108 protein-coding genes (2 of these 108 running past the window's edge) are annotated in these 115343 nt (G+C 46.2%); 31 read left to right on the top strand and 77 right to left on the bottom strand.

Annotated features, from left to right (window positions below; all coding sequences use genetic code 11):
- A protein-coding gene (locus FIU99_RS04480) for an insulinase family protein (protein WP_152472052.1) crosses the window boundary here: on the top strand, positions 1–739 show its 3' portion. It extends 2036 nt beyond the left edge of the window; the window shows 739 of its 2775 coding nt (coding positions 2037–2775); its start codon lies beyond the left edge, outside the window; the stop codon is at positions 737–739.
- Here the strand turns inward: FIU99_RS04480 and FIU99_RS04475 are convergent.
- The gene (locus FIU99_RS04475; protein ID WP_006959449.1) at positions 731–1330 is read right to left on the bottom strand and encodes a VOC family protein; all 600 of its coding nucleotides are present in this window, start codon (positions 1328–1330) and stop codon (positions 731–733) included. The two genes, FIU99_RS04480 and FIU99_RS04475, sit on opposite strands and share 9 nt — an antisense overlap.
- 244 nt (positions 1331–1574) lie before the next feature.
- Between FIU99_RS04475 and argS the strand changes: the two genes are divergently transcribed.
- Together argS and FIU99_RS04465 are read left to right on the top strand one after the other, a co-directional pair.
- Positions 1575–3308: an arginine--tRNA ligase gene (gene argS / locus FIU99_RS04470; protein ID WP_006959450.1), complete on the top strand. Its 1734-nt coding sequence runs from the start codon at positions 1575–1577 to the stop codon at positions 3306–3308.
- A 99-nt stretch (positions 3309–3407) separates the two neighbouring features.
- Positions 3408–3836, top strand: a complete 429-nt coding sequence (locus tag FIU99_RS04465) for an HIT domain-containing protein (protein WP_006959451.1) — start codon at positions 3408–3410, stop codon at positions 3834–3836.
- A 31-nt stretch (positions 3837–3867) separates the two neighbouring features.
- On the opposite strand, the gene FIU99_RS04460 is transcribed toward FIU99_RS04465, so the two are convergent.
- From FIU99_RS04460 to znuA, 5 genes are all read right to left on the bottom strand, one after another.
- A complete protein-coding gene (locus tag FIU99_RS04460; protein ID WP_006959452.1) occupies positions 3868–4098 on the bottom strand; it encodes a FeoC-like transcriptional regulator in 231 nt (76 codons plus the stop codon).
- Entirely contained in the window at positions 4095–6371 is a 2277-nt protein-coding gene (gene feoB / locus FIU99_RS04455) for a Fe(2+) transporter permease subunit FeoB (RefSeq protein ID WP_006959453.1), read from the bottom strand. Before feoB ends, FIU99_RS04460 begins: the two co-directional genes overlap by 4 nt.
- On the bottom strand, positions 6371–6598 hold the full coding sequence (locus FIU99_RS04450; protein WP_021457201.1) for a FeoA family protein: 228 nt from the start codon (positions 6596–6598) through the stop codon (positions 6371–6373). The genes feoB and FIU99_RS04450 overlap by 1 nt, the downstream gene beginning before the upstream one ends.
- A gap of 658 nt (positions 6599–7256) precedes the next feature.
- Complete coding sequence (locus tag FIU99_RS04445) at positions 7257–10592, bottom strand: AraC family transcriptional regulator (RefSeq protein WP_152472051.1); 3336 nt, start codon at positions 10590–10592, stop codon at positions 7257–7259.
- A gap of 245 nt (positions 10593–10837) precedes the next feature.
- Positions 10838–11716 carry a zinc ABC transporter substrate-binding protein ZnuA gene (znuA, locus tag FIU99_RS04440; RefSeq protein WP_006959455.1) on the bottom strand — a complete coding sequence of 293 codons (879 nt, stop codon included), beginning with the start codon at positions 11714–11716 and terminating at the stop codon, positions 10838–10840.
- A gap of 82 nt (positions 11717–11798) precedes the next feature.
- On the opposite strand from znuA, the gene znuC reads away from it, so the two are divergent.
- Both znuC and znuB read left to right on the top strand, forming a co-directional pair.
- Positions 11799–12584: a zinc ABC transporter ATP-binding protein ZnuC gene (gene znuC / locus FIU99_RS04435; RefSeq protein ID WP_006959456.1), complete on the top strand. Its 786-nt coding sequence runs from the start codon at positions 11799–11801 to the stop codon at positions 12582–12584.
- Positions 12577–13362 carry a zinc ABC transporter permease subunit ZnuB gene (gene znuB / locus FIU99_RS04430; RefSeq protein WP_006959457.1) on the top strand — a complete coding sequence of 262 codons (786 nt, stop codon included), beginning with the start codon at positions 12577–12579 and terminating at the stop codon, positions 13360–13362. The genes znuC and znuB overlap by 8 nt, the downstream gene beginning before the upstream one ends.
- A gap of 86 nt (positions 13363–13448) precedes the next feature.
- Here the strand turns inward: znuB and purF are convergent, their stop codons facing one another.
- From purF to fabB, 10 genes are all read right to left on the bottom strand, one after another.
- Positions 13449–14963, bottom strand: coding sequence for an amidophosphoribosyltransferase (purF, locus tag FIU99_RS04425; protein WP_019277834.1), 1515 nt, complete (start codon positions 14961–14963; stop codon positions 13449–13451).
- 33 nt (positions 14964–14996) lie between these two features.
- Positions 14997–15488 carry a CvpA family protein gene (locus tag FIU99_RS04420; RefSeq protein ID WP_006959459.1) on the bottom strand — a complete coding sequence of 164 codons (492 nt, stop codon included), beginning with the start codon at positions 15486–15488 and terminating at the stop codon, positions 14997–14999.
- Between the two features lie 62 nt (positions 15489–15550).
- Complete coding sequence (locus tag FIU99_RS04415; RefSeq protein WP_006959460.1) at positions 15551–16105, bottom strand: SPOR domain-containing protein; 555 nt, start codon at positions 16103–16105, stop codon at positions 15551–15553.
- Complete coding sequence (folC, locus tag FIU99_RS04410; protein WP_006959461.1) at positions 16106–17371, bottom strand: bifunctional tetrahydrofolate synthase/dihydrofolate synthase; 1266 nt, start codon at positions 17369–17371, stop codon at positions 16106–16108. It lies immediately after the preceding gene.
- Positions 17372–17415: 44 nt separating this feature from the next.
- Entirely contained in the window at positions 17416–18342 is a 927-nt protein-coding gene (gene accD / locus FIU99_RS04405; protein ID WP_006959462.1) for an acetyl-CoA carboxylase, carboxyltransferase subunit beta, read from the bottom strand.
- A gap of 176 nt (positions 18343–18518) precedes the next feature.
- Positions 18519–19313, bottom strand: a complete 795-nt coding sequence (truA, locus tag FIU99_RS04400; protein WP_006959464.1) for a tRNA pseudouridine(38-40) synthase TruA — start codon at positions 19311–19313, stop codon at positions 18519–18521.
- 91 nt (positions 19314–19404) lie between these two features.
- Entirely contained in the window at positions 19405–25356 is a 5952-nt protein-coding gene (locus FIU99_RS04395; protein WP_152472050.1) for a FimV/HubP family polar landmark protein, read from the bottom strand.
- Between the two features lie 201 nt (positions 25357–25557).
- On the bottom strand, positions 25558–26571 hold the full coding sequence (locus tag FIU99_RS04390; RefSeq protein WP_006959466.1) for an aspartate-semialdehyde dehydrogenase: 1014 nt from the start codon (positions 26569–26571) through the stop codon (positions 25558–25560).
- Positions 26568–27701: a 4-phosphoerythronate dehydrogenase gene (locus FIU99_RS04385; RefSeq protein ID WP_006959467.1), complete on the bottom strand. Its 1134-nt coding sequence runs from the start codon at positions 27699–27701 to the stop codon at positions 26568–26570. The genes FIU99_RS04390 and FIU99_RS04385 overlap by 4 nt, the downstream gene beginning before the upstream one ends.
- A gap of 231 nt (positions 27702–27932) precedes the next feature.
- Entirely contained in the window at positions 27933–29144 is a 1212-nt protein-coding gene (gene fabB, locus FIU99_RS04375; RefSeq protein ID WP_006959468.1) for a beta-ketoacyl-ACP synthase I, read from the bottom strand.
- Between the two features lie 128 nt (positions 29145–29272).
- Here fabB and mnmC point away from each other — a divergent pair, with 128 nt between their 5' ends.
- On the top strand, positions 29273–31291 hold the full coding sequence (mnmC, locus tag FIU99_RS04370) for a bifunctional tRNA (5-methylaminomethyl-2-thiouridine)(34)-methyltransferase MnmD/FAD-dependent 5-carboxymethylaminomethyl-2-thiouridine(34) oxidoreductase MnmC (protein ID WP_039951783.1): 2019 nt from the start codon (positions 29273–29275) through the stop codon (positions 31289–31291).
- Between the two features lie 52 nt (positions 31292–31343).
- Here the strand turns inward: mnmC and FIU99_RS04365 are convergent, their stop codons facing one another.
- Positions 31344–31868: an NADPH-dependent FMN reductase gene (locus FIU99_RS04365; RefSeq protein WP_006959470.1), complete on the bottom strand. Its 525-nt coding sequence runs from the start codon at positions 31866–31868 to the stop codon at positions 31344–31346.
- A 136-nt stretch (positions 31869–32004) separates the two neighbouring features.
- The gene (locus tag FIU99_RS04360; RefSeq protein WP_006959471.1) at positions 32005–32268 is read right to left on the bottom strand and encodes a YfcL family protein; all 264 of its coding nucleotides are present in this window, start codon (positions 32266–32268) and stop codon (positions 32005–32007) included.
- 158 nt (positions 32269–32426) lie between these two features.
- On the opposite strand from FIU99_RS04360, the gene FIU99_RS04355 reads away from it, so the two are divergent.
- Together FIU99_RS04355 and FIU99_RS04350 are read left to right on the top strand one after the other, a co-directional pair.
- The gene (locus FIU99_RS04355; protein WP_006959472.1) at positions 32427–34565 is read left to right on the top strand and encodes an LruC domain-containing protein; all 2139 of its coding nucleotides are present in this window, start codon (positions 32427–32429) and stop codon (positions 34563–34565) included.
- Positions 34566–34578: 13 nt separating this feature from the next.
- On the top strand, positions 34579–35055 hold the full coding sequence (locus FIU99_RS04350; protein WP_006959473.1) for a hypothetical protein: 477 nt from the start codon (positions 34579–34581) through the stop codon (positions 35053–35055).
- 34 nt (positions 35056–35089) lie between these two features.
- On the opposite strand, the gene FIU99_RS04345 is transcribed toward FIU99_RS04350, so the two are convergent.
- Positions 35090–35620 carry an elongation factor P hydroxylase gene (locus tag FIU99_RS04345; protein WP_006959474.1) on the bottom strand — a complete coding sequence of 177 codons (531 nt, stop codon included), beginning with the start codon at positions 35618–35620 and terminating at the stop codon, positions 35090–35092.
- Between the two features lie 221 nt (positions 35621–35841).
- Between FIU99_RS04345 and FIU99_RS04340 the strand changes: the two genes are divergently transcribed.
- Positions 35842–36465 carry a trimeric intracellular cation channel family protein gene (locus FIU99_RS04340; protein WP_006959475.1) on the top strand — a complete coding sequence of 208 codons (624 nt, stop codon included), beginning with the start codon at positions 35842–35844 and terminating at the stop codon, positions 36463–36465.
- 430 nt (positions 36466–36895) lie between these two features.
- Positions 36896–38902 carry a DUF885 family protein gene (locus FIU99_RS04335; protein WP_006959477.1) on the top strand — a complete coding sequence of 669 codons (2007 nt, stop codon included), beginning with the start codon at positions 36896–36898 and terminating at the stop codon, positions 38900–38902.
- 43 nt (positions 38903–38945) lie between these two features.
- On the opposite strand, the gene aroC is transcribed toward FIU99_RS04335, so the two are convergent.
- Both aroC and prmB read right to left on the bottom strand, forming a co-directional pair.
- Complete coding sequence (gene aroC, locus FIU99_RS04330) at positions 38946–40031, bottom strand: chorismate synthase (RefSeq protein WP_006959479.1); 1086 nt, start codon at positions 40029–40031, stop codon at positions 38946–38948.
- A gap of 186 nt (positions 40032–40217) precedes the next feature.
- Positions 40218–41150: a 50S ribosomal protein L3 N(5)-glutamine methyltransferase gene (gene prmB, locus FIU99_RS04325; protein WP_006959482.1), complete on the bottom strand. Its 933-nt coding sequence runs from the start codon at positions 41148–41150 to the stop codon at positions 40218–40220.
- Between the two features lie 62 nt (positions 41151–41212).
- Between prmB and smrB the strand changes: the two genes are divergently transcribed.
- On the top strand, positions 41213–41743 hold the full coding sequence (gene smrB, locus FIU99_RS04320) for an endonuclease SmrB (protein ID WP_006959484.1): 531 nt from the start codon (positions 41213–41215) through the stop codon (positions 41741–41743).
- A gap of 28 nt (positions 41744–41771) precedes the next feature.
- Here the strand turns inward: smrB and flhB are convergent, their stop codons facing one another.
- From flhB to nrfB, 33 genes are all read right to left on the bottom strand, one after another.
- Positions 41772–42902, bottom strand: coding sequence for a flagellar biosynthesis protein FlhB (flhB, locus tag FIU99_RS04315; RefSeq protein WP_006959486.1), 1131 nt, complete (start codon positions 42900–42902; stop codon positions 41772–41774).
- A gap of 9 nt (positions 42903–42911) precedes the next feature.
- Positions 42912–43694 (bottom strand): flagellar biosynthetic protein FliR, encoded by a 783-nt coding sequence (fliR, locus tag FIU99_RS04310; RefSeq protein WP_006959488.1) that lies wholly within the window; start codon positions 43692–43694, stop codon positions 42912–42914.
- A gap of 11 nt (positions 43695–43705) precedes the next feature.
- Positions 43706–43975, bottom strand: a complete 270-nt coding sequence (gene fliQ, locus FIU99_RS04305) for a flagellar biosynthesis protein FliQ (protein WP_006959490.1) — start codon at positions 43973–43975, stop codon at positions 43706–43708.
- 12 nt (positions 43976–43987) lie between these two features.
- A complete protein-coding gene (gene fliP / locus FIU99_RS04300) occupies positions 43988–44863 on the bottom strand; it encodes a flagellar type III secretion system pore protein FliP (protein WP_039951701.1) in 876 nt (291 codons plus the stop codon).
- Positions 44850–45269, bottom strand: coding sequence for a flagellar biosynthetic protein FliO (gene fliO / locus FIU99_RS04295; protein ID WP_006959496.1), 420 nt, complete (start codon positions 45267–45269; stop codon positions 44850–44852). The genes fliP and fliO overlap by 14 nt, the downstream gene beginning before the upstream one ends.
- 3 nt (positions 45270–45272) lie before the next feature.
- A complete protein-coding gene (fliN, locus tag FIU99_RS04290; protein WP_006959499.1) occupies positions 45273–45683 on the bottom strand; it encodes a flagellar motor switch protein FliN in 411 nt (136 codons plus the stop codon).
- Positions 45684–45707: 24 nt separating this feature from the next.
- Positions 45708–46763 carry a flagellar motor switch protein FliM gene (fliM, locus tag FIU99_RS04285; RefSeq protein WP_006959501.1) on the bottom strand — a complete coding sequence of 352 codons (1056 nt, stop codon included), beginning with the start codon at positions 46761–46763 and terminating at the stop codon, positions 45708–45710.
- A gap of 7 nt (positions 46764–46770) precedes the next feature.
- Positions 46771–47268 carry a flagellar basal body-associated protein FliL gene (gene fliL / locus FIU99_RS04280; protein WP_006959503.1) on the bottom strand — a complete coding sequence of 166 codons (498 nt, stop codon included), beginning with the start codon at positions 47266–47268 and terminating at the stop codon, positions 46771–46773.
- A 37-nt stretch (positions 47269–47305) separates the two neighbouring features.
- Positions 47306–49348: a flagellar hook-length control protein FliK gene (locus FIU99_RS04275; RefSeq protein WP_006959505.1), complete on the bottom strand. Its 2043-nt coding sequence runs from the start codon at positions 49346–49348 to the stop codon at positions 47306–47308.
- Between the two features lie 138 nt (positions 49349–49486).
- The gene (gene fliJ, locus FIU99_RS04270) at positions 49487–49927 is read right to left on the bottom strand and encodes a flagellar export protein FliJ (RefSeq protein WP_006959507.1); all 441 of its coding nucleotides are present in this window, start codon (positions 49925–49927) and stop codon (positions 49487–49489) included.
- Between the two features lie 3 nt (positions 49928–49930).
- Positions 49931–51256, bottom strand: coding sequence for a flagellar protein export ATPase FliI (gene fliI / locus FIU99_RS04265; RefSeq protein WP_006959509.1), 1326 nt, complete (start codon positions 51254–51256; stop codon positions 49931–49933).
- A complete protein-coding gene (gene fliH / locus FIU99_RS04260; RefSeq protein WP_006959511.1) occupies positions 51256–52056 on the bottom strand; it encodes a flagellar assembly protein FliH in 801 nt (266 codons plus the stop codon). The genes fliI and fliH overlap by 1 nt, the downstream gene beginning before the upstream one ends.
- A 20-nt stretch (positions 52057–52076) precedes the next feature.
- Positions 52077–53135 (bottom strand): flagellar motor switch protein FliG, encoded by a 1059-nt coding sequence (fliG, locus tag FIU99_RS04255; protein ID WP_006959513.1) that lies wholly within the window; start codon positions 53133–53135, stop codon positions 52077–52079.
- Positions 53128–54876: a flagellar basal-body MS-ring/collar protein FliF gene (gene fliF, locus FIU99_RS04250; protein WP_006959515.1), complete on the bottom strand. Its 1749-nt coding sequence runs from the start codon at positions 54874–54876 to the stop codon at positions 53128–53130. Before fliF ends, fliG begins: the two co-directional genes overlap by 8 nt.
- Positions 54877–54892: 16 nt before the next feature.
- On the bottom strand, positions 54893–55204 hold the full coding sequence (fliE, locus tag FIU99_RS04245) for a flagellar hook-basal body complex protein FliE (protein WP_006959517.1): 312 nt from the start codon (positions 55202–55204) through the stop codon (positions 54893–54895).
- Between the two features lie 98 nt (positions 55205–55302).
- Positions 55303–56703, bottom strand: a complete 1401-nt coding sequence (locus FIU99_RS04240) for a sigma-54 dependent transcriptional regulator (RefSeq protein ID WP_006959519.1) — start codon at positions 56701–56703, stop codon at positions 55303–55305.
- Positions 56703–57764: a PAS domain-containing sensor histidine kinase gene (locus tag FIU99_RS04235; RefSeq protein WP_006959520.1), complete on the bottom strand. Its 1062-nt coding sequence runs from the start codon at positions 57762–57764 to the stop codon at positions 56703–56705. The genes FIU99_RS04240 and FIU99_RS04235 overlap by 1 nt, the downstream gene beginning before the upstream one ends.
- Before the next feature lie 122 nt (positions 57765–57886).
- Entirely contained in the window at positions 57887–59353 is a 1467-nt protein-coding gene (locus tag FIU99_RS04230; protein ID WP_006959521.1) for a sigma-54 dependent transcriptional regulator, read from the bottom strand.
- A 257-nt stretch (positions 59354–59610) separates the two neighbouring features.
- Positions 59611–60021, bottom strand: coding sequence for a flagellar export chaperone FliS (gene fliS, locus FIU99_RS04225; protein WP_019274549.1), 411 nt, complete (start codon positions 60019–60021; stop codon positions 59611–59613).
- 11 nt (positions 60022–60032) lie between these two features.
- The gene (locus tag FIU99_RS04220; protein ID WP_006959523.1) at positions 60033–60356 is read right to left on the bottom strand and encodes a flagellar protein FliT; all 324 of its coding nucleotides are present in this window, start codon (positions 60354–60356) and stop codon (positions 60033–60035) included.
- A complete protein-coding gene (fliD, locus tag FIU99_RS04215) occupies positions 60340–62364 on the bottom strand; it encodes a flagellar filament capping protein FliD (RefSeq protein ID WP_006959524.1) in 2025 nt (674 codons plus the stop codon). The genes FIU99_RS04220 and fliD overlap by 17 nt, the downstream gene beginning before the upstream one ends.
- Before the next feature lie 20 nt (positions 62365–62384).
- Positions 62385–62813 carry a flagellar protein FlaG gene (gene flaG, locus FIU99_RS04210; protein WP_006959525.1) on the bottom strand — a complete coding sequence of 143 codons (429 nt, stop codon included), beginning with the start codon at positions 62811–62813 and terminating at the stop codon, positions 62385–62387.
- Between the two features lie 70 nt (positions 62814–62883).
- Positions 62884–64017: a flagellin gene (locus FIU99_RS04205; protein WP_006959526.1), complete on the bottom strand. Its 1134-nt coding sequence runs from the start codon at positions 64015–64017 to the stop codon at positions 62884–62886.
- 230 nt (positions 64018–64247) lie between these two features.
- Positions 64248–65381 (bottom strand): flagellin, encoded by a 1134-nt coding sequence (locus FIU99_RS04200; RefSeq protein ID WP_006959527.1) that lies wholly within the window; start codon positions 65379–65381, stop codon positions 64248–64250.
- 246 nt (positions 65382–65627) lie between these two features.
- Positions 65628–66761, bottom strand: a complete 1134-nt coding sequence (locus FIU99_RS04195) for a flagellin (RefSeq protein ID WP_006959528.1) — start codon at positions 66759–66761, stop codon at positions 65628–65630.
- Between the two features lie 145 nt (positions 66762–66906).
- A complete protein-coding gene (locus FIU99_RS04190; protein WP_006959529.1) occupies positions 66907–67809 on the bottom strand; it encodes a Dyp-type peroxidase in 903 nt (300 codons plus the stop codon).
- Positions 67810–67891: 82 nt separating this feature from the next.
- The gene (locus FIU99_RS04185; RefSeq protein WP_006959530.1) at positions 67892–68350 is read right to left on the bottom strand and encodes a DUF2919 domain-containing protein; all 459 of its coding nucleotides are present in this window, start codon (positions 68348–68350) and stop codon (positions 67892–67894) included.
- Positions 68351–68431: 81 nt separating this feature from the next.
- A complete protein-coding gene (locus FIU99_RS04180) occupies positions 68432–68872 on the bottom strand; it encodes a cytochrome c-type biogenesis protein (protein ID WP_006959531.1) in 441 nt (146 codons plus the stop codon).
- On the bottom strand, positions 68872–69405 hold the full coding sequence (locus FIU99_RS04175; RefSeq protein ID WP_152472049.1) for a DsbE family thiol:disulfide interchange protein: 534 nt from the start codon (positions 69403–69405) through the stop codon (positions 68872–68874). Before FIU99_RS04175 ends, FIU99_RS04180 begins: the two co-directional genes overlap by 1 nt.
- Entirely contained in the window at positions 69383–71290 is a 1908-nt protein-coding gene (locus FIU99_RS04170; protein ID WP_006959533.1) for a heme lyase CcmF/NrfE family subunit, read from the bottom strand. The genes FIU99_RS04175 and FIU99_RS04170 overlap by 23 nt, the downstream gene beginning before the upstream one ends.
- Positions 71291–71292: 2 nt before the next feature.
- On the bottom strand, positions 71293–72264 hold the full coding sequence (nrfD, locus tag FIU99_RS04165; protein ID WP_039951785.1) for a cytochrome c nitrite reductase subunit NrfD: 972 nt from the start codon (positions 72262–72264) through the stop codon (positions 71293–71295).
- On the bottom strand, positions 72264–72953 hold the full coding sequence (gene nrfC, locus FIU99_RS04160) for a cytochrome c nitrite reductase Fe-S protein (protein ID WP_006959535.1): 690 nt from the start codon (positions 72951–72953) through the stop codon (positions 72264–72266). Before nrfC ends, nrfD begins: the two co-directional genes overlap by 1 nt.
- A 1-nt stretch (position 72954) precedes the next feature.
- Positions 72955–73545: a cytochrome c nitrite reductase pentaheme subunit gene (gene nrfB / locus FIU99_RS04155; RefSeq protein WP_006959536.1), complete on the bottom strand. Its 591-nt coding sequence runs from the start codon at positions 73543–73545 to the stop codon at positions 72955–72957.
- 475 nt (positions 73546–74020) lie between these two features.
- Between nrfB and nrfA the strand changes: the two genes are divergently transcribed.
- Positions 74021–75451: an ammonia-forming nitrite reductase cytochrome c552 subunit gene (gene nrfA / locus FIU99_RS04150; protein ID WP_006959537.1), complete on the top strand. Its 1431-nt coding sequence runs from the start codon at positions 74021–74023 to the stop codon at positions 75449–75451.
- A gap of 68 nt (positions 75452–75519) precedes the next feature.
- Here nrfA and FIU99_RS04145 read toward each other — a convergent pair whose 3' ends face one another.
- Positions 75520–76059, bottom strand: a complete 540-nt coding sequence (locus tag FIU99_RS04145) for a tetratricopeptide repeat protein (RefSeq protein WP_006959538.1) — start codon at positions 76057–76059, stop codon at positions 75520–75522.
- Positions 76060–76154: 95 nt separating this feature from the next.
- Here FIU99_RS04145 and FIU99_RS04140 point away from each other — a divergent pair, with 95 nt between their 5' ends.
- Together FIU99_RS04140 and FIU99_RS04135 are read left to right on the top strand one after the other, a co-directional pair.
- Positions 76155–76499 (top strand): DUF2956 domain-containing protein, encoded by a 345-nt coding sequence (locus tag FIU99_RS04140; RefSeq protein ID WP_152472048.1) that lies wholly within the window; start codon positions 76155–76157, stop codon positions 76497–76499.
- On the top strand, positions 76483–76836 hold the full coding sequence (locus tag FIU99_RS04135) for a DUF4156 domain-containing protein (RefSeq protein WP_019276178.1): 354 nt from the start codon (positions 76483–76485) through the stop codon (positions 76834–76836). The genes FIU99_RS04140 and FIU99_RS04135 overlap by 17 nt, the downstream gene beginning before the upstream one ends.
- On the opposite strand, the gene FIU99_RS04130 is transcribed toward FIU99_RS04135, so the two are convergent.
- Entirely contained in the window at positions 76833–77120 is a 288-nt protein-coding gene (locus tag FIU99_RS04130; RefSeq protein WP_038161197.1) for a helix-turn-helix domain-containing protein, read from the bottom strand. The genes FIU99_RS04135 and FIU99_RS04130 overlap by 4 nt on opposite strands.
- A 213-nt stretch (positions 77121–77333) precedes the next feature.
- On the opposite strand from FIU99_RS04130, the gene FIU99_RS04125 reads away from it, so the two are divergent.
- From FIU99_RS04125 to FIU99_RS04110, 4 genes are read left to right on the top strand one after another with little or no spacing between them, the layout of a single operon-like run.
- A complete protein-coding gene (locus FIU99_RS04125) occupies positions 77334–77681 on the top strand; it encodes an ArsC family reductase (RefSeq protein ID WP_006959542.1) in 348 nt (115 codons plus the stop codon).
- 17 nt (positions 77682–77698) lie between these two features.
- Positions 77699–78832: a succinyl-diaminopimelate desuccinylase gene (gene dapE / locus FIU99_RS04120; protein WP_152472047.1), complete on the top strand. Its 1134-nt coding sequence runs from the start codon at positions 77699–77701 to the stop codon at positions 78830–78832.
- Positions 78833–78834: 2 nt separating this feature from the next.
- Positions 78835–79518 (top strand): M15 family metallopeptidase, encoded by a 684-nt coding sequence (locus FIU99_RS04115; RefSeq protein WP_152472046.1) that lies wholly within the window; start codon positions 78835–78837, stop codon positions 79516–79518.
- The gene (locus FIU99_RS04110) at positions 79518–79688 is read left to right on the top strand and encodes a DUF2897 family protein (RefSeq protein WP_152472045.1); all 171 of its coding nucleotides are present in this window, start codon (positions 79518–79520) and stop codon (positions 79686–79688) included. The genes FIU99_RS04115 and FIU99_RS04110 overlap by 1 nt, the downstream gene beginning before the upstream one ends.
- A gap of 29 nt (positions 79689–79717) precedes the next feature.
- Here the strand turns inward: FIU99_RS04110 and FIU99_RS04105 are convergent, their stop codons facing one another.
- Together FIU99_RS04105 and syd are read right to left on the bottom strand one after the other, a co-directional pair.
- Positions 79718–80494, bottom strand: a complete 777-nt coding sequence (locus tag FIU99_RS04105; protein ID WP_152472044.1) for a Zn-ribbon-containing protein — start codon at positions 80492–80494, stop codon at positions 79718–79720.
- 2 nt (positions 80495–80496) lie between these two features.
- The gene (gene syd, locus FIU99_RS04100; protein WP_152472043.1) at positions 80497–81042 is read right to left on the bottom strand and encodes a SecY-interacting protein; all 546 of its coding nucleotides are present in this window, start codon (positions 81040–81042) and stop codon (positions 80497–80499) included.
- Positions 81043–81131: 89 nt separating this feature from the next.
- Between syd and queF the strand changes: the two genes are divergently transcribed.
- From queF to FIU99_RS04070, 6 genes are all read left to right on the top strand, one after another.
- Positions 81132–81977: an NADPH-dependent 7-cyano-7-deazaguanine reductase QueF gene (gene queF, locus FIU99_RS04095; protein ID WP_006959548.1), complete on the top strand. Its 846-nt coding sequence runs from the start codon at positions 81132–81134 to the stop codon at positions 81975–81977.
- 15 nt (positions 81978–81992) lie between these two features.
- Positions 81993–84263 carry a lipopolysaccharide assembly protein LapB gene (locus tag FIU99_RS04090; RefSeq protein WP_152472042.1) on the top strand — a complete coding sequence of 757 codons (2271 nt, stop codon included), beginning with the start codon at positions 81993–81995 and terminating at the stop codon, positions 84261–84263.
- Positions 84264–84374: 111 nt separating this feature from the next.
- Positions 84375–85940, top strand: coding sequence for a GGDEF domain-containing protein (locus FIU99_RS04085; RefSeq protein WP_006959550.1), 1566 nt, complete (start codon positions 84375–84377; stop codon positions 85938–85940).
- A 209-nt stretch (positions 85941–86149) separates the two neighbouring features.
- Positions 86150–87508: a nucleotide 5'-monophosphate nucleosidase PpnN gene (ppnN, locus tag FIU99_RS04080; protein ID WP_006959551.1), complete on the top strand. Its 1359-nt coding sequence runs from the start codon at positions 86150–86152 to the stop codon at positions 87506–87508.
- 70 nt (positions 87509–87578) lie between these two features.
- Positions 87579–88364, top strand: a complete 786-nt coding sequence (gene xni, locus FIU99_RS04075) for a flap endonuclease Xni (protein ID WP_038156618.1) — start codon at positions 87579–87581, stop codon at positions 88362–88364.
- Between the two features lie 191 nt (positions 88365–88555).
- The gene (locus tag FIU99_RS04070) at positions 88556–89305 is read left to right on the top strand and encodes a DNA/RNA non-specific endonuclease (protein ID WP_006959553.1); all 750 of its coding nucleotides are present in this window, start codon (positions 88556–88558) and stop codon (positions 89303–89305) included.
- Between the two features lie 31 nt (positions 89306–89336).
- Here FIU99_RS04070 and rlmM read toward each other — a convergent pair whose 3' ends face one another.
- The 7 genes from rlmM to pomA form a co-directional block, all read right to left on the bottom strand.
- Complete coding sequence (gene rlmM / locus FIU99_RS04065) at positions 89337–90428, bottom strand: 23S rRNA (cytidine(2498)-2'-O)-methyltransferase RlmM (protein ID WP_006959554.1); 1092 nt, start codon at positions 90426–90428, stop codon at positions 89337–89339.
- A complete protein-coding gene (locus FIU99_RS04060) occupies positions 90425–90823 on the bottom strand; it encodes a DUF423 domain-containing protein (RefSeq protein WP_029236195.1) in 399 nt (132 codons plus the stop codon). Before FIU99_RS04060 ends, rlmM begins: the two co-directional genes overlap by 4 nt.
- Complete coding sequence (locus tag FIU99_RS04055; RefSeq protein WP_038156612.1) at positions 90813–91436, bottom strand: alpha/beta fold hydrolase; 624 nt, start codon at positions 91434–91436, stop codon at positions 90813–90815. Before FIU99_RS04055 ends, FIU99_RS04060 begins: the two co-directional genes overlap by 11 nt.
- Positions 91429–92337 carry a transcriptional regulator GcvA gene (locus FIU99_RS04050; protein ID WP_019276541.1) on the bottom strand — a complete coding sequence of 303 codons (909 nt, stop codon included), beginning with the start codon at positions 92335–92337 and terminating at the stop codon, positions 91429–91431. The genes FIU99_RS04055 and FIU99_RS04050 overlap by 8 nt, the downstream gene beginning before the upstream one ends.
- Positions 92338–92753: 416 nt before the next feature.
- Complete coding sequence (thiI, locus tag FIU99_RS04045) at positions 92754–94202, bottom strand: tRNA uracil 4-sulfurtransferase ThiI (protein WP_006959558.1); 1449 nt, start codon at positions 94200–94202, stop codon at positions 92754–92756.
- Positions 94203–94347: 145 nt separating this feature from the next.
- Positions 94348–95298: a flagellar motor protein MotB gene (locus tag FIU99_RS04040; RefSeq protein ID WP_039951715.1), complete on the bottom strand. Its 951-nt coding sequence runs from the start codon at positions 95296–95298 to the stop codon at positions 94348–94350.
- Positions 95299–95308: 10 nt separating this feature from the next.
- A complete protein-coding gene (pomA, locus tag FIU99_RS04035) occupies positions 95309–96073 on the bottom strand; it encodes a flagellar motor protein PomA (RefSeq protein WP_019276544.1) in 765 nt (254 codons plus the stop codon).
- Positions 96074–96335: 262 nt separating this feature from the next.
- On the opposite strand from pomA, the gene xseB reads away from it, so the two are divergent.
- The 3 genes from xseB to dxs are packed head-to-tail and all read left to right on the top strand — an operon-like array spanning position 96336 to position 99370.
- Positions 96336–96578: an exodeoxyribonuclease VII small subunit gene (gene xseB / locus FIU99_RS04030; protein WP_006959561.1), complete on the top strand. Its 243-nt coding sequence runs from the start codon at positions 96336–96338 to the stop codon at positions 96576–96578.
- A 22-nt stretch (positions 96579–96600) separates the two neighbouring features.
- Complete coding sequence (gene ispA / locus FIU99_RS04025) at positions 96601–97485, top strand: (2E,6E)-farnesyl diphosphate synthase (protein WP_006959562.1); 885 nt, start codon at positions 96601–96603, stop codon at positions 97483–97485.
- 19 nt (positions 97486–97504) lie between these two features.
- On the top strand, positions 97505–99370 hold the full coding sequence (gene dxs, locus FIU99_RS04020) for a 1-deoxy-D-xylulose-5-phosphate synthase (protein ID WP_006959563.1): 1866 nt from the start codon (positions 97505–97507) through the stop codon (positions 99368–99370).
- A 57-nt stretch (positions 99371–99427) separates the two neighbouring features.
- Here the strand turns inward: dxs and truC are convergent, their stop codons facing one another.
- Positions 99428–100093, bottom strand: a complete 666-nt coding sequence (gene truC / locus FIU99_RS04015) for a tRNA pseudouridine(65) synthase TruC (protein ID WP_231115506.1) — start codon at positions 100091–100093, stop codon at positions 99428–99430.
- A 56-nt stretch (positions 100094–100149) separates the two neighbouring features.
- The gene (locus FIU99_RS04010; protein ID WP_006959565.1) at positions 100150–100464 is read right to left on the bottom strand and encodes a YqcC family protein; all 315 of its coding nucleotides are present in this window, start codon (positions 100462–100464) and stop codon (positions 100150–100152) included.
- Positions 100465–100539: 75 nt separating this feature from the next.
- On the opposite strand from FIU99_RS04010, the gene FIU99_RS04005 reads away from it, so the two are divergent.
- Positions 100540–101577, top strand: a complete 1038-nt coding sequence (locus FIU99_RS04005) for a DUF3549 family protein (RefSeq protein ID WP_006959566.1) — start codon at positions 100540–100542, stop codon at positions 101575–101577.
- Positions 101578–101580: 3 nt separating this feature from the next.
- Positions 101581–101880, top strand: coding sequence for a DUF3301 domain-containing protein (locus tag FIU99_RS04000; protein ID WP_006959567.1), 300 nt, complete (start codon positions 101581–101583; stop codon positions 101878–101880).
- Here the strand turns inward: FIU99_RS04000 and FIU99_RS03995 are convergent.
- The gene (locus FIU99_RS03995; protein WP_031342745.1) at positions 101828–102346 is read right to left on the bottom strand and encodes a GNAT family N-acetyltransferase; all 519 of its coding nucleotides are present in this window, start codon (positions 102344–102346) and stop codon (positions 101828–101830) included. The genes FIU99_RS04000 and FIU99_RS03995 overlap by 53 nt on opposite strands.
- Positions 102347–103150: 804 nt before the next feature.
- Between FIU99_RS03995 and FIU99_RS03990 the strand changes: the two genes are divergently transcribed.
- Complete coding sequence (locus tag FIU99_RS03990) at positions 103151–103438, top strand: hypothetical protein (protein WP_006959568.1); 288 nt, start codon at positions 103151–103153, stop codon at positions 103436–103438.
- Between the two features lie 88 nt (positions 103439–103526).
- Here the strand turns inward: FIU99_RS03990 and tnpA are convergent, their stop codons facing one another.
- The 9 genes from tnpA to sdhC all read right to left on the bottom strand — a co-directional run bounded on the left by tnpA (position 103527) and on the right by sdhC (position 113771).
- On the bottom strand, positions 103527–103973 hold the full coding sequence (gene tnpA, locus FIU99_RS03985) for an IS200/IS605 family transposase (RefSeq protein ID WP_039951144.1): 447 nt from the start codon (positions 103971–103973) through the stop codon (positions 103527–103529).
- 174 nt (positions 103974–104147) lie between these two features.
- Complete coding sequence (gene sucD, locus FIU99_RS03980; protein ID WP_006881309.1) at positions 104148–105020, bottom strand: succinate--CoA ligase subunit alpha; 873 nt, start codon at positions 105018–105020, stop codon at positions 104148–104150.
- Entirely contained in the window at positions 105020–106186 is a 1167-nt protein-coding gene (gene sucC / locus FIU99_RS03975; RefSeq protein ID WP_006959569.1) for an ADP-forming succinate--CoA ligase subunit beta, read from the bottom strand. The genes sucD and sucC overlap by 1 nt, the downstream gene beginning before the upstream one ends.
- Before the next feature lie 209 nt (positions 106187–106395).
- Positions 106396–107601, bottom strand: a complete 1206-nt coding sequence (gene odhB, locus FIU99_RS03970; protein WP_006959571.1) for a 2-oxoglutarate dehydrogenase complex dihydrolipoyllysine-residue succinyltransferase — start codon at positions 107599–107601, stop codon at positions 106396–106398.
- Between the two features lie 27 nt (positions 107602–107628).
- Positions 107629–110454 carry a 2-oxoglutarate dehydrogenase E1 component gene (gene sucA / locus FIU99_RS03965; protein WP_006959573.1) on the bottom strand — a complete coding sequence of 942 codons (2826 nt, stop codon included), beginning with the start codon at positions 110452–110454 and terminating at the stop codon, positions 107629–107631.
- 94 nt (positions 110455–110548) lie between these two features.
- Positions 110549–111259: a succinate dehydrogenase iron-sulfur subunit gene (locus tag FIU99_RS03960; RefSeq protein WP_006959575.1), complete on the bottom strand. Its 711-nt coding sequence runs from the start codon at positions 111257–111259 to the stop codon at positions 110549–110551.
- Positions 111260–111273: 14 nt separating this feature from the next.
- Positions 111274–113040 carry a succinate dehydrogenase flavoprotein subunit gene (gene sdhA / locus FIU99_RS03955; RefSeq protein WP_006959577.1) on the bottom strand — a complete coding sequence of 589 codons (1767 nt, stop codon included), beginning with the start codon at positions 113038–113040 and terminating at the stop codon, positions 111274–111276.
- The gene (gene sdhD, locus FIU99_RS03950; protein ID WP_006959579.1) at positions 113041–113385 is read right to left on the bottom strand and encodes a succinate dehydrogenase, hydrophobic membrane anchor protein; all 345 of its coding nucleotides are present in this window, start codon (positions 113383–113385) and stop codon (positions 113041–113043) included.
- Positions 113379–113771 carry a succinate dehydrogenase cytochrome b556 subunit gene (gene sdhC, locus FIU99_RS03945; RefSeq protein WP_006959581.1) on the bottom strand — a complete coding sequence of 131 codons (393 nt, stop codon included), beginning with the start codon at positions 113769–113771 and terminating at the stop codon, positions 113379–113381. The genes sdhD and sdhC overlap by 7 nt, the downstream gene beginning before the upstream one ends.
- Before the next feature lie 396 nt (positions 113772–114167).
- Here sdhC and FIU99_RS03940 point away from each other — a divergent pair, with 396 nt between their 5' ends.
- Positions 114168–115343 carry the 5' portion of a citrate synthase gene (locus FIU99_RS03940; protein ID WP_006959582.1) on the top strand. Its footprint extends 114 nt past the window's final position, so 1176 of the gene's 1290 nt are visible here — the first part of the coding sequence; its start codon is at positions 114168–114170; its stop codon lies beyond the right edge, outside the window.

The raw sequence follows: 115343 nt of genomic DNA, 5'->3' as shown, positions 1-115343 counted from the left end.
CAGCCTCGGCGAGACACTCAAAGACGCGCTGAGAGTCCATAATCAACAATATGAGGAAGCACTTCGTCCTCTTGTGATGCTTGGTAAAAACGGGACATTCCAACGTTCGGTGGAATGTAATCAGGAAGATTCTGCCGTTGTCGTATACTACCAGTGTGACGATATCGAACCACGAAACATCGCCCTCTACTCGCTAGCTAATCACCTGATGTCAGCTACGTTTTTCCATGAGATACGTACCAAGCAACAGCTGGGTTATATGGTAGGAACAGGGAACTTACCACTCAATCGTCATCCGGGTATTGTGCTCTATGTACAATCTCCCAATGCCGCCCCTGTCGATTTAATTAGCTCGATTGACGAGTTTCTCAATGCGTTCTATATGGTGCTTCTTGAGCTCAACGAATATCAATGGCACAGCAGTAAACGAGGGTTGTGGAACCAGATTGCAACGCCAGACACCACCTTACGCAGTCGAGCTCAACGTTTATGGGTTGCGATAGGTAATAAAGATCGTGGCTTTAACCAAAAAGAAGTGGTGTTGGAAGAACTCAAGACACTTACTCGCGCTGACATGATTCGCTTTGTCGTGAACGAACTCAAACCCAGAACAGCGAACCGTCTCATTATGCACACTCAAGGGAACGCACATCATGAGTCCGCTCCGCTTGAATTAGGTTTTGAAATTGGCTCGATTGAGGAATTTCAATTGAGACCAAAAGACATCGATTTAGGCTGATTGCTCCGACTCGACAATCTTTTTCAATGAATGTGGGTGAAGCTTGATACAAATTCCATCGTGCTTAAATGCCACTGTTGGGTTGTTGAGTCGCTCGCCCTCTCCTTTCGGGCTCGATAATTTCACCTTAATTCCCTGCTCTCCCAGCTGATTCCAGTGTTTCGCAAGTTCTGGCTGTTGTTGCTTGATGCCCTGCAAAAATTCCTCTGCTGTTTCAGCTTGCGAAGGCACAACGAACTCGACGTGCTCCCATGACTGCTGCGGATAGCTTTTCCCCTCGGCTGGATAAGGCAATTCTAAGCACTCAATCGACCAATTTAACGCCTTCAAAGGCTGACTAAATTCAATCACAATGATCGGACGACCATTTATCACCGCATTTGATATTTCACAGCCTTCTTTTAACCATTCTTGATGAGCCAGTTTTGCCAATTCCAAGTCATTGATACGTAATGCAATATGATCCGCCTTAAAAGGACGTAAATTAATATGCAGTTTCTCGCTTAAACCTTGAATTTTATGCATAAAATCTTCAATCTTGCCTTTCATTTGTGAAGGCATCAATTCAGCATCCAGTAGTCTTTGAGACATTTTCATCTATCCAAAACGTTGATTTTTCCGCAATACTAGCAAGAACCTAAGGAAAAGTAGAAAATTTCCCAGAACACTCCCTATAAGAAAAGCAATAAAGTTGGTATTATGTGCGCCAAATTATGAACTCTATAGAGATATGCATTCATTCCACCAGAGTGGATATTATTCAGCAATAGCGTCTGACGAAGCTGAATAACTCAATGCATATCCAACCAATTCCCAAGAATTGAAGGAAGCGCGTGTGAATATCCAAGCACTTATTAACGACAAAGTATCTCAGGCTCTTGAAGCCGCTGGCGCACCTGCAGGCAGTCCTGCAGCCGTTCGTCAATCAGCAAAGCCACAGTTTGGTGATTACCAGGCAAACGGTGTAATGGGCGTTGCTAAGAAACTAGGCACAAACCCACGCGAATTTGCTCAAAAAGTATTGGATGTTCTAGACCTTGACGGTATTGCAAGCAAGACTGAAATTGCAGGCCCTGGTTTTATCAACATCTTCCTGAGCGAAGAATTCCTTGCTAAACAAGCTGAATCTGCACTATCTGACTCTCGTCTTGGTGTTGCAGCTGAAGCGCAAAAAACTATCGTTGCTGACTACTCTGCGCCAAACGTTGCTAAAGAAATGCACGTTGGCCACCTGCGCTCAACAATCATCGGTGACGCTGTGGTTCGTACTCTCGAATTCCTTGGTCATAAAGTGATCCGTGCTAACCACATCGGTGACTGGGGTACTCAGTTCGGTATGCTTATCGCCAACCTAGAGCGTGTACAGCAAGAGTCTGGCGAAGTTTCAATGGAGCTGGCTGACCTTGAAGCCTTCTACCGCGAGTCGAAAAAGCTTTATGACGAAGATGAAGAGTTTGCAGTTAAGGCGCGTAACTATGTAGTTAAACTTCAAGGCGGTGACGAATACTGCGCAGAGATGTGGAAAAAACTGGTGGATGTCACCATGATCCAAAACCAGCGCAACTACGATCGTCTTAATGTCTCTCTAACTCGTGAAAACGTAATGGGTGAGAGCATGTACAACGACATGCTTCCTGGTATTGTGGCAGACCTGAAAGAACAAGGTCTTGCACAAGAAGATGACGGTGCACAAGTTGTATTCCTTGAAGAGTACAAAAACAAAGACGGCGAGCCTATGGGTGTCATCATCCAAAAGCGTGACGGCGGCTTCTTGTACACCACTACCGATATCGCTTGTGCGAAATACCGCTACGAAACGCTAGGTGCAGACCGCGTATTGTACTTTATTGACTCACGCCAGCATCAACACCTAATGCAAGCATGGACAATCGTTCGTAAAGCAGGCTATGTACCAGAAGAGGTAACTCTTGAGCACCACGCTTTCGGTATGATGTTAGGTAAAGATGGCCGTCCATTTAAGACGCGTGCAGGTGGCACAGTTCGTTTGGCGGACCTACTAGATGAAGCAGAAGAGCGTGCAATCAAACTTATCGAGTCTAAGAACCCAGACTTAGAAACAGCTGAAAAGCAAAACATCGCCAACACTGTAGCAATGGCTGCTGTTAAGTACGCAGACCTGTCTAAACACCGTACGACTGACTACGTGTTTGACTGGGACAACATGTTGGCATTTGAAGGCAACACAGCGCCATACATGCAGTACGCTTATACGCGCGTTGCATCTATCTTTGCCAAAGCAGGCATCTCTATGGATGAGCTGGCTGGTGACATTCAGATCACCGAAGAGAAAGAGAAATCTCTTATCGCCAAGCTACTTCAATTTGAAGAAGCGGTGCAGTCAGTTGCTCGTGAAGGTCAACCGCATATCATGTGTAGTTACCTATTCGAACTTGCAGGCCAGTTCTCAAGCTTCTACGAAGCATGCCCAATTCTGAACACAGAAGATGAGTCTGTTAAACAGAGTCGCCTGAAGCTGGCAGCACTGACAGCGAAGACCATCAAGCAAGGTCTTTCTCTGCTAGGTATTGATACGCTAGAACGCATGTAAGCTAGGGCTTTAGCGATACAAAATAAAGGTTGATGTGAAAGCATCAACCTTTTGTTTTATCTGGCGTATACTGGCTAAAAATACTAATAGGAATGAATCATGAGTTTTGAACTCCACCCACAACTGGCAAAGGATACTAGCGTCATTGGCCACTTTCCTTTGACGATTGCCCTGCTCCACAAGGACAACGCTGTTCCTTGGGTCATTCTTGTTCCTAAACGGGAAAATTTAAAAGAACTGCATCACTTGCCAATGCAAGAGCAACAACAGTTCTTACTCGAATCACAAGCGGTAAGCCAAGCATTAGAAGCAACTTTTCGCCCAGATAAACTCAACTTAGGTGCGCTTGGTAATATGGTTCCGCAACTTCATGTCCATCACATCGCACGTTTTAAGGATGATGTTGCCTGGCCAGGGCCCGTATGGGGAAATACTCAGGGGGATTTTCGTTCTGAAGAGGAACAACAAGCGATACTCAGTAAGATTCAGAATGTCTTATCACTAAGTAGCTTGTTTAAAAAAGCATAAAAAAATGCCGCTGTTACCAGCGGCATTTTCTTTACATGGTCACCGTGAGAGATAACTCATCGGCACCATTCGCGGAGTATCTGACCCGGGTCACTTTCTGAGCTTTATTGGTATCGACCAAGCGAGATATCTTCCCTTTCTTTATCCATACCGCCAGCATGGCATCGACACCGTCTTCGCTCATTGAAAATTTCTTCGCGAGCTCTTTCTGGCTAACGCAGCCCTGCTGCTCGATGTGCCGTTTCAGCTCCTGTAAGATCATGCTGTTTGTGCCTCAGCATAATGCATCTGCTTCTGCCCCGCCGCTTTCAACGCGCGATAAGTCGCAAAGGAAACCAAAATGACTCCGGCTATCCAGGCTGCACTGTAGATTGGGTGGTCTGTGAAGTGCATCGTCTGGTAGTAAAGCACTGCACCGCCGTAAGCAAGACCCATAGTCCATACAGCAATAAAGCGCGCGTATTTCTGGCCAAATTCACGGACATAAGCTCCCATAGCCGCGACACACGGCGTGTACAGCAAGATGAAAATCAAGTAAGCAAACGCGGCATGGCCTGAGACGAAATATTGGTTCAGGTTACCAAAAATAGAAGCGTCAACTTCCTGCTCCTCTGCCACAGTAGAGCTATCGGTCAAATCACCCACTTCAATACCCAATGGATCGGAATAACTCAATCCAGCTAAGTTTTCCGGGATAGACATAACTGCCTCTTCCAAACTCGCCATGAGATTGAACTCACCTTCTTCTCCTTCACTTGGCGCGTAAAGGTTGTTCAAAGTTCCCACTACCGCTTCTTTGGCAAAAATACCTGTGATAATACCAACTGTCGCCGGCCAGTTATCTTCATGAACGCCTATCGGTTCAAATACAGGCGTCACCACCTGAGAAACTTTAGACAGCACTGAATTCTCGCTGTCTTCATTGCCAAATGACCCATCAGTACCGACAGAGTTGAGGAAGCTAAGAATGGTCACAACAACAACGATAGTTTTACCTGCTCCAAGGACAAAGCGTTTCAGTTTTTGCCACGTTTTTATCAGTACATTCTGTATCGTTGGTAATTCGTAATCGGGCATTTCCATGATTAAGCTGTCGCTTGAGCCCGGGTAGAGCGTATGCTTTAGCACCAACCCAGTGAATACAGCCGCAGCAATCCCCAGTAGGTAAAGAGCAAATACGATATTCTGGCCACTTTCAGGGAAAAACGCGGCGGCAAACAATGCATATACAGGAAGACGAGCACCACAAGACATGAACGGCGCCATTGAGGCAGCAAGTTTGCGTTCACGTTCCTGATCTAATGTTCGTGTTGCCATGATGGCTGGTACGTTACAACCGAAGCCAAGAACCAATGGAACGAAGGCTTTACCCGGTAAACCAATCTTCTGCATCACTTTATCGAGAACAAAAGCAGCACGAGACATATAGCCTGAGCTTTCCAGGATTGCTAAAAAGAGATACAAGCAAGCAATCACAGGAATGAAAGTGGCGACGGTCTGGATACCTCCACCCACGCCATCCGCAATCAATGTCACCAACCAAACAGGCAGATGACCATCTAACAAATAGTGCCCACCATCAACCAGCAAAGCGCCGACACCAATATCAAAGAAGTCGATAAATGCACTGCCGATGTTGATAGAGAACATAAACATCAGGTACATAACGACAAAGAAAAATGGAACGCCTACCCATTTATTAAGAATGACGTTATCCACCTTTTCCGTAAAGCTATGACTAAGCTTGCCTTCAGTCCGGCGCACTTTCTTACACTGCTCATGGAGGAAAGTATATTTCGTATCGGCAACCATGAGATCGATATCTAGGTCGAGACCGCCCTGAATTTTCGCAATGTTGTCTCTTTCCTCAGAAGAAAGATTGTTTAAGACCAACAGATCCTGCTCTAAAGCTCGAATAGAAAGAGCGCGTGCGGAAACCTCAGAATGATTGACAAAAACAGGTTGGATTTGGTCTATCGCTCGCTCAAATTCTACATCATAGCCAATCTTCAGTTCGTTCAGCGCAACGCCTTGAACCACCGCTTTATGTAGACGTTCTTTCAGGCGTTGAACCTGATTTTTGTTGTTTGCGGATAAAGCATATACCGGACAGCCCAGCATTTTTTCTAACGCTTTAACATCGATAGTTTGTCGTTCACGCTTCAATGCATCCATTTTATTCAGCACAACCATCATCGGTCTGCCAAGCTCTCGCAGCTGAAGCGTCATATATAAGCTGCGCTCTAGACACGTCGCATCAACAACGTTAATGATTAGATCCGCTGGATGCGTCAAGACCGCACGTGAAGCGATTGACTCATCGATACTGTTGCCATCGTTACCACTATCTAATGCGTAGATACCAGGAAGGTCGGTGAGCATGAATTCATCACCAGAATGACTGTAACGACCTGTTTTCTTTTCAACCGTCACACCTGCCCAGTTACCTACTTGCTGTTTGGCACCTGTCAGGCCATTAAACAGGGTTGTTTTACCACTGTTCGGATTACCGACAGTCAGAATTTTGTACTTCATCAGTTGGCCTCCACATGAATTGAATTAGCAATATTGGTTCTGACTGCCAGAGACACACCGCGGACTTCGACCTGAAGAGGATCGCCCATTGGGGCTTTACGAATAAGCGTGACTGGAGTTTGAGGAAGCAACCCCATCACCATAAGCTTTTTCCTAACATCATTAGAAAGCTCTGAAAAACCGGTGATCGTTGCTTTTTGCCCTTGTGTTAAATCTGAAAGTTTCATAGACAGGCCAATTAAAGATAAAAATGAGAAATATTATTATTAAGACTTTAGATCTTAGCCTGTGTAAATTTTGTAAATCTTGTCTGAAATCAAACATTGCGAATATGGAACGTCACTTTCGTCAATTAAACACCCGTTAATTCCGTTAAAAACAATCATTTCCGGTCAGTTAATAAACACTGCCCATTTCAAATCCTTACTAACAAAAATCAAAAAATAACTATAAATCAATCATATAGATTCAATGTCGCTTTTATCATGTAACCTTGGCGTTAATTTTATAAGTAAAATAAGTCGATAGTTTTATAGTTAAGCACGTCGACAAGGACAGCTCCTTGGAAGACATTGAATTCCAGAGGTGGTGCTACCCGCACCACTCCGGCAGCAAGCGAAGGTGTCATTGGCACCCGTGGTATAGTCCCCCCGGCTATACCACGATATTTTTTTCATCACGCATCACGCATCACGCATCACGCATCACGCATCACGCATCACGCATCACGCATCACGCATCACGCATCACGCATCACGCATCACGCATCACGCATCACGCATCACGCATCACGCATCACGCCAATCAGTGTGCTAAGTTCATCCTGCCTAACACAACTCATTTTATTTAGTTTTCTGGTTCAATTAAGTCGTGGACAGCAACAAGCTACCGATCTTGATCTTCAATAAACTGAGAAGGGGAAACGCCAAAACGATGTTTAAATCGCTGGCTGAAATAGGAAGGGTCATTGAACCCGCATTCAAACGCTACATCTGAGATTTTTTCACCAGCCAGCAAACGTCGACAAGCATAGTCCAGCCGCACCTCAGTCACGTAATCCATAAACGTACGTTCTGCAGCCGATTTAAATCGACGCTGTAAACTACGCTCGGACACGTACATTTGCTTAGCCGCTGAAGCCGTACCAAATTCCGGATCTGAATAATGTTGGACGACTAAGGCTTCCAGTTTTTCAATCCACGGGTCTTTCGACTGTTCTTCAGATAAGCCTGTGTCGGTAAGTTGAACAATCGAGTTCTCTTCAAATTCATTTCCAACTGGCCACACAAACTCAATTAAGTTTCGTTCATCGGAGCTGTATCGATGGAAGCTACCACCATTTTCTTTGACCAAAGACTCGATTTCATTCCACAACTCAATGGGCGTCACAGAAGCATCATCAAGCTTTGCACCTTGTTCGGTCATGGAAAAAGAGACTTCTCCGTCATTGATACGATACCTCATCAACACAACTTGCCCTCGATATGAGCGCTTAATCAGATTATCAATCAAAAGATTAAACACACTATCGAGATTAAAAACATCGAGAGTGACGTAAATGTCTTTGTCTTTATCTTCTTCTGAGTGTACCTCCACAGATAAACCAGCCTTAATAAGCTCTTCTTGCCAACCATCCAATGCAGAGCGCAATACCAAAGACAGGTTGTAAACTGGCAAGGCATCGCCATTAGCCGCGCGTACGTTAAGCAATAGATCCAGTTCGTGAATCACAAATCTCAATAATTGCTGTTTGCCTTGTTCTGAATCTGTGGTCGTCTGTGATGCACAACCTTGCAGCCTTTCCCGCAACGATTGCACTGATTGTCTATAAAGGATGCGTCGGATTTGTAGCTGTTTTCTTAATTGATCGTTGTTAGTTAGCAGGATTCGGCTTTGATGACGCAGTTGATTAGTCTTAAGCGCTACCTGAGACCTCAGATCTTTATTGGTTCTTGCCATCATGCGAGAGCGCCAATAAATAACAAACGCTAGCAGAATAAATACGGCTGTCACGTAGGAGAAAATCGCATACCCTCGGATATACCAAGGCTCGTCAACTGAGAAAACAAACGGCTCGATAGCACCCTGCGCCATGCCATTATTTACAGCACGCACCTCAAGCGCGTAGTCACCGGGAAGGATATGTTCAATGGTCAGCTTCATTCCTTCGAGATTCTGCCATTCATCCTGTTCTCCCAGTCGATATTGCAGGGAAACATTACTGACCTGTGGAAGCACACCAAACTGAAACGCAATCGATTCTCCATATGTCACATGTGGAGCCCCCAAAACACTCCCACCAAGAGAGTACAAATCCTGATTAGCAACCACTTGGCTGTATATCACCTGTACGTTGGGAGATTTGCTAGCACTAAGACTTTTGGTGTCAACCTTGATAAGGTTTCGCCTTGAGCCAATTAATAGATTTTGTAGGCTTTCTGAACCAGAGCTGCATAGTCCTGACTGGAATTCGTTATTCACTAAACCGAGCGGCTCACCATAGTGTGCTGCTATTTGCCCGTTCTTCGCATAATGGGTCAGACCAGCAGAAGAAGTCATCCAAACACCATTGCGATTACTAATCAAACACTTAGGCGTGATATGATCATCCACCATAGTCAGAGGCTTAAGTTGCAAGCTGGCTGCGTCTAATTGATACAATCCGTAAGTGCTCGCCACCCAGATTTCACCACCATTCACTTCTTTTATACTAGCCACACGCCCGTAGTGTTCTGAGGCACTAACATAGTGGATTTGGCCGTTGATCAGTACATAGGTGCCATGATCAGTGCCCAAGATTAGACTGCCATTGTCAGCCACTGCCATCTGAGTAACTTGCGCTGGTAAATACTTGTTCAGCATCCACTCAGAGCCATATTGCATCAACTCGCGACTTTGGGTATCAAAACGCCATAACTTATGGTCGCTGGCTCCCCAGATTCTACCGTTGTTATCCAGTTCCAACAACTCAACTGACGATGTTTTTAAAAAGTTAGGTAAACGGTCCGCAATCACAGTACCGGATACACTATCAATACAGATGACGCCATTCTCAGTGGCTAACCAGAGCACGCCATTATGCTCGATAACATCGTTCACTCTACCTTTATAAAGCAGCTTTCTTGACGCCTTATGGTTCAATTTTAGTGAATATACACCCACATTGGTGACCATCCAAAACCCACTACGACTCTTCTTCTTAGTCAGTTGAATCAGTTTTTCTGACGCTGATCCGCGGGTTAACATCAAATCAGGAAAACGCTTAAAATGATGAGCAAACAATGAGAAGTAATGAATGCCTCGTTCAGTGGCAATCCACATTCCCCCTCGATGATCATTGAGTAATGAGTAAACCTTTTCACCAAACAACGCATGGCTGTGTGTGTGTTCTCTGGCGAAATAGGCACTCTCTTGTGATGCAAAAGAGTACGATTGCAAACCGGATTCGGTACCTATCCAGTAGCCTTTTTGCGTTTCCGCAATACTCAAAACATGTCCACCTGGGATTCGTTTAAGTGGAGCGTCAGGATGGTTAAAATTGAAAAGAATTGCCCCGTGTCGAGTGCCGACGACTAACTCTTGACGATTTTCGGAAAAATAGAGGGTTTCTATATGACTCGTGCCGGAGCGAGGGGCATGTTCGAAATGGCTACCATCTGACAAATACACTCCGGAGTTTGTTGCCAGTACCCACTTTGACTTAATCAGTTTGGCATCGGTAATGCTGATTTGAGCAGACTGGTTGTATTGATACAGCTCCATTAAGGAGTAAGAAAAAAACTCTCCACTATCAACGTGATAGGTGTAGAAGTTTGAAGCATCGGAGACCCAAACGTAACGGTTCGATACCCCTATTCGTAAAATCTCAGTACCCGGCGTGAGACTGAATATCAGTTCTCGACTTTTACCAGGGGTGGTGCGATAAATCTCATTGCCCGCAAATGACCAAAAAGCACTGCCGAGAAAGGCAACTTGCTCTGATTCAAAATCGAGTGCAGAACCTGACTTGGGCAAAATGTTTTGCCCATCAAAAAACAGCACCTGATTTCTAACATCTTGAAACCAGATACCTCCATTGTCAGCGAGAAAAAGTTCTTTAGCGGCAAACGCTTTACCCTGAGATTGCGTTGGCAAGGGGTAGAAGACTGACAAAGGGAGATCCATTGCCATCGCGACACGAGTCAAAAATAAAAACGACAGAAAACAAACGGCTTGTTTCACTAGCGATTCCCTTGCAGCAAAATTGGACAGTCAATAACATTCCATATCTAAGCGTTTCGAATGATCCACCCAGATCAAGACTCAAAGCTAATTGAACTGAGTCATCAAATTATTTTGTGATAATAATTATCTTGGATTTCCAACCATAAACAAGATGCTGCTTCAAAAAATCGGCGTTTTCTTATCTGGATCAATCAAAAAAGGGAAGCGCAGTGCTTCCCTTTGATGGCATATCAAACAAATATTTAGTTACTAAGACATTCAGTGAAGCTGTCTGTGATGGACTGAATAAAAGTAAAGTAGCTGCCTGGTCCAACTTGAACATTAGTACCAATAGGATCAAGTACCCCTTGCTTGGCTTGACTACCACGCGTCACAGACTCAACAACAGCTGGAGTAAACTGAGGTTCAGCAAAGACACATTTAGCATCCCCTTTTGCCAACGCTTTCTTGATTTTAATGAGTGTCTTAGCCCCAGGTTTTCTCTCAGGGCTAACCGTAAATTCACCCAAATGATTCAAGCCATAATCCTGCTCGAAATAACCATAGGCATCATGAAATACGTAGTAACCTACCTCTTTTACTGGCTCTAGCGACGCTCGCCACTTTTCATCGTACTGATTAGCATTTTTCACAAATGCCTGATAATTCGCTAGATAAACATCTTTGTTGGTCGGGTCTAACTCAGAAAGTTTCTGGCTAATCGCTTCAGCAGCCTTAATACTTTGTTCATGCCCTAACCAGAAATGCGGATCGTGCGAGCCATGATTATGCCCGTCATGATCGTGATTATGTCCGTCTTCTGAAAACTCGCGAAGGTTCAAACCATCCACTTCACTGATGGTCAAAACATTCTTCTGACCCTCAAGAACTTTAGTTAAAAAAGGTTCTAGGTCATTACCGAACCAAACGACTAAATCGGCTTTTCTAACTCGCTTCACATCAGATGGTTTCAGCGCGTAATCATGTGGGGAAGTGTTGGACTCAAGCAATAAATCTGGCTCAGAAACACCTTGCGTAATTTCATAGGTAATCATCTGAATGGGTTTGATACTGGTCAGTATTTCACTGGCGTTTGCACTACCTATAGCAAAAATGGATAGCAAAGGAATTAGGTGTTTCATAAATCAATACCACTAGTCTCTGGCGTTAAAGTTTTTCAAATGTTACATTATAACAATAGTTATTTGCAAATGAGTTCCATTCATGTCGGCACTGGTCGAACTTCAACAAGTCTGTGTTCAATTCGGAAAACGCAAAGTCCTTGATAATATTAGTCTTACCCTTAAGCGAGGAGAAATAACAACATTGATAGGCCCTAACGGAGCGGGTAAATCCACTCTAGTAAAGGTGTTGTTAGGTCTCCAAAAACAGTTCAGCGGGACAGTCAATAAGACGCCGAACCTAAAAATTGGTTATGTCCCTCAAAAACTTAGGCTGAATGACTCATTACCTCTGGATGTGAAACGTTTCATGAAGCTCGCGGGTAAATTTAGTGAGCAAGAACTGCAAGATGCGTTGAAACTTGTCGGTGCACAACACTTAATGCGAGCGAACATGCATTCTCTCTCTGGTGGAGAGAGCCAACGTGTTCTCTTAGCAAGAGCACTACTCCAACGACCAGACTTGCTGGTTCTTGATGAACCAGCTCAAGGTGTTGATGTCCAAGGGCAGATTGATTTATATGAGTTAATTGATACTATTCGCCATCGTTTCAGCTGCGCGGTGTTCATGGTATCCCACGACTTACACTTGGTAATGGCGAAAACTGACGACGTCATTTGCCTCAATCACCATATCTGTTGTTCAGGCGCGCCAGCCGACATCACCAAACATCCAAGTTACATTGCTCTGTTTGGCGAAACGAGAAATGAGTCTCTTGCGTTTTACCACCACCAGCATCAACATCATCACCATGATTTAGCGGGTGATCCTGTATCTGGCGAAGCGTCTACCTGTTCACAGCATTCACACGGTCACCATCATGATTGAGTTTCTATTACCTTCTATCCTCGCAGGCTTGGGGATTGCAGCCATCGCGGGGCCGCTGGGGTCATTTGTTGTATGGCGAAGAATGGCTTACTTTGGCGACACTTTGGCTCACGCGTCCTTGATGGGGCTTGCATTAGGCTTCCTTCTTGACGTCAATCTGTATTTTGCCCTGATTGTCTGCTGCTTGGCTCTCGCCTTTATTCTTGTCGCCCTCCAGAGACAGCAATTGGTCGCAACCGATACGCTGCTGGGTATTCTGGCACACAGTGCCTTATCTCTTGGCTTAGTGGCGGTCAGCTTTCTAGACAATGTACGAATCGACCTGATGAGTTACTTGTTTGGTGATTTACTCGCTGTTAGCCCAACGGACCTCGTTTATATATATGCAGGCGCAGCGCTCGTTTCCGCAATACTGGTCTATTTTTGGCGTTCTCTGCTTGCAACAACGGTTAACGAGGATCTCGCCGCGGTAGAAGGTCACAATGTCGACTTAATGCGTTTAGTTCTGATGATTATGGTTGGCCTTGTGATTGCCATCGGTATGAAATTCGTAGGCGCTTTGATCATGACTTCACTGTTGATTATTCCTGCGGCTACTGCGCGGCGATTCTCTAGAACTCCAGAGCAGATGGCCATAACTGCCTCTTTTATTGGTGCAGTCGCTGTGCTCTTAGGCCTTAGCCTCTCATGGCATTACGATACTCCAGCGGGGCCTTCTGTGGTCATCAGTGCCACCGCTATGTTTATGTTGTCACAGCTATATCGAGTAAAGGCTTAAGCTAGAAGCTAGAAGCTAGAAGCTAAAATGAAAAAGGGTTGGCCACACATGCCAACCCTTTTTGTTACCTAAACGAGAATCTTAGATTAAGCACCTTCATTGTGCAGTTCGAGGTTAGCCAGCTCTTGCTGAATATCGCGCTGTACTTTTGCATCATCACTACGCAATGACTCTAGGAAATCGAGGTACTTCTGATCGATATCTCCTGTCACGTACTCGCCATTAAAGACGGACGTTTCGAACTTAGTGATATCAGTGTTACCCATGCCCACCGCTGCCACAAGATCATCTAATGTTTGGAAAATTAGCTCATCGGCACCGATTTGCTTACAAATAGCGTCGTTATCACGACCATGTGCTATCAGCTCGTTCGCGCTTGGCATGTCGATGCCGTAAACGTTCGGGAAACGAATTTCCGGTGCTGCAGAGACCATAAATACTTTTTTCGCACCAGAGTCGCGCGCCATTTCAATGATTTGCTCAGATGTGGTACCACGAACGATAGAGTCGTCCACCAGCAAAACGTTTTTGTCTTTGAACTCAGAGCGGATAGCATTGAGCTTACGGCGAACGGATTTCTTGCGTTGCTGCTGACCCGGCATAATAAATGTACGGCCCACATAGCGGTTCTTAACAAACCCTTGGCGGTATGGCTTATCAATAGCTTGAGCAATCTGCAACGCAATATCGCATGACGTTTCAGGGATCGGAATAACCACATCGATATCTAGATGACTGTAGTCATCACGGATGCGCTCGCCAAGCTTCTTACCCATTTCTACACGTGCACTGTAAACAGAGATTTTATCAATGAAGGAGTCTGGACGAGAGAAGTAAACAAACTCGAAGATACAAGGGTTTAAGGTAGGGTTATCCGCACACTGTTTAGTGTGTAGCTGACCATCAAAAGTCGCATATATCGCCTCACCTGGTGCTACATCACGGATGAAATCAAAGCCAACGGCATCCAATGCAACAGATTCAGAAGCAACCATATACTCAACCGAGTCTCCGACTTCGCGCTTACCAAGACACAGAGGACGAATACCATTTGGGTCGCGGAAAGCAATCATACCGTGACCTATGATCATTGCTGACACAGCGTAAGCACCGCGAATCGTACGATGAACATTAGTCACAGCACGAAATACATCTTCTGCGGCTACATTGCCTTTCACTGTATCAATTTCGTGGGCAAGAACATTCAGTAAAACTTCGGAATCCGATGTGGTGTTTACGTGACGGCGGTCTTTCTCAAACAGTTTTTCACGAACTTCCGCTGCATTGGTTAAGTTACCGTTGTGAGCAAGAGTAATACCAAAAGGAGAGTTAACATAGAAGGGCTGAGCTTCAGATGCGCTAGAACTACCCGCTGTTGGGTAGCGAACATGGCCAATACCCACCGTTCCCTGAAGGCGTTGCATGTGTTTTGCTTCAAACACATCCTTAACTAAACCGTTCGCCTTTCTCAGACGAAAACGATTGCTTTCTATGGTACAAATACCCGCGGCATCTTGGCCACGATGCTGCAACACAGTCAGTGCGTCATAGATAGACTGGTTTACAGGCGTTGTACCCACGATTCCAACAATACCACACATGTCCTAACCCTCGATTTGCGACAATGGCTGGCGCTATAACGCGCCAGATAAGAAACTCGATGTTGCTTGTAAGTGTTCGAAGAAAGGGGCAATGATACGGCTAAACTCCGGTACCAGTTGCGAACTTCTCCACCACTCTGAGTCTGGAAACGATGTAAACGCATCCATAAAAAATAGTGCAGCTGAAACAATCAGAACACCTCGTAAGCCACCAAAGACGACTCCTAGTACTCTATCTGTTCCTGACAAGCCTGTTTTCTGTACTAATTGGGCGATAACGTAATTCACGATCGCACCTACGATAAGTGTCGAAACAAACAGGGCTGCTATCGCTGCTCCATTTCGAAACATGTCGTCCTGAATATTGGAAAAGTACACCGCCAATTTTGCGTAATACTGGCTGGCGATAAAAAACGCCCCAAACCAAATAACCAGAGACAACGCTTCTTTTGCGAAGCCGCGAATTAAACTGATCACTGCCGACAGGCCGATCACACTTAAAATGACAATATCTAACGAATTCATCTGTTCTTACATCTTAAGTTGGCGCGCATTTTAACAGAAAAAACGCTGACGCAAACGTTTTCTTATGGATTTAATGGCTTAAATTTGAGCAATCGACCTTTTGAGCCAGTAATTTTTTCCAACTCAGTCACTTGTCGCTCTAGCTTACTCTTTGACACATCTGGGCCAATAATCACACGAGTAAAACCATTTTCGAGTTTAGTGTGTGCTTGATAACCGCGTTTTTGTAGGTCTTTAACAACGTTTTTCGCATTCTCTGCGTTCTTCAACGCCATCAACTGAATAATCCAAGCACTGTCCTGATATTCATTGCGCTCAGGAACCTCTTTAACTACGACAGGCAGAGGTTCATCATTCACCTTTTCAGCAGAGGCAGGAGCCTCAGGTTCTTGCACAACAACTTCAACTGGTGTTTCAGGTAGGCTTGCAGAATCATCAATGGGCTCCAAAACTTCGAAGCTTTCTACATCGCTATCAAGCTCTGGCTTAATCGGAATACTGGCGACTTCTTCCTTGTAATGCGTTTTTTTACCATCAAGGACATCTGGTAATACGATCACGCCGATCGCCACCAAAATGATGGTGCCGACCAGACGATTTTGAAACTTACTTGCCATTTACTCTCCTTGACTCTGCCAGTGTTCGAGTACTTCACCAACCGTATGGAAAGAACCTACAACCAGAATGACATCTTCCGCTTCAGCCTTTGTCAACGCGGCTTTAAATGCGTCGACAGGAGCTTCAAAGCGGTCATTGCCATCAGGAAGATACTCACAAAGTTCCGCTGCACTTGCAGCTCTTGGCCCTTGTAACGACGCTGGATACCAATGGCTGGCAACCGGAGCCAACACTTCAAGCGTGGCCTTAATATCTTTGTCGTGCAGCATCGCAACCACAGCGTGGATTTTTTTATCCAAGTACTTCTGTTGAATGCGTTCAACCAAATACTCAGCAGAATGCGGGTTGTGTGCCACATCGAGGATGATTATAGGCTTCGTACTCACCACCTGCATTCGACCAGGTAGCTTAGCGCTGTTGAGGCCTTTAACGATGTTGATGTCCGACAAGTCCAGATTTGCTGTCGCGAGTGCCATTAAAGCGGTTGCTGCATTTTGCAAAGGTAAACCAGGGATAGGAAGCGCTTCTAACTCGTATGGGCCATGCGTCCAACGCCAAGTATGTTCATCGACAACTTGATAGTTATACTGAATTTCCACTTGATAAAGTTCTGCACCAATATCATCAGCATGCGCTGCCACAGTAGAAGGCGCCTTGGGCTGACCACAGATTGCGGGCTTACCACTTCGGTAGATGCCTGCTTTCTCATAGCCAATCACATTGATGTCATCACCGAGCCAGTCAACATGGTCGATAGCGAGGCTAGTAATCACCGAAACATCATGGTCAACAACATTAGTGGCATCCAATCGCCCTCCTAGCCCGACTTCTAGCAATACGACATCCACTTTTTCAGTTTGGAAAAGGCGCAACGCCGCCAAAGTCCCATATTCAAAAAAGCTTAGGCTAATATCACCACGTTGCTTTTCAATAAAATCAAACGCTTCTGTGTGCTTCTCATCAGCCAGATCTTGGCCATTAATACGGACACGTTCGTTATAACGAATTAGGTGGGGAGAACTGTAAACACCAACGGAGTAACCTGCATCAAGCAATATGGCTTCCATAAGTGCACAAGTGGAACCTTTTCCATTGGTCCCCGCGACAGTAATCACAGTAGGAGCAGGTTTAACTAGATTGGTTTTCTCGGCGACAGCCTGAACACGATCTAGACCGAGATCGATAGCAGAGGTGTGTATGTTTGTTAAATAATCAAGCCACATCGCAAGAGGGGATGTGGCTTGAGGAATTTGGGTTTGACTCATCTAACTCTAACCAAGTAATTGTGGTTGTTTGTTAGTTTGTTACTTTACCCTTTTTCGTCCGCTTCTGGTACAGAATAAGCAGCTTCATTTTGTGAATCGTTCACAGAAACCACTAGAGGCGAAGGTTGGTTGGTCATTTTCGCAATCAGGCTACCAACACGCTGACGCATTTCGCGGCGATCAACGATCATATCGATAGCACCATGCTCAAGCAAGAACTCGCTGCGCTGGAAACCTTCCGGAAGATCTTCACGTACCGTCTGTTCGATAACACGACGACCAGCGAAACCGATCAACGCTTTAGGTTCACCGATATTTACGTCACCTAGCATTGCCAAACTTGCAGAAACACCACCCATCGTCGGATCAGTCATGACTGAGATAAACGGCAGGCCTTTTTGAGACAGACGCTCAAGTGCAGCACTGGTTTTCGCCATTTGCATTAGAGACATCAAAGCCTCTTGCATACGTGCACCACCACTTGCAGAGAAACAAACAAGACCTGTGTTGCTCTCAATAGCCGCTTCTACAGCGCGGACAAAACGAGCGCCAACTACAGAGCCCATTGAACCGCCCATGAAAGAGAATTCAAATGCACAAGCAACAACAGGAAGGCCTAATAGTTCACCTTTCATTACAACAAGGGCATCTTTCTCCCCACTGCTCTTTTGTGCAGCCGAGATACGATCTTTGTATTTCTTTGAATCTTTGAACTTAAGCTTGTCTTGTGGCTCAAGTTCATCCGCTAGTTCAACACGGTTGTTTTCATCCAAAAATGTTTCCAGACGACGACGCGCCTTCATACGCATGTGATGATCACATTTCGGACATACTTCTAGGTTACGCTCTAGTTCAGCGTGATAAAGCACCTGTTCACAAGATGTACACTTGGTCCACACACCTTCAGGGATGGACGCTTTACGTGAACTAACAATGTTGCTTTTTTCTAAAATCTTTTCAAGCCAACTCATGGAAGACCTTTTTCTCTCATCGCCTCCGCACTTTGCGAAGGACAAAAATTCTGAATTTACGCGAGAGGATTAAAGCATATAAAATGCCAAGTGTAGACAAAAAACTGGTTGTACCTATTTCTTACACTAATGTCTCACGCCCTAAAGAACTGATTAGTTGGACAATTTATCACGAATTAGTTCAAATTGTCTGGCAAAAATAGTGGCCCAATTGGCACTCTTGGCAATTCAAATTCTGCTGGATAATCAACATCAACCAGATAGAGGCCTGCTGCCTTCGCTGTTGCTCCCGCAAGCTTGCGATCTTTCACTTCGAGCAACCACTTTATCCACTCTGGTTTCTGTTCCCCGCGGCCAACACAGATAAGGCTTCCGGTAATATTACGCACCATATGATGAACAAAGGCATTCGCCTTGATATCAATCACTACGTATTGTCCGTGACGAGTCACATCCAAGTGCATAATGTTACGCCAAGGGCTACGGGACTGGCAGTGTACCGCTCTGAACGACGTGAAGTCGTTCTCACCCAACAAATATTGACCAGCTTGGTGCATCTTCTCAGCATCTAACTCGCCGTGATAGTGGCTAACACCAGAGGACATAATGCCTGGTCGGAATGCGCTATTAAAAATGATGTATCGATAACGCCGTGCTGTAGCGGAAAAACGAGCATGGAACTCTTCAGGCACCTCTTTTGCCCAACGAACTGCAATATCATTCGGTAGATTGGCATTGACACCCATTGTCCACGCAACCATTTTTCGGCTGGCGCTAGTGTCAAAATGGACCACTTGACCCGTTCCATGAACGCCCGCATCAGTGCGCCCTGCACACTGCACTTCTACAGGATGGTTTGCAACGATACTCAGAGCACGCTCAAGTTTCTCTTGTACGCTTTTCACTTCTTTTTGTCGCTGCCAACCATAGTAATGAGTACCGTTATACTCAATACCTAACGCAATTCTCATCAGGGTGTTCTCTTTGAAAATGGGGCGGGAAGTATAAACATTTTTGCAAAAAAAGATAAGGGGGCTCAGCGCCCCCTTGTAGATTACTCATTCATCGACCGTTGATCGCATCGATTAAGTTTTTCGCCTCTCGGCGAATCTCGTCGCTACCATCCACAATAGCCTCTTCTAGCAACTTAATTGCGCCTTGAGCATCATTCATCTCAATGTAGATTTTAGCTAAATCAAGTTTGCCAGACGCCTCTGAATTGTTGTCAACATCAACATCTCCGGTATCCCCGATAACGTCTGGGAAGTCACTTAACCCGACATCAAGCTTCAACTCTTCTTCTTCAAAGCTTTGCTGCTCTTCTTTTTCAACCTCAGCCATCAGCTCATCAATGGTACGGAACTCTCCTTCTTGCGGATTGAAATCACCCAGCTCTTCTTGGTCTTCCCAGTTTTCATCTAAGATTTGAGCTTGTTCAGGACGATTACCATCATCCCAGACACCCTGTTGATCTTCCGGTATATCATCAGTAATTTGAGCTTGTTGTTCAGGGGATAAACTAAAGCCGTTCCAGTCTTCTCCCCCCACTTCCAGCATGGCTTCAATATCCATCCCTGCACTATCAGAAGTGACTGAATCGACAGGTTTATCAAAGTCAAAGCTAGCAGTTTGTTCTGGTTCACTTTCAGAAAGCAATTCATTAAATGCAGCTTCATTGAAAGCGTGATGCGCCAATTCCTCGGCTTCATCAGAACGATCCATGGCCTCAGATGGAATCTCTTCAAGAGATGGTAGTTCGAGCTCATCAAGTTTGAAGTCAACATCATCAGAACCACTATCGAACGCTTCGGCTAACGCATCTTGTTCGTCAAATTCAGGCAAGTCCCGCTCGTTGACTTCAAGAGATTCCTCCTGTTGAACAGTATTTACTTCAGGGTCTAGTTCCTCAATTGCGTCCGCCGACGCTCCTTGTTCTATATATCCTGGAATGTCTAAGTCATCGAGCTCTAGCGAGCCCTTTGACTCGGAAGGAGAAGATTCGAGTTCAGCTTCTTCAGTAACATCTACTAGTGCGTCTTCTTCGCTGTATTCTGGGAGATCTAAATCATCCAGTTCTAACGATTCTTCAGGCTCAGCGACAGGTGCTTCAAGCTCTGACTCTTCAGCAACATCCGCTAGTGCATCTTCTTCGCTGTATTCTGGAATATCTAAATCATCCAGTTCTAACGATTCTTCAGATTCAACGGCAGGTGCTTCAAGCTCTGACTCTTCAGCAACATCCGCTAGTGCGTCTTCTTCGCTGTATTCAGGTAACTCTAAATCATCCAGCGCTAAAGACTCTTCTGACTCAGCGATAGGCGCTTCATGCTCTGGCTCTTCGGCAACATCCGCTAGCGCATCTTCTTCACTGTATTCTGGAAGATCTAAATCGTCTAAGGCTAACGACTCTTCAGGTTCAGCGATAGGTGCTTCAAGTTCAGGCTCTTCGGCAACGTCTGCTAGTGCGTCTTCTTCGCTGTATTCTGGAAGATCTAAATCGTCTAAGGCTAACGACTCTTCAGGTTCAGCGACAGGTGCTTCAAGCTCTGGCTCTTCGGCAACATCTGCCAGTGCGTCTTCTTCGCTGTATTCTGGAAGTTCTATATCATCCAGTTCTAACGATTCTTCAGATTCAACGACAGATGCTTCAAGTTCAGGCTCTTCTGCAACATCTGCCAGTGCGTCTTCTTCGCTGTATTTTGGAAGATCTACATCATCCAGTTCTAACGATTCTTCAGATTCAGCAGCAGGTGCTTCAAGCTCTGGCTCTTCGGCAACATCCGCTAGTGCGTCTTCTTCGCTGTATTCTGGAAGATCTAAATCGTCTAAGGCTAACGACTCTTCAGGTTCAGCGACAGGTGCTTCAAGCTCTGGCTCTTCAGCAACGTCTGCTAGCGCGTCTTCTTCGCTGTATTCTGGAAGATCTAAATCATCCAGTTCTAATGAATCTTCAGATTCAACGGCAGGTGCTTCAAGCTCCGGCTCTTCGGCAACATCGGCCAGCGCATCTTCTTCGCTGTATTCTGGAAGTTCTATATCATCCAGTTCTAATGATTCTTCAGATTCAACGGCAGGAGCTTCAAGCTCAGGCTCTTCAGCAACGTCTGCTAGCGCGTCTTCTTCGCTGTATTCTGGAAGATCTAAATCATCCAGTTCTAATGAATCTTCAGATTCAACGGCAGGTGCTTCAAGTTCAGGCTCTTCTGCAACATCCGCTAGCGCGTCTTCTTCGCTGTATTCTGGAAGTTCTATATCATCCAGTTCTAACGATTCTTCAGATTCAACAACAGGTGCTTCAAGTTCTGGTTCTTCGGCAACGTCTGCTAGTGCACCTTCTTCGCTGTATTCTGGAAGATCTAAATCGTCTAGGGCTAACGACTCTTCAGGTTCAGCGACAAGTGCTTCAAGTTCTGGCTCTTCGGCAACGTCTGCTAGTGCATCTTCTTCGCTGTACTCTGGAAGCTCTATGTCATCCAGTTCCAATGAATCTTCTGACTCAGCAACAGGCGCTTCAAGCTCCGGCTCTTCTGCAACATCCGCTAGTGCGTCTTCTTCGTTGTACTCTGGAAGCTCTATGTCGTCCAGTTCCAATGAATCTTCTGACTCAGCAACAGGCGCTTCAAGCTCCGGCTCTTCTGCAACATCCGCTAGTGCGTCTTCTTCGCTGTATTCTGGAAGATCTAAATCATCCAGCGCTAGCGACTCTTCTGACTCAGCGGCAGGTGCTTCAAGCTCTGGCTCTTCAGCAGCAGGCGTATCAGCCATGAGATCATCAGATATTGCTTCGGACGCTTCATCTTCAATCAGCCAATCATCATCTTCCGGAACCCCAAATTCATTTGGAATAGCTTCAGGCATTGGGGCCGCTGATTGTTCTATTGCTGGTTCTGGAGTCTCTGGAGTCTCTGGAGTCTCTGGAGTCTCTGGAGTCTCTGGAGTCTCTGGAGTCTCTGGAGTCTCTGGAGTCTCTGGAGTCTCTGGAGTCTCTGGAGTCTCTGGAGTCTCTGGAGTCTCTGGAGTCTCTGGAGTCTCTGGAGTCTCTGGAGTCTCTGGAGTCTCTGGAGTCTCTGGAGTCTCTGGAGTCTCTGGAGTCTCTGGAGTCTCTGGAGTCTCTGGAGTCTCTGGAGTCTCTGGAGTCTCTGGAGTCTCTGGAGTCTCTGGAGTCTCTGGAGTCTCTGGAGTCTCTTCAGATGGTGTGTCCGTTTGCTCCTGCTGAGCAAGTAAATCTTCCTCAACAGGCGCATTTTCTTCAGCAGCAATGGCAGTACTCTCATCTAACTCTGCTGAAGAAGTAACCGGAACTTCATGACTCTCTTCCAGTTCAGAACTTGGGTTTTCGACTTCATCAATAGCAGACGTCAGCCAATCATCTTCGTGCTCGGACTCCGAACCCGTAGCTTCCGGCTCATCGAGTTCAAGTGGTTCTACATCGCTTGAAAGAGCATCCTGATTTTCGTCCTCAGCCAAATCAAACTCAGACTCTTCGGCTAATTCAGGGTTTTCCACCTCATCAATCGCTGAAGTCAGCCAATCATCCTCTTCTGGCTCTGGCTCTGGCTCTGGCTCTGGCTCTGGCTCTGGCTCTGGCTCTGGCTCTGGCTCTGGCTCTGGCTCTGGCTCTGGCTCTGGCTCTGGCTCTGGCTCTGGCTCTGGCTCTGGCTCTGCAAAGTTTGAATCATCTTCAGGTTGCGGTGCAACAGCTTCCTCAGATACTGCTTCACTTAAATCGGGTTCATCCAAATCAAGCTCATCGAGCAATGGATCACCTTCGGGCGCAGCGCTCAACATGTCATCGATAAAATCTTCACTGGAGAATTTATCTGTACCAGCAATGTCATCCAAAGACTCAACAGCGTCAGCAAGCGCAACATCTTGGTTCAACTCATTGCTCAGAGTGAGATCTTCATTCTCTTCCTCTACCGATTCATCGCTCTGCTTTTCAATCTCTAGCAACTCTTCAAACAGGTCGGTGCCTTCATCACCGAGTTCTTCAGTAACTTGCTGTTGTTGCTCAGATTGTGTCTCGAATAAATCATCCAGTAACTCTGTACTATCTTCAAGTGAGCTTACATCTTGGGTATGATCATCAGACAAAAACTCATCAAGTGTTTCGGTTGACTCTGCATCAAGCTCATTGCTGTCATCGGTGATCAGTTCATCGAAGACATTATCATCGCTAAGATCGAGATCGTCGCTTAAGAAGTCATCTAGCGCCTTATCTGAACTAGGATCTGTCTCCTCACCATCATCAATCAGCTCATCGAGTAAGTCTGTACTGTTTTCACTGACTTCTGGTGTTGGCTCTTCCACCATTTCATCCAGAAGCGCAGTCTCATCAAGTGCTTCAGCTTCAAGCTTTTCTAGGTCTGCCTGAGCTTCCACTTGAGCAAAGAGGTCATCAATTTCGCTATCTGACGCTAGACTAGGCTCATCTGTATCGGTGCTCCCAGCATCATCATCACTCAGATCAAAGCCACCATCAGCCTCATCAAGCAACGAGTCAAAGTCCAGATCGTCACTCGTATCATCAGTGTCACTTTCATTGAACAAGTCGTCTAACAGTGACTGATCCAACTCATCGGTGCCAAGATCTTCCGAGTCTCCATCTGATGCCAGCAGTGAGTCTAGCTCGTCTTGAGAAATCTCATCGTCATCATCTGATAAATCAAATTCACCTTCTGGTGACTCATCCTCAATAACAACTTCATCCAGGGCTCGCTCCATTTCTTCAAGGCCCAGTGCTTTATCTTCGCTATTCACACTGATGCCATTGGAGCTCATATCCATATCGGCAAGCGCTTCGTCTAGCTCGCCATCGTCCCCGATGCCCGCGAATGGGTCTTCGCCATCTTCACCTTCAAGATTGAAATCGAGATCGTTATCTTCTAAGTCGGCAAAGACATCTACTTCGCCATCTTCTTTACCTTCATCTAAACCAGAATCATCCGAGAACAACTCTTCTTCATCGTCGGTTGATTCACCAAACAAGTCATCATCAAGCAGTAAATCATCATCCACTTCTTCATTAAGAGAATCCGGAGCGATTGGCGCAACAGGTTCAGCGGTTTGTTCGGTCGCGGTTTGTGCTTCTGAATCTTCTTTCTTACGGCGACCCAGCAAGATCATGATCAGCAAGCCAATCAGCAAGCCTGGGATGATAGCCAGCGCAGCGACAAGCCAAGTATTAGAGAGCAGTTCATCGAGCGGAGAGGGTTGCATTTTCTGCTCTTCGGCAAGTCGCAGACGTTCCGCTTCGAGTAATTTTTCTACCTCATTGCGAATGCGAGACTCATCACCCAGCTCATCTTTCAGCACATCCACTTCGGACTGAACATCAGCCAACATCAAGCGCAACTTATGATTTTTCTCTTCCAGAGCCATCAACTCGCCTTCTGAACTTTCGAGTTGTTTCTCCAAAGTCGAAACTTGCGCTTTTTGCTCTTGCTTGGCTATTTTTGCTAAATCCGCATTTGGCTGCATTGCCGGTTTGGTATCATCCATCATTGGCTTTTCAGCGTCAGATGGTTTCATTTCTTCAGGTTGTTGCTGAGGCGAGGTTTGCGGGGTTGGGCGAGAAACCGCAGGAATATCCGTCAAGCGTGCTTGATGGGCCGCCATAACATTGACAGCTTCTTGTGTCGAAACGCTTTGAACTTGAGCCAACGAAGGAATTCGTAGTGTACTGCCTGGAATAAGCTCGTGGATGTTTTGATTTTCAAACGCTTGAGGGTTTAGCTGATACACAGCAAGTAACGTTTGTTGTACAGAAACGCTAGCTGATGGACGCAAACGGCTGGCAATAGCCCAAAGTGTTTCTTGAGAAGTAGTTGGTCCATAAAAGCGAGAAGGCTCGTTGTTACGCAGATCTTGGGGGACAAAATCAGAATATTGCGGCGATGCTTGTATCTCGCCGTCAGGTCCCTTAAGGCGAATAGTTTCTGCACTAACAATCGATGTCTGAGTCACGGCTACTAATGCAACAGGCAGCAGCAGACGCTTAAAAATTCGAAGCATAGAAGGCTCAGCTATGTGCTCAATAAATTTTAATGTAATGATCTGTTAAATATATCGGATAAACACGCTAAAACTATAGGTGCATAGCTAAAAAATGTGTGGCTGCCGCCATATTCGCACTAATCTCACACTAAATTTAGGAATCTGATTAAAAAAGCCTCACACGATGGTGAGGCTTTGCTATAAGTGTTAATAATACGCTCAGTAGTAATCGCGAATCAGAACTTCTGCAATCTGAACCGCATTGGTTGCTGCGCCTTTGCGAACGTTATCTGCTACAACCCACAAGTTGATACCACTATGGTGGCTGATATCGTTGCGAATACGACCAACCATCACGTGATCTTTACCACCCGCATCACGAACCTGTGTCGGGAAATCTTCACCATGGAACACTTCAACCCCCTCGGTCTGCTCTAATAAATTAGCCACTTCATGAGCATCAATAGGTGCACGAGTTTCGATATGAAGTGCTTCCGCATGACCATAGAAAACAGGCACTCGCACACAAGTCGGGTTAACCGTGATTGACGAGTCATTAAAGATTTTCTGCGTTTCCCACACCATTTTCATCTCTTCTTTGGTGTAGCCATTTTCCATAAACTGGTCAATTTGCGGCAGACAGTTAAAAGCAATTTGCTGTGAGAACTGCTCATTTTCAGCCGGCATGCCATTAAGCAGCTTAGCAGTTTGGCCTGCCAACTCATCGATACCAGATTTACCAGCGCCAGAAACGGATTGGTAAGTCGAGACATTAATACGATCGATGCCCACGGCATCATGAATCGGCTTAAGTGCTACCAACATTTGAATCGTCGAACAGTTCGGGTTAGCGATGATATTGCGGTTACGGAACTCGGCAATCGCTTCAGGATTAACCTCAGGCACAACCAAAGGAATGTCATACTCATAACGGAAGTTAGAGGTATTATCGATGACAATCACCCCTTCATCGGCGGCGATTGGCGCCCACTTAGCCGATAGTTCTCCTCCAGCGGAAAACAGGCCGATGTGTACCTGAGACCAATCAAAGTTCTCAACGTTTTCGACTTTGATGGTTTTGCCATTAAAACGGTAAGTCTTGCCTTCACTGCGTTCACTGGCTAGCAGAAAAAGGTCACCAACAGGAAACTTACGTTCCTGCAGTACTTCGAGAATTGTTTCACCGACTGCGCCGGTCGCACCTAAAATGGCAACGTTATATTGCTGGCTCATTGACTTACCTCAATTTGAAAACCTAATTTCGCTAGTGGTTGCAGGTTAGCCTCTGCATTTCCTCTTAGCGTGACTGCACTATATTCACGGCGATCCCAGTAGTTCTTACGCATCAAGTCAAACGCACCGGTTTGACTGATTTCACGACGGAACAATGCATCGTCTTTACGCACATCATAGACAAGTTGCGTCAGATTGTGCAGCGTGGCTTCTTCCCAAGCTCTGTCCAATACTAACTCCGGCACTGGAGCTGTAGGCAGAAGTTCACTGGCATGTGCACGTAAATCGTTATTCAGAAACTCGCAGAAGCTATTAAAAATCATCGTTGTCCCGCGAGCTTTCCCCTCTAAACCATAACCGGCAACATGGGGGGTTGCGAATGCTAGCAGAGGCAGAAGCTCCATATCAACCTCTGGCTCGAATTCGAACACATCCAATGCCGCAATAAAGCCATCTTGTTTTCTCAGACGAGCTTTCAACGCAGCGTTGTCAACGACTGGCCCGCGCGCCGCATTGATTAAAATTTGGTCACCACGTAACTTATTCAACACAGTTTCATTGATTAGATGATGAGTCGGAAAATCACCATCACGGGTGATTGGAGTATGAGTCGTAATGATATCCGCTTGCTCAAACAATGCATCTAACGGGGTGAAATTACGCTCATCTCCCGCCGCTTGCTTAGGTGGATCATTGATAAGCACCTTAATACCGATGCCTTCCAAACATTGCTGTAGATAACTACCCACCTGACCTGCGCCAATAATTCCAACGGTTTTATCAAATACTGAAAAGCCTTGTTGCTGCGCAAGTACCATCATAACGCTGAACGCATACTCAGCTACACCGACTTTGTTGCACCCAGGTGCCGCGGTGAAAAAGATGCCTTTCTCTTTAAGTAACGCCTGATCAACATGATCCATACCAGCGGTTGCTGTTCCAACAAACTTCAGTCGATTCGCTTTAGAAATAAGCTCTGCATTCACTTTAGTAACAGAGCGAATCATCAACGCATCTACATCGACCAAGTCATCGGCGTTCAGAGTACGTCCGGATTTTAAAACAACCTCGCCCAGCTGGCTAAAAAGCTGCTCAGCATAAGGCATATTTTCATCAATTAGGATTTTCATGGCTTAAGAGATTTGATTTGAGAATTGCAGTGATTGTGCAGAAAAGCGCTGTCTCTGTCGAGCACTAGCGGCAGAAAGAAAAATGCCCGGCATAAGCCGGGCAAAGTTCCAGAACAAAAGGATCCCGACCCGCTCTCCATGGGTCAGAGTCTGCGTCTGTTCAACTACGTTTTGTATCAAAGCGTAGTCAAGCTCTGGAAACCTGTGTACTGGGAAACCCCAGCCGTTCAGTTAGCCTTGGTATTTTTTGATAACCAATGTTGCGTTTGTACCACCAAAACCAAAGCTGTTTGACATTACTGTTGTCAATTCTGCATCACGTGTTTCAGTCACGATGTCTAGGCCTTGAGCCGCTTCATCCAGATTTTCAACGTTCACGCTTGGTGCGATGAAGTTGTTGTCTAGCATTAGCGTAGAGTAAATCGCTTCATGTACGCCAGCCGCACCAAGAGCATGACCTGTCATCGCTTTTGTCGCAGAAATTGCTGGGCTGTTGTCACCAAACAGTTCTTGAATAGCGCCTAGCTCTTTTACGTCACCAACTGGTGTTGATGTACCGTGCGTGTTCACGTAGTCAATTGCGTCTACGTCTTGCATCGCCATCTTCATACAACGCACTGCGCCTTCACCTGATGGAGCAACCATGTCGTAGCCATCAGACGTCGCGCCATAGCCAACGATCTCACCGTAGATTTTCGCGCCACGAGCCAGAGCGTGTTCTAGCTCTTCGATAACCAGCATGCCGCCGCCACCAGAGATAACGAAACCATCACGATCAGCATCGTAAGTACGAGAAGCTTTATCTGGCGTTTCGTTGTACTTAGTAGATAGTGCGCCCATCGCGTCAAACATCATAGTTTGAGACCAATCTAGCTCTTCACCACCACCAGCGAATACGATGTCTTGCTTACCAAGCTGGATAAGCTCCATTGCGTGACCAACACAGTGTGCAGAAGTGGCACACGCTGAACTCATTGAGTAGTTTACGCCACGGATTTTAAATGGCGTTGCAAGACACGCAGAAACTGTAGAGGACATAGTACGAGGAACCATGTAAGGGCCCACACGTTTCACGCCTTTTGCACGCATAGTATCTACTGCCAATGCTTGGTTCAGTGCAGAAGCACCACCAGAGCCAGCTACGATACCTGTGCGGTCATTAGAAACCTGTTCTTCAGTCAGGCCAGCATCTTCGATTGCCTGCTGCATTGATAGGTATGCATACGCAGCCGCATCACCCATAAAGCGCATCTGTTTACGGTCAATATGCTCTGATGGGTTGATTTTCAGATCACCCCAAACCTGTGAACGTAGACCTTGTTCTTTAAACTGCTCAGAGGCAGTAATGCCAGATTTACCTGCTTTTAGAGACGCTAAAACTTCTTCGACGTTGTTACCGATACTTGAAACAATACCCATACCGGTGATTACGACTCGTTTCATTATGACATTCCTATAATTCAAAAATCTGCTAGATGATAACTAAGTTACCTGTGAAAAGTGGTCAGCTTTCCCAGAAAACCGTACAATCGCCACAACTTTATCGTCTTCATCACAAAAATTCAGACATTATGACCTCAATTACCAATGCTCAGCTGGGCTGGAACGATGCCGGAACCCCAGTATCAGACCAGTTTGATGACGTTTATTTTTCCAACGTAAACGGCCTTGAAGAGACCCGCTACGTCTTTCTTCATCAAAATCATCTGCCACAAAGATGGCAAGATTATGACCAGCGTCGTTTTGTCATCGGAGAAACAGGCTTTGGTACAGGTCTGAATTTCCTCGCAGTTTGGCAATGGTTTGAAGAATTTAGGCGTCAAAACCCGGATGCGCCACTAAAAGAGCTGCATTTTGTGAGTTTCGAAAAGTACCCTCTGAGTAAAGATGACCTGATTAAAGCTCACCAAGCTTGGCCGGAACTGGCTGAATACGCAAGAAAATTACAGCAATATTATCCGATTGCGGTTCCAGAGTGCCACCGAATTGTCCTTGAAGACGGCGCGATAACCCTAGACCTATGGTTTGGTGATATAAAAGATTGCATGCCAAAAGTCCCTGTTGGTGAACAAGGGTTGATTGATGCATGGTTTCTTGATGGTTTTGCTCCCAGCAAGAATCCTGAAATGTGGAATCAAGAACTGTTCGATGGCATGGCCAAACTCGCTAAGCAAGATTGTACCTGTGCCACTTTCACTGCGGCGGGCTTCGTGCGACGTGGGTTGATTGAAGCCGGTTTCGAAATGAAAAAAGTCAAAGGCTTTGGCACCAAACGTGACATGATTGCCGGACACCTAGCCCAGCGGGAGCCTCACACTAACCATAAGCCTTGGTTCCATCGCGATAGTAGTGGCTCGACTCAGTCCGTAGCGATTATTGGCGGAGGTATTGCCAGTGCCACTTTAGCAACAACGCTCATCCGCCGAGGAATAAAAGTAACCCTATATTGCCAAGACTCCGAAGCCGCGCAAGGAGCGTCGGGTAATCGTCAGGGTGCAGTCTACCCACTACTGAATGGTTCGCACACAGGTGTCTCTCGCGTATTTGCTCCGGCTTTTTTGTTTGCTCGCCAGTTTATTGAACAAGCGGCTCAATCAACTAACTTTGACCATGATTGGTGTGGCGTGACTCAACTGATGTGGGATGAAAAATCACAAGCCAAGCTGGAACGCATGTTGAGTGGTAATTTTGATAATGGTCTTATCCGCCAACTTAGCGTTGAACAAACCAACCAAATACTTGGTTTGCCGGTTAATATGGGCAGCGTGCATTACCCACTTGGCGGATGGCTATGCCCAGCTCAGTTTACTCAAGAGTTGATTGAACATTTATCCCAAACTCCACTGTTTGAAGGACGTTATCAAACTAAGATAGACGATATGCGTTGGGATGAAGAACACGCTAGCTGGACATTAAGCAGCGGTGACAAAACCTTCACTCACGATACTGTTGTGGTAGCCAATGGTCATCAGTTCAGTGAATTACCTCAGACGAAAGACGTACCTCTTGGTCAGGTTAAAGGTCAGGTGAGCCATATTCCGACCAACAGTGAGCTCAGCAAACTCAAAACGGTGCTTTGCTACGACGGCTATATGACGCCGGTAAACCCGAATAACGGATTTCATTGCATTGGTGCGAGCTACGACAGAGAGAATCTGAATCGTGAGTTTGACCCCGTCGCCCAACAAGGTAACGGAGACAAGCTACGTAAATGTGTCCCAGAACAAAGCTGGCCCCACCAAGTCGACACCTCAGGTAACCAATCACGCCAGGGTATTCGTTGTGTGAGCCGAGACCACTTGCCATTTATTGGCAGTGTCGGAGATTTAGACAAAACCAAGCAGGTTTACCACAATCTGCAAACCACTAAGCTGGAAGACGCAGAAAAAGCGCCGTCTTACCCTAACCTATTCTGTATGCTTGGTCTGGGATCGCGCGGCTTAAGCTCCGCACCGCTCTTAGCAGAAACCTTAGCTTCACAGATATGTGGTGACCCACTACCGCTACCAGTGGATGTATTGGAAGAGCTTCATCCAAGCCGTATGTGGGTAAGAAAATTGAGAAAAGGCAAAGCCATCACTGAGCTCTAAAGTGACAAAGAGAGCTTACCGAGTCATTCCCTATAAGCTCTCTGTCTTAAGATCAGCGTAACGTTGATACTGCAGCTTTGACTTGCTCAGCCACTTCCTGACTTTTAAATGACCCGGACTCCAAGTCAAAATTGTCGTAAAAGCTTGGAATAGATACAGAGGCTTTCACTTCAGCACCAAAGTATGGAGCAGAACCTGTAGCAGCAGCTAAAACATTAGACGCACCGCCAGGGCCTGGTGATGTAGACAGGTAAATGGCTGGCTTATTGGCAAATACGTTACGCTCAATACGTGTTGCCCAATCAAACAGGTTTTTATACGCAGCAGGGTAAGAACCATTGTGCTCTGCGAAAGAAATAATCAACGCATCAGCCTGAGCAATGTCCTCCAAAAACGCTTTTGCTTCCTCAGCCTGACCAATTTCCTTTTCTTTATCTTCACTAAACAGCGGAACATCGTAGCTGTTAAGATCCAAGATAGTCACATCTGCTCCTTCAACTAGATGAGCAGCATAAGTTGCTAACGTTTTGTTGATAGACGTTGAGCTGGTTGAAGCTCCAAAAGCGACGATTTTCATAATTCTGTCTCCTGACTCTCTCCTTACTATGTACAGAAGAGCATATCCAGCGAACAGAAAACCAACAACTATAAAATGTTTAAGGGCTTGTTCGAAATATTCGAACAAGCCCTTAATAAAAAGATATCTGTAGAGGTTAGGCTTGATTGACTAACTCTAACCATAGGTCGTTGACGATAGTGCGATCGGCAGGACTCAATTCGGAACGTGCGTCATCCAGACTGCCTTGAATACGTACTTTCAGTTCTTCTATATCATTGACGCCTTCTTCTTCACACGAAGCAGCAGATAGAGAAATATGTCCACGTAGGTACCCACCAGCAAACAACTCATCATCAGATGCGGTCTCAATACGCGCATCAATCATTTCTAGTAGCTTCTCTTCAAATTCAATAATCATAATGCTCTATTGCCCGGGTCAGTTTGATTCTCAAAAAGAATGCAGAGCTTCTCACATTGAGAAAATTAACGCAAACCCTAGTTATATCAAGGGCTGGCAGCATGGCACGCGCTGTGCACTTCCTCAACTATTCAACGAAGTTCAGCGAGGAAGAACCCATGAAAAGAAAACAAACGGCTTTAAACATATCGGTGGTAGCCAGTGCTTTGTTCCAAGCATCATTCGCCTTTGCAGAGACACCATTCACCTCGTGTCCGACTCAAGCATTTTTGATTCAGAATCCAACAGGCACGCCAGTCGCCTATGGTGTCAACATCGACGTCGGTAGCTACGTCACACTGGATTCCAATTTAGATACTGCAAAGCTAAATGGTGTGGGTTATAGCAAACATGACGACTTCATTTACGGCTGGGATTATGGCACAGCCTCACTTTCTCGCATTGATTCCACCTTTACAAAAACGTTGCTCAATGTCAGCAAGCCATCTGGTGCCCCTACTTCTATCTACGTTGGTGACGTATCTCTTGATGAGAACGCCTGGTACGGCTATAGACCTAATTACGGGCTCTACAAAATTGATTTAGATACTCTTGTCATGGAGCTTTCATCACCGCCTAGCCAATTCGGTAATCCTTCAATATACGATTTGGCCTTTCATCCTGACAACAGCCTGGCTTATTCCATCGATTCAAATGGTTACCTTTGGGAGATTGATGTCAACGCTGGCACTTCCAATCGACTAAACCAACTGTTAGATAAAAATGTACTCGGATATCGCTTTACTTTTGGTGCGGTCTATTTCGATGTCGATGGTAATTTCTACGCCAGCAACAACAGCAATGGGTATGTCTTCAAAGTAACTATCAATGGAAACAGCTCCAACGCAGAATTTTTTGCTTATGGCCCTTCCAGTAATTCCAACGATGGTGCTCGCTGTGCTCTCGCTCCAGTCGAACCCAGTGAATACACCGATTTCGGCGATGCGCCAGACAGTTACAAAACGACTTTCGCTTCTTCTGGTGCGCGTCATGGTATGTCAGATCTTAAGTTAGGTTCTGTTATTGATGGAGAGACCGACGGTAGCCCATATCCGCTCAGTGATGATACTTCAGATGGTTCGGACGATGATGACGGTATCCAATTCCCCGTCCCAATTCAGGTGGGACAAACCAGTAAAATCATCGCAACGGCTGCAGGTACATCTGACAGTTCAGTGCTCAATGCTTGGATTGATTTCGACCGAGATGGTGAGTTTGAGTCTAACGAAATCATCATCAGCGACCAATCGATGAACGATAGCACTGGCGACATCTTCTTTACTGTGCCAACTTGGGCTGTCACCGGAGAGACTTGGGCTCGATTCAGAATTTCCAACACATCGGGCATTGGTCCAAGCGGCGGTGTTCCCGCGGGTGAGGTGGAAGACTACCTAGTCGACATCACGGAGAGCGGTGTAGTGACCGAACTATACCCCAGCGGTGGTGGTTATACTTCTTTCGCCTATGAAGATCAGTACCCAAGAAGCGGCGACTATGACATGAACGACGTCCTGATGAACGTTAAATACACGGAGTACCAGCTCAACGACCAAGTCATTCGCATGAAGATTGAAGGTCAGGTCGCCGCTCTCGGCGGTAACTACCACTCAGGTTTTGCTATTCGATTGCCTAATGTCGCAAAAGAAGACGTTAAATCAGATTCAGTACAACTTTACGTGAATAACGAGTTGCAAACCGCGACCGTACTAGAAACAGACACTGTCGACGCGGTATTCATCATTCACGAAGACTTGTGGGATATTACTGAGCCTGGTGAAGCTGAAGAGTGCACTATGTTCCGAACTCAAGAAAACTGCGGAACGAGTTATCGTCCAAGCTGGAGCCTCACCTTTTCGTTTGAAAATGCAGTCGACACATCAACCATGCCAGAATTCCCGTATGACCCATTTATATTTGCAGCACCTGGTCATTATTACGGTGATATTGGTTATCAGTTGACAGGCGGGTTCCCAGGACGAGGTTTAGAAATTCACCTCAAAAACCAATCCCCGACCAGTAAGTTTGACACGCGATACAAGTCTTACGGTGTCGATGCATCAAGTGGCGATACCCACTACCACGATGACAAAGGTCTACCTTGGGGTATAGAAATCCCTACAACCTGGCAGCATCCATACGAACAGGTCAATATTTTAGAGGCTTACACCAAATTTGACGATTACGCCGAAGACGCCACAGGTCAAACTGAACCGACCTGGTACGAAACTTCTGTAGACGGCAAAATTTATATCGACTAAAGGAGAAACGATTATGTGGAATATCAAACTGACGCACTTATTTGCAATGGTAATACTTGTTTCTCTCTCCGGCTGTGGCGGCGGCGGAGGTGGTGAAGGAGGCTCTTCAGGTTCATCAACGGGCTCTTCAGCCGCTGCAGCATCAACCGATGAAGATTCCAACACTTTGGCCGATGTGCGTATCGATTATGACAATAATCTTTCTTCGGTGTATCAGGTCGACATAGATGTCAGCCTACCTCACCTTTCAGCCTCTCAGGTTTACATCTCCGTCTGTGATAATGCTGGGGGGAACGTGGAGTCTGTTGACTATGACAAGTGCCTTTTGAAAGCTGCGTTGCAATCCGGAACAGGCAGTTATCAACTACGAGTACCTAATCATTGCGAATCATTGATTGCGGTAGTTTCCGTCATGGAACCCAACACTGCGCCATTGGTCTATACGCTCAATCACAACAACCAAGCCGAATCGACTTGGCTCATTCAGTAACGAAAAGCAAACCAGCCGCATACTGCGGCTGGTTTTACATTACTTCAAACATGGAATAATCCAGCGCAGGCTGTTGATAAAAAGACCGTAATGCATCTGAAAGCATACGAACACGCAGTGGCATACCCTGCTCAAATATCTTGCCGACTTCCGTATGAACTTTGTGCATAAAGGCTAAACGATCAGGTTCAAAGTCTCCGTTTAAGTTGTCACAGCTCACTGTAAACGGAAAACCTGCGCTAAGAGAGAGGATCCACTCATACGCCTGAGGTCGAATTTCTACTTTCTCAAACTCAGCCTGAACCGCTTCAGTGCGTCCATCCGGTTCGTACCAATAGCCGAAATCCTCTAATAAGCGACGCTCTGGTCCTGCGACACACCAATGCGCGATTTCGTGAAGTGCTGACGCATAGAAACCACGAGCAAAAATAATCCGGTGATTAGGCTGACTGTCATCCGCTGGCAGGTAAATAGGCTCGTCGCCCCCTAACTCCAAACGCGTATTATATTCACTTAGAAAAGTGGCGTTAAAAATGTTGATCAGATCCTGATATTTGTGGCTCATGGGGATAAAATCATGGTTTAAATTACAGCGCTCGGCATTCTCGCATTTTTGATCCCAATTGCAAATCCCTACACCAACTACTGACATTAGAAATAATTATGCGAAAGCCCCCTTCACATTCATAAAATCTCATTCGTCACAGATCACATTTCCCACTAAACTGCCTTTTATTGGTTACAGAATGGCAAATTTCCAATCCGCTAGTCACGTAGGGCAAAACAATGTTATTGAGCATTTTATATATCATTGGCATCACGGCTGAAGCCATGACCGGCGCACTCAGTGCAGGTCGAAGAAAAATGGATTGGTTTGGGGTTATGCTCGTTGCGAGTGCAACAGCGATTGGCGGTGGAACAGTGCGCGATATCCTCCTCGGCCACTACCCGCTCGGCTGGGTAGAGAATCCACAATTTCTCGCGATCACCTGTATTGCGGGCGTGCTAACCACGGGATTAGCCAAATGGATCATCAAGTTTAAAGGGTTGTTCATTCGCCTCGATGCGCTGGGCCTGATTGTGTTTAGCATAATCGGTACTAAAGTGGCGTTAGCAATGGGCCATCATGCAATGATCTGTATGGTAGCGGCACTGGTAACAGGCGTTTTTGGTGGGCTATTACGTGACTTAATCTGCCGTCAAACACCGCTTGTATTGCACGAAGAGTTATACGCGTCTGTCGCCCTGATTGCTTCAGGCCTTTACTTAGCCTTGCTGGAGTTTGGTATTAATGACGTCACCGCGACCATCTCAACGCTAGTCGTAGGCTACATGCTGCGCATGGCTGCGGTTCGCTTTAAATGGCGTCTGCCTTCATTCCACCTAGAGACTGAAGGTTCTCTGCACTAATTCACAACGCCCCACTCTCGGGGCGTTTTATTCTCTAGCTTGTCGCCTATCTATGAATAATATTCGCCCGAATATTTACCGCTAAGAATCATTTGTGAGCCAACTTGGATTTACCACCAAAACCTGCCATCGAAGCGCGATTGTGCGATGAAAGTACATTCAAGTATTCTGCAAATCTCTTCATTGGTTTAATAACGCCTCTTCAAAACGACGTACTTGCTCACCAATCGCTAACATATTGATGCAACTTTCAATTATGAGTGCGTGACGGGTTAATTATCCGTTAATTTGTCCTGTGACCTTTTGCACAAACACAGCAGACGACTTATTTTACTCTGGTCACCCGCAAGGAAGAGTCCGACTTCACTATCGTTAATCTCTCTCCATTCTTTTCCTTGCCGTCACTTAAAATAAGCTGAAAGGTCTGAAGATGAGAAACAAACAACGTATTACCCTATCGGCAATAACGCTAGCCGTCATCTTGGCTGGCTGTAGTTCCACGCCAAAAACAAATGATGCTTCCACCCAGCTGACGGCACTACTTGACAGCTACCAACATGAATCACAATCTCTGGATAGCACTCACTTTGGTATCATCAATGATCAGATGGCTGCCGCACGTCAGTCTTTGGATCGTATCTATCTCGACAAGCTTCTTGAAATAGAAAGAAGCGCTTTAACCGATGAAGAAAAGGTCTATTACGACACGTTCCGCTTTGACCGCACCATTGCGATTCGTGGTGCAAGCTTCGCCAATACACGTTTTGGCAACTTCGATGTCCCAGTCACGCATTTTTACAACTACATCCAGTGGAATGCCGAAGAAGCGGGCGCTGCGATTGATGATTCAGACAGTGAACAAACGTACCAAGATCAACTTACCATACTCAAAGAGTACACTTCCTGGGTCAGGGGCTTACACAGCCAATACCAGCAAGCTACGCAGCAGGGTATTCAACTACCCGCCATTCTTGCTGAGCGCCTATATCAAAACAGCGTGGACACGATTAGCTACAATAATTTTGCCATGCTCAAGATAGGATTAAACGACTTAAAAACTCAGTCAGGGTATACGCCAACTTTTATCAATCAATACACGCAGGAAGTTGAGAAAGCACAGCGGGCAACCCAAGAGCTGTTAGCGTATCTACACAATCAGTACGTTAAAAGCGCTCGCGGTGAAGGCCAACTCACCGACAAGAATATTGGCTGGGGTGATTTACCCAATGGGCAGAGCTGGTATCAGTGGCACCTAGACCGAAACAGTACTACCGGAAAGTCAGCCGCCGAGTTACATAATATGGGTGAACAACTGGTCGCAGAAGCTAAAGCGGAAATGATTCGCGTGGCAAAAGTGGTGGTGGCCAAGCGCGGTTCCATCGTGGAAGCTGCGTATCGTGATCCAGCAACAGGAGACGTTTCACCTCGGACGTTTGAACTCGCGACGGACTCAGGTCAGATCAATCTCGGCGAGTTTTTTAAATACCTCAACAGCGAGCAATTCTTTTATGGCCGAGATGGTCTACAAACAACAAACAAGCAATACGCAGCAGTCTGCAGCAGCGCGTCCTCTCCTTCTGCCTGTGAAAACGCGCTGACAGACTATTACGTGTTTAAAGACAATGCCAACGGTGTCGTTGCCAGCTATTTTAAACCTATCGAAGCCGACTACACCATAGAGCCAACCCCTGCTGAAAGCGAGATGTATGATGGTGTGGCCTCTTACGATAACAATGTGTTCACTCTCAACACTAACCCAGATTACAGCCTGCAAAAATGGAATGTCTCGACCTTGCTGTTACATGAAGCGGCGCCTGGTCATCATTTCCAAAACGCGTACGCGCAGGAATACCCACCTGCTAATCTGCCCGATTATATGCAGGATATCTGGTACACCGCCTATGGTGAAGGTTGGGCGCTCTACACCGAGTGGCTTGGTATCGAAATGGGCATTTATGGAGAGCTTAACGAGCAGAATCAGCCGACGTTTGTTAACGGCAAAGGCATGTGCGCTCCCAACACTGACTATAGCCAGTTCCAAGGTGGAATCTATACGGATGAGCAAGAGTGTAACGCCCTACAGTACTTTGGCAGTCTAAACGAAGCACAGCTGAGGAATATGCGATTGGCGGTCGATACCGGCATTCACGCTAACGGCTGGAGTATTCAGCAAGCACGCGATTATATGCACGCCAACTCCGCGCTCGGCGAAGGTGATATAGAGTCAGAAAGCTTCCGCTACGCCGCCTATGTCGGTCAGGCGGTTTCTTATAAGTCCGGTTATCTGGTTATCCGAGAATTGCTTGAAAAGGCTCAACAAGAGCTAGGAGATAAGTTTGAATACGCTGAATTCCACGACCAACTGCTACGCTACGGGCAGCAACCGATGGAAGTGATGAAAAGCAACATCAACAACTGGATTTCAGCAAAACAATAAGCCTAATTAAAAACGGCTTCCTTGTGGAAGCCGTTTCTATTCATTAAATCTGAGGTGTTTCTGTCGTCACACCGTGATTCTGACCTCGATGGCGAAGTAAGTGATCCATCACTACAATTGCCAGCATTGCTTCTGCAATAGGCACTGCGCGAATACCAACACATGGGTCATGACGACCTTTGGTGATCAGCTGAGTAGGCTCTCCTTCTCTGGTGATGGTTTCACCCGGAACGGTGATACTAGACGTCGGCTTTAGCGCAATGTTCGCAACAATATCCTGACCAGTCGAGATACCACCTAAAATGCCACCAGCATGGTTACTACCGAAACCGTTTGGAGACAAAGTATCACGGTGCTCGCTGCCCTTTTGGCTAACAACGTCGAATCCATCGCCGATTTCAACACCTTTGACCGCGTTGATGCTCATCAGCGCATGAGCGATATCAGCATCCAGACGGTCAAACACAGGTTCGCCTAAACCAACAGGTACGTTGGTGGCGACAACCTGTAGTTTGGCACCAATCGAGTCGCCTTGCTTTTTAAGATCGCGAATCAGCTGATCTAACGCATCAACTTTGTCGACATCTGGGCAGAAAAACGCGTTATTTTCGATCTCGCCCCAATCCACTTTCTCAATCGACACATCACCCATTTGAGATAGGTAAGCGCGGATTTCGATACCAAACTCTTGCTTCAGGTATTTCTTAGCGATAGCACCCGCAGCTACACGCATAGCGGTTTCACGTGCGGAAGAGCGGCCTCCGCCTCGGTAATCACGCACACCGTATTTCTGGTGGTAGGTATAGTCAGCGTGACCTGGACGGAACTTATCTTTAATTTCCGAATAATCTTTTGAGCGTTGGTCTGTGTTTTCAATCAACAGACCAATCGAAGTACCCGTGGTTTTACCTTCGAATACGCCAGACAGAATCTTCACTTCATCTGGTTCGCGACGTTGAGTGGTATAACGAGAAGTACCCGGACGACGACGGTCCAGATCCGTCTGAATATCTGCTTCAGTTACTTCCAGCCCTGGAGGGCACCCGTCGACTATACATCCTAGTGCGATACCGTGACTTTCTCCGAATGTCGTCACTCGGAAATGCTGTCCGATACTGTTTCCTGCCATTACTTCCTCAAATTTCTTCAGCTCTGTAAACAAAGCTGTACATTACAATTGTTCGTAAATTCATAGTGGCGTTATTGCGATTTGATGTAAAGCCCTAAAGCCGATCTATTTTGCTTTTCTTTACCAATAAAAAACGCCGGACAGGGCTGTCCGGCGTTTTATCAAATCAAGCGAGCTGAATAATACTCAGTCTTTATAGATAGAGAACTCTTCTGCATGTTGCAGCATTTGTTCACGCGTCAGCATGAATACACCATGGCCACCATTTTCAAACTCAAGCCAAGTGAACGGGATATGTGGATATTGCTCCATCATATGAACCATAGAGTTACCCACCTCACAGATAAGAATACCGTTTTCCGTCAGGTAATCTGGCGCATTAGCCAGAATACGACGCACCAGTTTCAGGCCATCCGTACCCGCAGCGAGGCCAAGCTCAGGCTCATGAGTAAACTCATCAGGCAAACTGTTCATGTCTTCTTGATCCACATAAGGTGGGTTAGACACAATCAGGTTGTACTTCTCTTTAGGCAGATCACGGAACAGATCCGAGCGAATAGGGAATACCTGCTGCTCCATACCATGGTCCTGAACATTCTGTTCGGCAACCTGCAGTGCATCTGTCGAAATATCAATGGCATCAACTTCTGCATCCGGAAAAGCATGTGCACAGGCGATCGCGATACAGCCACTCCCGGTACACAGGTCCATGATGCGTGTTGGCTCTTCGATTAGCCAAGGTTGGAACTCTGCCTGAATCAGCTCACCAATTGGAGAACGAGGCACGAGAACACGTTCATCGACAAAAAACTCTAAACCACAGAACCAAGCTCGGTTGGTCAGGTAAGCGGTTGGAGTACGCTCATTAATTCGTTTCACAACGCGCTCAACAATGCGCAGGCGCTCGCTGCTGGTTAAACGAGAGTTTAATACATGCGGAGGCACATCAATTGGCAAGTACAACGTTGGCAGGATCAGCTGAACCGCTTCATCCCATGCGTTATCAGTACCGTGACCATAAAATAGGTTTGCGGCGTTGAAACGACTCACAGTCCAACGAATCATATCCTGAAGCGTGTGTAACTCTGATACCGCTTCTTCTACAAAAATCTTATCCAAAATTGCCTCCGAAAAGCGCTACAATACTGCCAATAGCATTTTATTTATGTATCTATGACCCAATGAGCAAAAAAGACACCGAAATTGATGATGATTTCGCCCTTTTCAGGGATGCAGTACAAGGCGTAAAAAAGTTGCGACAGGATACCATAGTCCAGCAGCCAAAAAAAAATACTAAGCAAAAAGAAATCAAACGTAGCGCGCGTGAAGCCCGCGATACAGAGTTTTATTTTTCTGATGAGTTCGTGCCACTTCTCAACGAAGACGGCCCGACTCGCTATGCCCGCGATGATGTTTCTCAATATGAGGTGAAACGCCTTCGCCGTGGGGTGTACGTCCCGGATGTGTTCTTAGATATGCACGGTATGACACAAAATGAAGCGAAGCGTGAACTCGGCTCGATGATCGCATACTGCATCAAAAATGAAATTTCGTGTGCGTGTGTTCAACACGGCATTGGTAAGCATATTCTCAAGCAGAAAACGCCGCTTTGGTTGGCGCAGCACCCTGATGTGATGGCATTTCACCAAGCACCATTAGAGTTTGGTGGTGACGGCGCTTTGTTGGTTCTGCTGTCGATACCGGAAAAATAGAAACACACTCATAAATAGAAGCCAGCTTCTATTGCCTTAAGTCTGGTGGAATCGGTAACTCTGACGCTTTAAAGTGCGGACGCTGGCCACCACGTTTGCGGTACTGCTTAAGCTGGAACACATAGGCCAGTACTTGCGCCACCGCTGTAAACAGACCATCAGGGATCTCTTGCTCTAATTCCGTAGAGTGATATAACGCTCGAGCAAGCGGAGGGGCTGGAATAACATAAATGTCGTGTTCACGAGCAATTTCTCGTATTTTTAGCGCCATGTGATCGGTACCTTTCGCCACCACAATCGGCGCTTTATCAGTATCCTGTTTATAGCGCAGAGCCACAGAGAAGTGCTCCGGGTTAGTGACAATTACATCGGCTTGTGGGACTTCTGACATCATTCGACGTTGAGCGGCTTCGCGTTGCAACATACGTATCCGCCCTTTAACTTCAGGCTTACCTTCCGTTTCCTTATACTCGTCTTTGACTTCCTGTTTGGTCATCTTCAATTGATTGGCGTGTTGCCAGATCTGGAAAGGAATGTCGATCGCAACGACAATCAACAACGAACAACTGATCAATAGTACAAAGTTAAGCAAGATATCTAACGCGTGGAAAATGTTCTGCGGATAGACATCCATACTCAACTGAAACAGGTCTTCCTGCGCAGCATCAATCAAATAGAAAGCAACACCAGATACTAACGTCACTTTCAGAATCGACTTAAGTAGTTCAACCCAGCTTTGCAGACCTACCATTCGTTTCAGACCGCTGAGTGGGTTCATTTTTGACCACTTGGGCATCGCTGCTTCAACTGAGAAGCTAATACCGCCGATCCCTGCTGCGCCGATTAAAGCGGCAATGAACAAGACAACAAGAATCAACAGCAGCGGGCCAAGCAAACTCCCCATCGAGCCAAGAGCAATATCAAACAACTTTGGCAGATCAAAAATTTCATCACGAGAGAGGTCGAACAGACGCCCCATGACTGTATACAACGCACGAGCAAGTGACTCGCCAAACCACATCAAGGCAATGGCGCCAATAACAAGCACAGATACCGACGCTAGTTCTTTTGACCTTGCAACCTGCCCTTTTTCACGAGCCTGTTGCAAGCGCCTGGGCGTGGCGTCTTCGGTGCGTTCTTGACCGTCTGATTCTGCCAATTCAGCCCCCTAACAATTTAAGCGTATGAAGCTGCACACTTGCTGCTCCCCTTGCAACCAGAATAGCTCATAGTGACTGAAGAGCCCGGCAATAATGTACCAACAGAGTAACAAGCCGACGATCAAAGCAAACGCAAAACCCAGAGAGAAGATGTTCAGCTGTGGTGCTGCACGAGTCATAACGCCGAATGATAAGTTAATCGTCAACAACGCAATAATCCCAGACAAAGACATACTCAGTGCGACTTTAAACATGATCCCTAGCCAAAGGGCTAATTCCCTAAAATCGACGGAGTTCAGTGAACCGCTACCAATAGGTAACGACTTGAAGCTCATCACCACCAGCATGATCATTTTCAAGTGACCATCGGTTGCAAGGAAAAACATCGTAGCAAGGAACATAAAAAGCTGACCTAGCAATGGCGTATTCTGCCCATTGGCAGGATCGACCATGGAAGCAAAACCCAAACTCGCTTGCATACCTAGGATCTGACCGAGAATGACGAAGGTCTGAATCATGAACTGAGTAATGGTGCCCATTGCGACACCAATGATGATCTGCTCTAAGAGGGTCATGAACCCTTGGAAGGAGAGCAACTCTATGGTGTCGGGCACAGCTGGAATAACTGGCATTACAGCAAATGTGATTGCCAAACCAAGGTAGAGTCTGACACGAGTAGAAACAAAACGAGCCCCTGTCACCGACATGACCATCAACATGGCAGCAATTCGGGTATAAGGCCAGAAGTAGTTGGCTATCCAGTCGAGTATCAGGCTCGTTGGGTACTCCACGTGAAACCGCCTTAGTAGAGAACCTGAGGCAGGCGCTCAACAATCGAGAAAAAGTACTCCATCAACATCTGTGTCATCCAATGAGCGAACAACATCAACGCCAGCAAAGTCACCACCAAACGAGGTAAGAAACTCAACGTCTGTTCGTTAATCGATGTGGCGGCCTGAAAAATCGCGACAATCAAACCAATAAGGAGGCTGGGAATGATAATGGCACACACCATCAGAAGCACCATCCACAATGCACCTCTGAATAACTCGACAAATACTTCAGGCGTCATGCTTTCCTCCCGCTATAAGGCGAAGCTGCCGGCTAGGGTCGACAAAATCAGGTTCCAGCCATCAACAAGGACAAACAGCATCAGTTTAAACGGTAGAGAAACGATCATTGGAGAAAGCATCATCATACCCATAGCCATCAAAACCGAAGCAACCACCAAATCAATAATCAAGAATGGCAAGAAGAGCATAAAGCCAATCTGGAAAGCCGTTTTCAATTCAGACGTGATAAATGCTGGGATCAATACGGCCATTGAAACATCTTCAGGAGCAGTTGCATCCGAGCCAGAGATATTGACAAAGGTTTCCAGATCTTTGACTCGTGTTTGCTTGAGCATAAAGTCTTTCATCGGTGCCTGAGCAACATCAAAGGCCTGGCGAGCCGTAATTTGTTCGTTGATATAAGGCTGAATCGCCTTGTCATTGATTTCGTTCAACACAGGCGACATGATGAAGAAGGTCAGGAAAATCGCGATGCCTATGATGACCTGGTTGGAAGGCGTTTGTTGCAAACCCATCGCCTGACGAAGAATCGACATCACCACGACAATACGCGTAAAAGACGTCATCAAAATAACCATGGCAGGCAAGAAGCCCAACATGGTCATTAAGGCTAGAATCTGTAAGTTAACCGAATAGTCTTCACTGCCATCTGGGTTAGTGGTCATAGTGAACGCTGGAATGCCTCCACCGCCACCGGTGAAGCTGCCCGTTGAGATGGTTCTTGCTGCGCCCTGCTCTTTCTCCATGGCAGAGACGGTTACCGATTGCGATGGTGCGGCATTGTCAGGAATAGGCGTTGCGATACTTTCCTCAGCAAACGAAGTTACTGAAAAAAAGCTCAGACATATAGTCAGTATCAGTGAAGCGAATCGACTAGTGTTTATCATTCTTTTTTAATAGCTGAGTCAATTGAGTGGCAAAAGGACTGCCCGCCAATGCAGATTTGTTCAGCTCCTCCTGAGTCAAAGGGGTATCCAATTTGGAAATCAGTTGTATAGACTGTGCTGTCACTCCAACTAAAAACTGCTCTTCACCTGCCTGCACAATCATGATTCGTTCACGGGTGCCGACTGGAATCTGGCGCACGATATTCAGCCCACTTTGGTTAATCATCGCAGGCACACGCATGCGTTTCAGTAACCAAGCCAAAAAGAGAATGAACGCCACAACGAACAAGAGCGACCCAAACGTGGTCGCCCAATCTAATTGATTACTTGTCGCAGTTTCAGCCCAAACAGCAGGAGAGAGAAGTGTCAGGACACACAGTAACGCTCCTTTTAACTGTTGTCTCATAACCTACCTTAGCTTCTTAATTCGCTCAGTCTGGCTTATTACGTCAGTCAGACGGATACCAAACTTGTCGTTGACCACAACCACTTCACCGTGTGCAATCAAGGTACCATTAACCAAAACGTCCAATGACTCACCAGCCAAGCGTTCCAGTTCTACAACTGAACCCTGGTTGAGTTGCAATAAGTTACGGATACTAATTTGTGAACGGCCGACTTCCATAGAAATCGTTACCGGAATGTCCAGAATTGTATCGAGTTTACGGCGTTCGTCTTCTGAAATAGGTGACCCGGTGTCTTGCAACTCATCAAGTTGAGCGGCCATAACCTCATCTACATCTACCTCTGGCGCATCAGGGTCTTCGCCTAATGCCGCAGCCCATTCGTCCGCCAGTTTTTGATCGTCGCTCGGTTCCATACCTGTTACCTATTTACTTTTGTATTAATCTTCAATTTCACCGTCATCTTCTTCTAATTCAGAAATGACGTCTTTACCCAGGAAGGCGATATCGGTTTTCACCACATCTGGGCGCTTGATTTTCTCAGACACCTGAACCGCAAGTTGCTCACCAGAACGTCCCATCTTCACACGGAAAGTAGGCAGCTCTTCAACAAACATAGTAGCGTTTTCAGGCATAGTGATTGGGATAATGTCGCCCGGTTGAAGCTCCATTAAGTCTCTCAGTGAGATGTCTTGCTCCAGCAAGTTAACTCGGAAGTTAACCGGAACATCCATAATTTCTTCGCGAAGCGCTGTACTCCAACGAACGTCCGTTTCCATTTTATCTGACTGGACACCTGCATCCAGAAGCTCACGAATAGGTTCAACCATGGAGTAAGGCATCACCACGTGGAAGTCACCACCACCACCATCGACTTCGATATGGAAAGAGCTGACAACAATCACTTCCGTCGGACTGACAATGTTCGCCATGCTTGGGTTCACTTCAGAATCGAGGTATTCAAACTCGACCCCCATCACTGGCGACCATGCTTCTTTGTAGTCTTCAAAAACGATTTTAAGCAGCAGTTGAACAATTCGACGCTCGGTAGGCGTAAATTCTCGACCTTCGATACGTGCATGGAAACGACCGTCACCGCCGAAAAAGTTTTCCACCAAAATAAACACCAACCGTGCTTCCATGGTGATCAGTGCTGTCCCTTTCAGTGGCCTAAAGCGCACCATGTTCAAACTGGTGGGTACGTACAAAGTGTTTTGGTACTCACCAAATTTCATCATTTGTACGCCATTTATCGACACTTCAGCGGTTTTTCGCAGCATATTGAACAAGCTGATACGCATGTGACGCGCAAAACGCTCATTGATCAACTCCAGTGTCGGCATTCGACCACGAACAATGCGGTCTTGAGAGGAGAAGTCAAAGTCTACCGCACTGGGATCCGCCGCGGCACCACCACTCTCTTCTTCTACCTCATCAACATCGTCGACACCATGGAGTAGCGCATCAATCTCGTCTTGGCTTAATAGATCGGTCACTCTTCACCTACTGTATTACAAAGTCGGTAAACAACACGCGCTCAATCACGGGCTGGCCTACCGCACGAGTCAGGCTCGCTTTAATATCTTCTGTCGCTTTATCACGAAGCTCAACACGGCCATTGACGCTGCGAAGTTGATCAACGGTCGCTGATGCGAATGTGCCAAGTAGCGAGCTTTCAATTAGTGGAGAGTGATAACGTGCAAGGTTTTCATTGTCAGTTCCACGCACCATTAACTGCACTTTTATCTGAACTAAACGATCTTTTTTGTCGCCAGTCACGTTGAACAAAAACGGCTGCGCAATATTGACGTAAGAAACGGGGTCAGTAGAAACAACCACTTCTTGTTGAGTAGTTTCTTCCATCTGTTCTGGTTCGCTTGATCCCATCAGGAAAAACGCAGCACCACCGCCACCAACTAACAAAACGACAACAGCGATGATGATAATTAACAGCTTGCTTTTACCTTTGGGTGCCTCTGCTTCTAATTCTTCGTCTGCCATATCTGATCTTTCTCTATTTTTCTTACTTTTCTACAGTTTAAGCGTAATAACTAATTCCATCACGCTTTGTTGCGACATTCAAATCAAGATTGACGTCTGGTTCAAGGTTTTCTTCACCTAAGAAGGCTTGATTGCCGTCACCTTGACCAGTTTCCGGACCATTTCCAGCCGCATAGCGGTTTTGTTGCTGACCAGAAGATTGCTGTTGCACTGAAGAGTCCCCCAGTTGGACCCCTTGCTGAGCTAACATTTCTCTCAAGCGCGGCATAGATTGTTCGATAACATCCCTCGCTTGCTGGTTGGCGACTGTAAAGTGCACGGTAGCCCCATCTCCAGTCATATTCATACGGATTTGTAGACGCCCCAGCTCCGGTGGGTCAAGGCGAATATCGATATTTTTCAAGTTTTTCGACATCATCATTTGCACACGTTCAGCAACTTGCTCGCCTGCAATCTCACGATTCAATTGCATTGGTGCTTGCGCGGCTGCTTGTTCGGCACGTAACTGATTCTGTACCGTCAAACCTTGTTGTCCTGCTGCTTGAGAAAGCTGTTGTGCAAATCCCGCTTCATGGCCCTGCCCCTGCTTGCCTTCCACTGTAGCTAATTTGCCCAAAGTTCCCGCCGCTTTTGCCCCCATTACCGCTTTTAGCATCGCTTGCTCACTCACAGCTGGATTAGCGACCGCTTGTTGAAGCTGACTTGCCGCTAATTCATTAGGTAATGGCATAGCCGAAGCCTGCTGAGTCGCTTGAAGATTGTTTTGAGCGGCGCTCATCGTTGTAGCTGAAGAGCTATGCAATGCCTGCTGTACAGACTGAGCTAAATGGGCTTGTTGCGCCTTAGGTTTGGCATCCGACTGAATTTGTAATTCCTCTACCCCTGTTTCTGTTGAAGAAACAGCCCATGGAATGGCCACCGCTCCAGCAACAGCTCCTGCTGCGACGGTAGGCTCATCAACACTGTTTGAAGTCGCATCACTAGCTGCTTGCAGAACTTGAGTTGCTTTAGCTTGAACCGGTTTTTCCGCTGTCGCTTTCAAGGGTTGAACCACTTCAGCCCCTTTTGTCGCGGCTAATTGTGCTTGAGCTTCAGCTTTCGCGGCTTCCACGACTTGCTCAATTTCTTTGTCGGTTAAGCCTTGAGCTTTAAGCTCTTGTTTTAGAAGCTCAATCTCAGGGCTGGTCATCTCCGCTTTACTATCGACTAATTGGGTAAGACTAGCAGCAGCCCCCACACTACCTACAACAGCGACATGCTCTGGTTGAATTTTACTTGCTGCTGATGCCAACTCTGGTTCTTGACCGCCATCTTGCTCAATGAATCGCTTGGCGTTTTCAGGAATGACGACAGCTTCTTCACCCACTTGCTGCTTTAGCGATACAGACTCAGAGGCTAGCTTGTTTTGTTCAAGAGGTATAGCGCCGTCTTTAATGGTGTTAGACTTCAGATTGGTTTCTGCCTCAACATCGGATTTAGCCGCACTCTTTAGCGCTTGCTCACCAATTTTCTCTACCTTAAGCGGATTAGCCGATTTTTCACCCTCAGCCACTAATTGAGATTTCTGTGGCAAATCGTTGCCGTCTTTAGGTTGCAGGGCTTTATTAGCTTCATTCAATCGCCCGAGCAATTCTTCATTTTCTGAGATTATCTTCTCTGCGTCTCCATCAGCCTTAACAGAGACCTTACCTTCTGCCGAAGATTCAAGGTCAGTCGCTGCACTTTGCTTTTGCTTGCTATCGTCAGATTTTAACAGCTCATCAGCCACAGCACCGTCTGTATCTGCTGCTACTACTTTTCCAAATTCAGCGCCTTCACCATCATCAATACTAATTTCTTCGTCACCACTAACTTCTTGTTCTAGAAGTGCTTTAGTGCTTTCTTCGCCATCACTCGCTTGCTCAGCTTTTGCAGAGTCTGACTCTGACACTTTTTTCTCGCCAGAGTCTCCCTTGATTAAAGCCGCCAGTTTGGAAAAAAAGCCTTCGGACTGCTGTGTTTCGTCTCCTGCTTCAACTGATGGAGAAGCGGAGCTCGATGTTTTAGGCGTATCGGAAACCGGAGTTAGATTCACATTCATAAATAGATCACTCACGCATAATTGAGAGAACAGTCACGGCCAATCATTCGAATAGCAAATAGCGGCAACACGTTATTTAACGGGAAATTTTGCAAGAAGTGCGCCAATCAGAAAGGAGAAGAGGGTATTAACGTGATATTAGTTCGAAGTACGGCGAGAATATTGAAGGGTAGAGAACTCATCCATCTGTTTTTGCTCACGAATATTCTGTAAGCGTTCTTTTTCCGTCTGCTTTTTCTCAATCAGCCATTCGTAAGAGCGACGTTGTTTGCGACACTCCAGCCAATTTTGCTCACAGCTTTCTACTTGAGATTTGAAATGCTCTTCTGCCTGTTTCTGCTTAGACAGAGTTTCATCTAATGTCGTGAGGAAGCGGTTAAGATGAGAATATTGGCTGGCTGTAAGCCCTTGCTTACCTCGTTCAACCAGCTGATTACAGTAATCCAAACGATAGTTTTCTATCTGCTCTAGTTGCTGATAATAACCATCCAATTCAACTCGCGCTTGACTGAGTGCAAGTACCGCTTGGTTCTCTCGCTCCTGAGCCTGACTTAATAGAAAATCCAGCGCATTATCCATAAATTACGAATCTCCCTGAAGAAGATTACGCAGCATATTGACACACATGTCGTATGGAACCGTTTCTTTCATAGCCTGCTGTAAGTAACCATCCAGTCGAGGCTTTAAAGTAAACGCACTGTCGATTGCCGGGTCAGATCCCGGTTTATAAGCGCCAATTGATACCAAATCCTGATTTTTACGACAAACAGACAGCACCTGACGTACCGCTTTGGACATCAATATCTGCTCTTCAGAGGTAATCTGTGGCATGACACGACTGACCGACTTCTCAACATCAATGGCAGGATAATGGCCTGCATCAGCCATTTCACGCGATAGCACAATATGACCGTCCAGAATTGCTCGCGATGCATCTGCAATTGGGTCTTGAAGATCATCCCCTTCCGTCAACACGGTAAAGAATGCCGTGATAGAACCCTGCTCCTGACCGCCATTCCCCGCTCGCTCTACCAAGGCTGGTAGTTTCGCAAATACCGAAGGTGGATAACCTTTAGTTGCAGGCGGCTCGCCTACAGATAGGGCAATTTCACGCTGAGCCTGCGCAAATCGAGTCAGAGAGTCCATCAGCAGCAGTACATCTAACCCTTGGTCACGAAAATACTCTGCTATCGTCAGTGCGGTCTGACAGCCTTTGAGGCGCATCAGTGGTGAAGAGTCAGCAGGTGCCGCCACAACAACTGATCGTTGACGCCCATCCACTCCAAGGATTTCTTCAATGAACTCTTTTACTTCACGTCCACGCTCACCAATTAGGCCTACAACCACCACTTGAGCGGTCGTTCCTCGAGTCATCATACCCAACGTGACCGACTTACCCACACCTGAACCAGCAAACAGACCAATACGCTGACCTTTACCAACCGTCAAAAGTCCGTTGATGGCTTTGATACCAACATCGAGAGGCTCAGAAATAGGTTTGCGCGCAAGAGGGTTAATAGGATCGGCGTTGAAGGCTGCTCGCTTTTCAGTATACAAAGGGCCAAGACCGTCTAACGGATTACCAACACCATCAATAACGCGACCAAGTAGCTCCATGCCTACAGGCAAACCGGCTTCACTCGTCAAAGGCGTAACTTTAGCGCCAGGTAAGACACCCGTGATTTGCTCACTGGGCATCAAGTAGAGGTTATCACCAGAGAAACCAACCACCTCTGCTTCCATCTCACCATGCATGGTTTCAACTTTGCAGAGACTGCCGATAGGAGCGCGGCATCCGGTGGCTTCAAGAGTTAATCCAACAACTCTAACCAACTTCCCTGAAGCAACAGGGCGACAAGTTAACCCTTGAGTTTGGTACTGAGATAGGCGTTCAGCCAGTGCTAACATTACTCACCACCTTGGTGGCGATTTACCCCACAAAAGCTTTGCAGCACATTACGTATTCTGTCTTCAAGGCGATAGTTAACACTCGATTCACCCGCTTCGATCTGCACATCTCCGCGATTCAGTGCAGGCTCTGACATCAGTGTCCAGTTACGAAATTCCAATTCCTCTTCGCCATAAGCAGTGCGAATGATTTCAACATCTTCTGGATGAAGTTTGAGCGTAATGGAATGGCCTGATACTGGCAGAGATTCAACGGATTGTTTGATGGTATCCAAAACAACCTGAGGGTTGGTCTGAACTTCAACATGGACGACTTCTTTAACCAAAGTCAGCACCATATCGACTAGTTGCTTTTCAACCTGAGCGTTCATCAACTCAAGAGGTTGGGCAAACTGATTCGCCAGTCCAACAAATGTCTGGACTTGCTGCTGAATAAATTCTTGCCCTGCTTCGATGCCTTCTACTTTACCTGCTTCCAGCCCTTCTTGATGACCTTCTTGTTGGCCTTGCTCTTTGCCTTTATCGTAGCCTTGTTTAAAACCAGCTTCTTGACCTTGATGCAGACCATCCTGATAAGCCTGCTGCTTGATGAGCTCGATTTCTTCTTCAGTCAGTTCTTTGGGGGCTTCTTCTTCAGGCTCAGACAAGGTCGGCATCCAGCCTGGGTCGTAATTCATCGCCGTTTCTTTTGCGTGCTTGTGAGTGTCAGACGTATAGTCCGGCATCCCCCAACGCTCAGGCTTCTGAATTTGTTCATCATTATCTAAGCGCAAAAAACCACGCTTTCTTTCCCCAGACATAGAAACCTTAACCCTTTACTTTACAAGAATTCGTCGGCACCGCCGCCCAGCATAATCTCACCAGAATCAGCCATACGACGAGCCACTGCCAATACTTCTTTCTGTGCGGCTTCAACATCCGACACTTTGATTGGCGGCATTGCTTCAAGGTCATCACGCATCATCTCAGCGGCACGCTTAGACATGTTCTTGAAGATCTTCTCACGAAGAGCATCGTCGGCACCTTTAAGTGCACGCTGCAATGCATCCTGTGGGACATCACGCAGCAACTTCTGAATACCTTGGTCGTCGACTTCGATAAGATTTTCGAAGACAAACATAAGATCCTGAATCTGAGTTGCCATGTCTTCGTCCTGATCGCGAATCTGCTCCATCAGGATACCTTCGACATTGTTGTCCATGTAGTTCATGATTTCTGCTGCTGCCTTCAGGCCGCCAATTTTGGCTGCTTGCGCACCAGCTTGACCTGCGAACTGTTTCTCCATGATTTCATTCAACTCAGCCAGTGCCGATGGTTGTACTTCTTCTAAGTTCGCAATTCGCATCATCAAATCGAGACGGTCACGTTCGGCAAACTGAGATAAGATTTCTGCAGATTGATCCGGTTCGAGGTAGGACAAAACAATGGTTTGAATCTGAGGGTGCTCGTTGATAATAATGCTGGCAACCTGACGAGGATCCATCCACTTGAGTGAATCGAGACCTTTCGAACCAGTACCCAACAAAATTTGATCAACAAGATTGTTAGCTTTATCTTCACCAAGGGCCGCAACCAGTGCATTACGCATAAAGTCTTCACTGCCCATACCGATATTGGTGTATTTCTGAATGTCTTCCAGAAAAGCACGGTGTACTGCACCGACTTTTTCCTGGCTTAGGTCAGCAGCACGTGCCATTGCACTACCAACGCGTTGTACTTGTTTCGGCTCTAAGTGACGAATGATTCCCGCAGCGTCTTCTTCATTCAGACTGAGTAGAAGGATCGCCGCGCGTTCTTCGCCCGGTATCGTTTCGATATCCACGGTGTTCTCGACAACTTCACCACCGCCTTCTCCCTGAGGTACGACTTCGTTAGGCATCTTCCATCCAGTTCTTCACTACTTGTGCCGCTAGCTCAGGCTCGTTAGCAACAAGCGCTCGAACTGCTTTCAGCACATCTTCATCCTTATGGAGGTTAGGCAAGTCAATGCTTGAGCCAAACTCAAACAGCTCACCGCCATCCATATCTCCACCAATCAGGCTAGTTTCACCATCAGCACCAATTGGCAACCCATCTGGTCCGTATAGTTGATCATCATCGTCATCCGAAGCTGGGTTGAGCAGTTTCTTCATCGCTGGGCGAACCAGAACCAATACGACAACGATAATAACCAATGCACTGGCAAACCAACGAACCCAATCGTTGAAATTCGGATGCTCCCAAATCGGGACATCAGTAAGCACTTCAACTTCTGGTTCAGCAAACTGCATACTCAGTACATTCAATAAATCACCGCGGCTTTCACTGAAACCAACGGCACCAATCAATACCTGACGGATCGACTGCAACTCTGCATCCGACAATGGTTGATAAGTCGTTTCACCAGTATCCGGATTGACCGACGCACGATTCTTGATCGCGACCGCCACTGTTTGACGGTTGACTATTCCGGACTGGCGACGTTCATGACTGATGGTGGTATCCAGTTCGAAGTTACGCGTCGCTTCTTTATGCACTGAACCCTGCCCCATCAAAGAACCATCTTTCATCTGTGCCACATCCTGAGGGATAGAAGCGTCAGCAGGAGGCTGGTTACTCAGCGCACCCGGTACACCAGCAACGACATTACCATTATTATAGTCTTCCAAAGTGTATTCACTTCGTGTCGATGGGGTATTAGGGTCAAAGCTTTTACGGGTTTGCTCTATCGCGCTGAAATCGAGTTGAATATCAACCTGAGCGGTATAGTTACCAAAGCCAAGAATAGGGATGAGTACGGAGTCAATTTTGTCTCGCAGGGCTTGTTCCTGCTTACGCTCTAACTCATGCTCTTTACGACGCGCGGCTGACGCTGCGTCTTGCGAGCCTGAGCTAAGTAGCCGACCGTGTTGGTCTGTCACGGTAATTCGGGTCGGTTTCATCCCCGGAACAGCACTAGCAACCATGTCAACGACAGAGTCAACTTCTTCTTGCTTAAGTGACGTACCGGTACGGAGAGTAAGGAAAACAGAAGCAGACGCTTCTTGATTATGACGGACAAAGACACTTTGCTTCGGTAATGCGAGCAGCACGCGAGCTTTGCGCACTTGTTTCATCTCTTCGATAGCTTTGGCCAACTGGCGCTCGCGGCTCAGTTTGAGGCGCTCTTGCTCTAAACGCTGAGATACTCCAAAACCCATATCTTGCATTAAGATTTCATCACCGGCTTGTCTTTCATTATTTAAGCCAGCACGAACCATATTCAGTTTGAGCGAGTTGTAGTCACTGGCGGGAACAGAAATGGTGTTACCATCCAGTTTATATTCGACTTTTTCTTGATCGAGATAATCTAAGACAGGAATAAGCTCTTCGGTGTCATAGGCCCCAAGAGGTCGCATTTCAGGTTCACGTACCCAGAAGAACAACATCACAATCAGTGCGACACAAATCGAAATGGAGAGAACGAGGACGACCTGACGTAGGAGATCTAAATCACCGACTGCCATGTCAAATTTGGACGTGCTTTGTTCATCCAAGTCCGGATTTTGAACATCAGTATCCATATCTGATGTTGCTACCATTGCGGTGTCAGGACCACCATCCGAAACCGCAAGATCCGTTGATTGATTTTGTTCTGCCACAGACTGTACCTATCACTTAAACTGGCATGTTCATCAATTCTTTGTACGCTTCGACGAGCTTGTTACGTACTTGAATCGTTGCCTCAAATGCAACACTCGACTTGTTTCGGGCAATCATAACATCAGACAACGACACATTTTCATCACCACGATCAAATCGCATTTGCAAGTTACTAGAGGTTTTTGACAGCCCATTAACGTTGTTGATGGCATTGTTGAGCAAATCGCCAAAATCAGCACCGACTGTATGACCAGTCGCGGCAGGTTTTGTGTTCGTTGCTTCGAACATCATTGCTTGCATTTCGCCTTGAAAACCATCAATTTTCATTGAATACCTCGGACGTCAACTCTTTGACTACAATTCTTGTTGTAAATATGACGTTGCAATCTACATGCCATATCAATTTTAGCGTCGAAAATAGCACGTTAGTTTGGAATATCAATCCCCGCATCACGCATTTTTGCTAACTTGTAGCGCAATGTACGTGGGCTAATGCCTAATTTTTCAGCCATCTCCTTACGACGACCGTTACACTCGGTTAAAGTCTCAAGAATAATGGCGTATTCCTGTTCACGAAGTTCACCACCTAAACCAGCACTGGTCGCGAATGCGTTATCTGGTTCCGCAATTGGTTTAATGTTAGGAGCTGTGATTTCTCCGGTTTCAACGACCTGTTGCAAACTGCCCGCATCCTGCCAATCTAATCCTTCCAGCAAAATATGGTCACTCGACACATTGCCGTTCTCACTGAGGATTAATGCACGTTGCACAACGTTGTCTAACTCACGAACATTCCCCGGCCATGAATAAGCCAGCAACTTATTCATTGCACTGGCAGATAATGTCGGTACAGGTAGGCCTAGCTTTTTACAGTGACGTTCAATCAAATGGTTGGCTAGAGGCTCTATATCACCTTTACGGTCACAAAGTGCTGGCCACGCTAGCGGGAAAACGTTCAAGCGGTAGTACAAATCTTCACGGAAGTTACCTTCCTGAACATAGAGCTTTAAGTCACGGTTACTGGTAGCTAATACACGAACATCCAACTTGATGCTCTTTCGACTACCCAATCGCTCGACTTCACGCTCTTGCAGAACACGAAGCAACTTAGCTTGAAGGTTCAGGTCCATCTCACTGATTTCATCGAGAAGAATTGTCCCGCCCTGAGCCTGCTCAAATTTACCTGGACATGCTTGAACCGCACCGGTAAAGGCGCCTTTTTCGTAGCCAAACAATGTCGCTTCCAGCATGTTGTCAGGAATCGCGGCACAGTTAATCGCAACAAAAGGCCCATCTTTGCGGTTCGAAGCATTATGGATGTAACGAGACATTACCTCTTTACCCGAACCACTTGGGCCAAGCACCATAACGCTAGCGTCGGTTTTTGCCACTTTATCGGCCATAGCAAGCAACTTGAGGCTCTTCTCGTCCGCCACCACAGCGTCACCGTTATCATCGGATTTAACCGGAGCGTAACGACTGACCATATTCAATAAGACTTCAGGCGCAAACGGCTTAGCCATGTAATCGATCGCACCATCTTTCATAGCAGAGACAGCATCTTCAATATTGGCGTAAGCCGTCATTAACAATACTGGTAGATTGGGCCAATGTTGTTTGATGTTGCGCAGTAAAGCGAGGCCACCCATACCTGCCATCTGTACATCAGAAACAACGATATCGACTGAATGAGCTTTGAGTTTGATTAACGCATCTTCCGCGCTGTCCGCTTCCAACCACTCATATCCGGCTAGCGCCAAGGTATCGACTAAGGCTTCGCGTAGACCTTCATCATCTTCTACGATTAGTACTTTGCTTTGTGCCATTATCCTTCTCCAGTCATTACATCGTGGTTAGCTTGCGGAGCACGATCAAGAGGAATGCAGATGGTGAAACAAGCACCATCACCTTCCTCGGAAATCAATTCTAACCTTCCATCATGAGCACGACATACCATCTGGACAACAGCTAATCCAAGTCCTGTTCCCTGTGATCGTGTCGTAAAGAAAGGTTCCATAATTTGGTTTTGTAGTTCTTTTGGAACGCCCGGCCCGCTGTCTTGAACGGAAATCTTCAGCTCATTGTTTACCGGGCGGAAAAAGACATCGACTTGTGATTGTTTACCGGCAATTTGAATTGCGTTCATCACCAAGTTGCTCAGTGCTGATGCCACCGCGTTCGCATTGCCTAACAGTTGCGTTTCTTCCTGCTCAACTTCAAGGTGATAATCAATCTGATTATTTTTCAGTGCGGCTTCCACCATAGGAGAAAACTCACTCACCAATTCAGCAATCGTAAACGGCTTCACCACCTTATTGTCGCCCCCTTTAGCGAACAACAACATATCATTGACTTGCTTTTCCAAGTCATGCAGGCGATCCATCAATTTATTCTGAAATCGATCTTTCGTTGCTGGCGGTAGGTTCGGAGCCGCCAGATTGGACGCATAGAGCATCGCACTGGATAGAGGCGTTCGGACTTGATGCGCCAACGACGCCACCATACGACCCAACGAGGACAAACGCTGTAGATCACTGATGCGAGATTGCAGCAAACGCGTCTCTGTCAGGTCGGTAATCAAAATCAGCTGACCTGTTGTGGATGCTGAAATCGCCAAGCGCACTTTGCGGCCGTTGCGAAGAGAGATTTCATGACCGTCATCTTCGCGCGGAGCAAATGCTTGCTGAATCACTTCAAACCATTTCTGCCCAATAAGCGGCATCTCTAACAAACGCTGCGCTTCTGGGTTCGCTTCATGAACAACACCCTGAGTATCGAGAAGAATCACGCCTGCTGGCATAACGTCCAATACCTGCTTGTATCGTTCAACTTGTTCTTCGAGTGTTCCGAGTGGTTGCTGATTCATGATCGCCTGAGCTGATTGCATGTCGTATTTCTGCCTTAAAAACTACAATAGCCTGAAATGCAAGAAGCACGCCAGGCTATTTTTTATATTTTTCAAGAACTTAATGTAAAGTCGATATTTTGACAGCGTCGAAAATACCCAATTTATCGCTGCACATTGTATTTTCGCATCTTCTCAACCAGAGTTGTTCGACGCATTCCAAGCATGTCAGCGGCACGGGCAACCACGCCACCCTGAGCCTCTAACGCTTGGTTTATCATGTTGACTTCCAACTCGGCTAGCATCTCTTTAAGGTTAACGCCTTCAGGTGGTAACTCTTGAGGTGCATTGGAGTTTTCATGCAAGCCATCGGTCTCATCAAGACTGAAATCTTCGGCAAAAATGTCCTGCAGCACGTCACGCTCCTGCTCTTCAACAGAAGCAAACACATTGTGCTCTGGCTGAAATTCAGGGATATCGCTGTAACGATACTTAGTTGGCAGATGGTTAACATCCACTAAGCTGTTTGGGTAAAGAATGATCATCCTTTCAACAAGGTTTGCCAACTCGCGAACATTGCCCGGCCAGTTGTGCTCCATCAGTGAGTTGATAGCCCGTGGCGTAAAGCAGATTGGCTGAGCGCCTTCCGCTTCCATTCGCGTCATCAACTCTTGCAACAGCAATGGTGTATCTTCAATCCGGTCACGCAGTGCCGGCATTTCGATTGGGAACACATTGAGACGGTAGTATAAGTCTTCACGGAAAGACTCATCATCAATCATGGTTTCCAAATTACGGTGAGTCGCCGCAATCACGCGAACATTGACACGAATAGTGGTGTTACCGCCAACGCGCTCAAAACAACGTTCTTGTAACACACGCAGCAATTTAACTTGCATTGGCATCGGCATATCACCGATCTCATCAAGGAATAATGTGCCACCTTCTGCCAGTTCAAATCGCCCTTTACGAGAGGTTATCGCCCCAGTAAAGGCCCCTTTTTCGTGGCCAAACAACTCACTTTCGAGTAGGTCAGGAGGAATAGCACCACAGTTGATTGGTACAAATGGCCCGTTTCGACGTGCAGAATGGTAGTGAATATTACGCGCAACGACTTCTTTACCTGTTCCCGACTCGCCAAGAATAAGAACGTTCGCTTCGGTAGCGGAGACTTGCTCTATCAGGTGACGAACTTCTTTAATACCGATACTTTGCCCAACTAGGCTACGGAACAGGGTGTTTTTTCGTGAAGAAGAAACAACGTTGACGCCTTTGCGACCAAGGAAGTCTTTACAATGACGAAGCGCTTCACTTAACTGAGGGTAATTTAAAGGATATTCCAGTTCACCAACATAATTGGTCATTTCTTCGACTGGATAAGAATGCGTTCCCGCGATAAGTAAAGGAATATGGTTAGCTTGGGAGAGTTGTGTACTCAACTGAGTAGAGAAGTTATGGCCTTGAAGCGAACCCACAATGCAGCCAGCCCAAACATCCGACCAGTTAACGTCGCTCAGTTGTGCGGAACTGATCGCCTCACATTGTTCTCCGACAAATTCTAATATATTACTCAGATTGATGCGTGCTTGAGCATCATCTTCAATTACGAGCAGCTTTGCTAAACCTTGCATAGGTGAGAATTATTGCCTTTATCTTGAAACGTTGTGGCTGTTATTTCTGTTTCTAACAACTAACCTAACTATAGAACAGGATTAGTGATAGACAATTTATAAACTTCAGCAACAAAATAAGCCACTAGGCTACTAAGTGGCTTCTATTCTATTTGATAAAAAAATAAAGGCAACCAAGCAATTAGGCGATGTGACGTTTGCCCAAAAGCTTTTTATGCAAGATATTTCAATACAACAGTATAAATTAAACTTATATCTTAAATTCCTACATCAGTCGCAGTCAGATTGTGGTATTCAGGTGGGATTTGCTCCCATGCTGATTTAATCTCACGAATAATATCAATCACGTCATCGATGGGTTGAGGATCATTCTTGTGATTTGCCTCAGTAATTTGGGTAATCATAAACTCGTACAACTGATCCAGGTTCTGGGCAATGTCACCGCCATCGTCCATCGATAGGCAGCTGCGTAAGCTAATGATGATGTCTAGGGCTTTACCCAGTCTCTCACCCTTAACAGGAATATTGCCCTGCTCCATTGCCGCTTTACCCTGAATCAAGCGCTCGATAGCACCCGCCATCAGCATTTGAACAATTTTATGCGGGGAGGCAGCACTGAGCTGGCTATCTACCGATACCTTCTTGTAAGCCTGTAATGAACCACGCATAACAATCCTCTTTATATAAATTTCTTGTACTGCTGCACCGATTTATTGCCGTAGCGGTACTTTTGCAAACTACTGCCAAGCTCAGCGGTTTTCTTCTGCATCAACTCAACAGTCAACTGAGTGCGCTCAATGGCACTCTGCCACTCTGGTAACTGCGCTAACTCTTGGTGCTCATTAATAGTACTGATCAAGGTTAGCAATAACTGTTCCCTTTTATCGACCAACTGAACGATTTCTTCAGTATTAATGTCAGCTGCTGAAAGATTACTAGTAATATCGTGATCAAGATCACCAAGAAATGAGATCTGTGCCAAAAAATCATCCGCCAAGTGCATTCATCATACCTGCTAGCTGAGACTGCATCTTGCTCGTCGCGTCCTGCATCGCCGTAAATTTGGCGTGTGTACGTTTCTCTAAGCTATCCATACGACGATCCAGAGATGCCTGATCATCATCAAGGCGGTAATTTTGTTCCACCATGCTCCGCTCACGAGTACGAATTGAGCCGGTGACACCAGTGATACCCTGAATCGCATCTTCAACTTTTTTTGCAAACCCTTGGTTGCCGCCAAAGAAATCTTCTAACTTATTGAAGTTGTTATTGAGCTGGCGATCCAACATGTCGTAGTTGATTTCCAGTGTACCCTGACGTGTCGTTGTAATACCAAACTCAGTCAATGTTTTAAGATCTTCAGGAGCAGGTTCAACTCGTGATGAAAACACCGACTTCAGTCTTGAATCGGCACTGCGAACCACACTGTCACCCGCCAGTGGGCCTGCGGCTCCAGTTCGTGGATCTACACCGGAAAGTTCTTGAGAGACCTGATAGAACTGGTTGTATGCCGAAACGAACTGCTCAATATCGTCTCGTACGCCCTGACGGTCATATTCGATATCAATCTCTGACGGTGTCTTGCCACGCTCAGAACGGCCTTTTAAGGTTAGGTCTACACCTTCAATGGCATCTTCAATAATGTTGTTATCACTGGAAAGCTGAGCCACACCATCAAGCAGCACTTTCGAATCCTGTGCCGCTTGTACTTGGCTCATACCACGATAAGCGTCAAATGACTCCTGCGCCGATTTCAGGTCAGCCTGAGCCTGATCTATTCGCTCCAGATATTCCCTTTCTTCTTTTGGCAGTTTGGCACGTTCAAGCTCTTTAGCTTGCTCAGGGGTTAATTCGCCTGCCAAAACACGCGCTTGAAGTGATGCTTTTTCCTGAGCTAGCTTATCTTCCAACGCAGCTTGTTTCGCATCTAACGCGGCCTGCGCTTCTTTTGGTGTTACATAAGAATCCGTCAGTGTACCGGAAGCCGTGACACTCCAACCGGGAACATCAGGGGCTTTTTCCAGCGCTTTTGCATCTAGCTGAGGCTCTGGCTCCCAATACGAGTCAAGCAATGTACCGGACGCGGTCGCGGTCCAGCCAGGAATGCGCTCTTCTGGCTTTAAGTACTTATTAGCTTCGGCACCGGCCGCAGCAGCGGCTGCAGCGGCTGCATCTGAAAGTTCATTACCAGCACTTGCATCCTTTGCCGCATTGGCATCGGCAGCAATTGCCGCTTGTTTGGACGTATCGGCAATCTCTTGATCGACAACCTTTGCCGCCTCGATATTTTGCTCAGCAATGCGATCGGCAACGGCTTGTTCTTCAGCAGTGAGTGGTTTGAGTAGATCTTGCGCAGCCGCACGAGCTTGCTCAAGGTCTTTAACGCGCTGTTCAAGTGTTTTGTATTCGAGTCTTTTAAGAAGATTATCCGGTGCCGATTCCACACTCAGTTTGAGTGCGTTTTGTTCACCTGAATTACTTGAAGCGACAATAAGACGTGGGCCTTCGACATCATTGATGACTGATGCACGAACGCCGGGGTTGGTTTTGCTACCATTGATACCGCGAACAATATCAACCAGCTTAGAATTTTCCTGAACCTCAACGGTGAACTTTTTTTCACCGAGAGAAATCTGCAGCTTACCCGGGCCAAATTTCGCATCTTCCGGTAATACGTCAGACGCAATTTTATGACTCTGGGCAAGCTGCAACACATCGATAGCATATCTACCAGCGATAGCTTCAGTGGTTGCCGTCGCGGATACAACGGTATCATCCGTAGATTCTACCTTTCTTGCGGCGAAAGCTTTCTCTTGACGAAAGCTCGCCATCAAGTTTTTCATCGTATCCAACGACTCTCTGAGCCGACCGTAGGCACTGATACTGGAATCAATTTTGCCACGCTCATTGTCGATTCGTTGCTGCTTAGGTACGCGCTCCGAATCAACAATTTTGCTGACCATGGCATTGATATCCATGCCAGAATTCATCCCTACAGGGCCAAAGCTCATTCAATCACCTCAAAATACGATCATACCGTCTGGTTCAACAACCCCGATGAATACCGGGCTGTTTGATCCCTCAGGCGTCGCAGTATTTCTAACATTTCCTCATCGGGTATCTGACGAATTATATCGCCAGTATCCGCTTCATAAATGGTAACTACATCTCTTCCCGACTCTTCATCGACCCGAAAAGATAGGCCAGTGTTGATGGACGCAATGAACTCGTTCATTTGCTGTACCATACGTTGCCGCTCTTCCCTGTTAAGCTTTTCACGTTGTTGAGACGCTTCTATCGCTTGATTAACAGCTTCAGCAGCTTGCTCTCTCACTTCGGCTGTAGAAACCTGTTCTTTCCGCGAGGAAACTTGCTGTGCACCATCATATTTTGAAGCAATTTTAGTGCCACTTTCTGAGCCGTAAGGCTGGACGTTCGATGTGTAGGATGGTATTTCCATAACAATCTCCCTTCCACCTTATAGGTTGGTAATCACGTTACCTACCAATAAGCTCGTTCGAACCTATCGATTAACCTAATAAGCTAAGAGCTGCCGATGGTGATTGTTTTGCCTGCGCCAGTACAGAGGTACTTGCCTGCTGCAAAATCTGCGACTTAGTCATCTGAGTCGTTTCTTTCGCATAGTCAGTATCTCGGATACGGCTACGAGACGCGTTAACGTTCTCGTTGATGTTATCCAAGTTACTGATCGCATGGCTAAAACGGTTCTGGAATGCACCCAGTTCCGCGCGCTGACTGTCAACCGTTTTCAGAGCACCATCGATAACAGAAACTGCCATCTGAGACCCTGCTACGGTAGAAACATCAACGTCGGAAACCGTTTTGTTTTCAGCGGCACCAAAACCAATATCACCGCCTAACGCACCACCAATTGTTACGTCCGACGCTACTTTGTTATTCGCAGCGAACAACTGTAGCTTCCCTTCTTCACCGACCGACGCTTTCACGTCTTCACTCTGACCATTGATATAAGTCGCAAGCTGCTCGATGTCGTCACCAACCTTAGCATTTATGGTTAACTGTTTGGCTTCCCCATGTACATCAGTATAGTCCAGAGTAAGGTCTGTTGAACCCTGAGAGACGGCCCAGTCAGTATCTTTACCCTGTTGCGCAATATAGGCTTTACCACCCATTCCTGATGTATCTGAGCGCATATTGCCCATAGTGAGCATTACTGCCTCACCTGAACTCGCACCGATCTGGAATGATTGGCTACCAAACGTACCATTGAGGAGCTTGTTACCACCAAACGAGGTAGTCTCTGCGATACGATTTAATTCATCGTTAAGAGCCGTAACCTCTTCCTGAATCGCAATACGCTCTGAACGGGAGTTCGAACCATTTGACGATTGCAGTGACAAGTCACGCATACGTTGAAGGATGTTGGTCGTCTCATTCATTGCACCTTCAGCGGTTTGTGCAATGGAGATACCATCGTTTGCGTTTTTCACCGCCATGTCTAAACCACGACTTTGCGATGTTAAACGGTTGGAAATTTGAAGGCCTGCAGCGTCATCACGAGCACTGTTTATTTTGTAACCCGATGATAGACGCTCCATCGATCTCTGCATGCCGTCAGCAGCACCATTAAGGTATCGCTGAGCAGTCATCGCAGACACATTGGTGTTTACGTTAATTGCCATATTGATCTCCTTAGGCATTAAGGGTGATGCACCTCAGCGTCTCTCACCTCACTTTGGTGCATCTCATTTCTCTCAGTCTTTTAACGGCGGAAGAAATATATCCTTTAGAAAAATTTTAAAAAAAATTTCTGTGATGGGTATCAACAAGCTATAAACATCTTTTAAATCAATGGATTATATAAACGAAAAAAAATCCAGCCGAAGCTGGATTTTTTTCGAAGGTTTTAAACTTAGCCTAGAAGATTCAGAGCTGAGTTTGGCGTTTGTTTTGCCTGAGCAAGAATTGAGCTTGAAGCCTGAGAAAGAATTTGCGACTTAGTCAGTGCCGTTGTTTCTTTAGCAAAGTCCGTATCTTTGATTCGGCTCTTAGACGCATTCACATTCTCGTTGATGTTATCTAAGTTGCTAATCGCATGGTTGAATCGGTTCTGGAATGCACCCAGCTCAGCACGGTGGCTATCTACATATTTCAGTGCCGAGTCAATAATTGCTACAGATTCCTGAGCACCACCCACAGATGTTACATCAATAGTATCAACAGTAACTGCTTGACCTTGACCCATACTCAGTTCACCAGCAAGACCACCACCAAAGCTTACTGCGCCTTCAACTTTATCAGTGCCAGCGAATACCTGTAGTTGACCATCTTGGTCGACAGACGCTTTTACCATGTCAGTCTGACCATTGATGTATGTCGCTAGCTCTTCAATATCATCGCCTTCTTTTGCATTGATATTAATAGTTTGCTGTTGGCCGTCAGTATCGGTCAGTGTGATAGCCAAGTCGTTTGCACCGGCCTGTACTGTCCAATCTTTATCTTTACCATTTGCTGCTTGGTAGCTTGTACCGCCCATGCCAACGTTGTCTGAACGCATGTCGTTCAAAGTCAACATCACGGCTTCACCGTTGTCTGCACCAATTTGGAAAGATTTCGTCGCGTAAGTACCGTTCAGTAGTTTATTACCACCAAAAGAGGTTGTCTCTGCGATACGGTTAAGTTCGTCATTTAGTGCTGTAACTTCTTCCTGAATCGCAACACGCTCTGATTTAGAGTTAGAGCCGTTCGCAGATTGTAGCGAAAGGTCACGCATACGTTGCAGGATGTTAGTCGTTTCATTCATCGCACCTTCAGCAGTCTGCGCGATAGAAATACCGTCATTCGCGTTACGTACTGCAACATCTAGACCGCGGCTTTGCACATTCAAACGGTTAGAGATCTGTAGACCTGCTGCGTCATCTTTAGCGCTATTAATCTTGAAGCCAGAAGATAGACGTTCCATTGAAGTTTGTTGTGCATTGTTAGCGCCATTTAGGTAACGCTGTGCTGTCATTGCTGCTACGTTAGTGTTTACATTCACTGCCATGGTGATTTCTCCGTTTGATTTTCCGATGTAACCGGTTTCCGACGTCTCGGAAAACCAAAGTAGTTCTCTCAAAGTTACTTTTATTAACGGCTCAATTTCGAGAACCTTGAGTATTTTTTTAAGTTTTTTTTGAAAAAAATGCTTTTGGAGGAGGAAAGTTGACCAAATACGAAAAAACTTTAAAAAACGCAATTTTTCGCTAAAGCTTTAATTCACTCAGTCGATAATATTTTCTTTTTTTGATAATTAACCCAATAAGGTTAGGGCTAGATTTGGCTGTTGTTTAGCCTGTGCCAGGATTGATGTGCTAACTTGCTGTAAAATCTGTTGCTTAAGCATTTGGGTGGTTTCTTTGGCGTAATCGGTGTCTTTTATACGGCTATTCGACGCGGCCAAGTTTTCGTTGATGTTGCCTAGGTTGTTAATCGCATGATTAAAGCGATTTTGCATCGCCCCTAGTTCAGCACGATGACCATCAACATACTTAAGCGCGGTGTCTATTACAGATACCGCTCGCTGTGCGCCGCCAACTTTAGAAATGTCCAGATTATCAACCGCTTCATAACCAGCTAGCCCCATTTGCAGTTCACCTGCAAGGCTGCCAGAAAAGGAAATAGTACCCGATGTCTCTTTGCCTGCCATAAAGACCTGCAGCTGCCCATCTTCATTTACTGAGGCCGAGACTTTATCCGTTTGACCATTGATATATGTGGCTAACTCTTCGATGTCATCGCCAGCTTTAGCTTCTATCTGAATCGATTCCTGCTGGCCCTCGGCATTGGTATATTCCATCACCAACGTTTGGCTGCCCTGAGAAACCTGCCAGTTATTGTCCGCTTTTCCAGCAGCGATATAACTGAAGCCCCCCATCTCTATACTATCGGATCGCATGTTCTTCAAAGATACCTGAACCGCTTCACCGGAACTGCCGCCGATTTGGAAAGAAGAACTGGCAAATGAACCATTGAGCAATTTTCGACCACCGAAAGAGGTGGTTTCGGCAATTCTATTCAATTCATCATTCAAAGCCGCCATTTCTTCCTGTAATGCATCTCTTTCTGCTCGACTGTTCGAACCATTCGCCGATTGTAATGAAAGATCACGCATGCGTTGAAGAAGGTTGGTTGTCTCGTTCATCGCACCTTCGGCTGTCTGCATGATGGATATGCCGTCGTTCGCATTGCGCATTGCGACGTCCAAACCACGCATCTGAGACTCAAGTCGATTCGAGATCTGCAAACCTGCTGCATCGTCTTTGGCACTATTAATACGATTCCCTGAAGATAGCCTCTCCAGTGATTGGTTCAGCATGTCCGTCGCATTCGTAAGATAACGCTGCGCCGTCATTGCTGATACGTTGGTATTAACAGTGATTGCCATAACGATAGATAGTGTTTCCTCAACAGGGTTATTTGTTATATCGGCCTGAAGAGATTTTCTTTAGCCTTTTTGCACAAAAAAACCGAGCGCGTTGGCTCGGTTTATAGTCGGTATAGTTTGCAGGCTTTAGTTTGCTTTCATTGACTTACTTAAGCTTTAACCCGTTTAGCATCTCTACAGACGGGGCAAAGAAGTATGCTCCTGTCACGGCTTTAGTAAAGCGCAATAACTGGTCTGTTTTACCATCGGTCTCGCCATACATGCTTTCCAGCATGGCTTTAAAATTATGTAACGTATTGCAGTAGGCAATAAACAGCAGACCATGCTCACCCGACACACTGCCATAAGGCAAGCTATGGCGAACAATCTTCAGGCCTTTACCTTCTTCTTTAATGTCCACACGACCAACGTGAGACGCAGCTGGCACATTATCTAACTCAATCGAATCCGGTTTAGTTCGCCCGATGACTTTTTCTTGGGCAGACACATTCAGTCGATTCCAAGAAGGCAGGTCATGGACAAAACGCTGGACCATAACGTAACTGCCACCAGCCAACTCTCCTTGAGGAATAATTGCCACTTCATGACGCTGACTATCTTTCGGGTTTTCTGTCCCATCGACAAAATCCGTCATGTCTCGAGAGTCGAGATAGCGATAACCATAGGTTTCATCAACCACCACTACGTTATCTGATGCTTGTGCAAAGAATGTGCGCAGCAGATAAAAGTGCAAATCATGACGATTCGAATGACAGTGGATAAGCACATCCACATCAGAACTCGGCGCTAAGGTGCTGCCTTCACCGAGCTGTGGGAAATCAATCAGTTCGTCTGGCATCGCGGCGTCACACTTTGACCAGAATGATTTGCTGAACGCAACGGAAAGAGTCAATTCAGCCCCAGGCTGCTGCTGATTAAGCTCTTCTACAAGTGTTGGTAGAGCCTGTAGCTGTTCCAGTACGGCAGCAGGTTCCTGTGTCACCTTAAGCAGCGTGTATTGAGCGAAAGGTCCTGCTTCAGGAAGGATGGCACTTTGAGGGATTGTCATTTTTATGTCCTCACATTTACATATTTGCTCAGTGTATTATGTTCTGTTTTCAGTGTATTGATAGCGATCATCACCCGTTACGTCAATCGGATGGCGGCGCAGAAAAACAATCGCGTACGCTGCGACTCTTATAGATATAAAGCATAAACCACAGCAGAAATAGCAAGGTAGCGGCATTCGCCCAGCGGAAAGCGCCATGTTCTAGGTAGACGTGATAAAGAGTTTGAACAAACTGGCCGCCAATCGCCAGCATGGTAATCATTTTACCCCAACTGACTAAATGGCTTATCCATTTGCGTTCCGGGCTGCGCAAGCTGATCATCCACATTAACGCAATGCTAGGCAGCCCCATCGCCAACCCCAGATACAACATTGAATGATCGGGATAGACAATATTAAGGATCTTAGCGCCGCTTTCTCGGCTTGCACCGGCGACAACAAACACCACCCACGCTTTGGCGAGAAAAAGCCAACCAAGCCAAAGCCATTTAGGGGCTTTGAGAAAACCATGTTTATCGTATTGTTCTAAAGCGTATCGCACTGATAGGTAACTGCGGTTGAGAAAATAAACTCCACTCTATACCAATTGAGGTATTTTTCTATCAGATATTACCTATAAAACTCATCCGATATTGTTAGAGTTCACCCGCACTCGCCTTATTGATAAAGTGATAAACATCAGAAGTAATAAGATCGGCGCGAACCAAAGCAGAGCATTGCGGACGGTAAACTCAGGCTGATATAACACAAATTCGCCGTAGCGCGCCGTCATGAAGTCCTTCACTTCCTGCTCACTCTCCCCTTGATTGATCTTATTGAAAACAATCAGACGCAAGTCTTTTGCTATGGGGGAGTTGGATTCGATCAGATTTTGATTTTGACACTGCGGGCAACGCAAGGACTTAGCCAAACGTAACGCTTTTTCGTGTAACTCTGGAGAGGTAAACTCAAACAACTCAACTTGGGATATTTGCTGTTCTGAAACCGCAACAAATAGCTCTTCATCACCCGCGTAACTACTCTGAACAAACAGCAACAGGATCAAGTAATAAAGCGCTCTCATCAACTCTTCTCCTCAGTAAAGAAGCGGGCAAATTGCTCCTTCCAGATATTAGGGTTGAGCAGCCCTGAGTGTTTATACACAATTTCCCCGGCCTGATTGATAAGATATGTCTCGGGGGTGCCAACCACACCCAGATCGATAGATAACTCCCCTTGAGGATCGTAGATCACCGTTTGATAAGGGTCACCCAATTGAGCCAGATACTGGTTTGCTGCCTTTGCTTGGTCTCTGTAGTTAAGTCCGATCACAGCAATGCCTTGCTCACTCAATTGATTAAGAAAATCATGTTCCGCACGGCAAATACTGCACCACGATGCCCAGACATTAACCAGTTGATACTCTGACTGGAATAACGCCTTAGCCTGAACCCGTTCATTCCCAGCCAGTAACTCAACCTCGTTCACTGGAAATTTTCGAACAGCGTGACTGCCTGAGTTGGAAGTGTCTTCACTCAGTGCCGCCCCGAGGATTAGGATAAACACTAACAGCGAGACGCAAAGGACGATGAATTTAGACTTTTTGGACGACGCCATATTTTGTTCTCACTATTCTCGGCGAAAGTTTGGTGATAAGAGGCAAAAATGCAGCAAACGTCGCCAATAATCCCCCACCCCAGATCCACCAGATGTATGCTTTGTACTGAATTTTGACCGCGTAGCTGTGCCCGTCGACTTTGGCAGCAAGTGTCACATAATAATCTCCAAGCCAAGTCGTGTGAATCGCAGGCTCGCTCATGTTCATGACTCGAACGGGATAATGGCGACGCTCAGGTTTGAGCTCAAACGCTCGACCTTCAGCATCAGTAAAACGCAGCTGTGCTTGCTCTGCCGTGAAGTTTTTATCTACACGCCACTCCGTTTGCAGATACTCAACTTGCCAATCGCGAAACTCTGCTGACATTCCTGGACCAAGTTTGCGAGTTAGCTGAGATGAGTGCTCCGCATTCATAACACACCCTATCGCGCCGATAGCCAACCCGATATGAGCCAAGAGCATAAAATTGAGCTTACCTAAACGGACAGCCCACCACAGATGGCTAAACACCACCCAGCACGCCAGCCCCCAAATCAACATGACTGCGAATGACCACGTTTCCACCTGCCAAAAATACAACATTGCACCGACAAAGAATGAGGAGACAAAAAACACGACCATCCGTTGCCATGAGTTCACCAGCCCTGATTGCCAACTCAGAAAAGGAGCCCAGCCCATTGCCGTTAGCGCCAGAGCCGATAAAGGTAGAAGCAATGTATTAAAATAGGGGGCGCCAACTGATATTGTTCCCAGTTGCAGCAACTCATAAACCATGGGGTAAAAAGTACCAAGGAAAACAGTAAACGTGGCGATCACCAGCAGGCCAATCGCAAGAAGCACGAGATAAGATCGGCTGATAATAGCCGTCAACTTTTGGCTTCGTATGGTCTCCCCTCGGTCAATTAAAAGGGCAAAAGAGGCGAACAAGGTAACAGCCAAAATACCAAGAAGCGCAATGCCTTTTCCCGGGTCAACCGCAAAGGCATGCACCGAGGTCAATACTCCCGAGCGGACGATAAAGGTACCGAGAATACTAAGGCTGAATGTCACCGAAGCTAAGATCAACGTCCAGACCATCAACTGCTGATGGCGCCTAGAGGCCACCATACTATGCAGCAAAGCTGTCCCCGTCAGCCAAGGCAACAATGATGCACTCTCAACTGGATCCCAGAACCACCATCCTCCCCAGCCTAACTCATTGTAGGCCCACCATGAACCGACCAGTATCCCAAGCGTGAGAAATGCCCACGCAGATATCGCCCAAGGTTTACATAGTGTGACCCATTGGTTGTCATACGGTTTTTGCATCAACGCCGCCAACGCAAATGCCAGTACAGTGGAATAACCAATGTAGCCAAGGTACAACAGCGGAGGATGAAAAATCAGCCCCACGTCCTGAAGCATAGGATTGAGATCGCGCCCCTGAGTTAACAAGGTTTGAGCGTAAACAAACGGATTTGAAGAGAGTAAGGTAAACCATGAAAACGCTGCAATAAACAATGTCATGATCCACAGAACATGGGCGATATATCGCCCATTAGAATGACGAATAAATGAAATCAAACCTGCCCACAAGTTGAGTGTAAACACCCAAAACAGCATGGAACCTTGATGGCCTCCCCACACAGCAGCCAGCTTGAAGAGTGGTGGTAGCTCAATATTAGAGTGAGTGGCCACGTACTCGAATTCAAATCGGTCAGAGGCAAACAAAATCGCCAGAACAATCAGACTCAACGAAGCCATTGCTGCGTTGAGCCTGACAGGCCATATCAGAGAGAACGTTGCACCTTGATCAAAATAGTGCTGCCGCGCCCAGACTACAGCGCAAACTGAACTCGAAACAGCAACCCATATCAGAGCAAAATGTCCTATCTCTCCCCACATGCTTACACCACCGTCATCTGACCGGCGTAGAGAATAAAGGTACGTAACATCAGTACCCCGACCAAACTCAGCGTTGTCACTATGAAGATGTAACTGCCGTTATGGCGCACTTCGTTTGGCGTAACGGCATTGAGAGTCAGCGGCAGTAACATCCCAATCAACACAACGCCAAACCAGAACCAGTTTGACCAGAAGCCTCCCCCGATCGCATTCCAAGCCGCCACTTCATTCTGACCGCCACTGAATATCAGGCCAGTAAAGAAGGTCACCAACACAAACAGTTCGAATAACACAACCGGACGTTCAAACCCATGCACCCAACGGACACTTGGGCTGTGTGCCGATTCTTTGAACACTAGAATGCCAAACAACAAACATGCCGCTGCGCCCGAAGAAAGGCTGGAAAACAGGAACAGGATCGGCAACACAGGGTTGTTCAGCATCGGGTAAGTTTTCAGTGCAGAGAGCAGAAAACCAGTGTAAGCCGCAAGCAATATCGCCAACACACCCAGAAACAACTCGACAGGGTTGTTTATCTTACCGACTTTTATCAACACACCATCAACCCAGTCTAATAGCCCACCCGGAAGCTTGCCTTCGCAGAACTGTATGATCTGGTGGCGGAAAATCACACCAATCCAAACGAATAAGACCGCCATATAAACTTGGAAGAGAATTACCCCCATCGACATGACTGAAGACGGATTGTAGTAGATCATAATCTTCCAGAACGACAAAGGTTTGGTGAGGTGGAAAATCAATATGGTCAAACCGGCAATAATGCCAAAGGGAGCCAGCCAAGCGACGGCTTTAAGGATGCCGTTATTGGCAGGGTCACCTTCAATTACGCGGCGTTTGAGATACAAGCCAATCATCACAGCCCCAGCGGACATTCCCGCAAGAAACAAGTAAATGGCAATGATCCAGTCCCAGACCAATGAATCGAAATGGAAAGCCGTTTCAATACCGTTCATCATGAAACCTCCCCTTTGTTGTGTGGGATCTTGTACAACTTAGGCTTGGTACCTAAGTGCGCTTTATCGCGATAGACCACATGGTTACTTAACACTTGATTGATTTGACTCTGCGGATCGTTGAGATCGCCAAACACCAAGGCTTTGGTCGGGCAAGATTCTACACAGGCGGGTAATTTGCCCTCGGCAAGATTGGTATCACGACAGAAATTGCACTTGTCTGCGGAATGGTCTTCGGGATTGAAAAAGCGCACTTGATAAGGGCACGCGGCAAGGCAGTAACCACAGCCGACACACTTGTCTTTATCCACATCGACAATGCCTGTCTTCTCATCTTTATATGCTGCGCCCGTCGGGCAAACATACACACAAGGTGGGTTTTCACAGTGCTGGCAAGATTTACGGGTAAAGCGATATTCCACATCAGGAAATTCGCCTTGTGGCTCGCTACGAATGATTTCCAGTCTCGACACCCCTTCTGGTACCTTGTTGACCTCGCGACAAGCTTCAGTACAAGCGGTACAACCGATACAGGCGGTCTCATCGTGAATCATGCCATAGAGCTTGTCATCGACCTGTTCGACATTTGCTAACGTCTTACGACTGCTGATCATCGCAGTCCCGGCTACGCCTGTGGTCATAATCAAGGCGCCAGCACCAGTTAAAAAATTTCGTCTAGAACAACTCATATCATTGCTCCTCTTTCAACTGATTGAAGTCTGAATGACAGTCGACACACAGCTTGATTTTCTGCTTGCGCTCCAAACCAAGGACTTTTGCTTTACTGGCATGAACATCATGACAGTTAGAGCAGGTGAGGTTTTTGGCATGCACATCATGTGTCCAGCTATCTTCACGCAGATACTTCGGCTTATGACAATCAGTACACTGGCTATTGGCCTTCAAAATGGCGTCAGGGTCTAGGTAGGTTTTGTCTGTTCCCTGCTGAGATTGTGCAGATGAGTACTTGATGACTTGCGGAGCACCTTCACGGTGGTCAGGCCCGATGTTGCTATGACAGTTAGTACAATTCACTTCACGACCTAGAATCTCATGAGCATTTTCACCATGAGATTGCTGAAGTGATTCTTTGGAATCCTTATGACATTGAATACATTTGTAATCTTTGTCCCGGATAAGCGTAACTTCATGACGAGTCGAGCTTTCTTCGGCTGTAGGGGCAGAAGAATCAGCAGCAACGGCATGAAGAGAATAGCCATAGAGGCAGAATGCAAGAATGGTTTTCAGCATTATGACTATGGCCAACTTTATATTGCCCATTTTATCCTTTCCTTATTCCAGAACAGATTTTGAGCCACGCTCAAAATAAACAGTCTGGTCAAAACCAATGCCCTTTAGCGGTATTTAAATCACCACTAAATGAGATCAATTCTTATTTTTGGAAAAGCCACAACGCTATCGATTACATTTTACTCAGCCTACTCTTTAGTAGTAGATTTTTTGCACAAAACCTCGATCCTTATCACCTTATTTTATACATGGTTAATAGCCATAAGTCATTGATGATAATGAATTTCATTATCCATACCTAACAATAAGCCTACCCCTTTAGGGTTATTAAAAATCAACTTTGAGCCAGATCACTGACCTAAATTGATCTAAAGCAATGAAGGGTTATTCGTGAGTTTTTACAAATATTTCCTTTTATTACAATTTATTTCAGTTCTCCAATTCTTAATTTGGAATTAGCCAGTTCACAACGCTGCTAATAAAACAGAATTATGGAGATAGCACTGTGAATAAATTGCACTGGATACCAAAATCCGTTGCAGCAATAGTAATATTGGCGGGTACTGTTATCAGTACCACCAGCGTTGCTGCATCTGATGAAAAAGGCCTTATCGATCCGCGAAATCAGGCCTATGAACAACATCACCCTGATCAGTACCAATCTTGGAAAGAAACATCAGAAAGTGACCATATTGAAGATGCTCTCGCCGATGACCCCAATATGGTCATCATGTGGGCAGGTTATGGCTTTGCCAAAGACTACAATAAAGCCCGCGGCCACTTTTATGCCATTGACGACGTGCGCCAAACACTGAGGACTGGCGCTCCAAGTGACGAAAAATCAGGCCCAATGCCGATGGCTTGCTGGAGTTGTAAAAGCCCTGATGTAGGCCGAGTGATCGATGAACGTGGCGAAGACGGCTATTTCGATGGCAAATGGGCACGACTTGGCGATCAGATCGTTAACCCAATTGGCTGTGCTGACTGCCATGATACCCGCAGTGAATCATTCAAAAATGGCGAGCCCGCTTTAGCTATAACTAAGCCCTATGTAGAACGTGCTTTCCAAGCTATCGACAAACCTTTTGAAGAACAGTCACGCCTCGACCAACAAGCGACAGTCTGTGCCCAATGTCACGTCGAATACTACTTCACTGGGCCCAAAAAATCGGTCAAGTTCCCTTGGGATAAAGGCACCAACGTCGCGGCAATGGAAGAGTACTATGACTCTATTGGCTTCAAAGACTGGACGCATAAAGTATCGAAAGCACCGATGTTGAAAGCACAGCACCCTGGCTATGAAACCTGGCGTGACGGCATTCATGGTAAGAACAAAGTTGCCTGTGTGGACTGCCATATGCCAAAAGTCACCAAAGAAGATGGCACCATCTATACCGATCATAAAGTGGGTAACCCCTTTGACCGCTTTGAAGACACCTGTGCCAACTGCCATACGCAAAGCAAAGATCAATTGAAGAACATCGTTTCATCGCGCAAAGCTCAGGTACTCAACATGAAGCTTACGGCAGAGAAGCAGATCGTCGCCGCACACTTTGAAGCTGGAGCAGCATGGAAAGCTGGCGCGACTGAAGATGAAATGAAAGACATTCTTCAGGATATTCGTCATGCTCAGTGGCGTTGGGACTACGCGATCGCCTCTCATGGTATTCACATGCATGCGCCAGAAGTGGCACTTGAAGTGTTAGGTACAGCGGTCGACCGTGCGGCGGATGCCCGTACAAAATTGGTGCGCTTACTCGCAACCAAAGGCGTAACAGAGCCCGTTGAACTGCCGGACATTTCGACTAAGGCCAAAGCCCAGCAGGCTCTTGGCATGGACATGGAAAAAATGAACAGCGATAAACAACATTTCCTTAAAACGGTTGTGCCGGAGTGGGAAAAATCCGCCCAGAAACGCGAAGAGGCGACGTACTAGACACTCACTACTAATAAAAAACCTCCCTGACACGGGAGGTTTTTTTGTTTTCAAGACGCGCCGTCGATTTATTCTCGGTCTAACATGGCTTTTGCTTGATTAAGCGAATGAATTACGGCAACTCGGTCGATATCCTGACGCTGAGAGTCCAACAGTTGAGTCCAAGTATCGATGGCCTCTTGATAGCGAAAACTGATGAAATGATCATTGGCAATTAAGGTCAGAGCCGTCACATTACTGGCATCCAACTCCAGTGCCTTTGCCAGTAGATGATTCACCTCATCAGTCATACGCTGAGATCGTTCGAAATAAAGCGCAGTCGCTTTGGCAGCAAACTGATTGGCGCTAGCTTCCGGACTTAGGCGAATCGCATAATCGAAACAAGTGAGTGCCGAGGAAAAGTCCTGTTTATTCAGATAACCGTGTCCCAGTTGAAACCACAACTCCGCCTGATTGGGATCCTGTTTAAGCTGATTCTGGATATCTTGCATCCACGCATCATGAGTTTGAGCAGAAAGCACAGGTTGTTGAGGTTGTGGCGCTTCACCCCGTAGCCACAAAAACACGGGGAGTGAAATGACTAAACTGGTCACCAAGATACGCTTCATTTATCCGTTCCATCGACAAAGGAATAACTTCAATGATAGGCAGAATTATATCGTGTTAAGATAACGCTATCTTTGATCTCGCGGTAACAACCCTCATGAAAAATAAAGTCGTTCCTTCTCAGGAAACACAACAAGAAGCGATGAAAATCGCCAAAGCGACACAGAAACCGGGCCAAACTAAAGAACAGACTAAGTTGATTGCTCAGGGAATAGAAAAAGGCATCGCTCAGTACAAAAAGCAACACAAAGATAAGGCTCGTCAAGCGGATAAAGCCAAGAAAAAAGCGCAAAAAGCCAAACAAGCCCAACGCTCTGCCATCGCGCAGCCAGAAGCTGAAACAGTGACCACAGTAGAAGCGCAAGCAAAAACCAATATGCTACCATGGGCATTATTAGCCCTCAGTTGGATTGGTTTTATTATTTATGTCACTCAAATTTAGTCAGCTATGCTTCATCGCTTTGCCGATTACTTTACTCGCAGGCTGCACAACCCCAATCTCTCAACTCAATAAGGATGCCAGCAGCGTCCAGATCAGAATGGACAGCAGTTTCGATCCCGCGAACTGTCAGTGGCAGGGCGATCTGACTGGCAGTGAAGGACACTGGTATACCTACCTGTTCTACCCTAACGATGTCATGGTTCAGGGAGCGGTTAATCAGATAAAAAATCGCGCCAGTCAACTTGGCGCGAATACCGTTTATATGATGTCGCCACAAGACTTCACGACATCTTTTACCATACTGGGTAGTGCCTATAACTGCCCAACAGGCCGTTAGGCACAAAACCCTAGACTAGCGGCAATGTCCGCTTCTCTGTCTAATACCCACTGGCTGTCAAAAGGCCCCCAGTCAGACAACTGATAATACCCATCGTTGTGTCTGCGGCCATCTTGAATGAACATCAGTTCGATGCCAATACCAGGCAGAGCTTTGATTACGTCTTGAATCGTCCGGCGTGGCCAGCCCGTTTTCTCAATCAGTTTTGGCACATTCGGCCTATCGAGATTTTGGACCAGTAATGCTAAATATAAGCGCCTTGCAAAAACAGGACTCAATTCCATTGATACCTCCTATAAATTTCTAGAGTCATTATTTCTGTTTTGCTATGCGGTGTGTTGCGTTTGATCAATAACTCATCGATCCTCAACTTTTGAAACACATTTTTTTTGTCAGATGAAATATATCTGAGACACTTTTGTCTCTGATTACAGTTCCTGCTAGGATGCCAAAAAGCTTCTAATAACTTTATATAAGTCACTCTCAAAGGTTTAACTATGACAATCACCATGTACGGAATTCCGAACTGCGATACCATCAAAAAAGCCAAAAAATGGCTGGAAGCAGAAGGTGTGGAATTCCAATTCCATGACTACCGTAAACAGGGCGTTGATAAACAAATGGTTGAAACATTTTGCCAGCAACTAGGCTGGGAAAATGTGCTTAACAAACGCGGCACGACTTTTCGTCAGCTAACTCAGGAACAGAAAGACAGCCTGAACGAAGCCAACGCCATTGATCTGCTGGTAGAGCAACCGGCGATGATCAAACGCCCAATTTTAGTCTCTGGTGATGACTACCATCTTGGCTTTAAAGCCGATCAATACTCAGCCATTTTCTCTTAAGCAAAAGGAATTCAAGGATGACAGACAGCCCTACTTTGGCGCTTGCAAAAGACTTAATTAGCCGCCAATCGGTAACACCTGTGGATGCAGGTTGTCAGGATGTGATGATTGAACGCCTGAAAGCTTTAGGATTTGAAATTGAAGTGATGGTGTTTGAAGACACCACAAACTTCTGGGCACGTCGTGGCACAGAAGCACCGCTGTTTGCGTTTGCTGGTCACACTGATGTTGTGCCAGCGGGCAATGTCGAGCTATGGGATACGCCTCCATTCGAACCGACTATGGTTGACGGCTATCTACATGGTCGCGGAGCCGCCGATATGAAAGGCTCTCTAGCAAGTATGATTGTTGCTGTTGAGCAGTTCATTGCCGAACACCCTGACCATAAAGGTTCAATTGGCTTTCTAATTACTTCGGACGAAGAAGGCCCATTTATCAATGGTACAGTCCGTGTTGTCGAAACCCTAATGGCGCGCGACGAAAACATCGATATGTGTATTGTCGGCGAGCCATCAAGTACTGAACTCGTCGGTGACGTAGTGAAAAATGGTCGTCGAGGTTCTATCACCGGAGACTTAACCGTTAAAGGTGTTCAAGGTCACGTAGCTTACCCGCATTTAGCTAAGAACCCCGTTCACCAGTCGCTGATGGCGATTCATGAATTGGCGTCAACCGAGTGGGACAAAGGCAATGACTACTTCCCACCTACCAGCTTCCAGATCCCGAATGTGCATGCGGGCACTGGTGCATCTAACGTGATCCCGGGCGAGTTCAATGTTCAGTTTAACCTGCGTTTCAGTACCGAGCTTAACAACGACATGATCGTTAAGCGCGTCACTGATACTCTTGATAAACACGACTTAGACTACGAGCTTAAGTGGACCTTCAACGGCGACCCATTCCTGACTGATACTGGCGCACTTCTCGACGCTGTGGTTGACGCCGTTGATACCGTTAATCAAACCAAACCAGCCCTACTCACCACCGGAGGCACATCCGATGGTCGCTTCATTGCACGTATGGGTGGTCAGGTAGTGGAGTTAGGCCCAGTTAACGCGACCATCCACAAGGTGAACGAGTGCGTGAAAGTGGACGACCTTGAGAAGCTGACCAAGATGTATCAGAAAACTCTGGAGAACCTTCTGGCGTGAACATGACCCCTGAGCAGCTGACTGGCAAAGTTTCAACTCACCTGACTGACACTATGTTTGGTCAGAAGGTTTTCGCAGTTCACCCTAATGTTGAAAACGATTTACAATCTTTGCGACAAGCTGCTGCTCAGGCTGGTTTCAACCTCAATATTGCCAGCGGTTTCCGCGATTTTGAGCGCCAGAAAGCTATCTGGAACAGAAAGATGGCTGGTCAAACAGCCATTCTTGATCAAAACAGCCAACCTCTAGATAGCCAACGACTTTCTGATTCAGAAAAGATTATGGCTATCTTACGTTGGTCTGCACTTCCAGGCGCCAGCCGGCATCACTGGGGGTGTGACTTCGATGTATTTGATCGCAGCAGTCTACCTCAAGACATCCAGTTGCAGCTTGAGCCATGGGAATACCTAACAGGCCATCAGGCAGATTTTTATCGCTGGCTTAGGGAGTCTCTGACTGAATTTGGTTTCTTTTTTCCATATGCAAAAGATCAGGGCGGTGTCGCAGCAGAGCCATGGCACATTAGTCATAATGCAACCGCATCGTCTTGTTTATCCCAGCTTAATCTGGAGACACTTCAAAAAGAGCTGATAAACAGTGGAATACAGGGTGAGGAAGTGGTGTTGTCGAATCTCGAAACGATCTACAATCAATTTGTCACCAATATCTCCAATGAGGTGGATTAATGGAACTACTCACCAACCCTTGGGTGATCATCTTTATCGTCTTGAGTGTCATCATAGGTAATATTGCTGCACTGAAGTACACAGCCAAAATGAAGTTTGGACAAACGGACAAAAAAGCTCGCTCTCAGGACGAAAAACCCACTGAGCAAGAGGAAAAAAAAGACCCGTAATAACACGGGTCTTTTTCATTTAAGATGCACTATTTGATGTGATTCCAAGAAATATTGGAGACAATTCGGCATTCATCGCACTTAAAATGGAAAATGTCATGCAGTGGTTCATCCAATAACCACTCTCCGTCGCACTTAGGGCATTTACGCTGTTTTTCATCTGTCAGACTTTTGCCACCAACTCGGTATTGATAGTAATAGGTTGGAATTTCCGTCACATACTCGATTCGACCACGCAAATCCCAACCACGCTTGAAAAGGACACTGTTGGCATCACAAATTTCATGTAATGCCGCATGTTCCGCTCGGCAAGCACCAGCCATCTGGATTTCATCGCACGCCTGCCACTCAGTCTGCCATTTGATGACCGCTTTATGGTCGCCATTGAGTGTCGGGCCATTACGATAAAGAGGAATTGGTAACAAGCTTTCACCACTGCGCAAAGGCGAACAGGTATGCACATATGTGGTGTAGAGCACTTGCCATTCAGGAGTTGTTTCTTCAGCGGCTTGCTCTGAATTCAAATCTCGTCCAAGTAAACGAGCCTTAGGCGCCAGTAAGCACGCCTCTGCCAAACGTTCGATGCAGACGTTAACAAAATCCGAATGGTATTTAGGGTGCAAGCTTTCCTGCTCAGGACATACTACCCGAACAAAAAATTCCCCTTCCCCCATCACGATAGGGAACTCACGTCCAAGTACCTGACCGTTATAACGCAACGCATCCATCAGGCCATTAATCGCTTTATCGACAGCAGAAATAGTGGTGTTATCAAAACACTCAAACTGTAATTCAACAACGTACATGGTTATACCGCTGGCTCTAGGTTAGCCAAAAACTCCGCTACATTCTCTGCAAGAGCATCGCGTTTATCAGTACCTAATCGTTCGAGAATAACGTTACCCGTCAGGTTACAAATGGAAATCACGTCCAATTCCGCATCAGTTGCTGCGATGAAAACCGTGGGCTTCAGTTTAAGTCGACGCTGAGTGACTAGGTGACCAAGAATGTTTTCCTGCAAACGAACAAAATCTTCATCACTCCATACCTGAAGTAGCGTCAGCTCGTTCCCATTCCAAGTCGCCTCCATATCCGCACTGTACTGCGAACCATAGAAGGTTTTAATGTCTTGATGGAGTGTCAGTTCGATACCGTTTTCAACATTAGTGAAATCCGCTGGATGCTCACGCTCATATGCCTGCCATTCAACATGATGAGTTTGCTTTGCTTCAACGCAAGGTGACACGAGATCCACCAGCTCTTCGCTTCTTGGCAAATGTCCATGGGTGTCAAGACAGCTCTGACGGTACTTTTCACTGAACGAGCGCAGCGCTTGCAAGGCAGTTTCAGCCATTAGATTCTCCAATTGAGTCTTCGAATGTTCGCTTTTAACGACAGGATTGCGTAAAATTCTCGCCATTCTAATCCAAATCTATGCAAAGTATGAGCAAATATTCTGACGCAAAGGAACTGGCGGGATTAACGCTCGGTCAAAAAACCGAATACGCCAACCAATACGACGCTTCTTTACTTCAACCTGTGCCACGCAGCTTAAACCGCGATGACCTGAATCTGGGTGATGAGTTGCCATTTCAGGGCTGTGATATCTGGACACTGTACGAGCTGTCTTGGTTGAACGAGAAAGGCCTGCCACAGGTAGCCATTGGCGACGTGTCGATTCCTGCGACCAGTGCTAACCTGATTGAATCCAAGTCCTTTAAGTTGTACCTCAACAGCTTTAACCAAACCCGCTTTAGCTCATGGGATCAGGTTGAACAAACATTAGCGAAGGATCTCTCCCACTGTGCAGGTGAAGAGGTTTCAGTCACTATTCGTTCTGTCGTCGACTATACCGACAGTGTGGTCGTGACAATGGACGGTGACTGCATTGATGATCAGGATATTGAGATTGAGAGCTACGAGTTTGATACCAGCTTGCTAGAAGGTGCCGCCGAACAAGAACACGTCTCGGAAAGTCTGCATAGCCATCTTCTCAAATCCAACTGTCTGATCACTAACCAGCCAGATTGGGGCAGTGTAGAGATTCAGTATCAGGGTCAAAAAATCAATCGTGAAGCTCTGTTACGCTACCTAGTGTCATTCCGTGAACACAATGAGTTCCATGAGCAGTGCGTCGAACGTATTTTCACTGACATTATGAAATACTGTCAGCCAGAAAAGCTAACCGTGTACGCTCGATACACGCGCCGCGGTGGTCTGGATATCAACCCTTACCGTTCAACCGAGCAGGCTCTGCCTACTCATAACCAACGTATGGCACGTCAATAAGGATTGGACTACAGAATGCAGATTTTGCGCTGGGAACGTTTGTTTGGACTATTGGTTTTGTTGCTATCATCTCAAGTGATGGCGTCAACCGTGTATTCATCGGCCATGCTCAATGAAGCCAGTACCTTGGTAGATATTGTGCCAAAACAGTCCAAACAGCTTGCGACCAGTTATCTCGCTCAGCGCAAACTGACCGACCAAACCGAAAAAAGCCCGTCGGCGATTTCCCGTGATGACTCCGATAGCCGAGTGCGAACGCCCGGCGGTACCATCGACGCACTGAAAATTCTTGCCCGTGCTGAATTCAACTTGGGTAATACCGATGCAGCGCTGAAATATCTGCATGAAGCCAAAGCACTGACATCCAAGTATCGCCTCCCATACTTACGTCTTGATTTACGATTGCTCGAAATTCGCTTGCGCTGGCAAATCGATGGTGATGCAGAAACCGCTAGAAAGGATATTGCGGAGGTTGAGCAAGCGTTTAATGCCATCCAGAATCCAGAACAACTGGCTAAGGGGCTCAATTATCAGCTGACAATGCTCAAAGCAGATATCGCATCTGCTGAAGGCCAGATCGAGCTCGCCAATCAGTTGTACGAGGACGTGATCCCTTATATCGAACAGTCGAATAATAAGCACACCGTCATTGCCTACCATATCGCCTTGGGCAAGCACTTTCTGGCTCATAAGATCTACAACAAAGCCCTATCAGAGCTGCTAACCAGCTACTGGAGCGCAATTGAAGATACATCTGGTCTACAGCTGGCTGAAGTGAATCGCCTACTAGGACAACTTTTCTACGAGCGACGCGTACTGGACAAAGCAACGGATCACTTTTCGCAAGCTGCCGATTTTTACGACAACTATGAAAACTCGCCGATTCTGCCTCCAATTCTCAAACATATGGGCGATATCTATTACCATCAGGGCAGATACAACCTCGCGTTAGTGCACTACTTCAATGCCATCGATCACGAGCGTATCCAGAATAATATTGAAAACGTCATCGCCATTCGTCTCGCACTGGCAGCCACCTACTTGCAACTGGTCAACTTCCCTCTTGCCGAGCAATATCTTGAGCGTGCCGAAGAGCTGCTGAGCTATGTTGATATTCCAAAGCTCAAAGCACAAGCGTTGCTGTTGGAGGCAGGTTTAGCCTCACATCAGAGGCATCCCCAAGAGGTCGTCGCCAAAGCCACCAAAGCATTAGACATCGCAGTCGAGCTCGAAGATCTCTCGATACAGAAAAATGCCTATCAGATGCTTAACGTAGGTAATGAACTACTAGGCAACTACAAAGCCGCGTTACAATATCTCCAGCAATACAACGCGCTGGCGAATATTGAGCAGCAAGAATCGGATCTGATCAACGAAGATGACTTTCGACAACAGAAAGACGTTGTTGAACAGACACTGCACCTCGTGGGGCAGAAACAGCAACTGGAGCAAACCGAAAACGAATATCGCAAGTTCCAGAAGATCTCGTTTACATTGTTCGTCACCTGCGCACTGCTGTTTATTTTCTTACTCCGCCGTGGCCACATCATGAGTGTGCAAAAAGATGAAATCGATGAACTGAATGATGATCTCTATACTCACTCCCGCTCAGGTCTAAAAAACCTTCGTATGCTCAACGCCAAGCTGCCTGCCTCGTTGGAAGCGAGCAGCCACAAGTTTGAAAAGTGGCATGTGGGTGAACTGATCCACGAGCCACTGAATGATCGACTGCGCTTTGTGATGATCGATGTGCCCTTCCTGCGCAATATGTACTTACAACATGGCTACTCAGATGGACTCAAGATTGAGAAAGCCTTCGGTCAGTACCTCAGAGGGAAGGTACAACGCCCAGCAAGGGTGTATCATTTCTCTGATGCGAACCTACTCTACATAGAGCCGAACAGTGATAGCATGGCCGACCCGGAGCTGGTGTTTGAAAAGATTCAAAGCTGGGTAGATGAATTTGCGCAGAAGTATGGGCTAAATAATATCATTCGTATGGGCATGGCCGATTACCCGTTTTTGCCTCGTGCTTACACTGCAATCAATGACAAAGAATTGCTGGATATTTTGCTCATGTCGACCAGCGCTGCTCGTACTTTGAGTATGAAAGAACATTCAAGCCAGTGGGTGTATCTGAAAGCGATAGAGAATGCGCCTGCGGCCAGCCTAGCAACCGGTAATATTCGCAAAGCGTGCAAACATTCCATCAGTCAGGGGCTGATAAAAGTTCACTCTTCTTACAAGAATGAGGAGAGCATCAAAAAATTATTAAAAGATGAGTAAAAGCTGCTCAAACAGACCGTGTTGAACGTGACGCGGTAATTTTATTTGTTATTATCGTTTGATTAATTAATAAGATCGTCTTCGATCTTATCTTCATAAGCATAGATTTTCATGGGCGTCCTCGAGCAAGATATTCAGTCACAGCTGCACAATCTGAAATCTCAATTAGAGCAAGTTCGATTGACACAAAGAGATACCTCGTTCAAATTTAAAAGAGAACAAAAGGTATTGAAGCGCATCATTGCATCACTGAGTGATGCATGCGGCGGTGAAGATCCAAGACTGAAGTCAGGGCTAACCGAACTTAGACAAGCCATAGAGCAACAAAAAGATGTCAGTTCTCTTATCCCGAAGTTGGCAGTACTTGAGCGCTTGCTTAAGCAACAGAGTGTGGCTATGGAAAAACAAACGGAGCATCTGGATTCCCAGATAAAACACAGCGGTGAAACCCTGTTACGTGTGACTGGGCTACCTGCCAAAGTAAAGCGTGACCTGCGTGACCTGCTCAGCTATTCCAACGGTGTCGAACGCCCGAAAGCCGATTCGGCAATGAAGCTGCTTGCCATTTACGAACGCTCCCTGAAAATCATCACCTCCAACCCTGATACTGCCATCAATCAAATTACCAATAGTGCTGATAAAGAACTGCTATTGCGACTTTCTGATGAACTTCAGCATGTCATTACTGAACTGGACTTTGAAGGCGAATCTGGTGACTTACTGACAGATATCCGCGCTAAGCTGCTCCTCGGTGTCAATACACACGTGTTGATTGAACTGACTCTGCAAGTACTTAAGCTGGTTATCGAAGGCACAAAATACGAGCGCAAGACCTCAGAACAATTTCTCGAGCAAGTTAATGCTTCCCTCTCCTCAACGCTGAAAAGCTCTTCGCAGAATGTCGATCAAAGTCAAACCTACTTTGAACATCGTCAGGAAATGAATGGTGAGCTGGATGAATTAGTTGCTGAGACTAAGGCCAAAGTCGACACGGCTAGCTCTCTCGATTCGCTGCAAACTCAACTCAACCCATTATTAGCCAAGCTAAGTTCTCTTTCTGAACGTCTTCATCATGCAGAGCGACGTGAACAAGCACTGATCGAACGTATGGGCTATGGCAAGAGTCAGTTAGAAGCTTTATTCGAGGTGACACAAGATTACCGTCGACGTCTGGAAGATCAAGCTCAACGCGTCCTCTTAGATCCTTTGACCAAGGTTTACAATCGCACAGCGTTTAATGACCGCTTAGAGCTGGAATATCGACGCTGGATACGCTCGCAGAACAACTTGCGTATTATTTTGCTCGACATTGATGGCTTTAAAGCAATTAACGACAGCTTCGGCTACACCGCCGGAGACAAGGCGTTAAAAATCATCGCTCGTACCATCAAGAAAGAACTGTCTGACACCGACACTGTCGCCCGCTTTTCAGGTGAAGAGTTCATCGTACTGATGCCAGATAGCTCAGATAATGATTGCTTTAATACTATCCAGAGCATTCAGAGCAAAGTGGCCAAACTGCCGTTCAAATTTCGCGAACAAAACTTGGTCATTACCATGTCAGCATCCAGCACTGGTTTTAAAGAATCCGATACGCCAGAGGAAGTACTGGAGCGTTTAAATCGCGTTCTCAACGAAGCCAAAACCATTGGCCCTAACCAGCTTGTTTGGAAATAACCCTACCCCCTCCTCCTTCCCAAAAGCCATTCATGCCTTGATTGATGTAGATATATCAATCAGTTAGCCTTTTATATCCGTCAAAGCGTGCTAAGCTTGATAGTACCTCTCGCGATTCCATCGCTTGATTAGCAGCCATTATCGCGCTGAGGCACAACAACAATAAGAAGGGTTTTGTAGAGAAGTTTTCTCTCATCAAGGAGGTCACTATGATCACTCACATCAGTCCGGCTGGTAGTATGGATCTGCTTTCTCAACTCGAAGTTGAGCGTCTTAAGAAAACTGCCGCCAGTGATCTGTATCAGCTCTACCGAAATTGTACGCTTGCGGTGCTGAATTCAGGTAGCCACACAGATAACTCCAAAGAACTGCTCGATAAATACAAGTCGTTTGATGTTAACGTGGTTCGCCGTGAACGCGGCATCAAACTCGAACTCAGTAATGCCCCTGAGCACGCTTTTGTTGATGGGCACATCATCAAAGGGATTCAAGAGCATTTATTCTCCGTGTTGCGTGACATTGTCTACGTCAACATGCACCTTGCAGACAACCAACGCCTCAACTTAACCAATGCTAGTCACATTACCAATCTAGTGTTTGGCATCTTGCGTAACGCAGGCGCCTTAACCCCTGGTATTGAGCCTAACCTAGTGGTCTGTTGGGGTGGTCACTCCATTAACGGTACGGAATATCAGTACACGCGAGAAGTCGGCCATGAACTAGGCCTGCGCGAGCTTAACATCTGTACAGGCTGTGGCCCTGGTGCGATGGAAGGCCCAATGAAAGGCGCTGCAATTGGTCACGCAAAACAGCGTTACTACGATCAACGTTACTTAGGCCTAACCGAGCCATCCATCATTGCGGCTGAGCCACCAAACCCTATCGTCAACGAACTGGTCATCATGCCAGATATCGAAAAGCGTCTCGAAGCGTTCGTGCGTATGGCACATGGCATTGTTATCTTCCCTGGCGGCGCAGGGACAGCAGAAGAGCTGCTTTATATTCTTGGCATCATGATGCACCCAGATAATGCCCACCAGCCTCTGCCTATCGTCCTAACAGGTCCAAAGGAAAGTGAAGAGTACTTCCGCTCCATTGACCGTTTCATTGGCGAGACATTAGGCGAAGAAGCTCAGCGCCATTATGAAATAGTGGTTGATGACCCAGAAAAAGTCGCGCAAATCATGAAACGTGGAATGAGCGATGTTCGCCAACATCGTAAAGACACAGGCGATGCTTACAGTTTCAACTGGTCGCTGAAGATTGAGCCAGAGTTTCAGCTGCCATTCGAACCAACACATGACAATATGGCCAGCCTGGATCTGCATCTCAATCAGCGTCCGGAAAACCTGGCAGCGGCTCTAAGGCAGGCCTTCTCAGGCATTGTTGCGGGTAACGTCAAAGCCGAAGGGATTCGAGAGATTGAACGGCATGGTCCATTTGCCCTTGATGGCGATGCTACGCTAATGAAGAAAATGGATAAACTTCTGCGTGACTTTGTCGAGCAAGATCGCATGAAATTGCCCGGTGGAACCGCGTACGAGCCTTGTTACCAAATTAAGACCTAGTTTAACAACTGGCAATCTCTCCCCCATGCTTTACAATAAGGGCTTCTCAGCCCTTATTTTTTTGATTTTCATGTCTATTCATCTTGTTATTATCGACGCTCTGAATCTCATTCGACGTGTCCACTCAGCGCAACCAGACCCAAACGACATAGCAAGAACCATTACCACAACGACACGAACACTGAATCGAATCATCAACGAATCGCAACCAACGCACATCATCGCGGTATTCGATCATCACCTCCAAGAAAGAGGTTGGCGTGCTGACGTCCTCCCTGAATACAAGCAAAACCGAAAACCCATGCCAGAGCCGTTACTTAACGGCTTGGATGCAATTCAGCAAGCATGGTGGGAACTGGGGATTGATTCTCTGCTGTCTGAAGGCGATGAAGCAGATGATTTGGTGGCAACATTGGCAATGAAAGTGGCGAGCCACAAAGAAAAGGTGACGATCATTTCAACAGATAAGGGCTACTGCCAGTTGCTGTCACCAACTTTACAGATCCGCGATTACTTTCAACATCGCTGGCTTGATGCACCTTTTATTGATAAAGAATTCGGCGTCAAACCCTCTCAGCTGGCTGACTACTGGGGGCTGGCAGGCGTGAGTTCTAGCCAAGTGCCAGGAGTTCCAGGTGTTGGCCCGAAGGCGGCCAAAGAAATCCTTACACAGTTTGAAGATATTGAACAAGCCTATACATCCGATGAGCTGGTTGCTAAATATCGCAAGAAACTGGATGAGCACATTGATTCAGCCCGCCGATGTAAAAAAGTTTCTGCACTGAAAACAGACATTGAGTTAGGTTTCAATCTACAAGATATTCGCTTTACCGGTGCCAATACTCCAACAACCTAACGCCTGACTAACATCAAGCCTTTGATTATAAAACAATGTTTATAAAATCTGTTGTGAAATCCTTTGCTTTCACACAGTTAACATTCATTTAATCAATACCAGATTGAGTGTTGATTAAATTTCAATCAACATCACAGCACTACTGACTAATTTCTCTATTTTTCATAGCTCCAATAACAAGGAGCATAATAATGAAAAATACTATTTTACTAAGTCTTGCTGTTGTCTTTTCACTGCCAGCCGTAGCACAAACCTGCGGTCAGCACCTCGACGTTGGCTTACCTTCCTATCAATCTGATCAAGTCCTTTGCCGCGACGGCTACGCGGTAGGCTACAACTACCAGATGAAAAACGCAGACTGGGTTGCTTACCACATTACGGCAGACAGTGTGAACGCCAGCTATAAACGCAGTAACAGTTTCAAAGAGGACACTGAACTGCCTGATTACGCACGCTCAACCCTCGCCGATTACAGTGGCTCTGGTTACGACCGTGGACACCTTGCCCCTTCAGCAACAATGGACTTTAGTCAGGAATCAATGACACAAAGCTTTTTGATGAGCAATATGTCACCTCAGCTTCCGGGCTTTAATCGAGTCGGCTGGCGTATTTTGGAGGAACATGTCCGCGATCTCGCCAATGAATATAACGAACTGTACGTCGTGACTGGGCCAATTTATCAAGGCGGTGAAAGCAGCATTGGCGACAATGTCGTGATTCCAAGTGCATTCTATAAAGTCATTCTTGACCCCTACTTCAACGATGCAATTGCGTTTGTAGTCCCACATCGTGATGTTTCCAGTAGCGAACTGGCAAGCTTTGTCACCACTATTGACGATGTCGAACAACAAACCGGGCTGGACTTCTTCTCACTACTTAGTGATAGCGTTGAGAATTCAATGGAGTCTCAGCTTTGGGAGATGTGGCCTACATCTGAGTAAATGTAAAAAACGCTCCCGAGGGAGCGTTTTCTTATCTTGGTGAGATGTTTGATAAGCACTGAACATGAACCGTGATCTCTTCACGATCATGGTAAAGGTGTTTCGCCTGAAGCTTAAATTTCACTTTGTTCTCAATCAGGAAGATCTTGAGATTTTCAATATCTTCTAGAACTTCATCGTAACGACCTTTCATAGGCAATTTCAGGTTAAATAACGCTTCTTTGGCCCATCCGCTGATGATCCACTCACCCATTAATTGAGCAACGCGAGACGGCTTCTCAACCATGTCACAAATAAGCCAAGTCACGTTTTTACGTGCAGGCTCAAATTTGAAGCCATCTTCCTGATGATGCTTAACCTGACCGGTTTCCATCAGGCTGTCGGCCATCATGCCATTGTCCACCGCATGAACAAACATCGAGCGCTTAACCAACTGATAAGTCCAGCCTCCTGGGCACGCGCCTAAATCGACACCCCACATACCAGCAGCAAGACGTTCATCCCATTCTTCTCGTGGAATGAAGACATGAAACGCTTCTTCTAACTTAAGCGTTGAGCGGCTTGGTGCATCTGCTGGGAATTTGAGACGTGGAATCCCCATAAAGAACTGTGAGTTATTGCTTGGCAGAGAGTAACCAACAAAGCAGTGGCCAGGAGCAACAAAACAAATATGCAGCACAGGCTTTTTAGGGCTGTCTTTCGGGAACAAAATGCCTTTGCCACGCATGGCTTGGCGCATAGGAACCGTGAACTTACGACAAAACTTAAGCAGTTCTTTCGCTTCATTGGTATCCGGCGTTTCGATGCGGATATCGCCACAACGCGGGAAAGACTCAACCTCGCTGAGTTCCTCTAAAATAGGAGAAATACGATCTTCACGTGGAAGGTCTTTAATCTCCACCGCAACCGCAAACATCTGACGTGCGAAAATCAGCGACTTAAAGTCGAGTTCTTTCGCCAGACGTTCTGCATCACCCGGCTGATAACATTCAAACAGTACGTAACCAGTGTTGTTTTTTACACGAGGGAAGCCAAACACTTCAAGTTGGGTAGCGCGATCCTGAATCTCTCCAGCACACTCTTTTTCAAAACCAGCTCGGCAGTAGAGCATTAAGTGTTTCACTGATTCACCTCTTTAATCTGTAACGCTGCGAAAACAAACAGTCCCCAGCCAAGCATAAAGGTTAAACCGCCAAATGGAGTAATAGGTCCAAACCATTTGATTCCGGTTAATGCAAGGGCATAGAGGCTGCCACTAAAACAAAAGATGCCGATGATAAAGCAATTTGCAGCAAGGGCGAAATATTTTTGCGCTTTCTCAGCCATCCCCATCGAGAGTAAGACTCCACAGAGCAAAATCGCTAGGGCATGAATAAATTGATACTGGACGCCTGTATTAAAGACCTCCAGTAAATAAGGTGATAATGATTGCTTTAACCCGTGTGCGGCGAAAGCGCCAAGTGCGACGCCAACTCCGGCAAATATTCCACCAACGGTAAGTAACTGCTTACTTTTCACCATAGCTCTCCAATATAAAATCAGCTAAATGCTCAACCGCCAAAGCGATATTGCCCGCTTCGGTGTGACCAGAGCTCTTTCTAGGTTTGAAACTATGATCGCCATCAGGGATAAATTTCACCTTGATGTCATCTGAGAGAGCGAAATCTTTAAACTCTTCTTGCTTACCAAAAGTATCCCTCTCTCCTTGAAGGATTAAACACGGCTTATCGAGCGTCGCTAGATGCTCACCTTTGTACTTTTCGGGCTTACCCGGCGGGTGAAAAGGAAAACCTAAACAAGCAATCGCTGCTACATTACCGTCTTCAGCAAGCAAGCTGGCCATGCGCCCGCCCATGGATTTCCCACCAATCACAACCGGTACATCAGAAAACTTGGCAATCACAGCCTGATACGCTTCCAGAAGCTTAGGCGCTCGATCTGGCGGACGACGTTTACCATCTTCGGCACGTTTCACCATATAAGGGAAGTTAAAGCGGACAACTTGTATCCCTTTATGCGCTAGCCCTTTTGCCACTGCCGCCATGAAATCATGCTCCATACCAGCTCCCGCACCGTGAGCAAAAATAAAAACAGGGTTGCCTTGCTCACCATCAATCAGGAAATCAGTCATCAAGCAACTCCTCTTGCTCACTTTGTGCCTTGGCAAGCATCCAGTCACGGAATGTAGCAATACGCCCCATGTCGGCCTGTTTATCATGGCACACCACGTAGAACGCGTTCTTAGACACTAACACTTCATCAAATGGCGCAATCAATCGCCCAGCTTCCATTTCTGGTTGAGCTAACACGTTGTTGCCTAGCGCTACCCCTTGCCCGTGAGCAGCGGCTTGTAACACCATCGTAGAGTGGCTAAAGATAGGCCCGTGGTTGACATTGATCCCTTCAATACCATGTTCTTTCGCAAACTGTTTCCAGTCTTTACGTGAAGTGTCATGTAGCAGAGTATGTTTCTTCAAGTCAGTTAGAGTTTCTAATGGTTTATTGCTCAATAACAGGGATGGTGAACAAAGCGGAATAAGGAATTCCTGATAGAGTTTATCCGCACGCAGACCTGGCCAATTTCCTCGACCATAGTAAATTGCCACGTCAACATCGTCGGTAAGGGAGCCTTCATCCATATCAACCGCTTTAATACGAACATCAATATCCGGTTCCTGCTGATTAAAGTCAGCCAGACGCGGAACCAACCATTGGATCGCAAAGCTTGGCGGCAAACTGATCGTCAATGCGCCTTTCTCACTGCGCTCTAGCACTTTATCTGTGGCTTCTGAAAGAGAAGTAAAAATATCTTTTATATCCAGAAAGTAGCTTTGACCTTCTTCCGTCAGCAGTAATGAACGGTTGCGTCTTCTAAAGAGCTTCAGGCCAAGAAACTCTTCTAACGCTTTGATTTGATGGCTAACTGCAGCCTGAGTCACAAATAACTCCTCCGCAGCTCTAGTAAAGCTCAAATGACGTGCAGCAGCTTCGAACACTTTCAGGGAGTTCAAAGGTGGCAATCTTCTAGACATGGTGCCCTTCCATAAATTGGATTAGTTTTTTTAATCTGAAACATTATAAAATGTCCATTGCCTGACGACCAGAGAAATTCTATATTTCCTCCCGCAGCAAGAGCCAGAACGGCTTGATTCCTTCGTGGAATCAATTGGCATATTGTTGCGATGTTGTGTTTGCAAACTCGTATTTCGAGTTAGGTAGGTTTCTACCAAGTTTCGCCTCTCTAACTAGAGACGAAACACATACTTCCTGTATTTATTTTGACCTGTCTGTCAAATTATTTAGCACCGCCTTATGGCGGTGTTTTTTTATCTGTTTAACTTACCCTAGATACCATTTTGGTATCATGACAAAGTCATCAAGAGCCATACAAATAAAAAAGCGCAAACCGAATGAACGATTTGCGCTTTCTAGATTCATAAAGCCTCTATTAAGGGCGGTAAACCTTAACGTTAGCAAAACCTTGCTCTTGAAGGTATAACGCTTGTAGGCGGCTCATGACGCCACGATCACAGTACAGCAGGTAAGTCTTAGACTGATCTAAATCACCAAACTGTGTACCCAACTTATAGAAAGGCAGGTGTTTCACTTCAACACCGTCGATCTCAAGTGGATTATCTTCTTCTTCTTCTGGGCTACGGATATCAAGAACAATCGCGTGTTGCTCAACCGCCTGCACCTGCTCTACTTCCGGTGCTGCCGCTTCCGTTTCTTTAGCAATATCACGGATATCCATCTGACGGGCATCACGAACCACTTGCTCAAGAATACTGAAATCGAACTTGTCTTCTTCTGCATCAAGTTTAACTTTGACTGCTTTCACTGTTGGCTTCTTCGAAATCACACCACAATACTCAGGCATAGTCTTCGCGAAATCTTCAGTACCGATGTCGCGCGCTAGGTTGATGATGTCTTCTTTATCCCAGTTGATAAGCGGACGCAGAATCAACGTATCTGTCACGTTATCAATATGGCGCAAGTTCGTGAGCGTCTGGCTTGATACCTGGCCCAATGCTTCACCGGTTACCAAAGCTTGAATACCAAACTTCTCAGCAACCATACCAGCGGCACGCATAAACATACGCTTGAGGATAACGCCCATTTGACCATCATCGACCTTCTCGAGAATCTCAGCCACAACTGGCTCAAAATCAATCGAGATAAAACGTACCTTGGCAGAAGAGCCGTACTTGTTCCAAAGGTAGTGAGATACCTGCTTAACACCGATTTCGTGTGCTGGACCACCAAGATTAAAGAAACAGTAATGAACTTTAGAACCACGTTTGATGTGTAGGTAGCTTGAAACACCAGAATCAAAACCACCAGAGATAAGGCTCAATACGTCTTCCTGAGTGCCTAGCGGGAAACCGCCCAGACCTTTGTGACGTTTAATTACTTGGTTGAGCTTCTCGTTTGCCACTTCCACTTTAACCGTCACATCTGGGTTACGCAGTTTCACGCTCGCGCTTTCAATCGCTTGGTTCAGACCACCACCAACATAACGCTCTAGCTCAATAGAAGTGAAATCATGCTTACCACGACGCTTAGCTCGAACAACAAAGGTTTTGCCCTCAAGGCTAGGACGATTGAGCTCAAGTACTTGCTCGAAGATATCGTGCAAATCTTTAAACTCTGATTGCTGAACTTCCAGAACATGGTGAATACCTGGAGTTTGAGTCAACACTTCCACTGTTTCTTTGTAGAATTCATCCGTTTCAGATGTGACTTCAATATGGTCGCGACGATTGAAAACAGCTACAGACTCTGTACGACTCTTAATAATGTTACGGATATTACATTCAAGAATCTTTGTGAAGCGCTTACGCACAGACTCACTTTTTACAAAAATTTCTGGATGGGGCTTTACGATAAATTTCATAATTCACTTCACAAGTTAACTGTTTCGCTATTTTCACGCTCAACGGAGCCTAGCAGCTGTGTTTAGCTTTAAGCTGCCTCTAAGGGCGCAAGATTATACATGAAGCAAAGACCATAAAAAAGACGAGCATTTCGCTCGTCTTTTCTTAGTTCGTACTTGGTAAGGATGGAACTTCATCACTATAGAGAGGTTCCCCTTGCATAATACTGATTTCAACGCGGCGGTTACGTGAACGCTGCGCTTCGGTATCATTTGGCCCAAGCGGCTGCGTATCTGCCATACCGCGGACTTGAAGACGCTGATGAGAGAAATCACGAACTTTTTCCATCTCCTGTGCGACTGATACAGCTCGTTGAGCGGAAAGATCCCAGTTGGAGCGATACAACTCAGAGTCAATTCGCTGGTTATCTGTATGACCAGAGACACGCACTATCCCCGGAATATCTTTGACTAACTCCGCAATCTGTCTGACTAACGGACGGAACTTAGGCTGAAGGAATGCAGAACCTTCAGGGAATGCCCCTTTCTCTCGAATACGGATATCAATCTGCTGGCCTAAATTCTCAACTTCAATCGCGCCTTGCTCAATTTCACGCTCCAAAGCTTTCTTGATGCTCTCCATCAAGGTTTCCAGCTCCTGAGAAAGCTCCGCTGACTGCTGCTGTTCGCTGTCTGATTCAGAGTTTTGACTATCCTGTGTCGAAGTGTCCGGTGACTTACCACCTGTTTGCTTACCTTTATCACGCTGCGTACCACCAGCACGATCTGATTCACCTTCATGAAACTCTAGTGTCTGCTGAGTAATATCAATGGTTTGCTGCATGATGACATCAATCGGGGTCGGCTCAGGTCGGCCTGGGCGAAACTCCTGCGCAATGATACTGGTACCCTTAGGAATATCTTTTACTTCCAGTCGGTTCTGTACACCGAACGCAAACTTCATTGAACCTGCAATCTGCTTGAACTTCAGTACGTCCATCTCAGAGAATGACAACAGAAGTACGAAGAAGCACATCAACAGTGACATCAAGTCAGCAAATGTTCCCATCCATAACGGTAAACCGGGGGGTGGGCATTTTGGTTCTTCCTCTTCCATACCAGCGACCTTACTCGTTATCTACATCAAGAGCGCGCTTACCTTCGTTGAGGTAATTCTTCAGATAGCTGTCGATAACGCGTGGGTTCTGTCCATCCTGAATAGCGAGCACACCATCCATGATTAGGCGACGGTTGAGTTTTTCCTGATCGCGGCGCAGTGACAATTTGTCAGCAATAGGGAAGAACACCATGTTAGATAAGATTGCGCCGTAGAGCGTCGTCAGAAGTGCGACCGCCATGGCTGGGCCGATCGCTTTCGGGTCATCCATGTTGGACAGCATGGCAACCAGACCAACTAGCGTACCGATCATCCCCATTGCAGGAGCAACGTCGCCGAAAGCTCGGAATACACTAGCACCAAAGTCATGGCGCTCATCAGTCAGGACAATATCTTTTTGCAGTGCCGCACGCACGACGTCAGCATCATGGCCGTCGACCAGTAAATCAATGCCTTTCTGCATGAAGTTGTTAGTGATCTCCATTTCTTCAAGAGCCAGGAAGCCACCTTTACGTGCGGCGTCCGCCATTTCGACCACTTTAGCAATCAGATCTTCAGGTTCATCGACTTTGAACATGAAGGCTTTGCCCGCAATCTTAGCCGCGCCGAAAAACTGCCCCATGGTAAATTTCATCAGGACAACGAAGGTCGAGCCACCAACTACGATTAGAATAGAGGTCACATCGACGAACATCATTATGCTTCCGCCCAGAATCATCGCCATGATTACGAAAGCAAAGCCGCCAATGAGCCCTATCAGCGTTGCTAAATCCACAAAGCACTCCTCATGCTATCTTTTAAGCTTCTGGTAAATTATATCGGCAACATCTTCAGATCTTTAGTGTTTTATTGGTATCGCACTCACACAAATATAGATGTTATGGCGACAGAGTAAACTAGACTAAAGCAGTGACGTGACCTTTATAGATAATATTGACCGCGCCAACTCGATTTTTCTGTCAATTTTCCTCGGTTAAATTTGACCATCATTACCTGCTAAGGTAACTTTCGTGCATCTTTTCAAATGTAGAAATATTATGGCGAGCAAGAAACCTGAAAACATGTCCTTTGAGGCAGCAATTGAAGAACTCGACTCTATTGTTGAACACCTTGAAAACGGTGATCTGGCTCTTGATGACGCACTGAAAAAGTTCGAACGTGGTATCGCGCTTGCCCGTGAAGGTCAGAGTAAGCTAAGCGATGCAGAACAACGCGTCAGTATCTTACTACAGAACGACGATGAGACCCCGCTTTCAGAGTTCTCGACTCAGCCAGAATAATTACCACAGAAGAATTGCTCCTATGCACGAGGCGTTAACCTCTCTACAACAAAGAAACAATCGACAATTAGAGCGCTGGCTAAACCAGCTTCCTCATCAGGAACAGCCTCTGATTGAAGCTATGCGCTACGGCCTGCTATTAGGTGGAAAACGCGCACGCCCGTTTCTGGTCTATATCACAGGCCAGATGTTGGGCTGTAAGCTGGAAGAGTTAGATACCCCAGCATCGGCGATTGAATGCATCCATGCATACTCGCTTATCCACGATGATTTACCTGCGATGGACGATGATGAGCTTCGTCGTGGACAACCAACCTGCCATATCAAATTCGATGAAGCTACAGCGATCCTGACTGGCGATGCCCTGCAAACCTTGGCATTTACTATTCTTGCTGATGGCGAATTGAGCCCTGAAGCAGAAACCTATCGTATAAAGATGGTGAAAGCACTGGCAGAAGCATCCGGCGCAAATGGTATGTGCCTAGGACAAGCTTTGGACCTATCGGCAGAAGGTCAAAAGGTATCGCTTGCAGAGTTGGAAAACATTCACCGTAATAAAACCGGTGCACTAATGAAATGTGCAATCCGGCTTGGAGCGCTTGCTGCAGGGCAGAAAGGCTCTGAAATCTTACCTCAGTTAGACCAGTTTGCTGACGCTATTGGCCTAGCGTTTCAGGTTCAAGACGACATTTTAGATATTATCAGTGACACAGAGACCTTAGGTAAACCTCAAGGTTCTGATCAGGATTTAGACAAAAGTACTTATCCTGCACTGCTAGGATTAGAAGGCGCTATTAACAAAGCTCACACTCTGTTAACGGAAGCTCTTCAAGCTTTAGAAGCAATCCCATACAATACAGAATTACTCGAAGAGTTCGCCCGATACGTCATCGAGCGCAAGAACTAAACTAAAAGCGCGCATTTATATGACTCTTGATATTTCAAAATATCCAACACTGGCTCTGGCAAATACTCCAGATGAACTACGTAGCCTTCCTAAGGAAGCTTTGCCTACGCTGTGTGACGAATTACGCACCTACTTACTGAACTCTGTCAGTCAATCCAGCGGTCACCTAGCCTCAGGCTTAGGTACTGTGGAGCTTACAGTGGCGCTTCACTATGTGTACAACACCCCGTTTGATCAACTGGTTTGGGATGTTGGCCATCAAGCATATCCGCACAAGATTCTGACAGGTCGCCGAGACCAAATGTCGACTATCCGTCAGAAAGACGGGCTGCACCCTTTTCCTTGGCGCGAAGAAAGTGAGTATGACACGCTATCTGTCGGTCACTCATCAACCTCTATCAGCGCTGCGCTAGGTATGGCGATCAGCGCGGAGAAAGAAGGTGAAAACCGCAAAGTGGTCAGCGTGATTGGTGATGGTGCAATTACCGCAGGTATGGCATTTGAAGCTATGAACCACGCAGGCGACGTTCATTCGGACATGCTAGTCGTGCTGAATGACAACGAGATGTCGATCTCTGAAAATGTCGGAGCACTGAATAACCACCTTGCTCAGGTGCTTTCTGGCAGCCTCTACACCTCTATTCGTGAAGGCGGAAAAAAAGTACTGTCAGGCGTTCCACCAATCAAAGAACTGGTTCGCCGCACTGAAGAACATCTTAAAGGCATGGTCGTACCCGGCACTCTGTTTGAAGAATTGGGTTTTAACTACATTGGACCGGTTGACGGTCACGATGTTAACGAACTGGTCAAAACATTGAAGAACATGCGTGAACTAAGAGGTCCGCAATTCCTTCATATCATGACTAAGAAAGGCAAAGGTTACGAGCCTGCAGAGAAAGACCCTATCGGTTATCACGGCGTGCCTAAGTTCGACCCTGCCCATACTTCATTGCCAAAGAGCAGCGGCAGCAAGCCAACCTTCTCTAAAATTTTCGGTGATTTTTTGTGTGATATGGCCGCTCAGGACCCGAAATTGATGGCCATCACGCCAGCGATGCGTGAAGGTTCCGGCATGGTTCGCTTCTCTAAAGAATACCCACAGCAGTATTTTGATGTCGCGATCGCGGAACAACATGCCGTCACCTTGGCAACAGGTATGGCGATTGCGGGCAACAACCCAATTGTCGCAATTTACTCTACTTTCCTTCAACGCGGTTACGACCAGTTAATTCACGACATCGCCATCATGGATCTCCCAGTGATGTTTGCGATTGACCGTGCTGGGTTAGTCGGTGCTGACGGTCAGACTCACCAAGGTGCGTTCGATCTGAGCTTTATGCGTTGTATTCCAAACATGGTCATCATGGCACCAAGTGATGAGAATGAATGTCGCCAAATGCTCTACACAGGACATAAGCACACTGGGCCAAGTGCTGTACGTTACCCTCGTGGGAGCGGCATCGGAACTGAAATTGAGCAAGATTTCACTGCGTTAAAAATTGGCAAAGGCCGAGTCGTACGAAAAGGTGAAAAAGTGGCGATTCTCAGCTTCGGTACCTTCTTAGGCAATGCACTGGAAGCGGCTGAAAAACTCAATGCGACTGTTGCTGATATGCGTTTTGTCAAACCACTTGATGAAGCTTTGATCAAACAGCTTGTTGATGAGCATGATGTGATTGTCACATTAGAAGAAAATGCCATCGCAGGCGGCGCTGGTGCTGGTGTGATTGAGTTTATGATGCAAGAAAAACTCATTAAACCAGTACTGAATTTAGGCCTTCCTGACCAATTCATTGCTCAAGGAACTCAAGATGAGCTGCACCAAGCGCTCGGATTAGATGCCACAGGCATTGAGCAGTCAATTCGAAATTACCTCGAAAAATAGCGCTCAGTTCAGCTTACATTACTGCTAAAAAGCTCTCTTTCGAGAGCTTTTTTCATTCTATTCAGGCATCTGCCAAGCAAACTCATCGCAAATCTTCTGCCATGTATCATCGACTTTCGCTTTAATCAGCACCGTTTGGTTAGTAAACGGGTGCACAAACTCTAAGCTTGAGGCATGCAGAAGCAAGCGGTGGGAGTCATAGACTTCTCTAAACAATTTGTTGTGCTTGCCATCGCCATGCGTGGTATCACCGACTATCGGATGACGAAGGTGAGCCATATGTCGTCTGAGCTGATGTTTACGCCCAGTCAGAGGCTTTAATTCCATCAAACAGTAACGAGTCGTGGGAAACTTTCCTGTTGAATAAGGGATCTCTGCTTTTGCCAATGTGTGGTAATCGGTGATCGCTTCCTGAGCCTCCTTCTCTTGGCTCGCATGCTTATCGGCGATCTTATCCAGCTCAACCTTTAAGGCATAATCTAATCGTCCCGCCTCTTCAATCCAACCTCGCACAATGGCGTGATAGGTCTTGACCATTTCATGGTTGGCAAACATAGGCATCACTTGAGAGGCCACATCACTCGACAACGCAAAAATCAGTACACCCGACGTCGGTCGGTCAAGACGATGAAGTGGAAATACATGTTGACCAATTTGGTCACGCAATGTCTGCATCACAAACTGAGTTTCGTGTTTATCTAACCAACTACGGTGAACCAACATCCCAGCAGGCTTGTTCACGGCAACAAAGTACTCGTCCTGAAAAACAATATCTAATATCACGCACAGGCCTCATCTATCGCTCTAAGTAGATCAAGTAATGGAGTATATGCCCCATGCTCTTTCCAACACTCTTCAAAGTAAGGCGTAATCGCAAAGCCCGCGGGTAAAGGCATCTTCTGCTCAAGAAGATATGCCATTTTTGGTAAAAATACCCACTGTAACCATTGTTCTGGTTGTAACGTATCGACCGCAAAAGGTTCAGCACTTTGTAGTGCTTGGTCAGCAGGCTTGTGTCGTTGCCATAGTTTTAGCTCGCGCATGACAGAGGGTAACTGGTCTAGAAGTGGTACTAATTGCTGTTCTTTTGTCATAAACCTGAGGGGAAACCTTGAAATTAGGCATAAGAGTACCATTTATAGAGGAAAGAAAGTTAGGACTATTCAGCAATGGACACCATTCATACCCTCAGCCAGTTATTAACCAATAGTGAATGCCAATATCAGGTTTACGATCTAGGGCGCCGAATCAAACACATAGACAGCAAAGTGTTTGCCGATGTAGAAAAAGGCCTTCAACCCTATCCGTTCCCTTTACAACGCAAAGCGCATCTCGCGATTGCTTACTGGAATGAACACAAGCAACCGTGGATTTGGTTTTTAAAGTTTGAGCTGGATGAGCGTGGTCTATTGAAGCAGGCTGATGTAGGCAACTTCATTAAATATGTCGTTGAGGCGATGGGAACGCGCTTGAGTCAGGAAATGACGGAAGAGCAGCAACAAAAGCTATCGAATAACCCTTATACCTATAAGCCTGCTGAAGATAAAATGGCTGTGTTTCACAGTCAGATAAGAGCTCAACTCGACTTACCATGCAGTCAGTACTATGAGCACGCACAGCACTACTTTTCTGGAGGTCTCGGCTGGGACAAATGGCAGACCGTCGGCCTTCAAGGTGTAACCGATATCTGTGCTCGCCTTGGACACAACCAAAACGGCGTCAACTTACGTAAAGCACTAAAGCACCTGCCTAATGAGCCCCTTTATGCCTTGTTAGGAGCGCTGGAGCACACTCCTTTGCCGGATAAACTGGCAGAGCGTTTACAAGAAATGGCCCTTGAGCAGATAGACAGCAAAGACCCAGATATCTTCCTCCTCGGCGCTCTCGCTCGTGCATTGTCTGGAGCTAACACGTCGTATTCAGGAGTGATACTCGACAAAATACTCGCGTCTCCTCGCTTAAGTCATCAAGAAGTGTTGATTGGTGTAGCAGGCCGCAGTTGGTACCTTCTCCGCGACCCACAACGTGCGCAGCAATTTCTTCTGCGTTTAGCTCAGACTGGAAATCAGGCACTATTTAATCAACTGTTTGCCGATCTGGTGATGCTGCCTGAATTGAGAATGGTGTTATTACCCCTGCTTCATTCTGCACCATCTCAGGAGCTGGCAGAGGCACTGGTAAAACTTCAACAAGCGACTAAGGGCTAAAAGATGATCGGTGACCTTCTAGCCATTCTGGGATTGGTATTCGGCTGTTTTTTATTCTGGCAACAGAGAAGACAAGCTGAGTTAGCCAAATCAATCGCGGCCAACAAATGTAAGCAGCTCGATTTGCAATTGATCAGCGTCGCGCTAAAAGGTCATAAACTGAAAACGCCAGACGGAATCTGGCGTTGGCACTCTGTTTATCAATTTGAGTTTTCATCGCTTGGTGATGACTGCTACCAAGGCAAGTTGATCATGCAAGGCTTTCGACTGATAAAGGTCGATCTGCCACCTCATCGGATGTAAATACATACTGATTATACGGGCCAAATGCATCACGATTTTGACCGCATAACTCAAAACCCAGCTTGCCTAGAATACGAATCGATGGCGTGTGCTCAATGTTGGCTGTTGCTGATACGCGAGTTAAGTTGAGATCCCGCACCGCCTTAGGGAAAAAGGCCTTCAGTACTTCACTGGCGTATCCCTTCCCCCAATAGGCTTTATCAAAGATATACCCTAATTCCGGCCCACTATCCAAATGATAGATAAATACATGCCCGATATATTCTCGTGAATGACTGTCTAAAACAGCCAACGCATAAATGGTGTGATCATGTAAAACTTGCTGGAAAAGTTGTTTTGCTGAAGAAACAGTGTGCGGTCCATTCATCTCAGCTCGATTCTTGGCACAACAGTTAAGCATCAAGAATTCTGACTGTAATGATTCATTGTATGGCACCAGTAATGTTCGGCGAGTTACGATAGTCACAACACATCCTTATTGACAGCATGCCCCCGAAGCACAGGGGCTATTTTTTGTTTCCAAACGTAGAAACAAAGCCGAAAAGTTATACCAACTGATAGGTTTAGTTATTGATCTAGATTGTTATTTTGACGTTGTTAGTGTGAGTTATGCCTAAGGTTAAAGAAAAGCCCCGATACGCAAATATCGGGGCTATAGTCTTACTCGTAGCAGTCCGGCCACAAAAGGTGCTCCATGCATCTTCCTTAATAGTCACTGAATCCTTCAGTGTTATCCTGGCTTCGCCGTCCTAGCGGTGTCCTAATCGTCCTGATAGCTAACTGACCTGTTAGCGCACGTCACTAGTTCCCTGAGCGGTGTCCTTTGCATCATCCTGATAATGTCACGCCTCTTCCCAGAGGGGCCCTATCCGTCCTTAGTACTGAGTTCCCATCAGTAACTGCTTCCCTACAGTATCCTTCGCTCCTTGCTGACTAGCACTCCTTACTAGCCAAATCTTCGTCCCGAAGATGTTCAGTCCTTAACGTTCCTGTTCCGTGTCAGCATCCCGTCCAACACTTGGTAATTTACCCTACCTCTTTCTATAAGCAATGCGATAAACGAATGCTCAGGTTACATAAATACGCTATTTAGATTTAATATCAAACAAATTCAACAACATAAAATAACAATGCGTTTATCACACCTGTGTAAGACTGTTTTATCGCACACTAAGCGTAAGAGATCTCGCACATTACAAGCGTGCATTTTCTATTCGCATTCACAGGATACGTTGAGTATCATGACGCTAAACGCATTCAAGGAGGTCATATGCTCACTCAAGATGTTAGTCAGGAGCTTAAGGAAGTTTTAGAACAGCTCCAAAAAGAGGGTAAGGAGCCAACCGTCGCCTTGGTGAAAGCACGCCTTAGTACAGCCATCCCTATGCCCGCTCTTATAACGACAATTAAAAGCTGGAAAAGTGCTAACCGTGTTCCCAAAGTAGAAGTCGCTGCTAAAACAGCTAATGACGCATGCAGAATTACTGAGCTGGAAAAACAAGTCGCTGAGTTGACCACTAGGTTGGCACTATTAGAAGAGAAGATGGCGAACTCGTAAGTGAGTTTATCTCGCTGATAAGACCCAGAGTAAAAATCCACCTGCATAGCAGGTGGCTTTGGTTGGCCCCCTATAAGGGGGCTCACTGCTATTTATCTAACCCTAGAAGCATTTGTCGCTCCTCTTCTTCTTTCCCCACACGATCTTGGTGCCTGACGTATCTACGTATAATTTCCTCGTTCATCCCTACCGAATCAACAAAGTAACCTCGTTGCCAGAACTTATTACCCCAGAGCTTTTTCTTTCTCAAATACGGAAATTTGTTAAACAACCTAATCGCTGTACGACCTTTAACAAACCCCATGTAATTTGAGATACTCATGCTCGGCGGAAGCCTCACGACTAAATGGACATGATCAATTTGGACGTTAAGCTCGACAACCTTGCATTTCTTCATATTGCTGTAAACGTAGATACTTCGATACAGCTCTTTGCCTAAATTTCCTTTCAGAATCTTTAGTCGATATTTAGGTGTCCAAACAATATGATATTGGCACCGATGATAAACGTGTGAAGCGGATTCATATCTGCTCATGTTCGTTATTTCCTTCATTTGTTGGTTGCAAACGAGGACATCTTGAACATGAGCGTTCTTCGGGCAAAGCCCAAAAGAACGATCACCACCTTCTAAAGAAGGTGGTTTAGGGCCAGAAAATAAAAAAGGCTTGGCGCAATGCCAAGCCTTTGTTTGTTTAGGCAGACTGGTGAATTACCAACCTGTTACTTCACGTAGACCTTTACCGATGTCTGCTAGAGACTTAACCGTCTTAACGCCTGCTGCCTCTAGAGCTGCAAACTTGTCTTCCGCTGTACCTTTACCACCAGAGATGATTGCACCAGCGTGGCCCATACGTTTACCTGGAGGTGCAGTAACACCAGCGATGTAAGAAACTACAGGTTTAGTCACGTTCTCTTTGATAAACGCCGCTGCTTCTTCTTCTGCTGTACCACCGATCTCGCCGATCATTACGATAGCTTCAGTTTCTGGATCTTCTTGGAACAGTTTTAGGATATCAATGAAGTTTGAACCTGGGATTGGGTCACCACCGATACCAACACAAGTAGACTGACCGAAGCCTTCATCTGTAGTCTGCTTAACCGCTTCATACGTTAGAGTACCAGAGCGAGAAACAATACCTACTTTACCTTTCTTGTGGATATGACCAGGCATGATACCAATCTTACACTCGTCAGGAGTGATTAGACCTGGACAGTTAGGACCGATCATGCGAACGCCAGTTTCTTCTAGCTTCACTTTAACGTCGATCATATCTGTTGTAGGGATACCTTCAGTGATCGTTACGATAAGCTCGATACCTGCATCAATCGCTTCTAGGATTGCATCTTTACAGAAAGGTGCTGGAACGTAGATAACTGTTGCTGTTGCGCCAGTTGCTTCTACTGCTTCACGTACAGTGTTGAATACAGGAAGACCAAGGTGAGTTTGACCACCTTTACCTGGAGATACACCACCAACCATCTGTGTACCGTATGCGATAGCTTGCTCAGAGTGGAAAGTACCTTGACCACCAGTGAAACCCTGACAGATTACTTTGGTGTCTTTATTAATTAGTACAGACATTATTTGCCCTCCGCAGCAGCAACAACTTTCTGAGCTGCGTCAGTTAGTGACTCAGCAGCGATGATATCAACATCAGAATTAGCAAGAACTTCGCGACCTAGGTCTGCGTTAGTACCTTCAAGACGAACAACAACAGGTACGCTTACACCTACCTCTTTAACTGCACCAATAATACCTTCTGCGATCATGTCACAACGCACGATACCACCGAAGATGTTTACTAGTACTGCTTTTACATTGTCATCAGATAGAATGATCTTGAATGCTTCTGCTACACGCTCTTTAGTCGCGCCGCCACCTACATCTAGGAAGTTAGCTGGCTTACCACCGTGTAGGTTTACAATATCCATTGTGCCCATTGCTAGGCCCGCACCGTTAACCATACAGCCAACGTTGCCATCTAGAGCGACATAGTTCAGTTCCCACTGAGCAGCATGAGCTTCACGCTCATCTTCTTGTGAAGGATCGTGCATTTCACGCAGCTTAGGCTGACGGTACATAGCGTTTGAATCGATGTTAATCTTGCCATCTAGACAAAGCAGGTTACCTTCACCAGTAACAACTAGTGGGTTGATTTCTAGTAGTGCTAGATCGTACTGAGCAAACATAGTACCAAGACCCATGAAGATCTTAACGAACTGCTTGATCTGGTCACCCGCTAGGCCTAGTTTGAACGCAAGTTCACGGCCCTGATAAGCTTGAGGACCAACCAATGGGTCGATCGCAGCTTTGTGGATTAGCTCCGGCGTTTCTTCCGCAACTTTCTCAATCTCAACACCGCCTTCCGTTGAAGCCATGAAAACGATCTTACGGCTTGCACGGTCAACAACCGCACCAAGGTAAAGTTCGTTAGCAATATTAGACGCTTCTTCAACAAGGATTTTTGTAACAGGCTGACCATTTGCATCTGTTTGGTAAGTTACCAGGTTCTTACCTAGCCATTTTTGCGCAAATTCTTTTACGCCATCTTTTGTGTCATGTAGTTCAACACCACCCGCTTTACCGCGGCCACCAGCGTGAACCTGACATTTAACAACTTTTTTCTCTGTGCTAATGCGTCCCGCAGCTTCGAAAGCTTCTTGAGGGGTATCACACGCATAGCCTTCCGGTACAGGCAAACCGAATTCTGCAAACAGCTGTTTGGCTTGGTATTCATGCAAATTCATTTTGATATTCCGTTTGTTTTCCCTTGAGGGATTATTATGTCCATGACGCTTTGATCGAAACGACCTAACGTCTGTAGGGTCTTCTCAATTAAACCACTAGCTATCCAATTCAATAACGAGTGCTTCAAATGAAGGCTGAGCGTTGAGCGTGCTCAGCCTTAGAAACTTTAGGCACCAGATTACCAAAATCAATCTGGTGCCTGAGTTAATTACACGTCAAGAAGTAGACGTGCTGGATCTTCCAGTAGCTCTTTGATGGTAACCAAGAAACCAACTGACTCACGACCATCAATCAAACGGTGATCGTAAGAAAGTGCAAGGTACATCATAGGTAGAATTTCTACTTTGCCATCAACAGCCATTGGTCTCTCTTGGATCTTGTGCATGCCAAGAATCGCTGATTGCGGCGGGTTGATGATTGGCGTAGACATTAGTGAACCAAAAACACCACCGTTAGTGATAGTAAAGTTACCACCCATCAGCTCGTCTACTGTCAACTTGCCGTCACGACCTTTGATCGCTAATTCTTTGATGCCTTTTTCTACATCAGCAAAACCTAGCGTATCGCAATCTTTTAGGACTGGAGTAACTAGACCACGAGGCGTAGAAACCGCCATGCTGATGTCGAAGTAGTTGTGGTAAACAATGTCATCGCCATCAATAGAAGCGTTTACTTCTGGGTAACGTTTCAGTGCTTCGGTAACCGCTTTCACGTAGAAAGACATGAAACCAAGACGGATGCCGTGGCGCTCTTCGAATTGATCTTTGTACTGCTTACGAAGATCCATGATTGGCTTCATGTTTACTTCGTTAAACGTAGTCAGCATTGCCGTGTTGTTTTTCGCTTCAAGCAGACGATTTGCAACAGTTTTGCGCAGACGCGTCATAGGAACGCGTTTCTGGCTGCGAGCAGCTGCTGGCGCTTCGGCTACAGGAGCGTCTGCTTTCGGTGCAGCTTTGGCATTCGCAAGGTGCGCTTCAATATCTTCGCGCGTAATACGACCACCAACACCTGTACCTTTCACTTGGCTTGCTTCCAAGTTGTGTTCAGCAAGAAGACGACGTACAGCTGGGCTCAACGCATCGTTGCTTTCTTCACTCAGAGACGCTTTGTGACGCTTATCTGGAGACGCTTCCGCTTCCTCAGTCGTATCTTTTGTTGGCTCACCAGCAACAGCACCAGGTTTAAGTTTAGCAATCAGTTGCTTAGAAAGAACGGTAGCACCTTCTTCTTCGATGATAGCCTCTAGAACACCCGCTTCAGGAGCCGGTACTTCTAGAACTACTTTATCAGTTTCAATGTCAACCAGAACTTCGTCACGCTCTACCGCGTCACCTGGTTGTTTGTGCCATGTTGCTACTGTCGCATCAGCAACAGATTCAGGTAAATCTGGAACCAGAATTTCAATTGTCATATCTGTTTCTTCCTTTAACTTCAGTTCTTAGTCTGAAGCTTTTGTATTCACGGTAAGTGCGTCTTCAATCAACGCTTTCTGTTGTTTCAAGTGTACTGACATGTAACCTACTGCAGGTGATGCTGACGCTGGACGTCCAGCGTATTTAAGATCTGCACCTGCCGGAATAGCAGCACGGAAGTTGTGTTGGCTTGAGTACCAAGCACCTTGGTTTTGCGGCTCTTCCTGACACCAAACGAAATCTTCTACATTTGTGTATTGCTCGATGGCAGCTTTAACCTCTTCCAGAGGGAATGGGTAAAGTTGCTCAATCCGCACAATCGCTACGTCTTCTTGCTCGTTGTTACGACGTTGTTCTAATAGGTCGAAATACACCTTACCTGAACAGAAAACGACGCGTTTCACTTTCTTAGCATCCAACTTGTCTATCTCAGCAATCGCTGGCTGGAAGGTACCTTCCGCAAGCTCTTCAATAGATGACGTACATAGAGGATGACGAAGCAATGACTTAGGAGACATCACGATAAGAGGACGGCGCATCGGGCGCACAACCTGACGGCGAATCATGTGGTACACCTGAGCTGGCGTAGATGGCACAACAACCTGCATGTTTTGCTCAGCACAAAGCTGTAGGTATCGCTCCAAACGTGCGGAAGAGTGCTCTGGTCCCTGACCTTCATAGCCATGTGGCAGCAACATTGTCAGGCCACACAGACGCGCCCATTTTTGCTCACCTGAGGATATGAACTGGTCAATAACTACCTGAGCACCATTAGCAAAGTCACCAAATTGCGCTTCCCAAATAGTTAGGCCGCTTGGCTCTGCTGTGGCATATCCATACTCAAATGCCAGCACGGCCTCTTCTGACAAAACAGAGTCATAAACTTCAAACGGACCCTGCTTGTCATGAATATTGGCCAATGGCACAAATGTACTTGCATCCGTTTGGTTGTGCAGAACTGAGTGACGGTGGAAGAAAGTACCACGACCCGAGTCCTGTCCAGAAATACGAATACGCTTACCATCATCAACAAGAGTCGCATATGCCAGTGTTTCTGCCATACCCCAGTCAATCGCTTTCTCACCACTTAACATCGCTTTACGATCATTGTATAGCTTGTTAACACGGCTCTGTAGCTTGTGGCTTTCTGGGTACTGACAAATGCGCTGTCCCAACTCTAGCAAACGTTCTTTTTGGAACTCACTGTCCCACTCAACGTCCCAATCATGCCCAATGTACGGAGCCCAGTCGACAGAGTGAAGAGCCATTGGACGCCACTCTTTAACAACGACTTCACCACGATCCAAAGCATCACGATATTCATTTACTAGCTGAGTAGCGGTATCAATACCAAAGTCCCCACGCTCAATTAACACGTCAGCGTAAAGCTTACGTGGCGTTGGATGCTTCTTAATTTTTTGATACATCAATGGCTGAGTAGCGTTTGGCTCATCCGCTTCGTTGTGACCATGGCGACGGTAACAAACCAAATCAATCACAACATCACGCTTAAACTCGTTACGATAATCAAGAGCAATGCGAGTCACGAATGCAACTGCCTCTGGATCATCAGCATTAACGTGGAAAATTGGTGCCTGTACCATTTTCGCAATATCAGTACAGTACATAGTCGAACGCGTATCGTTCGGGTTTGACGTAGTGAAACCAACCTGGTTGTTCACAACAATGCGAACAGTACCACCAACCCGGAAACCACGAGACTGAGACATGTTAAATGTTTCAGCAACAACACCCTGACCTGCAACTGCAGAGTCACCATGAATAGTGATAGGAAGAACAGTACTTCCCTCAGTATCACCAAGACGATCTTGACGCGCGCGAACCGAACCAATAACTACTGGATTAACAATCTCAAGGTGAGACGGGTTGAAAGCCAGTGCTAAATGCACATCGCCGCCTGGGGTAGCAAAATCTGCAGAGAAACCTTGGTGATACTTAACATCACCAGTACCCCATGTTTCGTCATGTTTACCCGCAAACTCGTCGAACAGATCCTGAGGCTTTTTACCTAGAACGTTGACCAGCATATTCAAGCGACCACGGTGTGCCATACCAATAACAACTTCGCGCATGCCGTTTTTACCAGCGTGGCGAATTAGTTCTTTCGTCATTGGAATGAGCGCATCACCACCCTCTAGCGAGAAACGCTTCGCACCAGGGAACTTAGCGCCCAAGTATCGCTCTAGGCCTTCTGCAGCGGTCAGCTCTTCAAGAAACTCTTGTTTCTCTTCTTTTGAAAAAGAAGGCTTACCTACCACTGATTCTAAACGTTGCTGGATCCAACGTTTTTGCTCAGTGTCTGTCATGTGCATGTATTCTGCACCAACGGAGCCACAGTAGATTTTATTGAGAGAGGAGTAGATGTCTTTCAGCAACATGGTCTCTTGACCAATTGCAAAAGAACCGACGTTAAACGATTCTTCGAAGTCATCTTCGGTGAGATTGTGGAATGCTGGGTCTAGCTCCGCCACTGTTGGACGTTGCCATAAACCGAGTGGATCAAGTTCTGCAGCTTCATGACCGCGGAAACGGTATGCGTTAATAAGTTGAAGAACTTTTACTTGCTTAGCGTCGACATCTGGATCACTAACTTGGACATTGTAATGCTTTGTTTCTTGAGCGAGTCGTCGGAAGTAGTCGCGGACACGCGAATGAGGCTGCTCAACAACCTCTTCAGAAGGCTTAGGCAAGCCATCAAATACACGTTTCCACTCCTCACTTACCAGATCGGGATCACTTAGATACAGTTCGTAGAGATCTTCTACATAAGTTGCATTGGCGCCAGCCAAGTGTGAAGACTCGAGCCATGCCTTCATCACGCCGTTGTGCATATTTTCCCTTAACCAGTAGTTTTCACGTTTGCTTCGGTCTATGCCGAGCTATAAAGAGCCGATCACCAGAGTGATCGGCAATTTTTATTGTTTATTAAACCGAACGATTGACCAGCATTGTCTTAATGTGACCGATAGCCTTCGTTGGGTTTAGTCCCTTAGGACAAACACTTACACAATTCATGATGCCATGGCAACGGAAAACGCTAAATGCATCATCAAGATTTGACAAACGTTCATCTGTTGCAGTATCGCGGCTATCGATCAGCCAACGATAAGCAGCAAGCAACCCTGCAGGACCGATAAATTTATCTGGGTTCCACCAGAACGATGGGCACGAGGTAGTACAACACGCACACATAATACATTCGTACAATCCATCTAAATGAGCACGTTCATCAGGAGATTGAAGGTTCTCGCGTGATGGTGGCAACGCATCATCATCAATCAAGAATGGTTTAACCTTTGCGTAGTTATCGTAGAACTGAGTCATATCGACAATCAAATCACGAACAACTGGTAAGCCAGGTAACGGGCGAATCACTAGCTTATCGCCTGCTAGCGCAGACAGTGGAGTGATACAGGCCAAACCGTTTTTACCATTCATATTAAGGCCGTCTGAACCACAAACCCCTTCACGACACGAACGACGGAATGCAATTGTTGGATCTTGTTCTTTAAGCAGAATCAAGGCGTCCAAAACCATCATGTCAGAGCCTTCGTCTACTTCAAGGATATAATCCTTCATGTATGGCTTATCATCGACATCTGGGTTGTAACGATACAAAGAGAAGTTTAGTTTCATCATTTATTCCTCCCTTAGTATGTACGTACTTTCGGCGGGAAAGCTTCACGATGAACTGGCGTCATGTTGACATCACGTTTAGTCATCGCTTCTGTTTCCGGGTTATAAATAGAGTGACATAGCCAATTCTGGTCATCACGCTCTGGGTAATCAAAACGAGCATGTGCTCCACGACTCTCTGTACGGTAGTTTGCCGCAACTGCTGTCGAGAACGCTGTTTCCATTAGGTTGTCTAGCTCCAGACACTCGATACGCTGAGTATTGAACTCAGACGATTTATCGGCAAGATGTGCGTCTTGCAAGCGCTCACGAATAACTTTTAGTTCTTCTAGACCCGTTGCCATTGCGTCACCTTCACGGAAAACCGAGAAGCTGTTTTGCATACAAGTTTGTAGATCTTTACGAATCTGTACTGGATCTTCGCCACCTGTGCTGTTTTCCCAACGCATAGTACGCGCTAGAGAGGCTTCAATGTCAGATTCTGTCGCAGGACGAGCTTCTGTTTGAGCCGCCAACGTTTCGCCAAGGTGCAAACCAGTAGCACGGCCAAATACAACCAGATCAAGCAGTGAGTTACCACCCAAACGGTTAGCACCGTGAACAGATACCGAAGCAATTTCACCACACGCAAAAAGACCTTGAACTTCAGATTCGCTGCCGTCAGCCGCTTGTTTAATAGCCTGACCTGAAACCTGAGTTGGTACACCACCCATCATGTAGTGACAAGTTGGAATAACTGGGATTGGTTCTTTAACTGGATCTACGTGAGCAAACGTACGTGAAAGCTCACAAATACCTGGTAGGCGAGACTCAAGAACATCTTTACCTAGGTGATCCAGTTTCAGTTTGATGTGAGGACCCCATGGGCCATCGCAGCCGCGGCCTTCACGGATTTCGATCATCATTGAACGCGCTACAACGTCTCGACCCGCTAGGTCTTTCGCGTTAGGCGCATAACGCTCCATGAAGCGTTCACCATCTTTATTAAGAAGATAGCCACCTTCACCACGACAACCTTCGGTCACAAGTACACCTGCACCTGCAATACCTGTTGGGTGGAACTGCCACATTTCCATGTCTTGCATTGGTACGCCTGCGCGTAGTGCCATGCCAACACCATCACCAGTATTGATGTGTGCGTTAGTCGTTGAAGCGTAGATACGACCAGCACCACCAGTGGCTAGAACGGTCGCTTTAGATTTGAAGTAACAAATCTCACCCGTTTCCATACAGATTGCTGTACAACCCATGATGGCACCGTCTTGGTTCTTAACCAGATCAAGCGCGTACCATTCAGAGAAGATAGTGGTTTTGTGTTTTACATTTTGTTGGTACAGAGTATGAAGCAGTGCATGACCAGTACGGTCAGCGGCAGCAGCGGTACGAGCGGCTTGCTCGCCACCAAACTCTTTCGACTGGCCGCCAAAAGGACGTTGGTAAATCGTTCCGTTATCAAAGCGAGAAAATGGAAGACCCATTTTTTCTAATTCAATAACCGACTCAGGACCATTCTTACACATATACTCGATAGCATTTTGGTCACCGATGTAATCCGACCCTTTAACGGTGTCGTACATGTGCCATTGCCAATCGTCTTTGTGTGAATTGCCCAGTGCTACGGTAATACCACCTTGAGCAGAAACAGTGTGTGAACGAGTAGGAAATACTTTAGATAGCAAAGCACAAGTCAGGCCTTGCTCAGAAATTTGTAGCGCAGCACGCATGCCTGCACCACCAGCGCCGATTACTACGGCATCAAATTCGCGAACTGGAATAGACACTTACGCACCCCACAGAATAAATAGACCAGAGAAGAAGTAACCAAATAGCACTGCAATGATGCCTAGCTGTAGAAAACCGCGAAGCTTAGCGCATTTGATGTAGTCTGTAAGAACTTGCCATAGACCAATCCAAGCGTGGATAAGAACGGATACCAACGCAAGCATGGTAAAGACTTTAGTAAAAGTCCCACCGAAGAACTGTGTCCAAGATACGTAAGAAATATCTGAGAAAGCACAGAAGCTCACCAGATAGATAGTATAAAGCGTCATAATGATTGCAGTTGCACGAATTAGTAGGAAATCGTGCACACCATTACGACCAAAAGATGAAATGTGTTTTACCATACCAGAATCCCCGCAAGTACAGACAGAACGGCCGTCGCTGCGAATGCAACCTTAGCGCTCATTGCGCCAGATTCCAGCTCTTCAAAATGACCTAGGTCCATCAACAAGTGACGAATACCACCTGCTATATGGTAGGCCAAAGCCGTCAAAATACCCCACAAAATAAATTTCACAAAGAAACCGTCAACGATGTCGACAGCTTGTGCGTAACCTACAGGGGAAGACAGGGAAATGGATAATAACCAAAGAAGTATCCCGATCGCGACAAACGTAATTACACCTGAAACTCGGTGCAGGATAGATGCGATTGCTGTGATCGGAAAGTTGATAGTCTGCAAATCTAAATTAACAGGTCTTGACTTTCTTTCTTTCACGGGCTTGCTCACTCAGCTCCATTGAAGCATTTATTGTTATGAACGAAATTTGATTGCAAACCTACAAAAGTTAACATTTATTTAACAACAAGCAGGCAAAAAACCGGGGTAAATTTGTAAAATATTTGTTAACAACAAGATTTGAAACATCACCTCACATTTGTTTCAAACCTTGAATTTATAAGGTTTCCACCAAAATTTACGGCGCCACTATACGGCTGGAAACATTTTAGCACAATTGATGTAACAATTTTTGCTACACAGAACAGATTTTTAACCTTATACGTATAAAAAATCAAAACAAGTGCACAAGTCGGAGGAGAAAAATTGACTTTGATAACGAACACACGTACAAAAATGTCACACAAACATCCTGGACGGATTAAATAATAAACAAAGGAGATTGTTATGGCAGATAAGAAAGCGACCCTTCATGTTGAAGGTCAAGCGCCTATCGAACTGCCAATTATGGAAGGTGCCCTTGGCACGCCTGTAATTGATGTTCGTAAACTTGGAGCAAATGGTTATTTCACTTTTGATCCAGGTTTTCTTGCCACTGCATCCTGTGAATCTCAAATCACCTACATCGACGGCGGCAAAGGTATCCTTTTGCACCGTGGTTACCCTATTGATCAGTTAGCTAATAATGCTGATTATTTAGAAGTATGTTACATCCTTCTTTACGGTGAAGCCCCTACACGAGAACAATACGAGCAATTCAAAGTTACTGTCACTCGCCATACTATGGTGCATGAGCAGATCGCGAGCTTTTTCCACGGATTCCGCCGTGACGCACACCCAATGGCAGTAATGTGTGGTGTAGTTGGCGCTTTGGCAGCCTTCTACCACGATTCACTAGACATCAACAACGACACTCACCGCGAGATCACGGCTTATCGTCTACTGTCGAAAATGCCGACGCTTGCTGCAATGTGTTACAAGTACTCTATCGGTCAACCATTTATCTACCCACGTAACGACCTAAGCTACGCGGAAAACTTCCTACACATGATGTTTGCTAACCCATGTGAAGAATACGAAGTAAACCCAGTGGTTGCACGTGCGATGGATAAGATCTTCACACTTCACGCAGACCACGAGCAAAACGCTTCCACTTCAACGGTTCGTCTTGCTGGTTCTTCAGGTGCAAACCCATTCGCATGTATTGCCGCGGGTATCGCATCACTATGGGGACCTGCACACGGCGGTGCTAACGAAGCGTGTCTGAAGATGCTGGAAGAAATCGGCAGTGTCGACAACATTCCTGAGTACATTGATCGTGCTAAAGACAAGGATGACCCATTCCGCCTAATGGGCTTTGGTCACCGTGTCTACAAGAACTACGATCCACGTGCGACGGTAATGCGCGAAACGTGTCATGACGTTCTGAAAGAACTGAACATTGACGATCCTTTACTGGATGTAGCAATGGAACTTGAGCGTATTGCTCTGTCTGATGAGTACTTCGTATCTAAGAAGCTGTACCCGAACGTAGATTTCTACTCAGGTATTATTCTGAAAGCGATTGGTATTCCGGTTTCAATGTTCACAGTAATCTTCGCACTTTCACGTACAATTGGTTGG

The sequence above is a fragment of the Vibrio sp. THAF64 genome, from assembly GCF_009363455.1.
Lineage (GTDB): Bacteria > Pseudomonadota > Gammaproteobacteria > Enterobacterales > Vibrionaceae > Vibrio > Vibrio coralliilyticus.
This window is presented reverse-complemented; position numbering and strand designations above follow the sequence as displayed.

What these genes read in the sequence shown, in the direction of transcription:
- FIU99_RS04475 (WP_006959449.1), bottom strand. Translation starts at nt 1,330, where the DNA reads ATGTCTCAAAGACTACTGGATGCTGAATTGATGCCTTCACAAATGAAA.
- FIU99_RS04465 (WP_006959451.1), top strand. Translation starts at nt 3,408, where the DNA reads ATGAGTTTTGAACTCCACCCACAACTGGCAAAGGATACTAGCGTCATT.
- FIU99_RS04460 (WP_006959452.1), bottom strand. Translation starts at nt 4,098, where the DNA reads ATGATCTTACAGGAGCTGAAACGGCACATCGAGCAGCAGGGCTGCGTT.
- feoB (WP_006959453.1), bottom strand. Translation starts at nt 6,371, where the DNA reads ATGAAGTACAAAATTCTGACTGTCGGTAATCCGAACAGTGGTAAAACA.
- FIU99_RS04450 (WP_021457201.1), bottom strand. Translation starts at nt 6,598, where the DNA reads ATGAAACTTTCAGATTTAACACAAGGGCAAAAAGCAACGATCACCGGT.
- znuA (WP_006959455.1), bottom strand. Translation starts at nt 11,716, where the DNA reads ATGAAACACCTAATTCCTTTGCTATCCATTTTTGCTATAGGTAGTGCA.
- znuC (WP_006959456.1), top strand. Translation starts at nt 11,799, where the DNA reads ATGTCGGCACTGGTCGAACTTCAACAAGTCTGTGTTCAATTCGGAAAA.
- znuB (WP_006959457.1), top strand. Translation starts at nt 12,577, where the DNA reads ATGATTGAGTTTCTATTACCTTCTATCCTCGCAGGCTTGGGGATTGCA.
- purF (WP_019277834.1), bottom strand. Translation starts at nt 14,963, where the DNA reads ATGTGTGGTATTGTTGGAATCGTGGGTACAACGCCTGTAAACCAGTCT.
- FIU99_RS04420 (WP_006959459.1), bottom strand. Translation starts at nt 15,488, where the DNA reads ATGAATTCGTTAGATATTGTCATTTTAAGTGTGATCGGCCTGTCGGCA.
- FIU99_RS04415 (WP_006959460.1), bottom strand. Translation starts at nt 16,105, where the DNA reads ATGGCAAGTAAGTTTCAAAATCGTCTGGTCGGCACCATCATTTTGGTG.
- folC (WP_006959461.1), bottom strand. Translation starts at nt 17,371, where the DNA reads ATGAGTCAAACCCAAATTCCTCAAGCCACATCCCCTCTTGCGATGTGG.
- accD (WP_006959462.1), bottom strand. Translation starts at nt 18,342, where the DNA reads ATGAGTTGGCTTGAAAAGATTTTAGAAAAAAGCAACATTGTTAGTTCA.
- truA (WP_006959464.1), bottom strand. Translation starts at nt 19,313, where the DNA reads ATGAGAATTGCGTTAGGTATTGAGTATAACGGTACTCATTACTATGGT.
- FIU99_RS04395 (WP_152472050.1), bottom strand. Translation starts at nt 25,356, where the DNA reads ATGCTTCGAATTTTTAAGCGTCTGCTGCTGCCTGTTGCATTAGTAGCC.
- FIU99_RS04390 (WP_006959466.1), bottom strand. Translation starts at nt 26,571, where the DNA reads ATGAGCCAGCAATATAACGTTGCCATTTTAGGTGCGACCGGCGCAGTC.
- FIU99_RS04385 (WP_006959467.1), bottom strand. Translation starts at nt 27,701, where the DNA reads ATGAAAATCCTAATTGATGAAAATATGCCTTATGCTGAGCAGCTTTTT.
- fabB (WP_006959468.1), bottom strand. Translation starts at nt 29,144, where the DNA reads ATGAAACGAGTCGTAATCACCGGTATGGGTATTGTTTCAAGTATCGGT.
- mnmC (WP_039951783.1), top strand. Translation starts at nt 29,273, where the DNA reads ATGACCTCAATTACCAATGCTCAGCTGGGCTGGAACGATGCCGGAACC.
- FIU99_RS04365 (WP_006959470.1), bottom strand. Translation starts at nt 31,868, where the DNA reads ATGAAAATCGTCGCTTTTGGAGCTTCAACCAGCTCAACGTCTATCAAC.
- FIU99_RS04360 (WP_006959471.1), bottom strand. Translation starts at nt 32,268, where the DNA reads ATGATTATTGAATTTGAAGAGAAGCTACTAGAAATGATTGATGCGCGT.
- FIU99_RS04355 (WP_006959472.1), top strand. Translation starts at nt 32,427, where the DNA reads ATGAAAAGAAAACAAACGGCTTTAAACATATCGGTGGTAGCCAGTGCT.
- FIU99_RS04350 (WP_006959473.1), top strand. Translation starts at nt 34,579, where the DNA reads ATGTGGAATATCAAACTGACGCACTTATTTGCAATGGTAATACTTGTT.
- FIU99_RS04345 (WP_006959474.1), bottom strand. Translation starts at nt 35,620, where the DNA reads ATGAGCCACAAATATCAGGATCTGATCAACATTTTTAACGCCACTTTT.
- FIU99_RS04340 (WP_006959475.1), top strand. Translation starts at nt 35,842, where the DNA reads ATGTTATTGAGCATTTTATATATCATTGGCATCACGGCTGAAGCCATG.
- FIU99_RS04335 (WP_006959477.1), top strand. Translation starts at nt 36,896, where the DNA reads ATGAGAAACAAACAACGTATTACCCTATCGGCAATAACGCTAGCCGTC.
- aroC (WP_006959479.1), bottom strand. Translation starts at nt 40,031, where the DNA reads ATGGCAGGAAACAGTATCGGACAGCATTTCCGAGTGACGACATTCGGA.
- smrB (WP_006959484.1), top strand. Translation starts at nt 41,213, where the DNA reads ATGAGCAAAAAAGACACCGAAATTGATGATGATTTCGCCCTTTTCAGG.
- fliQ (WP_006959490.1), bottom strand. Translation starts at nt 43,975, where the DNA reads ATGACGCCTGAAGTATTTGTCGAGTTATTCAGAGGTGCATTGTGGATG.
- fliP (WP_039951701.1), bottom strand. Translation starts at nt 44,863, where the DNA reads ATGATAAACACTAGTCGATTCGCTTCACTGATACTGACTATATGTCTG.
- fliO (WP_006959496.1), bottom strand. Translation starts at nt 45,269, where the DNA reads ATGAGACAACAGTTAAAAGGAGCGTTACTGTGTGTCCTGACACTTCTC.
- fliN (WP_006959499.1), bottom strand. Translation starts at nt 45,683, where the DNA reads ATGGAACCGAGCGACGATCAAAAACTGGCGGACGAATGGGCTGCGGCA.
- fliL (WP_006959503.1), bottom strand. Translation starts at nt 47,268, where the DNA reads ATGGCAGACGAAGAATTAGAAGCAGAGGCACCCAAAGGTAAAAGCAAG.
- FIU99_RS04275 (WP_006959505.1), bottom strand. Translation starts at nt 49,348, where the DNA reads ATGAATGTGAATCTAACTCCGGTTTCCGATACGCCTAAAACATCGAGC.
- fliJ (WP_006959507.1), bottom strand. Translation starts at nt 49,927, where the DNA reads ATGGATAATGCGCTGGATTTTCTATTAAGTCAGGCTCAGGAGCGAGAG.
- fliI (WP_006959509.1), bottom strand. Translation starts at nt 51,256, where the DNA reads ATGTTAGCACTGGCTGAACGCCTATCTCAGTACCAAACTCAAGGGTTA.
- fliH (WP_006959511.1), bottom strand. Translation starts at nt 52,056, where the DNA reads ATGTCTGGGGAAAGAAAGCGTGGTTTTTTGCGCTTAGATAATGATGAA.
- fliG (WP_006959513.1), bottom strand. Translation starts at nt 53,135, where the DNA reads ATGCCTAACGAAGTCGTACCTCAGGGAGAAGGCGGTGGTGAAGTTGTC.
- fliE (WP_006959517.1), bottom strand. Translation starts at nt 55,204, where the DNA reads ATGAAAATTGATGGTTTTCAAGGCGAAATGCAAGCAATGATGTTCGAA.
- FIU99_RS04240 (WP_006959519.1), bottom strand. Translation starts at nt 56,703, where the DNA reads ATGGCACAAAGCAAAGTACTAATCGTAGAAGATGATGAAGGTCTACGC.
- FIU99_RS04235 (WP_006959520.1), bottom strand. Translation starts at nt 57,764, where the DNA reads ATGCAATCAGCTCAGGCGATCATGAATCAGCAACCACTCGGAACACTC.
- FIU99_RS04230 (WP_006959521.1), bottom strand. Translation starts at nt 59,353, where the DNA reads ATGCAAGGTTTAGCAAAGCTGCTCGTAATTGAAGATGATGCTCAAGCA.
- fliS (WP_019274549.1), bottom strand. Translation starts at nt 60,021, where the DNA reads ATGCGTGGTTCATTACAGGCTTACAAGAAGGTATCGGTAGATAGCCAG.
- FIU99_RS04220 (WP_006959523.1), bottom strand. Translation starts at nt 60,356, where the DNA reads ATGCACTTGGCGGATGATTTTTTGGCACAGATCTCATTTCTTGGTGAT.
- fliD (WP_006959524.1), bottom strand. Translation starts at nt 62,364, where the DNA reads ATGAGCTTTGGCCCTGTAGGGATGAATTCTGGCATGGATATCAATGCC.
- flaG (WP_006959525.1), bottom strand. Translation starts at nt 62,813, where the DNA reads ATGGAAATACCATCCTACACATCGAACGTCCAGCCTTACGGCTCAGAA.
- FIU99_RS04205 (WP_006959526.1), bottom strand. Translation starts at nt 64,017, where the DNA reads ATGGCAATTAACGTAAACACCAATGTGTCTGCGATGACTGCTCAGCGA.
- FIU99_RS04200 (WP_006959527.1), bottom strand. Translation starts at nt 65,381, where the DNA reads ATGGCAGTGAATGTAAACACTAACGTAGCAGCAATGACAGCACAGCGT.
- FIU99_RS04195 (WP_006959528.1), bottom strand. Translation starts at nt 66,761, where the DNA reads ATGGCAATCACTGTTAATACCAACGTATCAGCAATGACGGCGCAGCGT.
- FIU99_RS04190 (WP_006959529.1), bottom strand. Translation starts at nt 67,809, where the DNA reads ATGACAATCCCTCAAAGTGCCATCCTTCCTGAAGCAGGACCTTTCGCT.
- FIU99_RS04180 (WP_006959531.1), bottom strand. Translation starts at nt 68,872, where the DNA reads ATGAGAGCGCTTTATTACTTGATCCTGTTGCTGTTTGTTCAGAGTAGT.
- FIU99_RS04175 (WP_152472049.1), bottom strand. Translation starts at nt 69,405, where the DNA reads ATGGCGTCGTCCAAAAAGTCTAAATTCATCGTCCTTTGCGTCTCGCTG.
- FIU99_RS04170 (WP_006959533.1), bottom strand. Translation starts at nt 71,290, where the DNA reads ATGTGGGGAGAGATAGGACATTTTGCTCTGATATGGGTTGCTGTTTCG.
- nrfD (WP_039951785.1), bottom strand. Translation starts at nt 72,264, where the DNA reads ATGAACGGTATTGAAACGGCTTTCCATTTCGATTCATTGGTCTGGGAC.
- nrfC (WP_006959535.1), bottom strand. Translation starts at nt 72,953, where the DNA reads ATGAGTTGTTCTAGACGAAATTTTTTAACTGGTGCTGGCGCCTTGATT.
- nrfB (WP_006959536.1), bottom strand. Translation starts at nt 73,545, where the DNA reads ATGGGCAATATAAAGTTGGCCATAGTCATAATGCTGAAAACCATTCTT.
- FIU99_RS04145 (WP_006959538.1), bottom strand. Translation starts at nt 76,059, where the DNA reads ATGAAGCGTATCTTGGTGACCAGTTTAGTCATTTCACTCCCCGTGTTT.
- FIU99_RS04140 (WP_152472048.1), top strand. Translation starts at nt 76,155, where the DNA reads ATGAAAAATAAAGTCGTTCCTTCTCAGGAAACACAACAAGAAGCGATG.
- FIU99_RS04135 (WP_019276178.1), top strand. Translation starts at nt 76,483, where the DNA reads ATGTCACTCAAATTTAGTCAGCTATGCTTCATCGCTTTGCCGATTACT.
- FIU99_RS04130 (WP_038161197.1), bottom strand. Translation starts at nt 77,120, where the DNA reads ATGGAATTGAGTCCTGTTTTTGCAAGGCGCTTATATTTAGCATTACTG.
- FIU99_RS04125 (WP_006959542.1), top strand. Translation starts at nt 77,334, where the DNA reads ATGACAATCACCATGTACGGAATTCCGAACTGCGATACCATCAAAAAA.
- dapE (WP_152472047.1), top strand. Translation starts at nt 77,699, where the DNA reads ATGACAGACAGCCCTACTTTGGCGCTTGCAAAAGACTTAATTAGCCGC.
- FIU99_RS04115 (WP_152472046.1), top strand. Translation starts at nt 78,835, where the DNA reads ATGACCCCTGAGCAGCTGACTGGCAAAGTTTCAACTCACCTGACTGAC.
- FIU99_RS04110 (WP_152472045.1), top strand. Translation starts at nt 79,518, where the DNA reads ATGGAACTACTCACCAACCCTTGGGTGATCATCTTTATCGTCTTGAGT.
- FIU99_RS04105 (WP_152472044.1), bottom strand. Translation starts at nt 80,494, where the DNA reads ATGTACGTTGTTGAATTACAGTTTGAGTGTTTTGATAACACCACTATT.
- syd (WP_152472043.1), bottom strand. Translation starts at nt 81,042, where the DNA reads ATGGCTGAAACTGCCTTGCAAGCGCTGCGCTCGTTCAGTGAAAAGTAC.
- queF (WP_006959548.1), top strand. Translation starts at nt 81,132, where the DNA reads ATGAGCAAATATTCTGACGCAAAGGAACTGGCGGGATTAACGCTCGGT.
- FIU99_RS04090 (WP_152472042.1), top strand. Translation starts at nt 81,993, where the DNA reads ATGCAGATTTTGCGCTGGGAACGTTTGTTTGGACTATTGGTTTTGTTG.
- FIU99_RS04085 (WP_006959550.1), top strand. Translation starts at nt 84,375, where the DNA reads ATGGGCGTCCTCGAGCAAGATATTCAGTCACAGCTGCACAATCTGAAA.
- ppnN (WP_006959551.1), top strand. Translation starts at nt 86,150, where the DNA reads ATGATCACTCACATCAGTCCGGCTGGTAGTATGGATCTGCTTTCTCAA.
- xni (WP_038156618.1), top strand. Translation starts at nt 87,579, where the DNA reads ATGTCTATTCATCTTGTTATTATCGACGCTCTGAATCTCATTCGACGT.
- FIU99_RS04070 (WP_006959553.1), top strand. Translation starts at nt 88,556, where the DNA reads ATGAAAAATACTATTTTACTAAGTCTTGCTGTTGTCTTTTCACTGCCA.
- FIU99_RS04055 (WP_038156612.1), bottom strand. Translation starts at nt 91,436, where the DNA reads ATGACTGATTTCCTGATTGATGGTGAGCAAGGCAACCCTGTTTTTATT.
- FIU99_RS04050 (WP_019276541.1), bottom strand. Translation starts at nt 92,337, where the DNA reads ATGTCTAGAAGATTGCCACCTTTGAACTCCCTGAAAGTGTTCGAAGCT.
- thiI (WP_006959558.1), bottom strand. Translation starts at nt 94,202, where the DNA reads ATGAAATTTATCGTAAAGCCCCATCCAGAAATTTTTGTAAAAAGTGAG.
- FIU99_RS04040 (WP_039951715.1), bottom strand. Translation starts at nt 95,298, where the DNA reads ATGGAAGAGGAAGAACCAAAATGCCCACCCCCCGGTTTACCGTTATGG.
- xseB (WP_006959561.1), top strand. Translation starts at nt 96,336, where the DNA reads ATGGCGAGCAAGAAACCTGAAAACATGTCCTTTGAGGCAGCAATTGAA.
- ispA (WP_006959562.1), top strand. Translation starts at nt 96,601, where the DNA reads ATGCACGAGGCGTTAACCTCTCTACAACAAAGAAACAATCGACAATTA.
- dxs (WP_006959563.1), top strand. Translation starts at nt 97,505, where the DNA reads ATGACTCTTGATATTTCAAAATATCCAACACTGGCTCTGGCAAATACT.
- truC (WP_231115506.1), bottom strand. Translation starts at nt 100,093, where the DNA reads ATGTTGGTTCACCGTAGTTGGTTAGATAAACACGAAACTCAGTTTGTG.
- FIU99_RS04010 (WP_006959565.1), bottom strand. Translation starts at nt 100,464, where the DNA reads ATGACAAAAGAACAGCAATTAGTACCACTTCTAGACCAGTTACCCTCT.
- FIU99_RS04005 (WP_006959566.1), top strand. Translation starts at nt 100,540, where the DNA reads ATGGACACCATTCATACCCTCAGCCAGTTATTAACCAATAGTGAATGC.
- FIU99_RS04000 (WP_006959567.1), top strand. Translation starts at nt 101,581, where the DNA reads ATGATCGGTGACCTTCTAGCCATTCTGGGATTGGTATTCGGCTGTTTT.
- FIU99_RS03990 (WP_006959568.1), top strand. Translation starts at nt 103,151, where the DNA reads ATGCTCACTCAAGATGTTAGTCAGGAGCTTAAGGAAGTTTTAGAACAG.
- tnpA (WP_039951144.1), bottom strand. Translation starts at nt 103,973, where the DNA reads ATGAGCAGATATGAATCCGCTTCACACGTTTATCATCGGTGCCAATAT.
- sucD (WP_006881309.1), bottom strand. Translation starts at nt 105,020, where the DNA reads ATGTCTGTACTAATTAATAAAGACACCAAAGTAATCTGTCAGGGTTTC.
- sucC (WP_006959569.1), bottom strand. Translation starts at nt 106,186, where the DNA reads ATGAATTTGCATGAATACCAAGCCAAACAGCTGTTTGCAGAATTCGGT.
- odhB (WP_006959571.1), bottom strand. Translation starts at nt 107,601, where the DNA reads ATGACAATTGAAATTCTGGTTCCAGATTTACCTGAATCTGTTGCTGAT.
- sucA (WP_006959573.1), bottom strand. Translation starts at nt 110,454, where the DNA reads ATGCACAACGGCGTGATGAAGGCATGGCTCGAGTCTTCACACTTGGCT.
- FIU99_RS03960 (WP_006959575.1), bottom strand. Translation starts at nt 111,259, where the DNA reads ATGAAACTAAACTTCTCTTTGTATCGTTACAACCCAGATGTCGATGAT.
- sdhD (WP_006959579.1), bottom strand. Translation starts at nt 113,385, where the DNA reads ATGGTAAAACACATTTCATCTTTTGGTCGTAATGGTGTGCACGATTTC.